Source organism: Mesorhizobium sp. M1078 (assembly GCF_040318615.1).
Classification (GTDB): domain Bacteria; phylum Pseudomonadota; class Alphaproteobacteria; order Rhizobiales; family Rhizobiaceae; genus Mesorhizobium.
Genome location: NZ_JAMYMP010000001.1, coordinates 561478 through 673460 on the forward strand (window position 1 = coordinate 561478; position 111983 = coordinate 673460).

The window sequence follows — 111983 nt, forward strand, 5'->3', positions numbered from 1 at the left end:
AGAACCCTATGAGATCGGCACCGGCTTCGGCCATCTGGCGCTCGGCGTCAATGACATCTACGCCGTCTGCGCCGAACTGGAAAAGCGCGGCGCCAAGATCCCGCGCAAGCCCGGCCCGATGCAGCACGGCACCACCCACATCGCTTTCGTCGAAGACCCCGACGGCTACAAGATCGAGCTGATCGGCCTCGACACGATGTGATCCGATCGGGCCGGACCGCATCGGCCTCGCGCCGATGCGGTCCCGTCCTGTCCGCGCTTGCCCGGGAGGCGGGATCACTTGATGACCGCGATCTTGCTGCGGTCGATGGTGATGGCGACGGCGGCAATGAGCACCGCGCCGAACACCATGTTTTCCAAGAAAATATTGACGCCGACGAAGGTCATGCCGATGCGCACGATCGAGATGATCAGCGCGCCGACCGCCGTGCGGGCAACGCCGCCGAGCCCGCCGGTGATCGCCGTGCCGCCGACGATGACGGCGGCGATGGCCGGCAGCAGCAGCTGGTTGGCCAGCACCGGCGAACCGCTCGACAGCCTGGCTGCCAGCACGATGCCGGCGATGGCCGCGAGCATACCCGACGCGGCAAAGGCGATGATCTTGGTGCGGTCGACATTGATGCCCGCCGCCCACGCCGCCGGCTCGCCGGCGCCGACCGCAATCGCTTGGCGGCCGAAGCGCGTGTAGCGCAGCGCCAGAAAGGCGGCGATGCCGATCACCGCCGAAATCAGCACCACCACGGGAATGCCGGCGACAGTGGCGTTGATCCAGGCGGTGTTTTCGCGACCAGCCTCCTCGATGGTGATGGCGCGGCCGTTGGAGACCCATAGCGCAAGGCCGGTGACCACGCCGCCGGTGGCGAGTGTCGCGACGAAGGACGGCACGCGTAGCTTGACGTGAACGACGCCGCTCAACACGCCGAAGGCGAGCCCCGACAGGATCGCCACCGGAAAGGCGACAAGGCCGAGCGAAGGCAGCAATTGCGCCAGGATGACGCTGGCCAGCGATGCCACCGCCTGGATCGACAAATCGATGCCGCCAAGCAGGATGGCGAAGGTGACGCCGGTCGCCAGGATGAACAGCACGGCGGTGTTGGCAAACAAAAGCGCCACGGTCTCGCCGGTCAGGAAGCCGGGCGCGGCGATCTCGATGATCAAAAGCAGGCCGACAAGCAGCACCAGCGGAATGGCGCCTTGCGTCCACTTGCCTTCGAAAACCCGCCTGATGGAGAACGCTTCATTCATCGGCTCACACCATTGCCCTGAGAAGATCGACCTGGTTCGGCTTGTTGCCCGGACTGGCATCGAAGCGCGCGGTGATCTCGCCGTCGCGCATCACCAGCACCTGGTGCGACAGGCCGATCGTTTCCTCCAGCGTGTCGGAAATCAAAAGGATCGCCACGCCTTGCGCGGAGAGGTCGCGCACCAATTCGTAGACCTCTTCCTTGGCGCCGACATCGAGCCCGCGTGTGGGATGGTCGAGCACCAGGATGCGCGAGCCCGCCGTCATCCAGCGCGCCAGCACCACCTTCTGCTGGTTGCCGCCGCTGAGCTTGCGGCAGGCGGCATCGGGGCCGGGCGCCTTGATGCGCAGCCGCTTGATCCAGTCGGCGGCAAGCCGGCGCTCCTTGCCATAATCGATGGCGCCATGGCGCATGACGCTGGAGAGATCGGCCAGCGAAATGTTCTCCGCGATCGACAGGAACATCACCAGCCCTTCGAGCCGGCGCTCGCGCGGGACATAGCCGATGCCCTTGCGCACCGCCGGTTCCGGCGAGGAGAAGCGCACGACATCGCCGGCGATTTTCATCTCGCCCGCATCATGCTGGACGAAGCCGCCAACGGTGCGCGTCACCTCCTCCCGGCCGGAGCCGACGACGCCGGCAATGCCGACGATCTCGCCCGCTCTGATCGAGAGATCGACGCCGTGATAGAAACCGTTGGCGCCAAGCCCCTTGGCCTCGACCATCACGGTATCGCGCGGCGCCAGCTGGCGGGCCTCACGGTAATATTCGGCCTGCAGGCCGCGCCCGACCATGATCTCGTGCAGCTCCGGCGCGGTGACTTCAGCTGCGCGGTGCTCGGCGACGACCGCGCCGTCCTTCATCGTGTAGACACGGTCGGAGATGTTGAGCACCTCGTCGAGGCGGTGCGAGACGAACACAAAACTGGCGCGGGATTTAAGCGAGCGCACCCGCGCGAACAGCACCTCGATATCAGCGGCGTTGAGCACCGAGGTCGGCTCGTCGAGCAGGATGAGCAACTGCCGCTCGACCACTTCCTCCAAGGTCAGCGCCTTGGCGAGCTCGACCATCTGGCGTGCGGCGAAGGTGAGTTCGGAGGTGCGCGCGGTGACGTCGATGTCGATGCCGATCTTGGCCAGTTGCCGCCGCGCCGCCGCGTTCATGGCGCGCCAATTGACGAGGCCGAAGCGGGTGAAGCGGTCCTCTTCGCCGAGATAGATGTTTTCGGCAACCGTCAGGTTCAGCACCAGCGACTGCTCCTGGAACACCATGCCGATGCCATGCCTGGCCGCATCACGGGCGTTGCGCATGCGCAGCTGTTCGCCATCCAGCGTGAGCGAGCCGCCATCCGGCCGGTAGCCGCCGGCCAGCACCCGCATCAGCGTCGACTTGCCGGCGCCGTTCTCGCCGATCAGCCCGACAACTTCATTGGGCCGCACCTCGATGGAGACGTCGCGCAGCGCCTGGACGCCGGGGAAATTCTTGATGATGTTGGACGCCTGCAGCATGGCGTTCACTTGACGATTTTCAGGCGGACACGGTCGAGCGACAGCGCCACCGCGGCGATGATCATCAGACCCTGCACCGTCTGCTGGATGTAGGGCGAGATGCCGAGCAGGATCATGCCATTGGCAAGCACGGTGACGATCAGCACACCGATCAGCGTGTTGACGACGCCGCCCTCGCCGCCGGTCAAAGCGGTGCCGCCGACGACCACTGCGGTGACCGCTGCAAACAGCCTGCCGTCACCGATGACGGCGTGCGACTGGCCGAGCTGTGCCGCGGCCAGCACGCCGGCAATGCCGAAGAAGAACCCTGCCAGCGCAAAAGCGGTGATGCGCACGCGCACGACATTGACGCCGGAGAGCTTGGCGACATCCTCATCGCCGCCGATCGCCAATATGTGGCGGCCGAGCTTGGTGTGATACTGGATGACAGTGGCGAGCAGGAAGGCGCCGAACGCGACCCAGACCGCCACCGGCAGGCCGAGGAAACGGTGCAAGGCCAGGTCGCGGATCGAGGCGTCGTTCAGCTTGATGGCCGTGCCGCCCAGCATATAGACCGACAGGCCGAGGCCGATGAACCACATGCCGAGCGTGCCCATGAAGGACGGGATGCGCAGCATGGTCTGGACGAGACCGCTGACGAAGCCCATGGCGGTGCCGGCGGCGATGGCAGCGAGCACCGCCCACCAGCCATAGTCGTTACCGTTGCCGTCATTGGCGGCGAGCAGCACAAGCACCATTGCCGCCACCGAAAGCGTGCCTTCGACTGCGAGGTCGATGCTGCCCATCAGGATGATGAAGGTCAGCCCCATCGCCAGCGTCAGCGGCACGGCGGCGGAATTCGCAAGACGCACCAGATTGCGCAGCTCGATGAAATTGGGGTTGGCAATGGCGATGAGTACGCAGAGTACAATCAGCACCGCCAGCGGCGCCAGGCTGCGCCAGCGCCTGCCGCCCAGGAATGTCGCGATACGGCCGGGGAACGATGTCATAGGCGTCGTCCGCTCGATGTCCGAAACGGACTTCAGGGGTTCTGTATGGATTGTCAAGAAACCGCTTCCCGTCTGCTGGTGACAGCCGTCGCGACAAGGGGATCGCGACGGCTGCGGGAGGAAGCGGGCCGCCAGGGAGTTGCAGCCCACTCCGATGGATCAGGTGCGGATTGCTCCGGTGACCCGGCCCCACAGATCGTTCCAGTCGATCTCGGGCTTCGCATCGACATTGGTCTTGTAATATTCCTCGACATTGTCGTGCGAGATCAGCACCGCCTTGCCGGAGAACTCACGGTGCTCCGCGGGCTCCTTGGTTGGGTCGAACTTGCCGATCTTGGCGTTGTAGCCGATGGCCAGACCCATGCCGCCCTGCCAGAACGGATCCGAAGTGACGGTGCAGGCGAACTCGCCGGTGCGCACCGCATCGACCGCCGTCTTGATGCCGTCGACGCCGACGATCGGCACCTTGCCGGCGAGATTTTCGGCACGCAGCGCTTCCAGAGCGCCCGAGCCCATATCGTCATTGGCCGCCCAGATGCCCTTGATGTCGTCGCCGAAGCGGGTGAGCAGATTGCCCATCAGGTCGAAGGCTTCGGTCGACTTCCAGTTGGCGACCTGGAAGTCGAGCAGCTTGATGTCCGGGTTGGCAGCAAGGGCTGCGTCGAGGCCCTTCTTGCGCTCGATCGCCGCCGTGGTCGAGATCAGGCCGCCGAGCGCTACGATGCCGCCCTTGCCGCCAATGGTCTTGAACAGGATCTCGGCGATGGTCTTGCCGCTGTCGATGCCGTCGAACTCGATATGCGAGACATAGTTCGGGTTGAAATCCTTCGGGTGCAGATCCCCAGGCTTGTTCCACTGCGTCACCACATAGGCGCCGGCCTTGGCGCAGGCCTCGACGATCGGGCGCGCATCGGGCGTGTCGTTGGGATCGGAATTCAGCACCATGTTGCCGCCGGTCTTGGCCAGCATCGCCTTGATGTCGGCAATGCCCTTCTCGCTGTTGCCTTCCGAAACCAGCGTGACGTGTTCCAGCCCGGCCCATTCGGCATACGCTTCGGCGCCGGTCTTCCACACCGCGTGATAGGGGTTGGACAGCGAGCGGATCGACGTCACCAGAGTCGGCTTGTCCTGCGCGCGCAGCACGCTCGGCATGGCGAGTGCCGCCACGCCGGCGGTGGCGCCCATCATCAGCGTGCGCCGGTTGACCGCAAAATTCTTCGTGTCGTTCATACCTCGAAACCTCCCGATTGAATTCTGTTCCGCCCGGCATCTTGCGCGTGGAGCGCGGCCGGGACCTCCTGGTGAGGATCGTCAAGCTCCTCCACTTGTACGACAACCCTTCAACACGATAACCATACCCTTTCTCTTGACGCGGCACAAGCGACTTGAGATCGTCGCGCGCAAGAGGAAGGGGCGGTGATTTCATCGCCCGCCGGAGCATGATCCCTAGAAGTGGGAACCGGTTTTCTCGGACGATCGGGAAACCGTTTTGTCCGGAGATCATGCTCCAACAAAGAGAACCCGGGAGTGGAAATGACGGATTACATCATTGTCGGCGGCGGTTCGGCTGGCTGCATTCTGGCCGCCCGGCTGAGCGAGGACCCAGACGTGTCCGTAGTGCTGCTCGAGGCCGGTCCGCCCGACACCGACCGCTACATCCATTTGCCGGTCGGCTTCTTCAAGATGACGTCGGGGCCGCTGATCTGGGGTTATGACACCGCCCCCGGCAAGGAGATCGACGGCCGCACCATGGTCTATCCGCAGGCCCGCGTGCTGGGCGGCGGCTCCTCGATCAACGCCCAGGTGTTCACCCGCGGTTGCCCTGAGGATTATGACGGCTGGGCGACTGAGAATGGCTGTGCCGGCTGGAGCTATGCCGACGTGCTGCCCTACTTCGTCCGCTCCGAGGGCAACGACACTTTTGCCGATGCGCAGCACGGCACTGACGGCCCGCTCGGCGTCTCCAGCGGCGCGCCGCATCCGCTGACCCGCATCTTCGTCAAGGCGGCGCAGCAGGCGGGCCTTCCTTTCCGCGCCGACTTCAACGCCGGTGAGCAGGCGGGCGCCGGCTTCTACCAGACGACGACGCGTCGGGGGAAACGCTCGAGCACGGCGGTCGCCTATCTGAAGCCGGCGCTCGGCCGCAAGAAACTGACGCTACGCACCGACGCCTCGGTCAGCCACATCGTGGTCGAGAACGGCCGCGCCATCGGTGTAGAGATCATCGTCAATGGCCGCACCGAACTGCTCCGCGCCGAGCGCGAAGTCATCGTCGCCGCCGGCGCCATCGGCTCGCCGAAATTGCTGATGCTGTCCGGCATCGGCCCGGCCGTGCATCTCGGCCATCACGGCATCGAGGTGGTCCACGATTCCAAAAACGTCGGCCAGAATCTGCACGATCACATGGACGTCGATGTCGTCGCCGAGCTCAACGGACCGCATGGCATCGACCGTTACAAGAAGAAGCGCTGGCAAGCGGTCGCCGGTCTTGAATATGCGCTGTTCGGCAAGGGGCCGGTGGCCTCCAACATCGTCGAGGCCGGCGGCTTCTGGTGGGGCGACCGCGCGGAGAAGACGCCGGACATCCAGTTCCATTTCCTGCCCGGCGCCGGCGTCGAGGAAGGCATCGGCTCGGTTCCCGGCGGCAATGGCTGCACGCTGAACTCCTACCATGTGCGCCCGCGTTCGCGCGGCAGCGTCACGCTCAAGTCCGCGGACCTGCGCGATGCGCCCATCATCGACCCCAACCCGTTCGCCGAGCGCTATGATCTCGAACGCGCCATCGACGGCATCGAGATCAGCCGCGAAATCCTGTCGCAGCCAGCCTTCGCCAGATACATCAGCCGCGAGCATCTGCCCGGCAAGGCGATGCAGGGGCGCTCAGCACTCGAAGCCTTCGCCCGAGAACATGGCCGCAGCGCCTATCACCCAGTCGGCACCTGCCGGATGGGCGGCGATGCCGACAGCGTCGTCGATCCCGAGTTGCGCGTGCGCGGTCTGCAAGGCCTGCGTGTCTGCGACAGCTCGGTCATGCCGAGCATCGTGTCGTCGAACACCAACGCCGCCGTGGTCATGATTGCGGAGAAGGCTGCGGATCTGATTGCGGGGCGAACGCTGCCGGTGGCGTAAGCAGGACAATCGCATGTGGTGGCGCCATGCGATTGCCCTGCCTTGAGCACCTGTCGCTGAGCGCATAGCACTCGAACCGCACTAAAAACGACAGCCTCCCGCAGCGCCTTCAACCGACGCTTGCGCAACCCACCAACCGACCGGAAACCCCCGGTTGCGGGCTCGTTGCCGACGCCGGCGCGGGGATGTGAAAGCGCTTTTGCGCCAGTCCGCGATCACACCATATGAACCGATCCAAGCTCTGCTAGCTTGTGGGCGTGGGACGTGTCCCGCTTTGGCCGGTGCTTCAGGCAACCCCATCCCAACCCCCCGCCCCCTGCGGTACCGGCCATCCCCCCCCCTTTTGGCGGGCTTCTCGACCTGCCATCCTCAGCCGTCCCTGCCAACTTCGAGGTCGACGACGAGGCCTGATGCGTGGCATGCAAATCAAGACCATCGGGCAGCGTATCGAGGGATTTCACATCGGCTGTCTGGACGACGTCCTGGAGAGCGACAGATCGGGGTCGAGCCGCCTCAGCTCCCGGTTGATGGCCGCCAGGCGCTCCGGTTCGCCCTTCCGTGTTGCAGACATTGAGAATAACGGGGCGTAAGCGCATAGGATTTTTCCTCAATGTTGAACGACCCTCGACGCACGCGACGCGGATAGGTGCCACGATAGGGTCCGTGTCTGGTGACGTTCAGCGAACCACCGCCTCGATGCGTTCCACGCGGTGCGCGAAACGGCTTGGCCATCGGCGCGGTTCGGCTTGCCAAATGCCGCCATGCCGCCCATACACGGCTTGAACAACCGCCCCGAGGGTCCGCGCCCATTTTGCCAAAGGATACTCTCCGATGTCTGTGACGCCGTCGCCGTGGTCAAAACCGTGACGGCTTCCCTCGCAAGCCTGGGCTGGACGGATTTCTTCGGCGACCAGCTTGAAGCCGATGAGGCAGACCTAGTGCCGACGCGCATCGCCTCGGTGCACCGCGACCGTCTGGCCGGTCTGTCTCTGTCAGGGCCAGTGGATCTGACGCTGCCGGCCAATGCCAACACCGGCGACTATGCCGTCGGCGACTGGGTGCTGGTCGAGCCTCACACGCATCTGCTGCGCCGCCGACTGACCCGCAAGACGGTGCTGGAGCGCCGCACACAGGGCGGCAGGGTGCCGCAGCTGGCCGCGGCCAATGTCGACACGCTGTTCATCGTGACGTCCTGCAATGCCGATTTCAACATCGCCCGGCTCGAGCGCTATCTGGCGCTGGCCAACGAGGCCGGAACGACGCCGGTGATCCTGCTGACCAAGGCCGACACCGCTGACGATGCCGAGGCTTACCAACGCCAGGCCGCCGCCCTGCAGCGTGGACTGGCCGTGGTGATGCTGAACCCGCGCGTCGCCGATGCCGCAGCGGCGCTTGCTCCCTGGTGTGGCGAGGGGCAGACGGTGGCGCTGGTCGGCTCCTCCGGGGTCGGCAAATCGACGCTGGTCAACACGCTGGCCGGATCGGCGCAGCAATCGCCGCAACAGACGGCGGGCATTCGCGAGCACGATGCCAAGGGTCGCCACACTACCACAGCCAGATCGCTGCACGCCATTGCCGGCGGCGGCTGGGTGATCGACACGCCGGGCATGCGCACGCTGCATGTCAGCGACGTCGCCTCCGGCATCGACACGCTGTTTGCCGAAATCACCGAGCTCGCACCGCTGTGCAAATTCCGCGACTGCACCCATGTCCACGAACCGGGCTGCGCGGTGCAGGCTGCGTTGAAGGCGGGTACGCTCGACCCCGAGCGCCTTGCCCGCTGGCGCAAGCTGTCGGAGGAAAACCAGGGCAACACGCCGGTTCAGAGCGGCCCGCGCGGCAACAAATCGCCTGCCGGGCGCCCGAAGCGGCGTTGAACATCCGGAAAATTCCAGCGATAGAAATTGGAGGCCTGGCCATGTGCCGGGCCTCCGTGCCTTCACTCTCCCCGCATCGTCGCCTGGAACGTCGGCAATGCTGATGCGCCAGTTCATCTCCGGCGTGCCCGACGAGCTCATCGACGCCGCGCGCATGGACGGCGCCTCGGAGTTCTTGATCCTCTACAAGATCGTCGCGCCCAGCATCGCACCCGCAATCGCGGCTCTGGCCCTCTTCGCCTTCGTCTATCACTGGAACAGCTATCTGTGGCCGCTGACCGTGCTGCAGGGCAATGCCGACGCCTATCCGATCGTAATCAGCTTGAGCCGCTTGCTCAGCTACAACAGAGGTGCGGTCAACACCGGCTTGGTGATGGCCGGCGCCACGCTCGCCGTGCTGCCGCCGCTCATCCTGTTCGTCTTCCTGCAGCGCTTCTTCGTCGATTCCATCGTCGGCTCGGCGATCAAGGGATAGCTGCACCAAGCCTTCAAGCGCTCGGCCTGGTTCCGCCACAGATCAGATAGTAGCACTCGTCATAGCGCATGTAGTCAGCCGCGCCCTTGTCCGGCCATTCGCCCGTGTCGAAACGGATTTTGAGTAGGCTTCTGCACTGCGCCACCTTCGCTGCATTGCTGTCCGGGAACAGGGTAACGAGCAGGCCTTGCGGAGCGCCGAAGGAAACCGCCGAGAGAACGAGGCAGCCGAGGCTGGCAGCAAGGAAGAGAGACAAGTTGCGCATTGTTACCGAATACGGCTGGGCCGATGCTCTGACAATGAACAACCCATATCATGATTAACACATGCATAGCAGCGTTTTGCCCAGTAAAGCGACCGAAGAGTACTTGGCGCCCCGCCGCTGCCAGGTCTGCTGCGGCGGCGGTAGCGCCTTCGGCAGGTCAATCCCTTAGGGCAGCGCCAGTCCCCCAGGTGATTGCTTCTACCGCTGAACCGCGGCAGCTCCCGTCCTCACCCAAACCTTGCCGCCGTCCAAGCCCCACCCGCTGCATTCGACTCCACCGCCGCCGCGGCAAACTTCACCCCGCGCGCACCATCCACAACATCCGGCACCTGCGCGGCCCTTGCTGCATCGACCGCCCCACCTGACCTATGCGCACCAATAATATCAGCGGCGTCGCGGTAGAAATTGGCGAAGGCCTCGATATAGCCTTCCGGATGTGCCGCCGGCATGCGCGACACGCGCTGGGCCTCCGTCGTCGAGCCATGGCCGCCGCGCACCAGCGTGCGGGTTTCCTCGCCATAGACGGAAAAGCGCAGTTCTTCCGGCCGGCCGCCCGACCATTCGAGCCCGGCTTTGTCGCCATAGATGCGCACGGAGAGATCGTTGTAGTGGCCGGGCGACGTCTGGCTGGCGAGGATCGTGCCGCGCGCCGCGCCGGTCCAGCGCACCAGCACATGCGCATTGTCGTCGAGCCGCCGTCCCGGCACGGCGGTGAACAGATCCGCCGACACGGCTTCAGCCTCGCAGCCGGAGATATAGCTTGCCAGGTTGAAGGCATGCACGCCGATATCGGCCAGCACCGCCGACTGCCCAGCGCGCGCCGGATCGGTGCGCCACTCCGCCTGCTTCTGGCCCTCGGCGTCGATCGGCTTCGTCAGCCAGTCCTGGATGTAGGCGCCATGCACGGACACTATGCGGCCAAGCGCGCCCGCCGCCACCATCTCACGCGCCTGGCGGACCATGGCGTAGCCGGTGTTGTTGAGCGTGACGACGAAGCGACGCTTTTTCTCCCGCGCCAGCGCCACCAGCGCCTCGGCCTCATCCAGCGTCGTCGACAGCGGCTTGTCGCAGATGACGTCGATGCCGGCCTCGAGAAAGGCCGTGGCGATCGGCGCGTGCAGATGGTTGGGCGTGACGATGACCACCGCCTCGATGCCGTCCGGCCGCGCTGCTTCGGTTCGCGCCATCTCGCGATAGTCGGCATAGCTGCGATCCGACGCGATGCCGATCTCGGCGGCCGATGCGGCGGCGTTTTCCGGGTCCGACGACAGCGCGCCGGCGACCAGCACGATCTGGTCGTCGAGGCGCATGGCGAGCCGATGCACCGCGCCGATGAAAGCGTTGCGGCCGCCGCCGACCATGCCGACCCGCAGGCGCTTGCCGGCCGACCCGTCCGATGTTGCGTAGACCATTTTCAAGCTCCTCCCGGCAGACCGCTTTCGAACATAATTTCCAATTTTCATATTGTAAAACGATCGTATCGCGCTAGCCTGAAATCATGAGTGGGGCAAGCAAGGCATCCGGACGGTCCAGCACCGACGAGGCGGCGACGCGCAAGCGCGGGCGCTCGCTGGCCGCGCTTGGCTACATCCAGCCGCAGACCTATGAGGAGCTGCGCGCGGTGCTGTCGTCGGGCACGGTGCATTTCCCCAAGCGGCTGCGCCAGGTGGCAATCTTCCTGTGGCAGCATCCGAGCGACGTCGCGCTCGGCACCATCGCGCAGGTTGCGGCACAGGCCGGCGTGCAGCCCTCGACGCTGGTGCGCTTTGCCCAGATCTTCGGCTATTCCGGCTTTTCCGATTTCCAGGGCCTGTTCAAGGAGCACATCAAGGGCTCATGGCCGGAAGGGCGCGGCGAACCGCGCACCGAGACCGAGCCGAATCTGCATTTCCTGCACGGCATGGTCGGCGCATCGCAGGCCTCGCTGGGCCGCATCGAGACCGGCTTCGACGTCGAGAGTTTCGACAAGATGGTGGCGCTGCTGGCGGCGGCCGAGCTGATCTATGTCATCGGCTCCAAGCGCGCCTTTCCCGTCACCGCCTATCTCTCGCTGACGCTCTCGCAGCAAGGCGTGCGCAATGTGCTGGTCGACAATGTCGGGTCCTCCGCACTCGACCAGATCGGCTGCATCGGCGGCCGGGATGCCGTGCTCGCTGTCTCCTTCAGCCCCTACAATTCGATCACGCCCGATCTCGTCGCGGTGGCGCATGAGCGCAAGGCGCGTATCGTCACCGTCACCGACAGCACCTTCAGCCCGCTGATCCCGCTCTCGGACAGCTGGCTGGAAGTGGTGGAATCCGACTTTGCCGGCTTCCGCTCACTGGCGGCCTCGCTCGCCGTTGGGATGGCGCTGGTCCATGGCGTGGCGGCGCGGCGCGGCGAATGAGGCGTCACTGGTCCAATTGACTATCGGGAATTGCCGTTCCATATTTCTCAAAATAGAAACTTTATTCCCGGGAGGAGGAATGGAGATCCGGCTTGACGGCAAGGTGGCTCTGGTCACCGGGTCGACGCAAGGCATTGGCCGCGCCATTGCCGAGACGCTGGCGCGTTCCGGTGCCGCCGGGCTGCTGGTCACCGGGCGCGAGAGGGCGCGTGGCGAGGCCGTGGCGGCCGAGCTTTCGCAATTGGGCACGCCGACCATCTTCGTCGCCGCCGACCTTGCCGATCCTGACGCCCCCACCCTTCTGGCGCAGGCCTGCATCGAGCGCTTCGGCCGCATCGATGCGCTGGTCAACGCCGCCGGCCTGACCGATCGCGCCTCTTTCCTCGACGCCAGCCTCGACGACTGGGCGTCACTGTTTGCCGTCAATGCGCGCGCGCCGTTCTTCCTGATGCAGGCGGCGATTGCCGACATGAAGCAGCGCGGCCAAGGTGGCGCCATTCTCAACATTCTGTCGATCAACGCCCATTGCGGCTCGCCGGAGCTTGCCGTCTATTCCGCCACCAAGGGCGCGCTGGCGACGCTGACCAAGAACGCCGCCAACGCCCACCGTTTCGACCGCATCCGCGTCAACGGCATCAATGTCGGTTGGACGGACACGCCGGCCGAACGCATCATGCAGGCGGAGACTTTGGGCAACGGCCCTGGCTGGCTCGAGAAGGCCAACGCCGCGCAGCCTTTCGGCCGGTTGCTGACGCCGGACGACATCGCCAGCCTCGCCGTCTTCCTGCTGTCCGACGCCGCCGGCCCGATGACCGGCGCGGTTGTCGACCAGGAGCAGGCGGTGATCGGGGCGAACCGGTGAGCGCTTCCATCGAAACGCTTGGGCCGGCGCTGCTCGATCGCTTGCCGGCATCGGTCCAGACACCGTCCTATGACCGTACGCTCCTGGCGCCCGGCATGGCGCATCTCGGCGTCGGCGCTTTCCATCGCTGCCATCAGGCCGAATACACCGACGATCTCATCTCGCTGCGCTTCGACCGTTGGGGCATCGTCGGCATCAACATCCGTCCGCCCCGCCTTGCCGACACGCTGGGACGGCAGGGCGGGCTCTACACAAGGCTGATCCGCGAGAACAGCCACATCGAGGCGCGCGTCATCGGCAGCATCGTCCGGGTGGTCGACAGCCAGGAGAGTGCGGCACCGGCGCTCGGCGTGCTGATCTCACCCGATATCGAGCTGGTGACGATGACGGTGACCGAAAAAGGCTATTGCCACATCCCGTCCAGCGGCGAACTCGACCTTGGCCATCCCGACATCGTCCACGACCTCGCCAACCCCGAGACGCCACGCAGCGTGCCCGGCCTGCTGGTGCGGGCGCTGGAGCAGCGCAGGGCCACAAATGGGCGGCCGCTGACACTGCTGTCCTGCGACAACATTCCGGCCAATGGCGTTATCCTAGCCAATGTCGTGCAGACCTTCGCCAGGCAGCGCGGCAATGGCTTGGCCGCATGGATCGCAGCCAATTCCGCCTTCCCTTCGTCAATGGTCGACCGCATCGCGCCGGCGGTAACGCAAGATGACCTCGACAGTGTCGAGCAATGGTTCGGCTACCACGATGCCGCCGTCGCTGTCGGTGAGCCGTTCCGGCAGTGGGTGATCGAGGAAAAATTCGCCGGCCGCATGCCGCGCTGGGATCTGGTCGGCGCCACCTTCGTCGACGACGTCACGCCGTTTGAGCATCTCAAGATGCGGGTGCTGAATGGCGCCCAGACGGCACTCGCCACGCTCGGCGTTCTGGCTGGTCTCGAGCACACATCGGATGCCATGGCCGACCCGCTGCTGTCGGACTTCATCAGGCGCATGCTGGTCGAGGAGACTGTGCCGACGCTGATGCCGGTATCCGGCGTCCTGCCGCTTGCCTATGTCGAGCAGAGCCTTGCCCGGCTGAAGAACACCGCGATCCGCCACCGCAACCACCAGGTCGCCACCGACGGTTCGCAGAAGATCGTCCAGCGCCTGCTCAACCCGATCCGCGACCGGCTCGCGATGGGCCAGAGCATCGGCCTGCTATCGGTGCCGGTCGCCGGCTGGATGGCCTATCTGATCCGGGCCTCGGATCGCTTTGAAAGACGCTGGCCGGTGTTGGATCCCTATGCCGGCAAGGTCACCGCGATCGCCGATGCGACCGGTCACGATGCCAGCGCGCTGGTGTCCGCCATCCTTGCCATCGACGGGATATTCGACCCCGGCCTTGCCGCCGACGATACGTTCCGCGCGGCCGTCACATCGGCGCTGGGCGACCTGCTGTCGGACGATCCGATGGCGGCTGTCCGGCACAGTCTCGAACAAGATGAGGTCGCGAGGTTGAAGCGATCCAAACAATCGGCATTATAGTCGTCGGGGTCTAAGGGAGGCAGAATGAAACTAGGAGTTCTTACAGCACCTTTTGCGGAGACGCCGCTTGGCGAGGTTGCCGACTGGGCGCACTCGGCCGGCTTCGAGGCGCTGGAAATCGCCTGCTGGCCGAAGACCTCAGGCGCGACGCGGCGCTATGCCGGCACCAGCCATATCGATGCCGCTTCCACCTCGCCCGCGCAGGCCAAGGAGATCGTCGCTTCGCTGACGGAGAAGAAGCTGACCGTCTCCGGCCTCGGCTACTATCCCAACCCACTGCATCCGGACCCTGCCCATCGCGAGGCCGTCATCGGCCATCTGAAGAAGGTCATCGTGCTGGCCGCCAATATGGGCGTGCCGGTCGTCAACACCTTCTGCGGTGGCGATGCCTCGAAGACCGTCGACGTCAACTGGCAGGACGCGCTGAAAGTCTGGCCCGAGACCGTCGCCTATGCGCGCGGCCACGGGGTAAAACTCGCCTTCGAGAACTGCCCGATGATCTTCAGCTATGACGAATGGCCGGGCGGGCACAACATCGCCTATTCGCCGCTGGTCTGGCGGCGCATCCTCGAAACCTGGGGCGGCGAGGTCGGCATGAATTTCGACCCCTCGCACCTGGTCTGGCAAATGATCGACCAGGGCCGCTTCATCAAGGAGTTCGGCCCCTACATGCTGCATGTCCACGCCAAGGATTTGATGATCGATCATGATGGTTTGTATGAGCGCGGGATTCTTTCCGCCGGGATAGGCTGGCAGGTGCCGCGCATGCCGGGATTGGGCGATGTCGACTGGAGCGGCTTCTTCTCCGGCCTCTACCGCGCCGGCTATGACGGCTCGGTCATCATCGAACATGAGGACAGGCGGTTTGAAGGCAACGACGATGCGGTGAAGCGGGGCTTCCTGCTCGCCCGCGACGTGCTGCGCCCCTTCGTCAAATGACGAGGTGAATGACTTGGTCCGATCCTGCCGAAGGGTCTGGCCCTGAGACGAAAAACAACAATGTGGAGGAGTACTGACATGAAGAAAATACTGACCATGGTCCCGTTGCTTGCGGGCGCTGCCTTGCTGGCATCGATGGGCGTGTCGTCGGCCGAAGCCAAATATACGATCGGCATTTCCAACACCGTGCAGGGCAATGGCTGGCGCGAGGAAATGGTCTGCGCCATGAAGGCGCAGGCGCTGGCTTCGGGCGAAGTGACGAAGCTCAACATCGCCCACCGCAACACCGATGCCGCCGGCCAGCTCGAAGACATCCGCAATCTGATCAGCGCCAAGGTCGACGCCATCGTCGTCAACCCCGCTGATCCCGCCGGCATCAAGGCGGGCCTGGAAGAAGCCACCAAGGCCGGCATCGTCGTCGTTGCCGTCGACCAGGCGGTGACCGAACCGTCGGCCTACATCATCTCCAACAACCAGGAACAGTATGCCTATCTCGGCGCCAAATGGCTGTTCCAGCAGATGGGCGGCAAGGGCGAAGTGTTCTACATGCGCGGCGCCGCCGGCGCCTCGGCCGATAGCGATCGCGACAAAGGCTTCAAGAACGCGCTGGCCGAAAACCCCGGCGTGAAGGTGGCGCAGGAAGTCTTCACCGGCTGGCAGCAGGATCAGGCCAAGCAGCAGATGCTGTCGTTCCTGGCCACCGGCACGCCGTTCAACGGCGTGTGGACGTCGGGCATCGACAACGTCATCGTCGACGCGCTGGTCGAATCGCAGGCGCCGCTGGTGCCGGTGGTCGGCGCCGACAATGCCGGCTTCGTCGGCCAGCTGAGCTCGGTGAAAGGTCTCGTCGGTGCAGCCGTCACCAACCCCGGCTCGATCGGCGGCGCGGGCGTGACGCTGGCACTGCAGATCCTCGACGGCAAGAAGCCGGCGCAGCAGACCGTGCTGGTCGACCCGCAGCTGTGGGACAACGCCACCGACGAAGGCAAGGCCAAGCTGAAGGCAGCCGCCGACCCGTCGCTCAGCCCGGAATGGCCGGTCTCGATCTCGATCCCGGAGTGGACGACCTACACGAAGGAGCAGATCGTGGCCTGCAAGGGGCCGGGGGAGTAGGCCTGGTTTGAATGAACTGGCGAGGACGGCGAACGGCCGTCCTCGTCACACAGACTAGCGCTCTACGGCGCCCCCTCTGTCCTGCCGGACATCTCCCCCACAGGCGGGGAGATTGGCTGTCATCTCGGCTTTCGCTAATTTTCTACGTCGCAAGACGAGGGGCGGCGCCGGAACTGCCAATCTCCCCCCTTGTGGGGGAGATGTCCGGCAGGACAGAGGGGGGCGCCGTAGAGTGCCAGCAAGAGAATTTCTGAGCGGACATCGATTTGACCACCAGCCCCCTCCTCGACGCCACCGGCGTCGCCAAGAACTACGGCGCGGTTGCAGCGCTTCGCAACGCGTCGCTCTCCGTGCTGCCGGGCGAGGTCCACGCGCTGATGGGCGCCAACGGCGCCGGCAAGTCGACGCTGGTGAAGATCCTGACCGGCGCCATTCCGGCGAACTCCGGCCGCATCCTGATCCGTGGCGAGGCGCGCGACATTCGCTCGCCGGCCGCCGCGCGCCGCGCCGGGCTGCTGCCCGTCTACCAGGAGCCGTCGCTGATCCCCGATCTCGACGTGCTGTCCAATCTCAGGCTCACCGGCACGCCGGTCGAGCCGTTCCGCGCCTGGGTGCGCGAGCTCGGCATTGCCGACCTCGATCTGCGCGACACCGCGCGCGACATCCCGCTCGCCGTGCTGCGCGTGCTCGACCTGGCGCGGGCGCTCGCCGTCGAGCCCGACGTGCTGCTGCTTGACGAGATGACGGCGGCCCTGCCCGCCAACCTTGCCGAAAAGGTGCTGGAAGTGGTGCGCCGCCAAGGCGATTCGGGCCGCGCCGTGATCTTCATCTCGCACCGCTTCGTCGAAATCTCGGCGCTGTGCGACCGCGCCACCGTGCTGCGGGACGGCGAGACCGTCGGCGTCGTCGACATCGTGCCGGGCGTGGAAGAAAAGATCGTCGAGCTGATGCTCGGCACCCGCATCGTCAAAACCCATGTCGCGGCCCGCAGCGCTGCCGAGAAGGCCGCGCCCGCGACCACCCGGCCGCGCATTTCGGTGCGAAACCTGCGCGTCGGCGCCAAGCTCAGCGATGTCTCCTTCGATCTCGCCGACGGCGAAGTCGCCGGCGTCGTCGCGCTCGAAGGCCAGGGCCAGGACGAGTTGTTCGCCGCCCTTGCCGGCTCGATCCGGCCCTCCGGCGGCACCATCGAAGTCGATGGCCAGCCGGTGAAATTCTCGCATCCGATCGACGCCATCCGCGCCGGCATTGCCTATGTGCCGGGCGACCGCTCGGAAGCGCTCGTCATGCAGCGCTCGGTGCGCGAAAACATCGCGCTGCCTTTCAGCGCTGCCTTGCGCAACTGGGGTCCGATCAACATGCGCCGCGAACGCGCGACCGTGCTCAGCGCCATCGAGCGGCTGCAGATCGACACCCGCGCGCAAGGCGAGGTGCAGCGCCTGTCCGGCGGCAACCAGCAGAAGGTGACGATTGCCCGCTGGATCGCGGCGGATGCCCGCACCATCCTGTGCTTCGACCCGACGCGCGGCATCGATGTCGGCACCAAGCAGGAGATCTACAAGCTGCTGCGCGAACTCGCCGGCAACGGCAAGTCGGTGCTGTTCTACACCTCGGAGCTGGAGGAGGTGCAGCGCGTCTGCGACCGCGTCATCGTCATCTTTGGCGGCCGCCTCGTCGACATTTTTCCGGTCGAGGAGGCCGACGAGCCGGCGCTGATGCGCGCCGCCTACGGCCTGCCGCGCGGCGCCAAGGCCGATATCGGCATATTGGCTGATCCGACCGCGAACACTTCGGCTTCGCCGGAGGCCGCGCCATGAGCCATTTCCTGCGCCGCCAAGGCTGGGTCGTCGGCCTGTTCGCCCTGCTCATCGTCCTGTTCATCGCCACCAGGATCAGCCAGCCGGCCTATGGCAGCAATGATTTCGGCTCGCTCGCCCGCGCCGTTCTGCCCTATGCCTTCGCAGTCGCCGCGCAGACGGTGGTCGTCATCGCCGGCGGCATCGATCTGTCGGTCGCCGCCATGATGGCGCTGACCAGCGTCACCGCGGCGTCGATGATGAATGGCGCGAGCGAGGAATACGCGCTGTTCGTGGTGCCCTTCGTGCTCGCCATGGGTTTCGTGCTCGGCGCGCTCAACGGCCTGCTCATCGTCGTCACCCGCGTGCCCGACATTGTCGTCACCCTCGCCATGCTGTTCGTGCTGCAGGGCGCCGCCCTGCTGGTGCTCGACGCGCCGGGCGGCGGCATCGCCGAATGGCTGAAGGCGCTGATCTCCGGCACCATGCCGATCCCCGGCCTGCCCGACGCCATAGACGCCTGGCTGCCCAAGGCCCTGCTGGTGCTGATCGTCTGCCTCTGCGTCATCTGGATACCGCTCAGGCGCTCGCGCCTCGGCCTCTCCATCTACGCCATCGGCTCCAGCGAACTGGCGGCGTTCCGCTCCGGCGTGCCGGTCAAGCGCACCCGCCTCATCGCCTATGCGCTGTCGGGCCTGTTCGCCGCCATGGGCGGGCTGGCGCTGACCATGAGCACCGGCATCGGCGCCCCCATCCCCGGCCCCTATCTGCTCGCCAGCGTCGCCGCCGTGGTGCTGGGCGGCGTCGCGCTCGGCGGCGGCAAGGGCGGCCTGCTCGGCCCCATCGTCGCCGTCTTCGTGTTGAGGCTGGTGCGCACCGACCTGACGCTGCTCGCCATCGACCCGAATGTCACCGCGATTATTGAAGGGCTGATCATGGTGGCGGTGGTGATGTTCGGGGCGTTTATCACCATGCGGGGGCGGCAATGATGGGTGTGCTGTCGCAGAGAGACGTCGGCGTTCCTTCGCGCCCCCCTCTGTCCTGCCGGACATCTCCCCCACGAGGGGGGAGATCAGCTGTCATCGCCGCTTTCGCCAGCCTTCAACGTTGCAAAAAGGAGCGAGGCGCTGAAGCTGCCAATCTCCCCACAAGTGGGGGAGATGGCCGGCAGGCCAGAGGGGGGCGCCGTAGAGCGCCATCCTCGCAGCACACAACACCAAGAGCCGCCCCATGAGCACCGCCGCCATCACCCCCGTCCCCTTCGGCCGCCGCATAAAGCGCTTCATGGCCGATCGCCCGCTCATCCCGCTGATCGTCCTGCTCGCCATCCTGGTTATAATCCTGCAGGTCCTGCGCCCCGGCATCGTCAACGAGCGCTGGATCGCCAACACCATCAAATTCGCCATCCCGCTGGCGATCCTCGCGGGATGCCAGACCATGACCATGCTGACCGGCGGCATCGACCTGTCGGTCGGCACGGTGGCAACGATGAGCGCCTTCATCATGGCGACGCAAGTGGTCAACCAGGACCCGGCGGTGGCGTTCCTGCTGGCGATGATGCCGGCGGTGCTGATCGGCCTCGTCAACGGCATCGGCGTCGGTGTCTTCCGCGTCCACCCGCTGATCATGACGCTGGGCACCAGCCTGATCGGCACCGGCTGCCTGCAGGTCTACCAGCGCACGGTGATCGCGTCGGGCGCAAAAATCCCCGACTTCCTGGCTTGGCTCGGCACCGGCGTGACATGGGGCTTCCCCAACGCGCTGCTTTTGTTCGTGCCGCTCGCCGCCCTCATCGTCTTCACGCTCGCCCGCACCGGCTTCGGCCGCCTGCTCTACGCCGTCGGCGACAATGAGCGCGCGACCCGCCTGTCGGGCGTGCAATACTGGCAGGTCATCACCGCGCTCTACGTCACCTCCAGCGTGCTCGCCGGCATCACCGGCCTGCTCTATATCGGCCTGATCAAGGCGCCGTCGCTGTCGCTCGCCGAACCGCTGGTGCTGCCCTCGGTCGCCGCCGCCGTCATCGGCGGCACCTCCATCTTCGGCGGCCGCGGCGGCTACACCGGCACCATCATCGGCGCCCTGATCCTGACCGTGCTGACGACGCTGCTGACCATCCTGCAGATGCCTGAGGGGGCACGGCGGATCTTGTTCGGGCTGATCGTGCTGTTCGTGACGGCGGCGTATTTGCGGATTGTGGAGGAGCGGTAGGGGGCCGAGGCCAGCGCCAGCCCCCCCTCCGTCTCGGCTCGCCGAGCCACCTCTACCCCCACGTCCGTGGGGGAGAGGAAATGCCAAGCTTTTCGAGCGAAGAAAAAACTCAACACTGTCGAGGCCGCAACCTCGAAAATTAGCGTTTCCTCTCCCCCACGAATGTGGGGGTAGAGGTGGCTCGGCGAAGCCGAGACGGAGTGGGGGGCACCCTAAGCGATTGCCATCACCCTGGGCGCCTGTGCCCACCCAGAGCTCGCCCGCCCCCCTACTTCAACGAAATCGCCATCCCGCTCAAATCCGCATTCACCTGCAGGCCCACCTGCCGGCCCGTAAGCTCGAGCTGGGCGCCCTTGTCGTTGGTCATGACGATCACCTGCGCCCCCTTGCCGAGCGCGCCGCCACCGCCGGCCGCGCCATAAACCCCGGTCGCATCCCGCAACCTGCGGATATGGCGCACGGTGCCCCGGAAATAGGTCTTGGAAACCCCGAAGGCGAAGCCGCCCGAAACGCCGCCGATCGTGATGGGATAGGAGCGGCCGTGGAAGGTCAGCGTCCCCTCGCCGCCGGAACCGCCGACGAAGAAGGCCGCCTTGTAGACGGCAAAGCGGATCGTGCCGCTATCGGCATGCGCGGCGCTGGCAGCGCTGACGGACACAGTTGTGATGGCCGCAACCGCGAGCGAACGAAAGCTGGACGAGATGGTCATGGTGGGAGCTCCTCAAGTGCGCCGCTCACCCAACCGGCAGGGCTCGTCGGCGTCGTAACCAACTTGAACAATCTAGCCCGTGATTTGGTTCCAGGCAGGCTGTGACAAGATCCGACGAAACGTGACGTGGTGTACTTTCGGGTTGCGGAGGAGGCGGCGGCTATTTCCTCTTCCTGAGCACTTTTCGCAGCGTTAACTTCAACCGCCTCATCTGGTAATGGCGCCGCAACTTGGCCAGCGCCGACTGGTGGGCGGTGTCGATTGCAGCCAGCGAGTCCGCCTCGGTAGCCTGCGGCAGCGCGAGCAGCGCGTCGGCCTGAAGATCGGCAAAGGGCTTGGGGTCATAGATGGCGAACGGCGTCGGCGGGTCGCTGAGCACGGTGGGGTTGCTGTTGATCTCGAACACTACAAGCCTGCCGTCCACGAAAGTGTAGTCGATGCGGCCATACTGCATGCGGGCTTTTTCGAAGACCTGCATGACCGCATTGGCGTCAGGATTCGTATCGATATAGGTCCTGATTTCTTCGATATGCGCCGGCAGCAATTGCTCGGGCGAATTCTTGACGAACCACGATTTCGACATGGCGCAATGCTGGCCGTAGATCGTATCGCCGACCCGAAACGCCGCGTACTTCCTGAAATAACCGTCCATTCCGGAGGTGCCGATCATCTCCACCACCATCGGCCGCACCAGATCGCTACCGTCCAGCCGGGCGATCGCGGCGTCCAGCGCCGGCCGGTCGTGCAGCAGCGGCGGCTCCCTGTAGAGTGCGCCCGTCTCGTCGCGGATGAAAACGGGATAGCGTATCGCCTCTTCCAGCTCGTCCGGCCTGAACACACGAAAAGCGTTGCTGCCGTCGGCATGAAGCAGGCGCAGCAGGTCGAAGCGCTGCAGGCTGGCGGTCGGGTGATTGAGCTGCGTCAGGCCGGTGTTGTCAGCCAGTTCGGCGCTGATGCCGGCCGCGCGGCTCAATTCGTCCGATGTCAGCCGGTCCATGTCGGACCAGATGACCACCCCGGCGCGAACGCCGCGCAGCAGCCCGGCATCCTCGTAGCGCACCAGCCGGAACCACGCCTCCAGGTCAGTCCGGTGATACAGAAGCACCACCGCCTGCGTGTAGGCGTGCTCCCGGTGCGCGACGTAAAATATCATGCGTTTCCGTTGTCCGTATGTAATTGCAAAGGGGAACCATGATAATTAGACAGGCTTGTGAAAGCCGTGAAATGGTTCTCGATCCGGCATGCGTCAAACAGGAGATAGAACAGGTTGACGTTTCCGTGAAGCTGCAAACCGCATTGGCAAGAAACTGCCATGCGCCATCAACGCGTTAGAAGTCGAGGCAGCCGACACATGAATTTAGACGATGTTGCGATACCCATCCGCCGGTTAGACCTGGAAGACATCCCTTTGCTGATGGAGCTTGAGGCTGCCGCCTGGGCCGCACCGCTGCAGGCGAGCGAAACGACCATCCGCCACCGGCTGGCACTCGGACACACCATGTTCGGCGCGATCGATGGCGATCTGCTTGCTGGCACCATCTGCTTTACCGAGACCAGCCAGGATCCGCTGGTGCGCGCCGATTTCCCCAGGAATTTCGATGCCTATGCATCGCTGCCGCGCAGCGAGCCGGTTTACGCACTTTACGCCTACAATCTCTGCGTCCGGCCGAGCCATCGCGGCTCCAACACGGCGGTGCGGCTCTTGAAGGAGATGGAGAGCCACGGCCGCCGCCTGGGCGCCAGCTGGCTGATCGGCGATGGCCGCTGCTCGTCCTATGCCGGCTCCTCGGGCGAAGAGTATGATCATGTCAAGGCCGATGCGCGGTTCCGCGCCACCATCGACCGCTGGAACCAGACCGGCACAAGACCGCCGCTGGAAGAGATCATCCGCGATCCGCTGCTGCGCATGCACTACCGCGTCTACGGATGCGAGTTCCTCTACGTCATGCCGGACTTCTTCCCGCAGGACGCCACGTCAGGCGGCTTCAGGGTCATTTCAGCCAAGAATCTCAAGGCATGAGATTCGAGCCGTCATGACAGCTCCGCATTTCGATCCGTTCGCGCTCGGCGACCCGTTTCCGCATTTCGCCCGCATGCGCGCCGCCGGCGGCATTGCGCGCGGCGTCGCGCCCTATCCCGAGCTGGCCGACGCGCATTATGTGTTCAGCCATGAGCTGGTGTCGGGCGCGCTGAAGCATCCCGCTCTTCTTCAGGCGCCGCCGGGTACATATGAAGAGGTCCGCCGCAAGCTCGTCGACCATGCGCCCATGGCTCTGCTCAGCCGCTCGGTGCTGCTCGCCGATCCGCCTCAGCATGGCGCCTTGCGCCGGCCGGTCGCTGGCTTTTTCTCACGGCCGGCCATCGAAGCTCTGACGCAAGGTCTTCGCGCGCTGAGCCACGAGCTGGTCGAGCGTGCGCTGGCGGATGGCCGCGTCGACGCCGTCGCCGGGCTCGCCGTGCCGGTGTCCTTCTGGCTGCTGCAGGAAATCCTCGGCATCGAGATCGAGGACCCTTGGGCGTTGAAATCGGTGACCCGCCGCATGGCCAGCGCATTCGACCTGCGAAGAGCGCAGCCGCCGGCAGCAAGCGCCGAGGCCTATCGCGAATGCCAGGCTTTTGTCGAGGAGCGGCTGGCTCGACAGGCCTACCGGCCGGACGGAATGGTTGCCGGCATGGTGCGGGAGGTTGCGCAAGGCCGCTGGTCGCGCGAGGACATGGTGGCCAACATCGTCTTCATGCTGTTTGCCGGACAGGAGACTGTCGTCGACGCTCTCGGCAACGCAATTGTTGCGCTGGATCGCTTTCCCGAACAGCGCGCGCTGCTCGAGCGCGGCGCTGTCGACTGGAGCAGCGCGGCGGCCGAACTGCTGCGCTATGGCGCCTCGGTGCAATACGCCGTCGCCCGCATCGCGGCGCAGGACATCGACCTCGGCGACGTCAGGATTGCGGCTGGCGAAGCGGTCGTGCCGGTGCTCGGCAGCGGCAATCGCGACGATGCCGTCTTCGCCGATGGCGACCGGCTGGACCTCACGCGCCCGCCAACCATGTCGATGACCTTCGGCACCGGCCTGCATGTCTGCCTCGGGCAGCATGTCGCCCGTATCGAGATCGCGGCGATGATAGAAGCCCTGTTCACCCGTGCGCCCGGATGGCGGCTCGATGCCGCAAATGCCGAGCGCCGCGCCTCGATGTCGTTTCACGGCATGGCTACCGCGCCGCTGATCCTCAACCCCGCTGCGTGAAAAGCGGCCGCGTCTGGGGGATGACCGCCGGGTCGAGCGACCTGACGATTTCCGAAACCTTTGCCCGCAAGGCGCCCACCGTCGCATCGTCGAGCGGATCGAGAATATCGTTCTGATCTCTCGATACCCGGTACTCGTCCAGCGACGGCGCCTCGCTCGACGGCGTGAAGCCGCCGCCGCGGGCATGCTTGTCGGCCAGTTCCTGCCTCGATTTCACGGCATAGTGGCGGATCCAGCCGATCTTCCATTCCATCGGCATGGCCGCCGGGTGCTTGTCGAGCGTCATGCCGTCGACCAGCGTCCTGCGCAGCGAGATGCGGAAACCGTGCGGGTGCGGCATGAACTGCCCGGGATCCCGCAGCGCCTTGCGCAGCACCGAGGACACGCGGGCAAACGACTTCTTCCAGCGCGCGGTCGGGGCGTCATGCGTGCCGCGCCTTTGAAACCGCACCGTCACCAGTTCGTCGTCATAGGCCTCTTTGCCGTCGCTGCCGAAATTCACCCAGCGAAAGGCGACGCTGCGCACGCCCGGGCGGCTCAAAAGCGAGCGGACCAGTTCGGCTCCGCTCCAGGGCGGCGCGTCGAGCGGCTCGAGGAACTCGTCGGCGTCCATGAAGCCCAGATAGCGATAGCCGTGGAGCAATGCCTGCCAGTAAAGATAGGAATAGGCCCGCCGCTGCGGCAGCACCGTGTCGTGTCGCCAGTCGACCAGCCGGATCCAGCCGGCATCGCGCAACGCCTGGAGCACCGCCGTCTGCGGTCCGGCGCTGCAGTTGTCGGCGATCATCAGGTCGAAGCCATGCAGCTTGTGCCAGGCGACCCACTCGATCACATAGGGCTGCTCCAGCTTCATGATCGCGCAGATCACCGGCCTGTTGACGGAAAACGGAATTCTCATCGCAACGCTTTCCCCGCGCCACCCGCTGCTGCTTGAGGCTCGACCTGCCGGAACGGGATCGCATCGCCATAAAATGCCGCAAGCTGCTCCGAAGAGCCCGTCCAGTCGCCCATGTCGAACTGGTGGAACCGATAGCGTGGGTCGTCAAGGGGCAGCAGGTCGATATCCGGCCTGATGCACCGGTCGAATATGCCGGCCACCGGCAGATGGATCGTCCGCGCCGAAGACAACCAACCGGCCAGCCAGGAGAAGCTGCTCACCCCCGTGACGAGATGGCTCGCCCGGCGCAGCGTCTCGAAATCGGTCAATGGCGACGCCTTCGGCGCGAAGACAGCATCGGGAAAACGCTGACGCAGGCGCCGGCAATAATCGTTGTCGTCATGGGTCTGGCCGACGAAGACCGGCTTGCGGCCGCTATCCTTGATGAGCGTCTCGAAGAAGCCGAATGGCATCGGGCAATAGTTGCGGTGGAAGCCGTCGAGGATGTCGCCGGCCCGCACATGGATGACGAGAAAATCGTCGCCATGGGTCGGCGCGGCGACGGCACGCCCGTCGAACAGCCCGGAGACCTCGTCCCGGTCATAATAACCCAGCCGCTGCGCGAAGCCCTTGAAGCGGATGCTCCGCGCCCGCCTGTCGCGGAACGCGGCTATGATCCCGTCGAGGTCGTAGCGGTGATAGCCGTCGACCCGAAGCAGCCGGTATTTCCACAACAAAGGCGGCCGCACCCTGGCAATGGACCATTCCGGCAGGTCGGCGTCGCAGACATAGCCACCGGGGATACGCTTCGCCAGCACATGGCAAAACATGTACTGGAACATCTTGTTCGCCATGCCGCCAAACGGCTGCATCACGATGGGCACTTGCCGCATTGGACCCCTTTCGCCAAAGACGGTCATTGTTACCCGAGCTGCGCGGGCCGGTCGACTGGCCTCTGACGCCAAGGGCGCATCATGATCGCCGCCGGCAAGCCACCCTCAGGGGTAATGCGTCGGCTTTGGCGCGTAGATCTTTGGATCGAAGTCCAGATCCCTCGGCAAGGGCAGGCTTGAGCACTGCAAATGCACCTCGCGTGCGAGCAGCCTTCGCTGCTTCTGCTCGTTCTCCTTGATGGCCGCCACGAGGCCCATGCTGTAGGGCCCCAGCACGACGCCGGCGGCCCATCCCGGATGCTCCTTCTCGCGCGCGTCGTAATTCATGGCATCGGTGCGGGCCTGCTGGCATTCCGGCGTCGCCCATTTCGGGTCTTGGGTCGAGAGCGAGGCTCCATACTGGACCGGAGACGATACGCACCCTGCCACTGTCGCAGTCAACGCGACGACCATTGCAATTCTCATCCGCAAGCCCCTCCTAATGTAGGAGGCGACTACAAGACGATTCCAGCGGGAAAAAGGCAGCTTCAGGATGCGGATTTTGCAGGGCCGCTCACCCCAGCAGGTTGCGCGCCGTGCGCATGAAGATCTTCGAACCGATCGGGATCAGATCGTCGGGAAAATCATAATCGGGATTGTGCAATGACGGGGTGCGCTCGCCCGCGCCGAGGAAGAACATCGCCGACTTCGCCTTGTGGCCGAAGATGCCAAAATCTTCCGAAGCGCGCATCGGCAAGGCTTCCTCGCTGCGCGCGACGCCCTCTTCGTCCAGCGCGCGGTTGAGATGTTCCACCGCGTCTGGAGCGTTGACGCTGGCGACGAAGATCTCGTGATAGTCGCAGCGCACGGAAAGGTGGTGCTCGGCCGCGATCCTGGTGGCCAACGCTTCCGCCGCCGCGACCAGTTCCGCCATGCGCTCGTCGCGCCTTGTACGCAGCGTCGCCCACACCTCGGCGTGAGCAGGCGCGATGCCGAATACGGCCTCGCCCATCGTCGCATGGGTGACGGTGACCATGCTGAAATCATCGTCGGCAAAGGTGCCGCGGCCGAGCGCCGGCAGCAGCGGCATGAGCTCGCTCACCGCCAGCATCGGCGACACGCCGGTTTCGGGCATGGAGGAATGCGCGGTCTTGCCGTCCAGCACGATGCGGATGCCGCGCGAGGCGCAGTTGACGACGCCGGGCTTGAGACGCACCTCGCCGAACGGCACGCCCGGCAGATTGTGCAGCGAGAAGGCGAAGTCCGGCGCGATCTCGCCAAAGCGTGGATCGGCGACGACGCCGGCCGCACCATTGCCGGTCTCCTCCGCCGGCTGGAACATCAAGACGACGCGGCCGCGGGCCGGCCGCTCACGCCCGAGCTGGCGGCCAAGTGCGGCGAGGATCGCGGTGTGGCCGTCATGGCCGCACATATGCGATTTTCCCGGCACCTGCGAGGCATGCTCGACGCCCGAAAGCTCCTCGATCGGCAGCGCATCGATCTCCGAGCGGAACAGCACCGTCGGTCCCGCCTGGCCGCTGTCATAGACCGCCGCCACGCCATGACCGCCGAGGCCGGTCAGCACCTTGTCCGGCCCTGTATCGGCGAGGAAGCCGACGACTTCCTTGGCGGTCTTTTCCTCTTCGTTGGAGATTTCCGGCTGCTGGTGCAGCTTGCGGCGCCATGCCGTCAGCTCGATGATATCGCGATTGGTGAGGGTCATGGTTGGGCTCCGCTTTGGTGCTGCAGGTTACACAAACACGATAGGGTTTTTCTCACGCCGTGCCATACTGATCAATTCCACTAGTCCATCTGCCTGTCTTGTGTGAGCGTAGATGACGACATCCCATGACCACCACACAACCCAGAGAATTTCCAGCTCCGCACTGAGGCCGTCGATCTCATCTCCGACATCCGGTGGCTTCTCCTGAAAAGCGCCGCGTGCTCGCCTGTGCGACATCTTTCGCGATAATTGCTTCCATCCACCCGAAGGAACGGTTTCGGAGCAACAATGGCCAGGCGGTTTGCGTTTCTCTTGGTTCGCGACTTCACGCTGTCGCCGCTGTCGCTGTTCATCGACACGCTGCGGCTCGCCGGCGATGAAGGCGACCGCAGCCGCCGGATCGAGTTCGACTGGGAGATCGTCGGCGAGCGTGGCCTGCCGATCCGGGCGAGTTGCGGTGTCGAGTTGCTGCCGACCAAGGCGATCGGCAATCCGCAGGAGTTCGACAATGTCGTCGTGGTCGGTGGCCTGCTCGACACCAACCGCAGCCTCAGCTCCGAAAAGGAGGCCTTTCTGTTGCGGGCGGCCGAAAAGGGCGTGCCGCTGACGGCACTCTGCACCGGCAGCTTCGTGCTCGCGCGCTACGGTCTGCTCGATGGCTACAGTGCTGCCGTCAGCTGGTTTCACATCAAGGATTTCCGCAGCCAATTCCCTGATGTGAACGCCCATGCCGACAGCCTGTTTTCCGTCGATAGGGGCCGCTCGACCTGCGCCGGAGGCACGGGTGCGGCCGACCTTGCCGGCCATTTCGTGTCGCAGTTCATCGGCCGCAAGGCTGCGGAAAAAGCCGCCAAGATCCTCGTGCTCGACCGCATCCGCTCGAGCCTGGATGTGCAGCCCGTCGGCGATCTCTTTCCGGCCGCGTCGAGCCGAGCGGTGAAACGGGCGCTGCTTCTGATGGAAAGCAATCTCCAGGAGACGCTGTCGGTCGCCGAGATCGCGGGCCGATTGCAGTTATCCCGGCGCCAGCTTGAGCGGCTGTTCGGCGCCGAGCTCGGCATCGGCCCGATGGCCGCCTATCTTGCGCTGCGCGTACATCAGGCCAAGTCGCTGCTGGAGGGGAGCGACTTGGCAATCGGCGACATCGCCTACCGCTGCGGTTTTCCCAATGCCGGCCATTTCAGCCGTGTCTTCCGCCATCAGACCGGTATCACGCCGACCCATCTCAGGCATCCGAACCGAATGTCCGGTGTCTTTGCCGACGGCAAGGGGAGCGGTCCCTAAGCCTATATTGGGGCGTGCGATCTCGCCGTTGGTATGATAATATCATACCAACCTGATAGGAGGGATCGATGTCCGCCACCGAAAAACGCACCTTCAGCCTGCCGGCCGAGCAGGCTGCTTTCATCGACCAGCTCGTTCGGTCCGGCACATACGCGACCAGCAGTGAAGTGATCCGCGCCGGTCTTCGCGCATTGCAGGAACGCGACGCCGCCGTGGAGCGCTGGCTGCGTGAGGAGGTCGCGCCGACCTATGATAGGTGGAAGGCAGACCCCTCCCAGGCCATCCCGGCCGACAAGTCTTTTGACAGCATCCGCGCACATCACGCAGCTCGCCTCAAGGGGAACGTGTGAGCGCCGGCATGTTGTCCTTTTGCCGGAAGCCCAGACGGACCTGTTATGGATATACGATACGGTCGCTCACGCATCCGGCAACCTCACCGCCCTTCGCTACATCGAGCGGATCGAGCGATTTTGCCTGGGTCTCGACTATGCCTCGGAACGCGGAACCCTAAGGGATGATGTGCGGCCGGGGCTTCGCATCGTTGGCTTCGAGCGCCGCCTGACTGTGGCCTTCACCGTAGAAGGCGACCAGGTGGTGATTCTCAGGGTGTTCTACGGCGGCGTCAACTGGGAGGACGAGTTGGCGCCTATCGCTCCGTGAACGCCCGCGCGAACGAGTCCAGCATCGGCCGCGCCAGATATTCGAGGAAGGTTCGGTCGCCGGTGCTGATAAACGCCTCGACCGGCGTTCCCGGGTAAAGCTGCTCGGCTTTCACGCCCTGCGGCAGCGTGTCGGTGATCTTCAGCCTGGCGCGGAAATACGCCTCATGCGTGGTTTCATCGATCAGCCGGTCGGCGGAAATTTGCGTCACCGTAGCCGGGACCTCAGGGGTGAGGCGCGCGTTCAGGGCGGACAGCCTGAGCTTCGCCGGCTGGCCGACGCGAACCAGGTCCACGTCTTTCGGCCGCAGCTTCGCGTCGACGATGAGGCCCGACGCGGTCGGCAGGATCTCCATGATCTTCTGCCCCGGCGCAATCACGCTGCCTTTGGAGTTGTAGATCGAGGATACCACGATGCCGGCTGCCGGCGCCTTGATCGTCGTGCGCCCCAGCACCGCCTCGGCTGCGGTGATCTGTTCGCCGATGTCGGCCAGGCTGGTGCGAACCTCGTCGAGCTTGGTCAGCGCGTCCTCGACGCGCTGCGTGGTCGCGCGCTCGACCTGCGCCTGGGCTTCGACGATCTGCGTCTTGGTCGCTGCGATATCCGCCTCCAGCGCGCCGGCCTGGCCGACCAGATCGGCCTCGCTGCGCAGAAGCTGCGAATATTCGCTGCGGTTGGTGAGACCCTTGTCGAGCAGGCCGGTCTTGATGCCGAGTTCCTTCTTCACGATCTCGGCCTGTTGCTGGATGGCGAGTTTCTGCGCCTCCAGTCCCAGCGCCGACTCACGATGCATGGCGACGCGCTGCGCCAGGATCGACTGCTCGGAGCGGAACCGGGCGAGCCTGGCCTCGAACTCCTTCTGCTGTTCGTGCACCAGATTGTCGAAATCGCGCTGGAACGGCGCGGGTGCTGCTTCGGCGATCGGCGCCAGCCTGTCCGATCCGTCGCGCTCGGCCTCAAGTCGCGCGGCACTTGCCCTGAGCGCGATCGTCTGTCTGGTCAGCCGGTTGAGGTCGGTCTCGGCCGCCCTGCGGTCGAGCAGGACCAGCGGTTCGCCTTGTTGCACGCGGTCGCCTTCATGCACCAGCAACTGCTCGATGATGCCGCCCTCGGGGTGCTGGATGAGGATGTTGCCGCCCGTCGCCGAGATCGTGCCGGAGGTGATCACCGCGCCGGAGAGCGGCGCGTTCGCCGCCCAATGGCCGAAGCAGCCGACGAAGAGCGCTATGGCCACGTAGCCGACGACGGCCATGCGGCGGAAGTCGGTGCGCGGTCGACCTTCGAAGGCGAGGCTCTGCTGCATCATCGTCTATGACCCGAAGCGGACGCTGTGCGGGCGCACGGTCGGCACGAACGAGCCTGTCACCACCGCGCTCCCGGCCTTGCCGGCCGCCGGTTGCCTCAGCACCTCGCTCGCAGGGCCGAAAGCTTCGACCATGCCGTTGCGCAGGACCATGACGCGGTCGCAGGCCGCGGCGATCGAAGGGCGATGCGTGATGACGACTGTCGTGACGCTTACACTTCGCGCGGCCGAAAGCATCCCTTCGAGCGCCGCCTCCCCACTGCCGTCGAGATGGGCGTTGGGCTCGTCCAGCACCAGCATGCGTGGCTTGCCGTAGAAGGCGCGCGCCAGCCCTATCCGCTGGCGCTCGCCGCCCGACAGCACGGTATGCGACGGGCCTATCATGGTCTGATAGCCGTCGCGCAGCGTGAGAATCAGCTCATGCGCCTCGGCGCGCCTGGCCGCTTCGACGATCGCGGCGTCATCGGCGTCGGGTTCGAAGCGGGCGACATTTTGCGCGATCGATCCCGGGAAAAGCTCCACCTCCTGCGCGAGATAGCCGATATGCCTGCCAAGCTGGGTTTCGTCCCAGCTCCTCAGGTCGGCGCCGTCGACCCTGACCGCGCCGCCGGTCGGCTGCAGCGCGCCCACAAGCAATTTCGCCAGCGTCGATTTGCCGGCCCCGCTCGGGCCGACGATCGCCACCGCTTCGCCGGCGCCGATGGCAAAATTCAACCGCTTGAGGATGGGCTCAGTGCCGAAAGCCGCAGTCGGCGCGATGAAGAACAGATCCTGCACCGAAATCGCGCCCAATGGATCGGGCAGTGCGAGCTTGCGCCCCTGCGCTGGTTGCGCCGCAAGGGCGGTGTCCAGCCGCTTCCAGCATCGCGTGGCGTCGACGATCTGCCGCCAGGATCCGATCAGCTGGTCGAGCGGCTGCAGCGCGCGCGACGACACCAGCGACGAAGCGAAGATCATGCCGGCGGTCATCTGCCCCTGCAGCACCAGCCACGCGCCGGCGCCGAGGATCGCCAGTTGCAGCATCATGCGCAGCGCCCGCGACGTCGCGCTGAAGATCGCATTGCCGCTTCCGGAACGGTCATGCAGGGTCAGCGCCTCAGCAACGTGCTGTCCCCAGACCGCGGCGGCATTTTGCACCATGCCCATGGCGCGCAGCGTGTCGGTGTTGCGGGCGAAGGCCTGCTCCGCCTGGCTGGCCACCGCCGAGCGTTCCGCCGACATGGCATCGTTCCTGCCGATGGCAAGCTGGTTGGCCACGACCAAGAGAAACAGCAGCACGGCGCCGGCGAGCGTCAGCCAGAACAGGACGGGATGGATGAAATAGAGCAAGGCCAGGAAGACGGGCGCAAACGGCAGGTCGAACAACACCGCCACGCCGCGCGACCTGATGAAGGCGCAAGTCGTGGCAAGGTCGTTCAGCGGCGACAGCCCGCTGCCGGCATGTCTGGCGCCAAGCGAGGCGGCGAATGTCCGCGCGCCCAGTTTCTGGTCGACGGTGGCCGCAACACGTTGCGCGTAGATGGCGCGGACCGCGTCCAGCAGGCCGAGGAAGGCGAGCGCGAGGACCGCCATGGCCGAGAGATAAAGCAGCGTCTCGACGCTGGAGGACGGCAACACCCGGTCATAGACCTGCAGCAGATAGAGCGGGATCACCAGGAGCAGGATGTTGATCAGCAACGAAAAGATGCCGATGTCGGCGATGCCACGCAGGAAGACCGGGCGCAGGCCGATGGCCGCATCGCTGAGTGGCGCGCGGTCCCGTGACATCTAGACGGCGTGCTCGGCTGTCGTGCTCAGATGGCTCTGCTGCAAATCGTTCAGCGTATAGGCGTGGATATAGTCGATCTTCATTTGCGCGGGCGTCGCCAGATGGTCGGGCGGCGCGCCGGCTTGACCGCCGACCGCAAGGTCGACCAGCATATACATGGGCTTGTTCATATCGGACGGCGTCGCCGCTTCCGCGACCTGGACGCCATCATAGGTCCAGACCAGCTTGTCCGGCGTCCACAACAGGCCATAGGTGTGATAGCCGTCGGTGTTGGAGACATTCACCGTCGACCCGACCGTGGTGTGGGTTCCCGTCTCATTTGTGTGCGCGGTCATGAGAAGCGCATTCGGGTTCTGCCCATACATTTCGATCACGTCGAGTTCCGGGGGCCATGAACCGTCTTCGGGCAGAAGCCAGAAGGCCGGCCACGCGCCGGCATTTTCCGGGAGATCGGCCCGCATTTCGAAATAGCCATAGGTCTGCGAGAAGGTGTCGTGCGTCGTCAGTATGCCGGAAGTGTATTCGTAATTGTTGATCAGCGGCTTGATGTCGTCGGGCGCATGCGCCGCGGTTATGGTGAGCACGCCGCTTGCGACGCTGAACGGATGGACCGAGCTGGTCGGCGCATAATTGGCGTCGATATACCATTGCAGCTCGCCGTTCTGGGGCTGCGAGCTGCCGTTCTGCGCCCCCCACCAGAAATTGGAATCCCAGATGCCGCTCTGGCCGTTCCACAGGCTCAGCGTGTTGAAATCGTCGTTGAAGGACAGCGTCATGCCGGTCTTGTCGATCGGCAGCTCGAACTGGCCGGGCTGAAACTTGTCGATCGTGGTGTTGTGGAACACCAGCACCTCGCTCGAGCCGAGGTTCAGCTGCACGTTCGATCCCACCTGGACCATATTGGCGTGGACGGCCTCGAACGAGGTGAAGGCATAGCCGTTGAGGCGCACCGTGTCGGTCGCGCCGAAATCGGAGATAAGGTCGCTGCCATTGCCCTTGGTGATGATGAAGGTGTCGGCGCCGGCGCCGCCGATCAGCACGTCATTGCCCTTGCCGCCGTCCAGCGTCTGGCTGCCAGCGCCGCCCGTTATGATGTTGTCCTGAGCATTGCCGAAGGCATAGTGGCCGTCGCCGGTGACGACGAGGTTCTCGAAATTGGCGGGCAGCTTGTAGCTCATCCAGGTATCGATCGTGTCGACGCCCGCGCCGTAGTTCTCGACCGCTTTGTTGATCGTCGAATAGAGATGGTAATAGTCGTCGCCCGCGCCGCCATACATGGTGACCTTGACGTTGGTGTCGCCCCAGAAGGAATCGTTGCCCGAGGTGCCGTAGCGGTAAGGCGCGCCTCCAGTCGCCGAGAACCAATGGGTGGAAGCGCCGGTATAGGGAAGTGGAATGCCTTTGGCGTTGAGGACTGTGGTCATTCCGACACTCCTTGCGCGTGCTGCCTTGGTCGTTCGACAACCTTCGAGCGACCATTCGGATCAACTCTTAAATTGATCCGTCGTTCCAGGGAATCATTCTATAGTACACCGAGGAGATCGTCGCCCATCATTTAATAGATAATGCCGAAGGCGTTAAGCTGATCCTAATACAACTTTGTAGGAGAGACTTACAATTTTAATAAATTGTGAGATCCGCGCCGAAAAGTTAGGCAACCTGTCAATGATGCATGCAATTTGACGCGACACGACCGCCTGCCTGAGGCGGCGACTCGAAGTCGCGGGCGGATGGCTGCCGGCAAAGGGCTCAAGAAAATTTGACAGGCTATGTCGGACCGGGTGAGGTTCACCCGTCCTTGGGGCATCGAACAACGAAACCACAAAGGATACCGAAGAGATGCCAAGCACCGTACGTTTGCACCGCGTTCTGACGACCAGCCCGGAGAAGGTCTACCGCGCATTCACAGAAGCCGACGCGCTGGCGAAATGGCTTCCGCCGAACGGCTTCACTTGCACCGTGCACAGCTTCGACGCGAAAGTCGGTGGCGCCTTCAAGATGTCGTTCCGAAACTTCACGACGGGCGGCAGCCATTCCTTCGGCGGCGAATATCTCGAACTCGTTCCCGGCGAGCGCCTGCGCTACACCGACAGGTTCGACGACCCCAATTTGCCCGGCCAGATCGAAGTGACCGTGCTCATGAAGAAAGTGTCGGTCGGCACGGAACTCGACATCACGCAGGCCGGCATTCCGGACGTTATTCCGGCCGAAGCCTGCTATCTCGGCTGGCAGGAGTCGCTGCGCAATCTGGCAAAGCTCGTCGAACCCGAGATCAATCAGTAGAGCCCATCGGATCGGCGGCGCCGCCCAGCCAGTCCGCGCCGCCGACAATGCCGAGCCGAGGACTCATCCCTCACGGCCCGGTGCAGATCGGCAACGGTTGTGGCGGCGGTGGCGGGTTGTCCTTGGCGTATTGCGCGATGATCGGCTCAAGGCTCTTTCGCGGCCAGAATTTCGGCTTGCCGATCTCCTTCAGGCAGGACGCATTCCAATAGGCGCCCGATTTACCAACGGCGGTGATGTCGCGCGATTCCGGGTAGATATAGAGCGTCGTCGGATTGCCCTTCACCATCGAAATGATCTGGTCGGCGTCGGACGGCGACCAGCTGGTGCAGCCATTGCTGCGGCCGCCGGCATAATCCACCAGCTTGCCGTATGGCACGAAGCCGTCATGGTCGGCATAGGAGCTGTTCGGGTTCTTGCGCAGGCACATGCCGCGCAACAGCCGCGCCGCGTGGCCACCGATCACCCGCTGCCTGGCATTCGCCGTCTCCCCCTCACCGTCGAACTGGATGAAGGTGCGCAGCAGCGCCTGGTCCTTTTTTGCGCCGATGCGGTAAAAACCCTTGAATGAGATCTTTGCCTCGCCGGTCATATAGGCGCCACCGGTCGTCAAGGACGAGTCCAGGGCATTGCCGAAGTTTTTCGCGCAGCGTTTGCCGTTGGAGAAATCGACCACGCCTTTCAAATTGCGGCCGCCGCCATGGCCCGACGAGATCGCCCTGAACGACTGCTTGGCCTCGCAAATGACGTAGTAGCGCCGCCCTAGCACGCCATTGCCGAGATCGCCGGGGCGAGTCGCATCCATGGCGAAATAGCAGCCATTGTGGACCGCGCCTTGCGCGACCTTCTTCAGGTAAAGCGCGCGCGCCCGCTCCAGCACCACTTGCGAAATCTCGCCGTCGTCATTGCCGACATGGGCCTGCAGCCAGGCCGGTATATCGGAGGACGCGGCAAAAGACCGGGCAGACATCGTCAAGGCGATGCCGGCGACGGCGAGGAGGCCAAAGACAAAGACAGCCAGAGATTTCAACCGCACCGGACAACCCTCCCGCCCGAACCGTTCTGCGATTCTCGGAAACCCATCATAAATCGTCGCGCGCCGATCGGCGAAACACATCTTGTTCAGAACCGCGCAAGCAAGTCAGGTAGCTGCCTGTTCGCCTTTCACAGCGCCAGGCTGCCCTGTTCCGCCTCCGCGGCATTGGGGTCGCCCGGCGCCGTCGCCCAGGCGAGCTCGACCAGCGTCACCGTGCGGCGGCCGGTGCCGTCGAGCTGGCAGACGATGAGGCCCTGCTCCTCGATATAGGTGAGCAGCCGCCGGGCGCGCCGCAGCGAATGCGAGCCGTAGGCGCGCGCGATCGCCGCGTCGCTCGGGCACGGCCAGCCCTCCTTGGCGGCGCGGGCGATCATCATGAACACGCCCTGCATGTCCTCGGGCAGCAGCGAGGCGCGCACGGAAACGTCCTGCCAGGCGTCATCGCCTGCCATGTCGGCGCCGAGCCCGGCGCGGGCACGCGTCAGCATGCGACGGAATTCTGAGAGGTCCGGCACCACCGAAGCGAGGCCTTCGATGCGGCAGCGGACGACGAACTCCTGATAAAGCACGCCGATGACGCGGAAACCCGCATCGGGCTGCGCCAGGATGGCGCGCAGGACACGGTCCACCCGCTCTCGCCGGTCGGCGATATCCTCGGCGCTTACCGCCGGTTCCGCAGGTTCCGGGCGGATCTCCATCGCCGCAGACTTCGCCGCCATCAGCTGGTCGAGCAAATCGGGCGACGCCATCCGGCGCGGCGCGCGCATCGTCTCGGGCGGCGGCGCTGCCAGGATGATGGCCCGTGCGTCCTCGAGCGCTGTTTCCGGCATTGCCATCAGCCGCGGCGTACCGTTGCGCGGGCTGGTCTCGGTCTGGCCGATGCGCACGCCGAGCGGGCGGCGCGACAGCGCCGGTCCCAGCGCCATGAAGTGCCCGCGCTCCAGATCGCGAAACGCCTCCGCCTGGCGCCGTTCCATGCCCAGAAGGTCGGCGGCGCGCGCCATGTCGATATCGAGGAAGGTACGGCCCATGAGGAAGTTGGACGCCTCCGCCGCGACATTCTTGGCGAGCTTTGCCAGCCGCTGCGTGGCGATGATGCCGGCAAGGCCGCGCTTGCGGCCGCGGCACATCAGATTGGTCATGGCGCCGAGCGAGAGCTTTCGCGCCTCGTCGGACACTTCGCCTGCCACGGCGGGCGCGAACAGCTGCGCTTCGTCGACCACCACCAGCATCGGATACCAATGCTCGCGGGCAACCTCGAACAACCCGCCGAGAAAGGCAGCGGCGCGGCGCATCTGGTTCTCGGCATCGAGCCCTTCGAGATTGAGCACGGTGGAGACGCGATGGATGCGCGCCCGCTCGCCGGCTGCTTGCAGGCCACGCTCCGTATGCTCCTCGGCATCGATGACCAGATGGCCGTAATGGTCGCCCAGCGAGACGAAATCGCCTTCCGGGTCGATGATGGTCTGCTGCACCCAGGGCGCGCTCTGCTCCAGTAGCCGGCGCAAAAGGTGCGATTTGCCGGAGCCGGAATTGCCCTGCACCAGAAGCCGGGTGGCCAGCAGCTCCTCAAGGTCGAGCGCCGCCGACGCACCCGCCGTCGTCTGTCCCATCTCGATGGCTACGGTCATGTCACGACTCTCCTTGCGGACAGGGCTTATCAACCCGGCCGCGAGCCGTCGAGCGCGCCATGGCAACTCGCCCGCTGTTCCACACCTATGCTGCCAAAGCGCCACACATCAGCCCATCTGCCCAAAGGGAAGGCACGTCAAGCGGAGTTGACCGGCGGCAGAAGCGGCGCGTCCAGCCCGTCGAAGGGATCGCGCCAGGCATCGATGGCTTCGAGCCGGCGATACCAACCCAGAACATAGGGATAGTCCGCCAGCGGCAGGCCGGCTGCATCGTTGAACGGCAAAAAAGTCGCCATGCGGAAATCGGCATAGGAAAGCGACTTGCCCACAAGCCATGGCCGCTTGGCGAGCTCCGCCTCGAGAATCGCTGCCGCGATGCGGAACTCCGCCAGCCCCTCCTCGACCTTGCCCTGGTCGACAGGCCCAATCCCGTAGCGCTGCTTGGTTCCGCGCTCGAAATGCACGGTGTCGCAGGCCCGGACGAAATTTTCCTTGCCCCAGCTCAGCCAGCGGATCATGTCGGGTTGGTCGCCGCCGCCGCGCCAGAAATCCGAACCCGCTTCGCGCGACAGAAGGCAGGCTATGGCGTCGGCTTCCCACAGGCTGCCGCCCGGCCATGCCAATATCGGCAGGGTAAGATTGGGATTGAGCTGACGAAACCGCTCAGCCTGCCCGGGCGCCATGGGTGCCGCAAACTCAAACTCGACCTTGGCCTGCAGATGACGTGCCGTTGCAACCGCGAGGCGCGGATTGGGATTGCGGCTGAAGTACAGTTTCATGTCCGATCCTGGATGCTGTGGGCTCGATCCTATCAAACACGCAAACGTGCCATCTCGGCAATCTGGTCGGACCACGATTCCGCTGGCACACGCCGTCGTTCGGCGTATTATTTCCTTCGGGAGAGGGTTCTTGGCAGGAGGAAGCCATGAACGTAGTGCAGAGCGTACCTGTCATCGACGTGACAACCCAGAACCTTGTTTCCTCTGCGCTTTCCAGATTCCGCGCCGGCGATACCGTCTCGACCAGGGCGGCGCTCGACGCTATCCGCCGCATGGATCCAACCTGTGTCGACAGCGACGACGATCTCGTCGAGCTCGTCGTCATGGCGGCAATTGGTAAGACCATGGCGGTCGTGTTCGACCACCGCTCCCGCTAGCCCTGTGGGACGAACCTGTGCCGTTCAACTCGCTTGAGCTCGAGTGGATTCGGTTGGCGAGCTTTTACAACTGCAGCCCGGGAGGCGCACGTCTTCGTGCGCGAAGGCCGGCAATAGCATAAGCGGGCAAGACTCAGATCCCCAAGGGATGCGGCATGTAGCCGACGAAGCCGCCGATCTTCCAGTGGCCCGCCACCTTCCTGCAAAAATACAGCGTCTGCCATTTCAGCTTGTCGACGCTGCCATCGGCCTTGGCCACCGAGCCGTTGAACTTCTTGTGCAGCACGGCGCGGTCGCCATCGACGTCGATGTCGCGCATGTTGGTGACGCGAAACAGCGCCTCGCGCAGCGGCTCGGCGAATCTGGCCGCCGCCGTCTCCTTGGCCTGGCGCAGCCATTCGTCGCGATAGACGGCAAGGCTCGGGAATTGCAGACGCCAGGCGTCGGCATCGCTGAGGAAATGCGCATGCATGCCGAAGAAGCTGTCGGCGAGGAAATCATCCTCGACCATCGACCAGTCCTGACCGATAAAGGCGTCGATGTCGCGCCGCACCAACATTTCCCAGAGCGCGTGGCGATCGGCATCGCCCTCTGGAAACGGGTTCTTGTCGAAGGTCATTGAAATCTCCTGTCGGGAAAATGCGACGCGCAAGATGCTGGCGAGCCTGCGATAAAGCAACACGCGTTTGGAAAAATGCTGCTTTCCAAAAAGCCCCCTATGAGGATCACCGGGACAGGCGTAGAGCGGTCGGCGAAAACGGGACGCGGCCCGCCATTCTGAACAGGAGTTTCCTTTGCCTAAAGAGTGTTTTGGAACATCCCACGTGCCGCTGTCGCCGGCCGTGCGCGCCGGGGATTTCGTCTACATCTCAGGTCAGGTGCCGGTCGACAGCGACCGCATCGTGGTCAAGGGCGGCATCACCGAGCAGACCGAGCAGGTGCTGCAGAATGTGAAGGCGGCACTCGCGCTGGCCGGTTGCACCATGGACGATGTCGTCAAGACCACGGTCTGGCTCGAGGACGCGCGCGACTTCGGCGCCTTCAATGCCGTCTATGCCAAGCACTTCCCGAAGAATCCGCCGGCCCGCACCACGGTCGAATCGCGGCTGATGATCGACATCAAGATCGAGGTCGAAGCCGTCGCCTACCGGCCGGTTTGACCAGTCGGGGCATGATCCCGAAAGTGGAAACCGGTTTTCTCGGACAAACGGAAACCGTTTTGTCCAGAGATCATGCCCCAAAACAAAGAGAGAGGCAGGCGCCGATGCAGTTCGATCTCCTGATCAAGGGCGGCCGCCTGATCGATCCGGCCTCGGGCCTGGACGCGCCGCGCGATGTCGCCGTTGCGGGCGGTCGCGTCGCGGCCATCGAGACTGCCATCGACGCCGAGCATGCTACGCAGGTCGTGGATGCCAGGGATTGCATCGTCACGCCCGGCCTCATCGACCTGCACAGCCATGTCTATTGGGGCGGCACCTCGCTGGGCGTCGACGCCGACCGGCTGGCGGCCAAGAGCGGAACCACCACCTTCATCGATGCCGGCAGCGCCGGCGCCGGCAATTTTCTGGGCTTTCGCCGCCATGTCATCGAGCGCTCGAAGGTGCGTATTCTCGCCTACGTCAACATCTCCTTTGCCGGCATATTCGGCTTCTCGCAAAGCGTCTCGGTCGGCGAATGCAGCGATCTCAGGCTCTGCGAGCCACGCGAGACGGTGGCCGCGGTGCGCGAGCACGCCGATGTCGTCGTTGGGGTAAAAGTGCGCTCCGGCAAGCATGCCGGCGGCGCCAGCGGCATCGCCCCGGTCGATCTTGCGCTGGAAGCCGCCGACCAGGTCGGTCTGCCGCTGATGGCGCATATAGACGAGCCGCCGCCCGGCCGTTCCGAGGTGCTGCCACGGCTGCGCCGCGGCGACATCCTCACCCATTGTTTTCGGCCATTCCCCAACGCGCCGGTCTTCGCTTCCGGCGCGGTGCGGCCGGACATGCGGCTGGCCCGCGAACGCGGTGTCATCTTCGACATCGGCCACGGCATGGGATCGTTCGACTTCGCCGTGGCGAAAGCGATGCTGGCCGAGGGCCTCGCGCCCGACGTCATCTCCAGCGACGTGCATCTCTACTGCGTCGACGGTCCGGCCTTCGACATACTGGTCTGCATGTCGAAGCTGATGGCGCTGGGCATGCCGCTGGTCGAGGTGCTGCGCGCCGCCACGCAAAGGCCAGCCGAGGCGATCGCCAGGCCGGAGCTTGGGACGCTGAAAGTTGGCGGTGTCGGCGATGTCGCGGTGCTGAGACTGCGCCCCGGGCGCTTTACCTTCATCGATGCGGTCGGTGCGGCGCTGATCGCGGATCAGCGGCTGGTCTCAGAAGGCATTGTTATCGGCGGTGTCTGGTGGCCGAACGAGGCGCCCGACCACAACGAGACCGAGCGCTTCGAGCCGCATGCGGCACATACGCATGTCGAGGTCGCGGCACGGCATTTCGGGCGTGGATAATCTCCCTCCTTGAGGGGGAGATGGCCGGCAGGCCAGAGGGGGTCGGTTCGACCGGACGCAAGCTCCTCGCGGCAGCTGGAGGTCAGCGCTCCACGCGCGGCGACCCCCTCTGTCGCCTTCGGCGACATCTCCCCCTCGAGGGGGGAGGAGATCGCTAGCGCCCTGCGTTACTCACCGCCCCAAACACCGGCGTCGCAATCCCTTCCATCCGCGCCTTGATCTGCAGCGCCACATATTTCGAGTAAAACCGCGACAGCGCCAGATTGCCGCCGTGGAACCACAGCGCGTCCTGCGCCGTCGGCTTCCACATGTTGCGCAGCTCGCCTTGCCAAGGACCGGGATCGCCCTTGACGCCGGAGCCGAGGCCCCAGCATGGCCCGACCTTGTCGGCGACCTCGCGCGAGACGATGGCCGCCACGGTCTCGTTCATCGACTGGTAGCCGGTACAGGCGACGATCGCATCGACGGCCAGCTCGCTGCGGTCGTCGAACAGGATGCCGGTCGGCGTCAATGAACTGATGCCGACGCCGCTCTTCACTTTGATCTCGCCATTGATGATCAGTTCGCAGGCGCCGACATCGATGTAGTAGCCGGAGCCGGTGCGGTAGGCCTTCATCAACAGCCCGGTCTCGTCCTCCCCGAAATCGATGGCGAAGCCGGCGGCGCGTAGCTGGTCGTAGAAGTCTGCGTCGCGTGCCTTGATCACCTCGTAAAGATCCCGCTGGCCCTTGGGTACAAGCGCGAACGGCGTGGACGCGACGATCAGGTCGGCCTTGTCGGTGCTGATGCCGCGCGCCAAGGCCTTTTCCGAGAAGATCTCGAAGCCGACTTCCATCAGAGTGTCGGATTTCACCACTGTCGTCGGCGACCGCTGGATCATGGTGACGTCTGCGCCGCTCTCCCAGAGGTCGACGCTGACATCGTGCCCCGAGCTTGCCGCGCCGATGACAGCGACACGTCTGCCGCGGAATTTCTCGCCGCTTGCATACTGGCTGGAATGCAGGAGTTCGCCCTTGAAGGTCTCGGCGCCGGGCAGCGCGATCTGGCGTGGCGGGCCATAGGCGCCGGTGGCAAAGACAATGTGCTTCGGCTTCAGCGTGATCTGCCGGCCGACGCGGTCGACCACCACAGTCCACACCTTCTCGGCCTCGTCATAGCTGGCGCTGAGGCATTTGGTGGCGACCCAGTAGTTGAGCTCCATCACCCTGGTGTACATCTCCAGCCAGTCGCCCATCTTGTCCTTGGGCGTGAACACCGGCCAGTTCTCCGGGAACGGAATGTAGGGCAGATGGTCGTACCAGACCGGATCGTGGAGCACGAGCGAGCGATAACGGTTGCGCCAGGAATCGCCGGGGCGCGCATTTTTCTCGATGATGATGGTGGGCACACCGAGCTGCCTCAGCCGCGCGCCGAGCATGATGCCGCCCTGCCCGCCGCCGATCACCAGGCAATAGGGCTGCTCAGTGGCGCCGAGATCGCGCGTCTCGCGCGCCCGCGCCTCCGCCCATGTCTCGCGTGCAGGGTCGGCCTTGTGGCGGATGCCGAGCGGCCGCGCCGGTCCCTTTTTCTCCTCGAACCCTTTGAGCTCCCGCACCGCCGTGAACAAGGTCCGGCAGCGGCCGTCCGTGAGGCGCACAATCCCTTCGCCCCGCGCGACCGACGTTTCGAACGTGAACCAGGCCTCGACGGTGCCCTCATCCGAGGTCGCCTCGCCGGACAGCGTCCAGTGTGAGGGCTTCGCTTCCGCCAGCGTCGCTTGCAGCATGTCGCGGATCGCACCGCGGCCTTCCATCGTGGTGATGTTCCAGGTGAAAGCCAGCAGATCGCGCCAGTAGCAATCCTCGACGAACAGGTTGGCGGCCGCCTCGGCGTCATCAGCTTCCAGCGCCCGTGCAAGCGCGCAAAGCCATGTCGCCGCCTGTTTCGATGGTGCCATGTCGAGCATCTGTTTTTCCCTCGTTTTGCGTTCCCATTGTTTCGAAAGACGGCGGCGCCGCAAGAGGGGTCGCGATATCATGGCGTCGGTTTCTAGCGGCCCGGAACGGAGCCATCTCCCGGAAATCTTTATAGGAATTTTATATCTTTCCTCCCGGCCCCGTCTCGAACCTTTATGGCGATCGGGTCCATATTCCACCACGAGCAAAACGCTCCGGACGCCGTAGCCTTCGAAGCTACGGCGGGTCGTTCTCATGGAATTTACGGCCTGCCAGCAACTGGCGCCAAGTACAAGCAAGGACCAACACAATGGACATTGTCGTCATCGGGATCGAGGTTTTGTTTTTCGCCCTTTCCCTCGCCTACATCAAAGCCTGCGACGCTCTTTAAGCGGAAGGATCGCAACATGTTTGTCGATTACATCCTTGGTGGCGGCGTGACCTTGTTCCTGCTCGTCTACCTCACATACGCCCTCGTTCGCCCAGAACGCTTCTGAAGCAAGGCACGGAAAGCCATGACACTCAACGGATGGATACAGATCCTGGTTTATTGCGGGATCGTCGTTTTGCTGGTGAAGCCGCTCGGCGGCTACATGTACCGCGTCTTCAATGGCGATCGCACCTTTCTCTCGCCCATACTCGGGCCCGTTGAGCGCGGCCTCTACCGCATTTCGGGAACCGGCGAGCTCGAGGAGCAGCACTGGACGACCTACGCGGCAGGAATCATCTTCTTCAGCCTTGCCAGTTTCCTGGTGCTGTACTTTCTGCAACGCCTGCAGGGCGTCCTGCCTTACAATCCGGCCGGGATGGCATCGGTCGAACCCAATCTCGCCTTCAACACTGCCGTCAGCTTCGTCACCAACACCAACTGGCAGAATTACGGCGGCGAAAGCACGTTGTCCTACCTCGTGCAGATGGCCGGCCTGACTGTTCAGAACTTCATGTCCGCCGCCGTCGGCATTTCCATTGCGGTGGCGCTGATCCGCGGCTTCGCCCGCGCCTCGGCCAAATCGATCGGCAATTTCTGGGTCGATATGACCCGCTGCACGCTCTACATCCTGCTGCCGCTCAGCATCGTGCTCACCCTTGTCTATGTCTGGCTCGGCATGCCGCAGACGCTCGGGCCTTATGTCGACGCCACCACGCTCGAAGGCGCCAAGCAGACGCTCGCCCTTGGGCCGGTCGCCTCGCAGGTCGCCATCAAGATGCTCGGCACCAATGGCGGCGGCTTCTTCAACGCCAACGCCGCGCATCCTTTCGAAAACCCCGACGCCATCTCCAACATGATCCAGATGGTGACGATCTTCGCGCTGGGTGCCGCACTCACCAACGTCTTCGGCCGCATGGTCGGCAACCAGCGCCAGGGCTGGGCGATCCTGGCCACGATGAGTGTGCTGTTCATCGCTGGCGTCGTTATCTGCTACTGGGCGGAAGCCGCGGGCAATCCGCTGGTCCATGCGCTGGGCGTCGACGGCGCCAACATGGAAGGCAAGGAGAGCCGCTTCGGCATTGCCGCTTCGGCACTATTCGCCGTCATCACCACGGCTGCGAGCTGCGGTGCGGTGAACGCCATGCATGACTCGTTCACAGCACTTGGCGGCCTGGTCCCGATGCTCAACATGCAGCTCGGCGAAGTCATCGTCGGCGGCGTCGGCGCCGGCTTCTACGGCATCGTCATGTTCATCGTCATCACCGTGTTCGTCGCCGGCCTGATGGTTGGCCGCACGCCCGAATATCTCGGCAAGAAGATCGAGGCCAAGGAGGTCAAGATGGCAATGCTCGCCATCCTAGCTCTGCCGCTGGTCATGCTGGTCTTCACGGCAATAGCGGTCGTGCTGCCAAGCGCCGTCGCCTCGATGGCCAATGGGGGTCCGCATGGCTTCTCCGAGGTTCTTTATGCCTACACTTCGGCGGCGGCCAACAACGGCTCGGCCTTTGGCGGCCTTTCCGGCAACACGCCCTGGTACAACATCACGCTCGGCATCTCCATGTGGGTGGGTCGCTTCTTCGTCATCATTCCAGCGCTTGCCATTGCCGGCTCGCTAGCGACGAAGAAGACGGTTCCGGCTTCCGCCGGCACCTTCCCGACCGACGGCCCGCTGTTCGTCGGCCTGCTCGTCGGCGTCATCCTGATCGTCGTCGGCCTGACCTTCTTCCCGGCACTGGCGATCGGACCGATCGTCGAGCACCTGGCTGCCATCAACGGCCAGACATTCTGAGGCTTGTCATGTCCTGGTTCTACCCAAAACGCATGAAGGCCCGGCCGCGAGCCGGCCCACGAGCCGGCAATGAGGGGGAGGAAACGCCCCCTCCCTTCCCCAGCGTATCTACCTTCCTCGGCCTCGCGGCAGTCATGATCGTGATCTGGCTGCTGGCCTATGGTCCGCCGCCCCTCTTTTCGGCATCCGATCGGTCGGTGCCGGCCAACAGTTCAGATTCTGGAGCCATCAAATGAGCCAGTCCAAATCCGCGGTCATCATGGATGCCCGCATCCTGTGGCCGGCCATCGGCGGCGCCTTCAGGAAACTCGACCCCCGCACGCTGGTCAGGAACCCGGTGATGTTCGTCGTCGGCATCGTCTCGCTTCTTACCACGGTCCTGTTCGTCAAGGATCTCGTCACCGGCGGCGGCGATTTCGGCTTTACGCTGCAGATCATCATCTGGCTGTGGTTCACCGTGCTGTTCGCCAACTTCGCCGAGGCCGTCGCCGAAGGCCGCGGCAAGGCGCAGGCCGATTCGCTGCGCAAGGCGCGCACCGAAACCCAGGCCAAGCTGCTTGCCGGCGAAGACCGCTCCAGGTTCAAGCTGGTGCCCGGCACCAGCCTGAAGGTTGGCGACATCGTGCTGGTCGAAGCCGGCGACATCATCCCGTCCGACGGTGAAGTGATCGAAGGCGTGGCCTCGGTCAACGAGGCGGCAATCACCGGCGAGTCCGCACCCGTCATTCGCGAATCCGGCGGCGACCGTTCGGCGGTCACCGGCGGCACGCAGGTTCTGTCCGACTGGATTCGCGTGCGCATATCAGCCGCCTCCGGCCACACCTTCCTCGACCGCATGATCTCGCTGGTCGAGGGTGCCTCGCGCCAGAAGACGCCCAACGAGATCGCGCTCAACATCCTGCTCGTCGGCATGACGCTGATCTTCGTGCTGGCCACCGCCACGATCCCGAGCTTTGCCTCCTATTCCGGCGGCTATATCCCGGTGACGGTGCTGGTCGCGCTGTTCGTCACCTTGATCCCGACCACCATCGGCGCCCTGCTGTCGGCCATCGGCATTGCCGGCATGGACCGCCTGGTGCGCTTCAACGTGCTGGCCATGTCCGGCCGTGCCGTCGAAGCGGCGGGCGACGTCGATACGCTTTTGCTCGACAAGACCGGCACCATCACGCTCGGCAACCGCCAGGCCACCGAATTCCGCCCGGTCAAGGGCGTCACCGAACAGGAACTGGCCGATGCCGCGCAGCTCGCCTCGCTCGCCGACGAGACGCCTGAGGGACGCTCGATCGTCGTGCTGGCCAAGGAGAAATACGCCATCCGCGCCCGTGACATGGCAACCTTGCATGCCAGCTTCGTGCCCTTCACCGCGCAGACCCGGATGAGCGGCGTCGACATCGATGGCTCGTCGGTGCGCAAGGGCGCCGTCGATTCGGTTCTCGCCTATGTCAGCCAGTCGACATCGGCCACTCACGGCACGCGCCCCGGCAGCGACACCGTCAAGGATCTCCAGGCGATCGCCGACGAGATCGCCAAGTCGGGCGGCACGCCGCTGGCCGTCGAGCGTGACGGCCGCCTGCTCGGCGTCGTCCACCTCAAGGACATCGTCAAGGGTGGTATCCGCGAGCGCTTTGCCGAACTGCGCAAAATGGGCATCCGCACCGTGATGATCACCGGCGACAATCCGATGACTGCGGCGGCGATCGCAGCCGAAGCCGGCGTCGACGATTTCCTCGCCCAGGCCACGCCCGAGGACAAGCTGAAGCTGATCCGCGACGAACAGGCCAAGGGCAAGCTGGTCGCCATGTGCGGTGACGGCACCAACGACGCGCCGGCCTTGGCGCAGGCCGATGTCGGCGTCGCCATGAACACCGGCACGGTTGCCGCCCGCGAGGCCGGCAACATGATCGACCTCGATAGTGACCCGACCAAGCTGATCGAGATCGTCGAGATCGGCAAGGCGCTGCTGATGACGCGCGGCTCGCTGACGACCTTCTCGATCGCCAACGACGTCGCCAAATACTTCGCCATCATCCCGGCCATGTTTGCCGTCTTCTACGTTGCGCCGGGACATACAATCGGCCCCCTGCAAGCGCTCAACATCATGCATCTGGCGACGCCGCAGAGCGCCATCCTGTCGGCCATCATCTTCAACGCGCTGATCATCATCGCTCTGATCCCGCTGTCGCTTAAAGGCGTCAAATACCGCGCCATCGGCGCCGGCGCGCTGCTCAGCCGCAACCTGCTGGTCTACGGCCTCGGCGGCATCATCGTTCCCTTCGTCGGCATCAAGGCGATCGACATGATCGTCACCGGCCTCGGCCTCGCTTAAGGAAATACGTCCATGCTCACTCAGATAAGACCCGCTATTATCATGATCGTCTTTTTCACCGTTTTGACCGGCCTGATCTATCCCCTGGGCATGACCGGCATCGCCCAGGCGCTGTTTCCGCACCAGGCCAATGGCAGCTTGATCGAGAAAAACGGCACGGTCATCGGCTCCGAACTGATCGGCCAGGGCTTTGCCGACGACAAGTATTTCCATGGCCGCCCCTCGGCTGCCGGCGACGGATACAACGCCGCAGCGTCCAGCGGCTCCAATCTCGGTCCAACCAACCCCAAGCTGATCGACCGCATCAAGGGCGATGTTGCAAAGCTGAAGGCGGAGAACCCGAACCAGCCGGTGCCGATGGATCTGGTGACGACGTCCGGCAGCGGCCTCGACCCCGCTATCAGCCCGGACGCCGCCTATTTCCAGGTCGCTCGGGTGGCCAAGGCCAGGGGCTTCGACGAAGCCAAGGTCAAGGCGCTTGTCGACAGCCATGTCGAAGGCCGCGAACTCGGCTTCCTCGGCGAGCCGGTCGTCAATGTGCTGGCGCTCAACCTGGCACTGGACGATACCAAGCAGTGAGAGACAATCTCTGAAGCCAGGGGCCGGGGATCGACACGATCCTCGGCGCCGTTCATGATCGAGCCTGATGCCGGACGCCAGAAGCAACTATACCAGACCCTCTCCGGACGCGCTGCTCGAGCATGCGGAACGGGAAGAGCGCGGCCGCCTGCGGATATTTCTGGGTGCTGCACCCGGTGTCGGCAAGACCTACGAAATGCTGATGGCCGGCCGCGCCATGCTTGCCGACGGCATCGACGTGGTCATCGGCATCGTCGAAACCCACGGCCGCAAGGAAACCCTGGCGCTGGTCGAAGGCTACGAGGTCATCCCGCGCCAGAAGGTCGAATACAAGGACCGCGTGCTGAATGAGATGGACATCGACGCCATCCTCGCCCGCCGGCCGGCGCTGGTGCTCGTCGACGAACTCGCCCACACCAACGCACCCGGCAGCCGCCACCCCAAGCGCTATCTCGACGTCCAGGAAATCCTTGCGCGCGGCATCGACGTCTACACCACGCTCAATATCCAGCATGTCGAGAGCCTGAATGACGTCGTGGCACAGATCACCCGCGTCAGGGTGCGCGAAACGGTCCCGGACTCCATCATCGACCAGGCCGACGACATCGAGATCATCGACCTCACGCCCGACGACCTGATCAAGCGGCTGAAAGAGGGAAAGGTCTATTTCCCCAACACTGCCCAGCGCGCAGTCGAAAACTATTTCTCGCCGGGCAATCTGACCGCGCTTCGGGAATTGGCGCTGCGCCGCACCGCCCAGCGCGTCGACGAGCAGTTGCTCAACCACATGCAGTCGCACGCGATTCCCGGCCCTTGGGCGGCGGGCGAAAGGGTGCTCGTCTGCGTCGATGCGCGTCCGGGCGGAGCGTCTCGTGTCCGCTATGCGCGCCGGCTGGCCGACCGGCTGCGCGCACCGTGGACGGCGCTGCATGTCGACACGCCGCGTTCGGCCGCCATGTCGGAGGAAGACAAGGACCAGCTGGCCACGCTCTTGCGCCTGGCCGAGCAGCTCGGCGCCGAGGTGACGACCATTCCGGGCCAGAACGTCGCCCAGGACATCGTCCGCCACGCCACGGCCAACAACTTCACCCATATCGTCGTCGGCAGGCCGACCCGCTCGCGCTGGCGCGAACTGATCGAGGGTTCGCTCACCTACGATCTGATCCGCAATGCCGGCGATATCAGCGTCCATGTCATTTCAGGAACGGAGCGCGACAACGAGGCCACGTCGAGGGTCAAGGCGGCGGCCGAGCAGACGCCATTTCAAATCTGGCCTTATCTTTTCTCGACCGTCTATGTCGCCGGCGCGCTTGCCGTCAGCGCCGTCCTCGATCAGTTCCTCGACGTTCGCAACCTTGCCAGCGTGCTTCTGCTGGCGGTGCTGACATCGGCAGTGACCTTTGGCCTGTGGCCGGCGCTGTACGCCTGTTTCCTCAGCGCCATTGCGTTCAACTTCTTCTTTCTCGAGCCGCGCTACACGATGACGATCCGCGATCCGGAGAGCATCGTTGCCTTCGCCGTCTTCCTCGTCGTTGCCGTCATCGCCAGCAATCTGACGGCGCGTGTGCAGCGTCAGGCAGCCGCCGCCCGTTCACGCGCCCGGGCCACCGAGGACATCTACCTCTTTTCAAAGAAGCTCGCCGGCGCCGGCACGCTCGACGACGTTTTGTGGGCCACAGCCTTCCAGATCGCCTCGATGCTGAAGCTGCGCGTGGTGCTGCTCCTGCCGGAGGACGGCACGATCACCGTCAAGGCCGGTTATCCCCCCGACGACACGCTGGCCGAGGCCGACATCGCGGCTGCACGCTGGGCCTGGGAACACAACCGGGCTGCCGGCCGTGGCGCCGATACCCTGCCCGGGGCAAAACGCCTCTACCTCCCCTTGCGCACCGCACGCACGGCCGTCGGCGTCGTCGGCCTCGACAATGACAAGCAAGGCCCGCTGCTGACGCCCGAGCAACAGCGCCTGCTCGACGCGCTGGCCGACCAGGCGGCGGTTGCCATCGAGCGCATCCAGCTGGTCGCCGATGTCGACCGCGCCAGGCTGGCGGCCGAGGCCGACCGCTTGCGCTCGGCACTGCTGACGTCGATCTCGCATGATCTGAAGACGCCGCTGGCGGCCATCATGGGCGCGGCCGGCACGCTCAGGGAATTTGCGCCGGCACTGCCCGAGAACGATCGGGCCGAGCTGCTGACCACCGTGCTCGACGAGTCCGAACGGCTGAACCGCTTCATCGCCAATCTGCTCGACATGACCAAGATTGAATCGGGCGCCATGGAACCGAATTTCGCCCTGCACTATGTCGGCGATGTCGTTGGCTCGGCCTTGCAGCGGGCACGCAAGATCACTGCCGGGCACAAGACCGAGGTTGATATTCCGGCCGACCTGCCGATGCTGAAGCTTGATCCCGTGCTGTTCGAACAAATGCTGTTCAATCTGCTCGACAATGCCGCGAAATACGCGCCACAGGGATCGACAATCCGGCTGCAGGGCTGGGCCGACAATGGCTCCGTCGCGCTGCAGATCATGGATGAGGGACCGGGCATTCCGCCCGCCGACCTGGAGCGCGTCTTCGACAGCTTTTACCGGGTGCGCAAGCGCGATCAGATCCAGGCCGGCACCGGGCTCGGCCTGTCGATCTGCCGGGGCTTCATCGAGGCGATGGGCGGCACGATCATGGCGGCGAACCGCAGCGATCGCCCGGGCGCAGTCTTCACAATCCGCATGCCGAGGTTGGTACAATCGTCCGATACGGACGTATCAGGTGTGGACGGGCAAAACTCTGGTGATCCGGCATGACAAATTCCAACGTCAGCATACTGGTCGTCGACGACGAGCCGCCGATCCGCAAACTGCTGCGCGTCGGCCTCGGCAGCCAGGGCTATGCGGTCAGCGAAGCGCCCAACGCCAAGGCTGCGATCGAACTCGTCGATGCACAAAAGCCGGATCTGATCCTGCTCGACCTCGGCCTGCCCGGCATGGGTGGCCTCGATCTCCTGCGGAAATGGCGCGACGACGGCCTCGACGTGCCCGTGGTCATCCTGTCCAGCCGCACCGACGAAGCCGGCATCGTCGCGGCGCTCGAACTCGGCGCTGACGACTACATCACCAAGCCGTTCGGCATGAACGAACTGGTCGCCAGAATCCGCGTCGCGCTGCGCCACAAATTCCAGCAGCAGGGCGAGAAGCCGGTGTTTCAGACCGGCGATCTCTCGGTCGACCTGGTCAAGCGCATCGTCAAGGTCGAAGGCAAGGAGATAAAGCTCTCCCCCAAGGAATACGACATATTGCGTATTATGGTGCAGCATGCCGGCAAGGTGCTGACCCACCATTTCATTCTGAGGCAGGTGTGGGGCGATTCGACCGACGTGCAGTATCTCAGGGTCTATGTCCGCCAGCTCCGGCAGAAGATCGAAAAGTCGCCCGACCAGCCGCGCTACATCACCACCGAAACCGGGGTGGGATACCGGCTGCGCGAGGTTGAGTAGCCGCGCGCTCGCTGCTCAGTCCGCCGAGAGTTCCGCGGTCCGTGCCAGTGCGCCGCCGAAGCCGTTGAGCGGGATGGTGAAACTCACCGCTTGACCGGTGTCGGCCGCGAAGGCGTCGATCTTCAGCGTGGTGGCTGCCTTGAGCAGCGGCGTGACGCTGGCATCGAACGCCACCGGCACCAGGCAGCCGACGGCCTGGCAGGTGTTGAACGGCAGGCTGCCTTCCAGCTTCTGGTCGTCGATGGTCAGGCTGACGCCTTTGGCGAGCGCCAGGCCGAACGGCAGCGCCAGCGTTCCGGCGGCATCCTCGCCGCTCTTGCTCGACAGCTCGATCGCCAGCAGGCGCTGGTTGGACTGCTTGTTGAACTGCTGATGCGACAGGCTGCAAACCTTGGCCGTGCCGGTTACCTGGCAATTGACCGTCCAGTCGCCATGTGTCTCGGACAGCGCCGAGGCGCCGCCAGGCAATGTCGGGCCGGCAGCAGGGGCGGGCGCTGCGGCGGCAGGCGCCGCCTTGTCGGTCTTGGTTTGCGCCGCGACTGCCACCGGGCCAAGAATACAGATGCTGCCCAGTAGCGCCGCGAAATATACTTGCCTGCTTTTCATCAATATGCTCCCGATTGTGCCTCGAGTCAGCCGCGATTGAGGCCGAGATCCGGGCCCGATAGAGCGGTCAATCGATCTTTTCTGTCAAGTGCGGCCGGGCCGCTTCCTCAGGGATTTCGCCAACCCGTGGCAGATCGGCCCATGGCAGACCGGCCCATGGCAGATCGAGACGAACGCCCTATATAGAGAGGAGGTTATATCTGTACGGGAATGAACTGATGTCGACGCTTCGCCTATCGACAGTTCTCATGTCGGCAATGCTGGCGGCGGCAACGCTCGCCGGCATCATGCAATCTGCTGCGGCTCAGTCCGGCAATCCCAGCGCCAACCGGCTGATCCAGCAGAACCAGCTGCAGCAATTGCGCAACAGCCTGCAGCGGCAGCAGTTCCAGCAACAGCAGCAGCAATATCGCGAGCAGGACCGTCGGATCGTGCCGCAGCCGCGCCCCGAAGTGCCCGTCGTCCGGCAAGCTTGTCCGATTCAGATCGTCAACAACCAGATTGTGCGTGTTTGCCGTTGATATCGGTCGCTTGCGATTTACTTAGTCGACTTATTTACTAAAAATGCCTCATTGCCTCGCGGGCATATCAGGGGTTTGCAGGCGGCGTGCGGCGGTGCGCCCGCCGACCGGATTTTCAGCACATGGCGACGACCAAGAAAAAGGCGGTACGCAAGGCAAGGCGAGGCGAACGCATTCGCCAGGTCGCCGCCATTCCCTTTCGTCTGGACGTTTCAGGCAATTTCGAAGTGATGCTGGTGACGTCGCGAGCGACGAAGCGCTTTATCGTGCCCAAGGGCTGGCCGATGAAAGGAAAGAGCGGGCGCAAGGCCGCCACCATCGAGGCGCGCGAAGAAGCCGGCGTGCTCGGCAAGACCCGCAAGGCGCCTGCCGGCAGCTATTCCTACTGGAAACGGCTGGAGCACAATTTTGTGCGCGTCGACGTCGTCGTCTATCTGTTGGAGGTGTCCGAGGAACTGGCCAACTGGCAGGAGGCCAAGAGCCGCCAGCGGGCATGGCTCAAGCCGCAGGACGCGGCGTTGCTCATCGATGAGCCGGATCTCTCGACGCTGATGGCCAACCTGGCGCCGCCTCAGCCGGCAGTGCCGGACCCGGCCTGACCAACCTCACTTGCCCTCGTCCCCTTCAGCGGGACCCTCATCCCCCTCAGCGGGAAATGGCCGCAGCGGCGTGCCCGTATAGGCCCACAGCCATTCGCTCGGCAGCGGCCCTTTGTTGCGCTCGCTTTGCTGCGACTGTTCCCATGCATGCGCCAGGATGCCGACCGAGCGCGAGAGCACGAACAGGCCGCGCGTCAACGGCGGCGGAAAGCCGAGCTCGCCATAGATGACGGCGGTGGCGCCGTCGATGTTGAGCGGTATTTTCTTCCCCTTGCGCCGTGCCACCTCTGATTCGACGGCCTCGGCGATGTCGGCAAAGCGTCCGCTGACGACGCCGCGCGCGGCAAACTCGCGCGTCACTGCGATCAGGCGCGGCGCGCGCGGATCGACCGGGTGGAAGCGATGGCCAAATCCCGGCACATAGCCTTTCTCCTCGGCGAAGAAACGGTCGAGCCGTGCGGCTACGGCTTGGTCCAGCGCAACACCCTGGTCAAGTGCCACGGCAATGTCGCCATAGAAGGACAGCGCCTGTTCGCCGGCGCCGCCATGCACGTCACCCAGCACGTTGACGGCGGACGCCATGGCGCTGTTGATGCCGACGCCGCAGGTGATGGCCATGCGGGCAATGGCGATCGACGGCGCCTGCGGCCCGTGGTCGACGGCCGCCCCCAGCGCAATGCCGAGCAGCGCCGCCTGCTCCTCGCTCGGCAATTCGCCGCGCAGCATCAGCCAGATCGTGGCCGGAAAGCTGACGCGGCCGATCAGCTCCTGGATTTCATAGCCGCGCAGCCGGATGATGCCGGGGCTCATCTCGATGATGCCGGTCTGCCACCATTCCTCGCCGCGTTCGCGGCCGGTTTTTCTCTCGCTCACGCGCTTCTCCTGGCGCGCGGCGGCAGGGTGGAAAAAACCTCGTCCATATGCTCGCCCAGCACAGGCGGCGGCAGGACCGGCAAGGGTGCCGCGCCATCGACCATGAAGCCGCCGCGCACCACGGTCAGCGGCTGCGCCATGCCGGGCAGACCCTGGAAACGCGCGGTCATGTCGCGCTCGACCACCTGGCGCTCGCCAAGCACCTGCGGGATCGTCAGCACCCGGCCCGCCGGAACGCCGGCGCGGTTGAACTTTTCTTCCCAGGCAGCCGCCGAGGCGCTCGCAAGCGCTGTCTCGATCAGCCCTTTCAAGGAGGCGCGGTTCTGCTTGCGCGTCTCGCGCTCGGCAAAGCGCGGATCGTCGGCCAGTTCCGGCTGGCCGATCAGCCGGCAAAGCGTGACGAACTGCTCCTGCTTGTTGGCGGCGATGTTGAGCAGGCCGTCGCCGGTGCGAAACGCGCCGGAGGGCGCAGCCGTCATGTTCTCATTGCCCATCGGCTGCGGCTCGACACCGGCGGTCAGATAGTTGGACACCGGCCAGCCCAGCGCCGACAGCGTGCATTCCAGCATCGAGACATCGAGAAACGCGCCCTCGCCCGAGGTCTTCTGCTTGACCAGCGCCGCGGCGATGGCGAAGGCCCCGACCAGCCCGCCCAGCGTGTCGGCGACGGGATAGCCGACCCGCAAGGGTGCTGTCTCCGGCGTGCCGGTGATGCTCATGATACCGGACAGCCCCTGGATGATCTGGTCGTAGGCCGGATTGTCGCGCATCGGCCCGCTCTGGCCGAAACCGGATATGGCGCAATAGACGAGACCGGGGCGGACCGCTTTCAGCACCTCATAGCCGAGACCCAGCCGCCCCATCACGCCCGGTCGAAAATTCTCGACCAGCGCGTCGGCCGAGGCGACGAGATCGAGGAAGCGTTCGCGGTCGGCTTCGCTTTTGAGATCCAGCACCACCGATCGCTTGCCGGCATTCTGCGCCAGGAACGACGCGCCCATGCCGGCTTTGTTGAGCGCCGGCGAGGCGCCGAGCTGGCGCGCCAGATCGCCGCCTTGCGGCGTCTCGACCTTGATGACATCGGCGCCGAGCAGCGCCAGCTGATAGGCACAATAAGGGCCCGCCAGCACATTGGTCAGGTCGAGGATGCGGATGCCGGCAAGCAGATCGGTCATGATGCTCCAGGTTGCTCAGGCATCGCCCGGCACATGCTCCGGTCCGCGACGGCGCCGGTGCTCGATGAAGGCCCAGATATGCGGCCCGGCTAGGCCGATGAAGGCGAGGATCAGCAGCACCAGCGACAGCTTGTGGGTGTAGAACACCGACCAGTCGCCGTTCGAGATCGTCATCGCCCGGCGGAACTGCGTTTCGGCGAGCGGCCCCAGGATCATGCCGATGATGACCGGCGCTGTCGGGAAATCGAAGCGCCGCATCAGGAAGCCGGCGGCCCCCAGGAGATAGAGGATGACGAGGTCGATCGGCGATTGCGAGATGCCGTAGGTGCCGACGGTGGCGAACACCAGGATGCCGGCATAGAGCTGCGGTGCCGGGATTTTCAACAGCCGTACCCACAGCCCGATCAGCGGCAGGTTGAGGACGACCAGGATGACGTTGGCGATGAACAGGCTGGCGATCAGGCCCCAGACCAGATCGGCCTGCGTCGTCAACAGCAGCGGTCCCGGATTGATGCCGTAGCTTTGGAAGGCCGACAGCATGATTGCGGCGGTCGCCGAGGTCGGCAGGCCAAGGGTGAGCATCGGCACCAGCACGCCGGCGGCAGACGCATTGTTGGCGGCTTCCGGTCCGGCAACGCCCTCGATGGCGCCGACCGTGCCGAACTCCTCCTTGTGCTTCGACAGCTTCTTTTCGATGGCATAGGACAGGAAGGTCGGGATCTCGGCGCCGCCGGCAGGCATGGCGCCGATCGGGAAGCCGATAAAAGCGCCGCGCAGCCATGGCTTCCACGATCGTCCCCATTCGGCCGCTGTCATGTAGAGCGATCCCTTGAGCGGCACGATCTCGTCCTTGCCGGCATAGCGGCGCGAGGCCATGTAGAGCGTCTCGCCGACGGCAAACAGGCCGACCGCGGCAATGATGACATCGACGCCATCGAGCAGTTCGTTCATGCCGAAGGTGAAGCGCGGCTGTCCCGTCTGCAGGTCGACGCCGATCATGCCGATGACGAAGCCGATGAACAGGCTGGTGAGGCCGCGCACGGAGGACGAGCCGAGCACCGCCGAAACCGTGATGAAGGCGAGCACCATCAGCGAGAAATATTCGGCCGGACCAAAGGCCAGCGCGAACTTCACCACCACCGGCGCCAGGAAGGCGACGCCCATCGTGCCGATGGTGCCGGCGACGAAGGAGCCGATCGCCGAGGTCGCCAGTGCCGCGCCGCCGCGACCCGAGCGGGCCATCCTGTTGCCTTCCAGCGCGGTGACGATGGTGGCGCTTTCGCCCGGCGTGTTGAGCAGGATCGAGGTCGTCGAGCCGCCATACATGGCGCCGTAATAGATGCCGGCAAACAGGATGAAGGACGCCTCTGGCGCCACCTGGTAGGTGATCGGCAACAAAAGCGCGATGGTCAGCGCCGGTCCGAGACCGGGCAGCACGCCGATGGCCGTGCCGAGCGTGGTGCCGACCAGGCACCACAGCAGGTTCATCGGCGAGAAAGCGACGGAAAATCCGTGGGCGAGATGGCCGAGCGTCTCCATGGCGTCAGCCCCTCACAGTGGCGATGATCGCGTCGATCACCGTGTTCAGCTGGTTTTCGATGAAGCCGGCGCCAATGTTGACGCCGAGCGCCCTGGCAAAGCCGAAATAGGCGGCAAGCGCCAGGATCAGGCCGGTCAGCGCATCGCGCAGCGTGTGCTTGCTGCCGAAGCCATAACAGACGAGCACGAACATGATGACCGAGGCGGCGGTGAAGCCGAGCGGCTGGATCAGCACCAGATTGGCGACCAGGCCGGCAACGACGATGCCCATCGCCTTCCAGTCGGTCGGCGTCTCCTTTTCTTCCTGCGGCTGCCAGCCGCCGCGCAGCGCGGCGACGATGAGCAGCAGCGAAAGCACGATCATGCCGGTCATGGTGATGTAGGGAAAGACGGTCGGCCCGACCTTGGAATAGAGCGGCGAAACCGGGATCGCCAGGGTCTGCCACGCCACGGCCGCGGCACAGGCGAGAAGCCCGATGCCGATCAACAATTCGGGCATGGCAAGGCGCGGGGGCGCCGGCTGCTGGTCGCTGGTGCTCATCGATGTCCTCCCGAGATGGCCGGCATCCTCCCGCCGGCCGCATCCGCAGTTTCACTCCCAGCGCATGATATGTCCATGCCGCAGGCGAATGTCGGAAGGGGCGGCCGTGGCCGCCCCTGAAGACATCAGGCGAGGCCGAGATCCTTGAGGATCGCGGTGATGCGGGCGGTGTCGTCGACGAGGAATTTCGCATAGTCGTCGCCGGTGAGCAGGATGGGCGTCCAGTTGCGGTTCTTGCATTCGGCTGCCCAGGCATCGCTCTTGGCCATGGTCTCGATCATCGTGACCATCGCCGCCTTGTCGGCGTCGGAGACGCCTGGCGGTGCGAAGACGCCGCGCCAGTTGAACAGTTCGACGTCGATGCCGGCTTCCTTCATCGTCGGTGCGTCGATACCGTCCTGGCGCTTGTCGGCGGAGATCGCCAACAGCCGAAGCGCGCCCGCCTTGACCTGCTCGGAGAACTCGCCGAAGCCGGAAATGCCGGCCGCCACCTGGTTGCCGAGCAGCGCCGACAGCGCCTCGCCGCCGCCGGCGAAAGGCACATAGGAGAGGTTGGTTGCCGGAACGCCGACCGTCTTGGCGATCAGCCCGAACAGGATGTGGTCGGAGCCGCCGGCCGAGCCGCCGGCCACCGGAACCTTGGTCGGATCCGCTTTGAGCGCCGCAACGAAATCGCCGGCCGTCTTGAACGGCGAATCCGCCGGCACCACAAGCGCCTCGAACTCGCCGGTGAGGCGAGCGATGGGCGTGACTTCGGAGAGGTTGTTGGCCGATTTGTTGGCGATGATGGCGCCGACCATGACCATGCCGGCCACCATCAGCGAATTGCCCTTGCCCTTCCATTGGCTGATGAACTGCGGCAGGCCGACCGTGCCGCCGGCGCCGCCGACATTGGTGATCTGCGAGCCGGAGATCAGTTTTTCACTGCGCAGCACCTGGTCGATGGTGCGCCCCGTCTGGTCCCAGCCACCGCCGGGCGCGGCCGGCACGAAGATCTGGATCTGCGGTGCATCCTGAGCGAAAGCGGGCGTCAAATGCGTTGCGACGAATCCGGCAGCGCCTGCGGCCGCGGTGCTCATCAAAAATCTGCGTCTGTTCAGCATGGGATTCCTCCAAATCACGACACCTCCTCCGGTGCCTGCCAGAAACGTAGCCTGAAAACAGACCCGCTCGGCAAAAATTCATGCCGATTTCGGTACGTTCTGTCAACAGGAACGCTGTTCTACTAGACAGAACCATGGATGTGCGGCACAATCGCTTCGGCCGGCCTTTGTCCGAGCAGGTAAACTGGAATGAAACTGTTCGTGAGATGACCGAAGCGCGATCCCAGCCGTTGCCGGCCGATGGCGTTGCCGCGCTCGACCGCGCGATCGCCATTCTCGACGCGTTCGCGACCGCCGACCGCTCGCTCAGCCTGGCCGAGATCGCGGCGCGCACCGGGCTCTACAAAAGCACCATTTTGAGGCTGGCGAACTCATTGCTGCGCGGGCAGTTGCTGGAGCGGCTCGACGATGGCCGCTACCGCATCGGACCCGCCACCTTCCGGCTCGGCGCGCTCTACCAGTGCTCCGTGGTGGCGGTCGACATCCTGCTGCCGATCATGCGCGATCTCGCCGAGCGCAGCTGGGAAAGCGTGGCGTTCTATGTCCGCTCGGGCGACGCCCGCACCTGTCTCTACCGCGTCGAATCCAAGCATCCTATCCGCTACACGATCCGGGAAGGCGACCTGCTGCCGTTGCTCACCGGCTCGGGCGGCCGCGTGCTGGCAGCGTTTTCAGGCCAGCCGGGCGAACCATACGAGACCATCCGCAAGGCCTGCCACTATCTGTCGATCGGCGATCGCGACCCTGAGACGGCGGGCGTCTCGGTGCCGGTGTTCGGACCGGGCCGCGTTCTGCTCGGCGCCTTGACGCTGGCCGGCCCGTCGACACGCGTCGATACGGCGTTCCTGCGCCGCATGACGCCGGACCTGCTGGAGGCCGCCGCTCGCGCCACCCGCGCCTTTGGCGAGGATGCCTCGATGCTGGAGCAGGCAGCGCGCCTAGCCGGCGCTGAAACCGTGATCGGCCTCAGTTCGCCTTGACCAGCACCACGCGGCGGTTCTTGGCGCGGCCGGCTTCGTCGTCATTGCTGGCGACGGGCGCCATCATGCCGGCGCCGGCGGCGGTCAGCCGGCCGCCATCGATGCCGTATTTCGAGACCAGCGCCGCCTTCACCGACTGCGCCCGCCGCGACGACAGATCGATATTGTAGTCGAACGCGCCCTGGTTGTCGGTATGACCGACGACGATCACCGCCATGCCGGGCTCGTTGGTCAGAAGCGTCGAGATCTCCTTCAGCGTCGGTTCCGATTCCGGCTTGATGTCGGCCTTGTCGGTGTCGAAGAAGATGCCGTAGAGCGAGATGGAGCCGGTGGCCGACAGCGAATCCGCCATCTTGGCCGCTTCGACCACCACCATCTTCTTGTCGCGCGCCTTGGGCTCCAGCACCTGAACGACGGCAATGGTGCGGCCGTTGAGTTCCTTGCAGTAGAGGTCGTCGATCAGCGAATAGGCCTGAACCGTGACATAGGCGTCGCCGCCATCCTGCGGCACCTTGGCAGCGAAGAAGCGCTGGTCGTTGATACCGGTGGTTACCGCACAGGCGCCATTGGAAAAGGCCGCGTCCTTGACGTCGCTTTCATGGAAGAAATACATCATCAGGCTCATGTCGCCGCCGCCACCGCTCGACGACCGGTCGGCGGCGCCGCCGCACTCTTCCTTCTTGCATTCGAACAGGACTTCGCCGCCGGCGGCCGCGATCACATCCTGGTAGTTGCGCAGCACTTCGAGCGGGGAGCGCTCGGCCGGCAGCACATAGGCGATGCGGGTCAGCGCGCCTTCGACCTCAGCCTTCTTGTCCGGCGCGAACACACGGTTGTTCATCGTGTCACGGGCATCCGGATCGGCGCTCGGCTTCAGCGGCGACAGCGGCACTGTAAAATCGGTATAGGCGAATTTTTCGTAGGAGACGATGAACGACCCCTCGTAGCGCTTGGCCAGATGATTGTCGGCACCGCCCTCGATGTCGGCGGTCGGCACCGTCGCATCGGCGCCCGCCAGTTGCACGGCCGCCAGGAGCAGCAGCCCCGCCCAGAAAAGCTTCAGAAATATCGCATTGATCGCACTCATGGTCGGCTCCCCCAAAGGGCAATTCCAGGAAAAGTGTGAGCGGTTTTCCCACAGGAATTGCGTAGCTAGATTAGAATAGCCAACCCTGGCAGAACGTGGAAATTGCGTCGATGAAGCGCCTCACACCCGCCGTTCGAGCAGGATCGTCAGCCCGTCGTGATAGGTCGTTTCCAGGACCTTGGTGTAGCCGCACTTTGCCGCAACGTTCAACGAGCCGGTGTTTTCCGGATCGATGATGCAGACGGTTCTCGCGCCGGCAAAGGTTTCGTCGCCCCAGGCCAGGGCCCTTCTGACGACTTCGCTGGCAAGACCCTTGCCATGCGCTTGGGGCGCCAGCGCCCAGCCGGCTTCCGGAATGCCCTCGAGCGACGGCTCGATGTCGCGCTTCAGATCGTGGAATCCGGCCTCGCCGATGAAGCGACCGCTGGCCTTGTCCTCGACCGCCCAGAAGCCGTAGCCGAGCAGCGACCACAGGCCGGCATGCCGCAGGAACCGCATCCAGCTTTCCTCCCGCGTCCGCGGCTTGCCGCCGATGAAACGGGTGGTGACGGGGTCGGCCCACATGACGGCATAGTCGTCGAAATCTTCGATCCGGTGCGCCCGCATGATGGTCCGTTCCGTTTCGAGAACCGGGACGCCGGCTGTTTTTGGACTGCCCATGAAACTCTGCCTCCGTTGACGGTCAGCGCTTAGCAAACCAGCGCGCCCGGACAAGGGCCAAGCCGGATCATCATTCAGCCAGGGAAGCTTCCGAACGGCCTGGCGCGACCAGGCGGTCGAAGCGAACAGCGTCGGCTTACTTTCAGCCGTGCCAGACCATCTTCATGTAGAGCCCACCGCGCCGCAATTCGTCCAGCATCTGGTCGAGCCGCTTCTGCCTGGTGTCGCTGCGTTTGGCGCGGGCGACCCAGCCGAGATAATCGTTCTTCTGGTAGTCCGGCCGCGCCTCGTAGGCCGCTGTCAGTCCTTTTTCGGTCAGGGCGATGCGGATGTCGTCCGGCATCGGGTTCAGGGCGCGCTTCAGTCCGGTCATTTCAGAAAACCCCAGCTGTCAGGATGGCGACGCCGATGGTCCAACCCAGGTCCGCCTCTGGGAATTCTGCCGAACGATGCTACCTTTCGCAACCGGTCCGGCAAGGGCCGGTCTCGATACCGCCAATGGGAGGAGAACGCCATGGACACCACCGATCTCGTGCTTGCCATTTTCCATCATCTGCTGGTGTTCTCGCTGGCCGGCATCATTGGCGCCGAATTTGTCCTGATCCGCGGCGACCTCTCCGCCGCCACGCTGAAGCGGCTTGCCGGCATCGACCGCCACTACGGCATCCTCGCGATGTCGATCATCATCGTCGGCATCGGCCGCGTCGTCTACGGCCTGAAGGGCTGGGAGTTCTATGTCTACAACTGGGTGTTCTGGGCCAAGATGGCGGCGTTCGGCATCGTTGGCCTGCTGTCGATCATCCCGACCATCCGCTTCATCTCCTGGAACCGGCAAGCCAGCGCCAGTCCCGGCTTCCAGGTGCCGGCGGCGGAACTCGCCTCGGTGAAGACCTATGTGCGCGCCGAGGCCTTCATCTTCCTGCTGATCCCGGTCTTCGCGGCGGCGATGGCGCGCGGCTACGGTTATTGAAGCAACGCCAACACGAAACCCCATCTTCGCCGGGCATACTCCCCCTGATTGCCATGGTTGCGCACGACTGTATTTTGCAGTTTGCGTCAGGCGACAATCTGTTAGCTTGCCTTTGTTGCACCCTGCTGCCTGACCTGCACAGCGATCGGAGATTGATATCCTGGGAGGAGAATTACGATGAGGAAAATTGTAGCCGCCCTGGCCGCCGCCGCGGCCGTCACGCTTTATTCGTTCACCGCCAGCGCACAGACGTATCCCGAGCGCACCATCACCGTCGTCGTGCCGTTTGCGGCCGGCGGTCCGACCGACACGGTTACGCGGCTCGTCGCCGAAGCCATGTCGAAGGATCTCGGCCAGCAGATCATCGTCGAAAATGTCGGCGGCGCCGGCGGCACGCTGGGCGCCGGCCGCGTCGCCAACGCCGACCCGGATGGCTACACGCTGCTCCTCCATCACATCGGCATGGCGACCAGCGCGACCCTCTACAGAAAACTCGCCTACGACACGCTGAACGGCTTCGAGTATATCGGCCTCGTCACCGAGGTGCCGATGGCGATCGTCGCCCGCAAGGATCTGGAGCCGGCCGACCTGAAAGGGCTGGTCGAATACGCCAAGACCAACAAGGACACCATCACCGTCGCCAATGCCGGCATCGGCGCTGCCTCGCATCTGTGCGGCATGCTGTTCATGAGCGCCATCGGCACGCCGCTGGTCACCGTGCCCTACAAGGGCACCGGCCCGGCCATGACCGACCTTCTCGGAGGCCAGGTCGACATTATGTGCGACCAGACCACCAACACCACCAAGCAGATCCAGGGCGGCACGATCAAGGCCTATGCCGTCACCACGCCGGAGCGCCTCGACGTGCTGAAGGACGTGCCGACGACCATCGAAGCCGGCCTGCCCGCGGTGCAGGTCGGCATCTGGCACGGCCTCTATGCGCCGAAGGGCACGCCGGCCGAGATCACCGGCCGACTGTCGAAATCGCTCCAGGTCGCGCTGAAGGACCCCAACGTCATCGCCCGCTTTGCCGAACTCGGCACCAAGCCGTCGTCCGAGTCCGACGCGACGCCGGCAGCGCTGAAGGCCAAGCTGGAAGGCGAGATCACGCGCTGGAAGCCGATCATCGAAGCCGCCGGCCAATACGCCGACTGAGGCTTGAACGGGGCGCTGCCGGCGCCCGTTTTCGCTTTGACATCCGTTTCACATTTGCAACGGCAGCCCGTCGCAAGGTCAGGGGAGGACCGCCATGAAACCTTTCGCCATCGACAGGACAAACGGCCTGTGCGCCGCGCTGTTCATCTTTTTCGGCGCCTTTTTCGCGATACAATCGCTCGGCCTCGAAATCGGCACCGCCTTCCGCATGGGACCGGGCTATTTCCCGCTGGTGCTTGCGATCGTGCTGATCGTGCTCGGCGCCATCATCCTCGTCCAGGCGGTGCGCGTCGAGGGCGAGCCGATCGGCCCCATTGCCTGGCGCGGCATGCTCTTCATCCTGCCGGCGCCGATCTTTTTCGGCATGACCGTGCGCGGCCTCGGCTTCGTCCCGTCGATCTTCCTGACGGCGCTGATCGCCTCTTTTGCCAGCGCCCGCATGAAGCCGCTGACGGCACTTCTGCTGTCGGCCGGCCTGACGCTGTTTTCGGTGCTGGTCTTCAGCTACGCGCTCGGGCTGCCATTCCAGCGCTTCGGCCCCTGGTTGCCCCAATTGCTGGCATTGTGAGGCGCTGAGATGGACCTCCTCAGGAACCTCGAACTCGGCTTTTCGACGGCCACCACGCCGGCCAATCTGGGTTTTTGCCTCATCGGCGTTCTGCTCGGCACGCTGATCGGCGTCCTGCCCGGCATCGGCGCCACCGCAACCATCGCCATGCTGCTGCCGATCACCTTTCAGATCGGCGACCCGGTTTCGTCCCTCATCATGCTGGCCGGCATCTACTACGGCGCCCAGTATGGCGGTTCGACCACCGCCATTCTCATCAACATGCCCGGCGAATCCTCCTCGGCCGTGACCGCCATCGACGGCTACCAGATGGCCAGGAACGGTCGCGCCGGGGCGGCTCTGGCGATCGCCGCGATCGGCTCGTTCTTCGCCGGCACGGTGTCGACCTTTCTCGTCGCCGTCTTTGCCCCGCCGCTGACGGCAATAGCCCTGCAATTCGGCGCGGCCGAATATTTTTCGCTGATGATCGTCGGCCTCGTCTCGTCCATCGCGCTCGCCCACGGCTCGATCGTCAAGGCGCTGGCGATGGTCGTGCTCGGCCTGCTGCTCGGCATTGTCGGCACCGACATCTACACCGGCACGCCGCGCTTCACGCTCGGCATCCGCGAATATGCCGACGGGCTGAACTTCGTCGCGGTGGCGGTCGGCGTCTTCGGCGTTGCCGAGATCCTGCGCAATCTCGAAAACGAGCACGAGCGCTCGGTGATGATCAAAAAGGTCTCCGGCCTGATGCCGACCCGCGACGACTTCAAGGCGATGGCCGCGCCCATCGTGCGCGGCACGATCATCGGTTCGGCGCTCGGCATCCTGCCCGGCGGCGGCGCGGTGCTTGCGGCCTTTGCCTCCTACACGGTCGAAAAGCGCGTGTCGAAACACCCGGAGGAGTTCGGCAAGGGCGCCATCGCCGGCGTCGCCGGCCCGGAATCGGCCAACAATGCCGGCGCCCAGACCTCCTTCATTCCGATGCTGACGCTGGGCATTCCGGCCAATCCGGTCATGGCGCTGATGATCGGCGCCATGATCATCCAGGGCATCGTGCCCGGCCCCAATGTCGCGATCGAGCAGCCGGCGCTGTTCTGGGGCATCATCGCCTCGATGTGGATCGGCAATCTGATGCTGATCGTGCTGAACCTGCCGCTGATCGGGCTGTGGGTGAAGCTGCTGACGATCCCCTATTATGTGCTCTTCCCGATCATCATGGCGTTCTGCTCGATCGGTGTTTACAGCGTCAACACCAACGCCTTCGATCTCTACGCGGTCGCATTCTTCGGCCTGCTCGGCTACATCCTGACCAAGCTGCGCTGCGAACCCGCACCCCTGCTGCTCGGCTTCGTGCTTGGCCCGCTGCTCGAGGAAAACCTGCGCCGCGCCATGATCCTGTCGCGCGGCGACCCCTCGACCTTCGTGACGCGGCCGATCAGCGCCGGCCTGCTGCTCGTCGCACTGGCCGTGCTCGTCGTCGTCTTCCTGCCGTCAGTCAAGAAGAAGCGCGAAGAGGTGTTCGTGGAGGAAAGCTAGTTGTCGGGACGCCGGGCGCCGCGATTTCCACCAGCGGCGCCGGCACATCGGTCGTCTTCACTTCGGCCTTGCAGAGATCGGCGATGACGCAGGCCGGGCAATCGGGTTTGCGCGCCTTGCAGACATAGCGGCCATGCAGGATCAGCCAGTGATGCGCGTGGCGCATATACTCATCCGGAATGATCCGCAGCAGCCCTTGCTCGACCTGCTCCGGCGTCTTGCCTGGCGCCAGGCCGAGGCGGTTGCCGATGCGGAAAATATGGGTGTCGACCGCCATCGTGTGCTGGCCGAACGCCATGTTGAGCACGACATTGGCGGTCTTGCGCCCGACCCCCGGCAGCTTGACCAACTCATCGCGCTCGCTGGGCACCTCGCCGCCGTAATCGCGTATCAGCGCCTCCGAGAGCGCCACGACATTCTTGGCCTTGTTGCGCCAGAGTCCGATGGTGCGGATGTACTCGCCGACCCTGGCTCCGCCCAGCGCCAGCATCTTTTCAGGTGTGTCGGCGACCTTGAACAACGCCCGCGTCGCCTTGTTGACGCCGGCATCGGTCGCCTGCGCCGACAGCACCACGGCCACCAGCAGCGTGAAGGCGTTGACGTGCTCGAGCTCGCCCTTCGGCTCGGGCCGCTGCACCGAAAACCGCCGGAAGATCTCATGCACCTCGGCGGCGCTGTAGAGCGAACGGAGCCGCGCCGGCCGCGGTCGCGGCTTGGCATTCGAGCCGTCGCGCCGCCCGGGCGGCAGTTCACTTTTGGATAGGGAAAGATTTTTGGACTTGGGGCTGGCCATTTCCCTCCTATAATATCCTGGGATGAGCGACACAAACGCCTCGTTTCAGGCCGACGAGCCATTCTTCCAGGCGCTGCTGACACCGCACCGCTCGCTGGGCCGCACCGGCTTTGCCGTGCTGATGGGCGCGCTGCTGTTCGGCTGGGTGGTGACCGGGGCGTTTTTCCTGTCGCGCGGCGCTTGGCCGGTGTTCGGCTTCTTCGGCCTCGACGTCATCGCCGTCTACATCGCCTTCCGCGCCAACTATCGTGCCGCCCGTGCCCGCGAGGAAGTGTCGGTGTCGCGCACCAGCCTCGACATCCGCAAGACGGCGCCCTCGGGAAAGTCGGAAGCGCATCGCTTCAACCCGTTCTGGGCGCGCTTTTCCGTCGCTCGCCATGCCGAGATCGGCATCACCAGGATGACGGTGGAAGCACAAGGACAGAATGTGCCGATCGGGTCATTCCTGGACCCTGACTCCCGCGAGAGTTTTGCCACTGCATTTTCACGTGCTCTGACAAAAGCCAGGACGCGTTAGAGCCGGCGCGTCAGAACCGGTAGCGTAAAATCCTGCCGACCTTGCGCAATGCGGGAATGTGTCTCCAGAGCCCGATGAACAGTTTTGCGGACCAGCTCATATGCGCTGTGCGTTCCGCGCTGTAGGCCGAGATATCGTCGACAAAGCGCAGCTTCGGAACGGCACGCTCCAGTACCTGCGGGTCGTCGATCGCCCAGTGAACCTCGGCGCCCGTCGCCCTGATGGTCGGATTGAGGCGCAGCATCTTCAGGCCGAAGTGGCTGTAGGCGTCGAACATCAGCTCGCCGCCGGCAAGATGCGCGACAAGGCGTGACAGCAGCCGTGGCCCCTCCTCTACCGGGAGATAAGGCGTCAACCCCTCCATCACCACGACGGCCGGACGATTGCGCGGCACTTCTGCCAGCCAGTCTGGGTCGGTTACCGAAGAGCCGACGAGGTGGTAATGGTCCCGGGACGGGTAAAGCTTGCGCCGGAGCGCGATGACATCCGGAAAATCGACATCGAACCACTCCACGCCTTCGGGTGGATCGACACGGAAAATGCGCGTATCGAGCCCGCAGCCGAGATGCAGCACGATGGCGCCGGGATTTCTGGCGATGAAGTCCTGAACGCGGACATCATACGTCTTGGCCCGGATCGCCAGGCCGATGCCGAGATTGGTGTCGACCTTGAGGCGCGAGAAATCATAGTCGATCTTGCGCACGGCCTCGTCGGCGAAGCGATCCCCGAGCAGCGAATGCGGCGGCCGGCTTTCCAGTGCCTTGCCATAAAGCGTCATCAGCAAGGTCTCCCTTGCTCCGCTCAGATTCACCCTTTCGCCGGCCATTGGCATCTCCCGGGGCGCAATCCAGTATTTATCTGGGAACAGGCGGCAACAAGGCAAGTTTCGGGTGGTTGCAAGGGGCGGAAAGACCGATATTCGCGGTCAAGGAGATATTGCCATGAACGCCCAGATGACCATGAATACGCAGATGAAACCGACAGCGATCCTGCAGCACGACATCACCCCCGAGGGCAGCGACTACGAGGTCGTGCGCCGCGCCATCGAGAAGATCAGCCTCGACTATCGTGACCAGCCCTCGCTGGAAGCCCTGGCAGCCGATGTCGGCGAGACACCCACGGGCCTGCAAAAACTGTTCACCCGCTGGGCCGGCCTGTCGCCAAAAGCCTTCCTGCAGGCGGTCACCCTCGACCATGCCCGCAAACTGCTCGATTCCGGCATGCCGCTCCTCGAAACATCGTTCGAACTCGGCATGTCCGGCCCCGGCCGGCTGCACGATTTGTTCGTCACCCATGAAGCGATGTCGCCGGGCGACTACAAGACGCGCGGCGCTGGCCTGACCATCCGCTACGGCTACCACATCTCGCCCTTCGGCATCGCCCTGATCATGGTCACCGACCGTGGCCTTGCGGGGCTCGCCTTCAACGATCCGGGCGGCGAGCGGGCGGCTTTCGCCGACATGTCGGGCCGCTGGCCGAACGCCACCTATGTCGAGGACATGAGCGCCACCCAGCCCTATGCGGCGCGCATCTTCGATCCGACATTGTGGCGCGCCGACCAGCCGCTGCGCGTGGTGATGATCGGCTCCGACTTCCAGCTGCGCGTCTGGGACGCGCTGCTCAGGATCCCGATGGGCAAGGCCTGCACTTATTCCTCGATCGCCTCCAGGATCGGCGCGCCAAACGCCAGCCGGGCGGTGGGGGCGGCGGTCGGTGCCAACCCATTGTCATTCGTCGTCCCTTGCCATCGGGCGCTGGGCAAGTCCGGCGCACTCACCGGCTACCACTGGGGCCTGACCCGCAAACGCGCCATCCTCGGTTGGGAAGCGGGCCAGACCGCGTCCTGAAGCTGCCCGCATCAAACAACACCGGCGAAATCCCTTCGCCGGTGTTTTTCTTTTTGCGAGCTCCCGGCGCAAAACATCCGCACGCTCTGGCAAGCCGCCGGCTTACAGGTTAGCTTCCCGCGCATTCCGCAGGAGGCTTTCTTGATCATCGTTGTCGGCTCGATCAACCTCGACCTTATCGCCAATGTCGACCGCCTGCCTTCGCCGGGCGAGACGGTCCGCGGCTCCGGCTTCACCACCGCGCCCGGCGGCAAGGGCGCCAACCAGGCGCTGGCTGCGGCGCGCGCCGGCGCCAAGGTGCGCATGGTCGGCGCCGTCGGCAAGGACAATTTCGCAACCGAAGCCCTCGCTTTGCTCGTGGCCGGCAAGGTCGATCTCTCCGGCGTCGGCCAGAGCTTCGCCTCCACCGGCACGGCGCTGATCCTCGTCGGCGCCGATGGCGAGAATGTCATCGCCGTGGTGCCGGGCGCCAATGATTCGGTGCTGCCCGGCGATCTCGCCAAGGCTTTCCTTGCGAAGGGCGACGTCGTCCTGCTGCAGCACGAGATCCCGTTGCAGACTGTCGATGCAGCGCTCGACGCCGCACGCGCCGCCGCCGCGGTCACCGTGCTCAACACCGCGCCGTTCCGTAGCGAGGCGGCAGCGTTGCTCGGCAAGGCCGACTACGCCGTCGCCAACGAAACCGAATTCGACCTTTACGGCGAGGCGCTGTCGCTGAAAGGCCGCGACCGCCCGGCGCGCATGCGCGACTTCGCCGGCAAAACCGGCCGCACCATCGTCGTCACGCTCGGCGGCGACGGCGTGCTGGCGGCGACCCCGGAGGATTTCCTGACCGTGCCGGCGCTGAAAATCACGCCGGTCGACACGGTCGGGGCCGGCGATACTTTTTGCGGTTATCTCGCTGCCGGGCTGGCGTCCAACCTGCCGCTGGAGCAGGCTCTCACTCGCGCCGCAGCCGCCGGCTCGCTCGCCTGCCTGAAGCCCGGCGCCCAGCCGGCCATCCCGCTAGCGGCGGATGTCGACACCGCCCTGCGCAACAACGCCGGATGACAGCCCTGCGCCCCGCAACGAAGCACGCCGTGCCCCCCGCCGGCGACATCTGCCAGATGTCCGCTGTCGACCTGGCCGAGGCGATCCGGCTGCGCCGCCTGTCCGTGCGCGAGTTGGTCGCCGCATTCCTCGACCGCATCGACGCGGTAAACCCGCTGGTCAACGCCATCGTCTCGTTGCGCGAGCGCTCCGACATCCTGCGCGAGGCCGACGCGGCGAACGCCGATCTGGCGCAAGGCGGGCCGGCCGGCTCGCTGTTTGGCCTGCCGGTGGCGATAAAGGACCTCGCCATGACGCGAGGCTTGAGGACCAGTTTCGGCTCGCCGATCTTCGCCGATTTCGTGCCGCAGGAGGATGATTTCTTCGTCGAGCGCATCCGCAAGGCCGGCGCCATCATCATCGGCAAGACCAATGTTCCCGAATTCGGGCTGGGATCCAACACCTACAATAATGTTTTCGGACCGACGCTGAACGCGTTCGATCCGGCGCTGACCGCCGGCGGCTCGAGCGGCGGCGCAGCGGTCGCCCTTGCGCTCGACATGGTCCCGGTCGCCGACGGCAGCGATTTCGGCGGCTCGCTCCGCAATCCGGCGGCGTGGAACAATGTCTTTGGCTTCCGCCCGTCGCAGGGCCTTGTCCCCGGTGGGCCGGACCTCGAAGTCTTTCATGCCCAGATGGGCATCGACGGGCCGATGGGCCGCAGCATCAGCGACATGGCGCTGCTGCTCGACGTGCAGGCGGGCTACCATCCGCATGCGCCCTTGTCCTGGGAAAAGCCTGGTTCATTCCTCGAAGGGCTGGCAACGCCGGCAAGCGGCGGCCGCGTCGGCTGGCTCGGTGATCTCGGCGGTCACCTGCCGGTGGAGCCTGGCATCCTCGATCTGTGCGAGGCCGCACTCGGCCGCTTCGCGGAGGCATCCTTCCTGACCGAGCCCTTGCTGCCGGATTTCGATTTCGAGGCACTGTGGCAAGCCTTCGTGACGCTGCGGCAGGCGAGCAGCGGCTCGGCGCTGAAAGTCCATTATGACGACCCGCACAAGCGCGCCCTGCTGAAGCCGGAAGCCGTCTGGGAGGTGGAGAACGCCATGCGGCTGACGGCGCCGCAGATCCGCGCGGCCTCGGTCATCCGCACCGCCTGGCACCGGACGCTGCTGTCGCTGTTCGAGCACTTCGATCTCATCGCGCTGCCGACTGCGCAGGTGTTTCCTTTCGACGTCGACACGCATTGGCCAAGTGAGGTCGCCGGGCGGGCGATGGACAGCTACCATCGCTGGATGCAGGTTTCGGCCTTCGCCACGCTCGGCGGCTGTCCTGCGCTCAATGTGCCGGTCGGCTTCGACGACAAAGGCCGTCCCATGGGCATGCAGCTGATCGGACGCCCGCGCGGCGACCTCGCCGTGCTCAGGGCCGGCGCGGCCTATGAGGCGACCTTGCCTTGGCAGGCGGGGGCGTCCTGACGCGAGGGGCGGCACGGTCTGCGACGGCTTGCACCAGCCCCGCCGCCATGCATTGATTGCAGCCAGCCGCCTAAGCGCATCCTCGAGGAAATCCCCATGTCGCTGGAACTCTACGCCGCCTATGTCCTTGCCTGCATCGTCATCATCCTGGTGCCCGGTCCGACGGTGACGCTGATCATCGCCAACAGCATCCGCCACGGCGCGCGCGCCGGGCTTGCCAATGTCGCCGGCACGCAGGCCGGGCTTGCCATCATGATCGCCATCGTCGGCATCGGCCTCAACACGCTGATCGCGGGCATGGGCCACTGGTTCGAATGGGTGCGTCTGATCGGCGCCGCCTATCTGATCTGGATGGGCGTGCAGATGTTCCGCGCCAAGGGCACGCTGAACGCCGACGGCACGGCGAGAAAGCCGCGTGGCGGCTTCTTCCTGCAGGGTCTGCTGGTGGCGCTCAGCAACCCCAAGACCCTGGTGTTCTTCGGCGCCTTCTTCCCGCAATTCATCGCCCCGCAGGGCAATTACACCCTGCAGATCGTCGTCATGGGCCTCACCGCCATGATCTTCGCCGCCGTCTCGGATTCCACCTATGCTCTCGCCGCCAGCCGCGCCGGCCGCCTGCTCTCGGCCAGCCGCATCAAGCTGATGTCCAGGATCAGCGGCAGCTTTCTGGTCGGCGGCGGCCTGTGGCTGGCTTTTTCGAAGGCGAAGTAACAACCGCGAACGGGTATCCCCGATGCAGTATGAGCCGGAATAGAAAGGCTGATTGAAAGTCTGCCTTTTACGCCACCACATGAATCGGCGTGGGGGATTCACGTCGATGTCATGGACTTACGCTGGCATAAAAAGGGACGCGCCCGGCGTGGTCCTGATCGTCGTCCTGTTTGCGGTGATGGTTCCTTCGGCTCTCTACAAATGGACGAATGATGCGAGCCCCATCCGGTCGGTAGAGCCAATCGAGGCGACGGTCAAAAGTACCCATTCAGACAACGGCCGCACGCTTTATCTGGTTGCACTCGAAACCGGTTCGTCCATTCTTGTCGAAGACGACCTCCCGCATCTGATCGGCGCGCCGGCAAGATTGGAGCGCGTCACGCGCGAGAATGGAATGGTCTTCTATCGATTTGCAAAGTGAACGGCGGCGGCGCCTTCCTTCTCCCCTGTGGGAGAAGGTGGATCGGCGCGATAGCGCCGAGACGGATGAGGGGTGTTCCAGCGGAGTGAGACGTGGGCGTTCCCTGGAACACCCCACATCCGTCGCCTTCGGCGACACCGCCCGGGGGCGAGCCACTTGTCTCGCCCCGTCCCTTCGGAACCCACAATGGGGAGAAAGGAAAGACAGAGCTAAAGCCGAGCCAACCGCTCCACCAGCAGCGCGAAAAAGGCGTCATGGTCGATGTCGCGCATCACCATGGCGTTCTTCGGCCGCTTGGTCACGCCCCACCAGTCGATCACGGTCATGCCCATAGTGAGTTCGGAGGCGGTTTCGACGGTGACGTTGCAGTTGCGGCCCTTGAACAGCTCCGGCTTCAACAGATAGGCGATGACGCAGGGGTCGTGCAGCGGGCCGCCATCGGTGCCGTATTTCTCCTCGTCGAAGCGCTCGAAGAACTCCAGCATCTCGGCCGTCGCGGTGCCGACCCTGGTGCCGAGCTGGCGGATGGCCTGCGTGCGCTTGGCCGTGGTCAGCGCCTTGTGGGTGACGTCGAGCGGCATCATGACGATCGGAATGCCGGATTTGAACACCAGGTCGGCGGCTTGCGGATCGACATAGATGTTGAATTCTGCGGTCGGCGTGACATTGCCGCCTTCGAAGAAACCGCCGCCCATCAGTACGATTTCCTTGATGCGCGGCGCGATCTTCGGCTCACGGATCAGCGCCAGCGCGACATTGGTGAGCGGGCCGAGCGCGCACAGCGTGATCGTGCCGGCCTCTTCCTTCATCAGCGTCTCGACGATGAAGTCGACCGCATACTGGCCCTGCAGCTTCATCTTCGGATCGGGCAGTTGCGGGCCGTTGAGGCCGGTCTTGCCATGCACTTCCTCGGCGGTGACCAGCTCGCGCGCCAACGGGCGGATGGCGCCTGCATAGACCTTGATGTCGGGCCGGCCGGCCAGTTCGCAGATTTTCCTGGCGTTCTTTTCGGTCAATTTCAGCGGCACGTTGCCGGCAACAGCAGAGATGCCGACGATCTCCAGCTCGGCGCTGCCGAGCGCCAGCAATATGGCGACGGCATCGTCCTGGCCGGGATCCGTGTCGATGATGATCTTGCGGGTCTGGGGCATTTCATTTCCTTATGCGGGGGAGTCTTTTTGGCGGGGGTGTTCGGCGGCTTGAACTTGGCCGCGGCGCGGACCATATCAAGACCATCGGGAAAAATGCCATCCGGGTTTTTCCAGTTTATGTCGCTCCAAAGAGGACAGTGTAACATGACCCGAATGACGCCCTTCTCCAGCCCGCTTCTCCTTGGTTTCGATGCCATGGAAAAGACCCTGGAACGACTGGCGAAATCCGGTGACAGTTATCCTCCCTACAACATCGAGCGCCTCAGCGGTGCTGACGGCAAGGCCGAAAGGCTGCGCATTACGCTGGCTGTCGCGGGTTTCGCCGAAAGCGATCTCGATGTCACCACGGAGGAAAACCAGTTGGTCGTGCGCGGCCGTCAAACCGACGACACCGAGCGCGAATTCCTCCACCGCGGCATCGCCGCGCGCCAGTTCCAGCGCTGTTTCGTGCTGGCAGACGGCATGCGGGTGATCGCAGCGGAACTGAAGAACGGCCTTTTGTCGATCGATCTCGATCGGCCGGATACCGAACGGCTGGTACGGAAAATAAATATATCGGTGAAAGACTGATCTTTACCGATGGCTCTCATGCGGGATGGCCTTGAGCGGCGTCCTCGCGCCAAGGAGGCTTGAAATGACCAGAACTGACGAAACCATCACCATGACCAGCGGCGAATTCGCCCATCTCGGCGAAGGCTCGGTCGCTTATCTCCGCAAGGTCTCGAGCGACGAGCTGCTCGGGCGCTTCCCCAACCTCGGCGAAATAGCGCCTGGTATGGTCCTGTGGGCCCTGTTTGCCGCCAACGGCCAGCCGATCCTGCTTTCGGATGCGAAAGACCGGGCTTTGGCCGGCGCCATGGAAAACGACCTGACCACTGTCGCCATTCACTAAGGCGACTGCTGGCGGTTGAAATGGAGAGGGCCGCCTTCGGCGGCCCCTGGAAGACTTAAATCCGAAGAACTTCAGGCGGCGTGCGAGGCCTGCGTGTCCGAAAGCAGTGCGTGGATGGCGACCGCGTCGCGCGTGCCTCTGATCTTGGCCACCGTGTCGGCGTCGCGCAAAACCCTGGCGATGCGCGACAGTGCCTTGAGGTGATCGGCGCCGGCGCCTTCCGGGGCCAGCAGCAAAAACACCAGATCGACCGGCTGGTCATCCAAGGCCTCGAAATCGACCGGCGTCTCCAGACGGGCAAAGACGCCGGCGATGCGCTTCACCCCGGCGAGCTTGCCGTGCGGAATGGCGATGCCGTTGCCGACGCCGGTGGAGCCCAGCCGTTCGCGCTGCAGGATGGTGTCGAACACTTCGCGCTCCGGAATGCCGGAAATCGCCGCCGCTCTCTCGGACAGCAACTGCAGAAGCTGCTTTTTGGAGTTCGCCTTCAACGCCGGCAAGATCGCCGGAACGTTGAGAAGATCGCTCAGATCCATATTTGAAATCCCTTATTCGCCTGCCGTCGCCAGTCCTCGCCCCTCGCGCGGCTGGCTATTATCCCTGTGCGACCATTGTCGTCACCTGTGCGACCATTGTCGTTGTCGTCACGCCTGTGCGACTTTGGTCGTCGACGGGTCGATCCAGCCGATATTTCCGTCCGGCCGCCGATAGACGATGTTGAGGTGGTCGTTTCCGGCGTTGCGGAAGACGAAAACCGGGCTGTCCTTGGTGTCGAGTTCGATAACCGCCGACGCCACCGACATGGTCTGCAGCGTCATGGTTGATTCGGCGACGATGGCCGGGGCGTAGTCCTCCGGAATGTCCTCATCGTCATCGGTCAGCGGCGCCATCACCGTATAGGCGATGTCGGTGATTTCACCATTTCCAGTGCCTGAATTGTGCGATTTCAGACGGCGTTTGTAGCGCCGCAGCCTGGTTTCGAGGCGGTCCGCGGCCGCCTCGAAGGCAAGTGTCGGATCCTGGGAATCGCCGGTTGCCTGCAGCGAAGCGCCGGAATCCAGCCTGATCATGCAATCGGCCGAGTAACGCGACCCCGATTTGATGACCGTGACGTGCCCTGAAAAACCGCGATCGAAATATTTTCCAATCGCCTCGCCGACACGATCGGTAATGCGCGTACGCAGCGCATCGCCGATATCCATGTGTTTACCCGATATGCGCAATTTCATCTGAAAACTGACCTTCCTTGCTCAGGCTTCAAACTGGCCAGAGTTTATACTCGTGATCCGTGCGCACAAGCTTTGCGGCGTCAACTCGCGCCGATTTTAGATCCGAACTTTCCGGTTGATCACAATCCGCCTTCTTGGCCGTCCCGTGGCCTTCATCGTGACGGACCATCCGCATGCGGGCCGCGAGCCCGTCTCATGCGGGCGGGCTTCTAGACACTTCATTGCAGCTTGTCAATTAATGCATGTCGCCCAGAAGTGCGCTGCGGTTCTGGGACAACGACATGCATCAAAACAAGACTTAAAGCGCGTCGTATGAATCCGTTTCAGCGCGATGCGCTTTAAGGTCGGAAAGTTGTGGAATCCAGCCATAGCAAAAGCCTTGCCGGGCAAGCAGACCTAGCGCCCCGCGCTCGCCAGAGCGCGCTTTTCACGCCGCCGCTGCACCGACGAGGGAATATTCATACCCTCCCGGTACTTGGCCACCGTGCGCCGGGCAATATCGACGCCGCTTTCCTTCAACATGTCGACGATTGCGTCATCGGACAGCACATCGGCGGGCTTTTCCTCGTCGATCAGCTGCTTGATGCGGTCGCGCACCGCTTCCGAGGAATGCGCATCACCGCCGCCCGACGCCGCGATCGAGGCCGTGAAGAAATAACGCAGCTCGAACACGCCGCGCGGCGTCAGCATGTATTTGTTGGCCGTCACCCGGCTGACGGTCGATTCATGCATGCCGATGGCATCGGCCACCGTGCGCAGGTTGAGCGGCCTGAGCTGGCGCACGCCATGGACGAGAAAAGCGTCCTGCTGGCGCACGATCTCCGACGCCACTTTCAGGATCGTCTTTGCCCGCTGGTCGAGACTGCGCGTCAGCCAGTTGGCATTCTGCAGGCATTCGGCCAGGAAATCCTTCTCCGCCTGATTCTTCGCATGCGGCGAGACCTGGGCGAAATAGATGTGATCGACCAGCACGCGCGGCAGCGTCTCGGCATTGAGCTCGACCGTCCAGCTGCCGTCATTGGCGGCGCGGACTTCGACATCGGCGACGATGGCGTCGCTGGCGCCTCCTGAAAATGCCGTGCCCGGACGCGGATCGAGCGCGCGGATTTCGGCCAACATGTCGAGGAGATCCTCCTCGTCGACCCCGCAAAGCCGCTTCAGCGTCTGGAAATCGCGCCGCGCCAGGAGTTCTAGGTTGCCGATCAGCGTCTTCATCGCCGGATCGAGACGATCGCGCATGGCAAGCTGCAGCGACAGGCATTCGGCAAGGTCGCGCGCAAACAGGCCGACCGGCTCGAATGTGTGGCAGGCTGCCAGCACATTGGCCACCATCGCCTGATCGGCGCCGAGCCGTTTGGCGATCTCGGCGGGATCGGCGCGCAGATAGCCGGCCTCGTCCAGGCCGTCGGCCAGTTCGGCTGCGATCAGCCTTGCGGCCGGATCGGCAAAGGCAAGCGCGATCTGCTCGCCGACATGCTGGCGCAGCGTGATCGCCGCGGCTGCCATGTCGCCGACGTCGAAGCCTTCGGAAGAACCGGACGAACTATTGCCGGTGGCCGACTTCCACTGCGCCGTCAGGTCCGGACCGAGCCGCTCGCTGGTGCCGGGATCGTCGGGGAACAGATTTTCCAGCGAGCTGTCGAGCTTGTCGGAGATCGCTTCGGCGCTCCACGCCGTGTCGTTTTCGAACCAGTCGCCATCGGCGGCAGGCTCAGGAGCGGCATCGCCCTTCTGCACCTGGTCGCTTGCGGCGTCATCCTGGGGCTCGGCGCGCTCCAGCAGCGGGTTGCGCTCGATCTCGTCGTCGATGAAGTGGTCGAGCTCGACATGGGTGAGCTGCAACAGCCTGATCGACTGCATCAGCTGCGGCGTCATCACCAGCGACTGGGATTGTCGTAGCTGTAGTTTCGCCGCCAACGCCATGGTTCGGTTTCAAACGCCCTTCTGCACCCGGAAGCCTACACATCAGAAGCTGCCGGAAAATGAATTTTTCCGACCTTCCATAGAAACTGGCCCGGCTTTTGCTTGTCAAGGCGAACGATGGCAAAAGGCCCCTACCGAAGCATTATCTCACGCAAAATCGGAGAAAAAAGCCCGGCGGGGCGGCAAAAATCACGTCAGGAAACAAATTTCACGCTCAGAGCGTGAAACCTTCGCCGAGGTAGAGCCGGCGCACATCGGGGTTCGCCACCACCTCGTCGGCACGGCCATGAGTCAGCACCTGGCCGGCATGGATGATGTAGGCGCGGTCGATGAGGCCGAGCGTTTCGCGCACATTGTGGTCGGTAATCAGCACGCCGATGCCGCGCGCCGTTAGATGACGAACCAGTTGCTGGATGTCGGCGACGGCAATCGGGTCGATGCCGGCGAACGGCTCGTCGAGCAGCATGTAGGCCGGGCGCGTCGCCAAAGCTCGGGCGATCTCAAGACGCCGCCGCTCGCCACCCGACAGCGACATGGACGGCGACTTCCGCAGATGGCTGATGTGAAATTCCTCGAGCAGTTCGTCGAGATTGCGCTCGCGCACCTTGCGGTCCTTCTCAACCACTTCGAGCACGGCGCGGATGTTCTGCTCGACATTCAGGCCGCGGAAGATCGAGGCTTCCTGCGGCAAATAGCCGATGCCGAGGCGGGCGCGGCGGTACATCGGCATCGAGGTGACGTCGAAACCGTCGATCTCGATCGTGCCCTCATCGACCGGCACCAAGCCGGTGACCATGTAGAAACAGGTGGTCTTGCCGGCGCCGTTCGGCCCGAGCAGCCCGACAGCCTCGCCGGCGCGCACGCCGATGGTGACACCGCTGACCACCCTGCGGCCCTTGTAGCTCTTGGTCAGACCCTTGGCGATCAGGGTGCCCTTGAACTTCGAGGAATCAACGGTGACTGTGGCCGGTGCTGCAAGTTTACTGGCCGCCCGTCCCGGAAGGCGGGTCAGCAGCGAAGACACGCCAGTCATTCGGGCTTCGGGGCCTCGGATTTCGGTGGCGGCGTCATCGACATGATGACGCGCCCGCCGCAGCCATCGACCTGAGCAAGGCCGCTTTTCATCTGCACGGTGAGCTTGCAGCCCTTGAGGACGTTGGGTCCTTGGGACAAGACGACCTCCTTGCCCGACAGAACTAGCACCTGCGTCTTCATGTCGAACGTGGCGTTGTCGCCGGTGGCGATCTGGTCATTCGACTTGATGTAGACTTTGTTCTTGACCACCAGATGGTCGATATTGGCCGAACCGGTCATCGCCGAAGCGCCGGCGGCAGCACCTTTGGCGGCGTTGGGGTCCTTGACGTAGTAGACCTCCATGCTGCCGGCCTTGAGCAGCGTTGGCCCTTGCGTGACGGTGACGTTGCCGCTGAACAGCGCCATGCTGTCGGCCTGGCGAACCTCAAGTTTGTCGCTCTCGATCTGGATCGGCTGGTCGCCCGACAGTTTGAGCCCGGACTGGCTGCTGGCGCTGGACTGAGCCCAGGACGGCGCCATACCCAGCAACAGCAAGGCCGAAGCTGCGGCGACAAGCCGTGCCGAATTACTGGGACGCATTCGTTTCTCCGCTCTTTGCCTCTGCCGCCTTCATAGTGGCCGGATCGATGTGAACGCTTACCTTGTTCTCGAAAACGATGACCTTGCCATTGTCTTCGACCGACATTGAACCCGCGGTGATCCGCGAGCCGTTACGGCTGACATCGACCGCATCACCTGTCTTCATAGAGCCTTTGCCCATATCGAGGAAGACCGATTTGAAGATGGCAGCGACGCCGTCGGTGGTGGTGACGGTAACGTCGCTGGTCATGTCCATCGTGTTGGCGTTTCTGTTGTAGATGCCGCGCTTGGCGTCGACGGTCGCCACATTGTCGGCCGTCAGCGGCAATTTGGCATGAATGCCTTCGAGTTCGATGATGTCCTGCTTGCCGACATCCTGGATGGCGCGCAAGGCCGTCAGCGAATAGGGCAGCTTGTCCTGGGTGAAGCCGTTGAGCTTCGGATTGGCCATCACCAGCTTGCCATCCGCGAAAGCGGTGCCGTCTGCCTGTATCGAAATGTTGATCGGCGCCGCCAGATAGGAATAGACCGGAAACGCAACCGCGATCCCGGCGGCAAGCACCGGCACGGCAAACTTAAGCACGCGCACGCGGCGCGAGTGGCGCTGGGCGCGGTCGAAGGCGTCGCCACGCGTGCCCGCTGGCGCCGTGGGCGCCAAGGCCGCATCGGCGTTGGTCGGTTCGTTCGATCGCGCAAGCATGACTGACTTCTAATAAACCCTTGTCCGCCAAAACACCTGCTATAGGTGGGTTGCCGGCCCCCGCAAGCAAGCACAAGCGGAGGAAAACCGCAAAAATGTGACGGCCGCTGTTTTACAGACGGAACTCAGGCGACACAATTTCGTCACTTCATAGCAGAAACGAACGCGCCGCGTCATTTTTTCCTGAAATGCCTCCGTCGTGAAGGTCGCTTCGTCGCAGGCTCTTGAGGAAGAGGTAGCCGGGCGCGGACGCTTGCTTTAAAAGCATCGCTTCCCACCGACTGTGAGGCAGACCATGGCACTGAGAGCCGACGACCTGATCGACCGCCGCCGCTTGCGGCGCAAGCTGACCTTCTGGCGCGGCGCCGCCATTGCCATCGTGGCCCTTGGGGTGATTGCGCTTGCAAGCTGGTTCTATGGCGGCGACCTCGGCGGTTCTTCCGTCGACCACATCGCCAAGGTCAGGATCGAAGGCACCATCACCGAGGACGAGGAACTGATCAAGCGGCTGGAAACCATCCGCACATCCTCGCAGGTCAAGGGCGTCATCCTGGCGATCGATTCGCCCGGCGGCACCACGGTCGGCGGCGAATCGATCTACGAGGAGGTGCGCAAGCTTGCCGCCGACAAGCCGGTGGTGGCCGAGGTCGGCACGCTGGCCGCATCGGCCGGCTACATGATCGCCAGTGCCAGCGACCATATCGTTGCCCGCAAGACGTCGATCGTCGGCTCGATCGGTGTGCTCATCCAGTATCCCGATGTCAGCGGTCTGATGGACAAGGTCGGCATCAAGCTCGAGGAAGTGAAATCCTCGCCGCTGAAGGCATCGCCCTCGCCCTTCAAGCCGACCAATGAAGACGAGCGAGCCATGGTCCGCAAGCTCATCCTCGACAGCTATGACTGGTTCGTCGGCATCGTCGCCGAGCGCCGCAAAATGACCCGCGATCAGGCACTGGCCCTTGCCGACGGCTCGATCTTCACCGGCCGCCAGAGCCTTGCCAACGGTCTGATCGACGCTGTCGGCGGCGAGAGCGTGGCGATCGACTGGCTGGCGACCAAGGGTGTCGACGCCAAGCTCAAGGTGGTGGAATGGAAGGACACCGAGCGGCGTGGCGGCTTCCTGTTCTCGAAAGCAATAGCGCGCAGCGTCGGCAGCGCGCTCGGCCTGTCGGAGGCCGGCAGCGACGTGCTTCACGAAATTGGCGCGGATCGCTTGTTTCTTGACGGTCTCGTTTCCGTCTGGCACCCTTGATCTGCCGGTTGGGGCGAGTAAAAAAGCAAATAAAATCATCCTGATAATTTGACCGCAGCGCTTTCACGGGGACCTTTCTGATGATCAAATCCGAGCTTGTGCAGATCATTGCCACGCGCAACCCGCATCTTTTCCTGCGCGACGTCGAAAACATCGTGGGAGCGATCTTCGACGAGATCACCGATGCCCTGGCGGAAGGCAATCGGGTCGAGTTGCGTGGCTTCGGCGCTTTTTCGGTGAAGAATCGCCCTGCCCGCACCGGCCGCAACCCGCGCACCGGCGAATCCGTCGAGGTCGAGGAGAAGTGGGTGCCGTTCTTCAAGACCGGCAAGGAATTGCGTGAAAGGCTGAATGGCGGCAAGTAGGCGCGGACCACGCGCCGACCTTATCAAGGCCTGCCTTCTCCAGGGAATCTCTATGTTGAACCGCTTCATACTTATCGTGGTCTTCGTGCCGCTCGCCGTCATCCTGATTGCGCTGGCCGTCGCCAACCGCGAGCTGGTCGCCTTCACGCTCGACCCGTTCAACCCCGGCAATCCGAAACTGACGCTGACCTTGCCGCTGTTCATCTTCCTGTTCGTGGCGCTCGCCATCGGCATGGTCGTCGGCAGCCTGGCGACCTGGGTCAAGCAGGGCCGCTACCGCAAGCTGGCGCGCCAGCGCGGCGTCGAGGCCGAGAATTTGCGCCAGGCGGTCAGCCGTATACCCGCCGTGCAGCAGGGCGCGGCCACCGGGCCGGCGCTGCCGAAGCCAACGGCCTGAAGCCGGCGCTTTTATCTTCGCGGAGTTTTGCATGCTGACCATTTCGGCCGACGCTGTCGACCAGGCGCTGACCTTTCCCGGGCTGGTCGAGACATTGCGCGCGGCCTTCCGCGAGGGTGCTGTGCAACCCGTCCGCCATCATCACGGGGTCGAGCGGCCCGACGGTGCCACATCCACGCTGCTTTTGATGCCGGCGTGGACCGACTTCCATGCGGCCGGCACGTCGGTCGGGGGTCATATCGGCGTCAAGATCGTCACCGTATCGCCCGACAACAACGCCATCGGCAAACCGGCGGTGATGGGGCTCTACCTCCTGCTCGACGGCGCCACCGGCGAGCCCGAAGCGCTGATCGACGGCCAACGGCTGACACAGTGGCGCACCGCTTGCGCCTCGGCGGTGGCGGCCTCCTATCTCGCCTGCGAGGACGCATCGCGGCTTCTGGTGGTCGGCGCCGGCGCGCTGTCGCCGTTCCTCGCCAAGGCGCACTCCGCGGTGCGGCCGATCAAGACCATCCGCATCTGGAACCGCACGCCCGCCAATGCCGAAAAGGTCGCGGCTGATTTGCGCGCGGACGGTTTCAACGCCGAGGCCGCAAGCGATCTCGACGCCGAACTCGCCGAGGCCGACATCGTCTCATCGGCGACGATCACGACGACGCCGCTGGTCAAGGGTGCGCTGCTCAAGCCGGGCGCGCATGTCGATCTGGTCGGCGGCTTCACGCCGACCATGCGCGAGAGCGACGACGACGCGATCGCGCGCGCCCGCGTCTATGTCGACACCCGCGCCGGCGCCACCAAGGAAGCCGGCGACATCGTCCAGCCGCTCGCCTCCGGCGTGCTGAAGCCGGAAGCCATCGTCGCCGATTTGCATGAGCTGGCGCGCGGGGAAAAACAGGGCCGGCAGAGCCCCACTGAGGTCACGCTGTTCAAGTCGGTCGGCGCCGCGCTTGAGGACCTTGCCGCCGGCATTGCCGTCTACAACGCGCTCAAGCAGTAGCGTCTGCGCCGGTTCTGCGATCGAACTTCCTGATCGCTTCCGCGCTGACCGGGGTGAAGAAGTTCACCAGATTGCCATCGGGATCGCGCAGCAGCAGCGACCGGTTACCCCATGGCATCGTCGTCGGCGTCTGTACGAAATCGCCGATAATTTTCGCCAGCCTGCTGTACTCAGCATCAACATCGGCGACGCGAAACTCGATGATCGCTGAGCGATTGGCGGCCGGCTGCGCCACATCAGTTCCGAACAGGGCCAGCGTGCGGGTGCTGCCGATCGCCAGTGTGCAGGACGGCGTTGCCAGTTCGGCGAAATCGTCTGTGAACCAGGTTGCGGTAAGCCCGGTGATCGTGTCGTAGAATGCCACCAAGGGCTTGATCTGATCGGTAATGATGCGGATCGAGACGAAGTCCATCTTATTCTCCTGGGGCAAGCGCGACGCTATCTGAAGACAATCGCTTGTCGCACAAGGCTGCTGACAACTTGGTGTCAGCAGCCTTGTCACGGTGCCTTGCCGATCCGGCGGCTGGATGCTTCAGCCTGCCTTCATGGCAGCGCCCATCGCCTCGGCGATCAGCGCGAAATCATGCGCCGTAATTTCGAACAGGCCAAAGCGCAGTTGATAACCCCAGTTCGATTTGCCCGCGGTGAAGTCGAGCTGCTCGAGCAGCGGCTTGATCGGCGCCTCCTCGGCCTTGGCCCATTCGACATCCCTGCGGAACGGCGTGAAGCCACCGCCCATGTCGCCCTGATAAGGCTCGCCTTCGCGCACGGTGCCGATTGCCGTGAAGGCCTGCAGGCCGTCCTTCTCGCGCAGAATTGTGGTCGGCGAGTAGTAGATGATGCCGTCGCCGGGCTTGATGCGGCGCAAAGGTGCCGCCTTGCCGTGGTTGACCTGCATGAAGCCGGCCTCGCGGCCGCGCCGGACATGTTCGGCGGAAGCGACCGCGATCCAGTGCGCACTCATTTCTGTTCTCCATTGGCCTGTTCCCCATTGGCCTGTTCTCCGTCGTTCAGCCAGTAGACGCGCAGCCGGTGCTTGTCGGGATCGAGCGCAACGAAGGTGCGGCCGAAGTCCATGTCGGTCGGCGTCTGCAGAACGGTCAAGCCGCGTCCTGCCCAGTCCGTGTAGGCGGCGTCCACCGCATCAGGCCGGTCCAACGCGAAGACGAGCTCCGCACCGCCGCCCGCGGCCGCGGCCGACGGCTCCACCGTGTGGCGCGACCACAGGCCGAGCTTGAAGCCATTGTCGAGCACGAACAGCACGAAGGTCGGCGACGTCTCCACCGGCTGGCGTCCCAGCAGCGCACCGTAGAAGGCGCCGCTCCGCTCCGGGCTGTCGACATAAAGGATGACGAAATTGGGGGTGTTCATGTCTGCTCTCCAGGGTTTCGATTGGAGGAGCATAGGTGACCCCACTGTCAGATTCTGGCAGCAGCGTCTTGTGGGCGCGTGGAAAGGAGCATTAAGCGCCAGGCTGGCGCTTCGGTGCGTCCAGCGTCGCGCGCCATTCCTTCAGCAGCGCCTGCCGACGACGCGGATAGCGGATATACGTGGTGTTGAGCCCCGACATCCGGTCGGCGCGAAAATGTCTGAAATCCTGCCGCGTCTCGCACCAGGCCACCACCACCCGCACCTTGTCGAAAAAGCCGAGCGCGAATGGCCAGATCAAGCGCTCGGAGGCGGCGCCGCCGGCGTCGCGGTAAAGAAAGCCGAGTTTTCTCTCGTTGCGGATCGCCTGGCGCACCAGGCCAAGGTCGATGCTTTCGACAGCATCGCCGTGCGGCCCGACCAAAAGCGCGGTCGCATCGAGGTCCTCGCGCAGATCATCCGGCAGCACAGCGGCGATCTTGGCCAGCGCGTCGGTGGCGGCGGCCGACAGCCGCTTGTCCGGTTGTCTGGCAACCCAACGCGATCCCAGAACGATGGCCTCGATCTCCTCGTCGGTGAACATCAGCGGCGGCAGCATGAAGCCGGGTTTCAGCACATAGCCCAGCCCAGCCTCGCCCTCGATCGGCGCGCCTTGCCCCTGCAGCGTGGCAATGTCGCGGTAGAGCGTTCGGATCGAAACGTCCATCTCGCCGGCAAGCGTGCGACCGCTCACCGGCCGGCGATGCCGGCGCAGGATCTGGATCAAGTCGAGCAGGCGTTCGGAACGGGACATGATTCCAGATTTGCCTGTTTCCTCAGCGAGGTCCACCACCTCAGACATTCGCACGCTGGACCATTTTGTTTGCGCAGCCGGTGACCCTATGTCAAAAGCGGCCTGCCGCCTCCGGAGACGCTCTGCTTGAAGTCTTTTCGCGACAAACGCCGCGACAACCGTCCGCCCGCAAAAGGCAGGACCGAACATGCGCGGCCACAGCCGGAGACCGTACCAATCCGACCCGAAGCCAGACAGCAACGCCACGAAACAAAACCGGACGACCGGTCTGATCCGAAGCCCGCCCCCCGTATCCTGGCGCGTCGCGAAGGCATCCTGCCCACTGAGCGCCTGCCGGTGATCCTCGAAGTGGCGCCCAATCAGGATTATGCACTGCTCGACAGCGGTGCCGGCGAGAAGCTCGAACAATACGGCCCCTACCGCATCGTGCGGCCCGAGGGACAGGCGATCTGGCAAAAGGCCTTGCCCGCCAGGGACTGGGACCGAGCCGACGCCATCTTCACCGGCGACACCGACGAGGAAGGCATCGGCCGCTGGCGGTTCCCGAAGGTACCGCTGGGCGAGACCTGGCCGATGAAGCATGACGGCATCGACTATCTCGGCCGCTTCACCTCGTTTCGCCATGTCGGCGTCTTCCCCGAGCAGGCTTCGCACTGGGACCATATGGCCAGCCTGATCGCGGCGGCCAACCGCCCGGTCAAGGTGCTGAACCTGTTCGGCTATACCGGGCTCGCGTCTCTCGTAGCCGCCCGCGCCGGTGCCGAGGTCACCCATGTCGATGCCTCCAAGAAGGCGGTCGGCTGGGCGCGCGAAAACCAGGAAATGGCCGGTCTCGGCAGCAAGCCGATCCGCTGGATCGTCGACGATGCTGTGAAATTCGCCGAGCGCGAAGAGCGCCGCGGCAGCCGCTACGACATCATCCTGTTCGACCCGCCCGCCTATGGCCGCGGCCCCAAGGGCGAGGTCTGGCAGTTGTTCGAGGACCTGCCCGGCCTGACCGATCTTTGCCGCGCGATCCTGACGCCGAAACCGCTCACCGTGGTGCTGACCGCCTATTCCATCCGCGCCTCCTTCTTCGCCATCCATGCCTTGATGCGCGACACCTTTGCCGGCATGGGCGGCACCGTTGAATCAGGCGAACTGATCATCCGCGAGCAATCCGCCGGCCGGGCGCTGTCGACATCGCTGTTTTCGCGCTGGGTGGCCTGAATGCCCGGGAGACCTGAATGCCCGGGAGTCCCGAATGAATGAGCGGCACGCAGGTGCGCCCGGGCAGGTCAAGGAAGTCACCAGCCTTGCCAATCCGCTGATCAAGGACATCAAGGCGCTCGCCCAGAAGAAATTCCGCGACCAGCAGAACGCCTTCATGGCCGAAGGGCTGAAGCTGGTCATCGACGCCCTCGACCTCGGCTGGTCGATCAGGACGCTGGTTTTCGCCAAGGCCGGACGCGGCAATGCGGCGGTCGAAAAGGTGGCGGCGCGCACGGTTGCCGCCGGCGGCACCGTGCTCGAAGTGTCCGAAAAAGTGCTGGTCGCCATCACCCGCCGCGACAATCCGCAAATGGTGGTCGGCGTCTTCCGGCAAAAACTGCTGCCGCTAAGAGACATCCGCGCTCACGACGGCGACGTCTGGGTGGCGCTCGACCGGGTGCGCGATCCCGGCAATCTCGGCACCGTCATCCGCACCGTCGATGCCGTCGGCGCCAAGGGCGTCATCCTGGTCGGCGAAACCACCGATCCGTTTTCGGTCGAAACCGTGCGCGCCACCATGGGCTCGATCTTCGCCGTGCCGGTGACCAAGGCGACGCCGGAAGCATTTCTGGCTTGGCGAAACAGCTTCTCGGGCCTGGTGGTCGGCACCCACCTGAAGGGTGCGGTCGACTACCGCTCGGTCGATTTCTCCCGAGGACCGGTGCTCTTGATGATGGGCAATGAGCAGCAGGGCCTGCCCGACAATCTGGCGGAAAGCTGCGACCGGCTGCTGCGGATTCCGCAGGCCGGCCGCGCCGATTCACTCAATTTGGCGGTCGCCACCGGAATCATGCTGTTCGAGATTCGGCGCGGAGCGCTGAAACTTGCCCCCGAGGACGCCACATCGTGAAATCATGGTCTCCCTATGCGCTGCTGGTGGTGGTGGCAATCGCGCTCGACCAGTGGATAAAGCATCTGATCGAGACCGGCCTCGGCTTCCAGGAAAAGCTCGACCTGGTGCCATTCCTGGCGCTGTTTCGCACCTACAATACCGGCATCGCCTTCTCGATGTTCTCGTCCTTCGGCGACACCGGCCTGGTCGTCATCGCGGTCGTGGTCGTTGCCTTTGTGCTTTACCTCGCAACGCGCACCCCCGCCGGCCATGTGCTGGCCCGCATCGGCTTTGCATTGATCATCGGCGGTGCGATCGGCAATCTGATCGACCGCGCCGTCTACGGCCACGTCATCGACTATATATTGTTCCACACGCCGGTATGGTCCTTCGCCGTCTTCAACCTCGCCGATGCCTTCATTTCGGTCGGCGCGGCGCTGGTCGTCTTCGACGAGTTCATAGGCTGGCGGCGCGAGGCCAAGCCGCAAGGCCCAGAAGCCTGACGGCCCGACTCTTTTGACCAATTGACCTCGCCGGACGGTCGCCGCACAGTTCGGCCAGAGCCAGCCAATGCCGACCGCCAGCCTTTGCGAAGCCGAGGAGAAGAGATGCCTGAAACCTTCAAAGCCATCCTCGTTTCGCGCGACGCCGAAAAGAAACAGTCGGTGGAGGTCGTCGATTTCGGCGAAGCCGATCTGATGGAAGGCGACGTAACCGTCGCGGTCGAGGCGACGACGGTCAACTACAAGGACGGGCTGGCCATCACTGGGAAAGCGCCAGTGATCCGCCGCTGGCCGCTGGTGCCGGGCATCGATTTCGCCGGAACCGTCCTCTCCTCATCGCATGCCGACTGGCGCAAGGGCGACAAGGTCATCCTCAATGGCTGGGGCGTCGGCGAGACGCATTTCGGCGCCTATGCCGGGCGCGCCCGCGTCAACGGCGACTGGCTGGTGCCGTTGCCCGACGGCATCAGCGCGCACGATGCGATGGCGGTCGGCACCGCCGGCTCTACGGCCATGCTCAGCGTCATGGCGCTGGAGCGGCACGGCATCCTGCCGGATCGCGGCCCGGTGGTGGTGACGGGTGCAGCCGGCGGCGTTGGGTCGGTCGCGGTCTCGATCCTGTCCAGCCTTGGCTATCACGTCATCGCCTCGACCGGCCGCAACGCCGAAAGCTCCTATCTGATCGACCTCGGTGCCGCCGAAGTGATTTCGCGCGAGGAACTCTCCCAGCCGGCCAAGCCGCTGGCCAAGGAGCGCTGGGCCGGCGGCATCGATGCCGTCGGCAGCCACACGCTGGCCAATGTGCTGTCGATGACCGCCTATGGCGGCGCGGTCGCCGCCTGCGGCTTGGCGGGTGGCATGGATCTGCCGTCGAGCGTCGCCCCGTTCATCCTGCGCGGCGTCTCGCTGCTCGGCATCGATTCAGTGATGGCGCCAAAGGCTGTGCGGCTGGAAGCCTGGCGCCGCATCGGCAGCGATCTTGATCTCAAGAAGCTCGCCGGCCTGTCGACGACCATCGGCTTCGACGGCATCATCACCGCCGCCCATGACATCGTCGAGGGCAAGATCAGGGGCCGCGTGGTTGTCGATATGTGAGGCTCCCGAAGCATGATCCCGAAAGGGAATCAGGTTTCGGAAAAGATCAGGCGATGCGGAAAACCGCCAAAAATGCATGACCGCTAAAATTCGAACGATCCGCCGCGCTTTTCCATAATCTCTATCTGGCAAGGAGTTCCGCATGATCGCGGAGTCCGCCAGGAAAGAGAAGAGCCCCGCCGAAAGCATCGACGGGCCGAACCCGGCGACGCCCAAGCGGCAGCATGTTGCCGCGCCGCCGCTGGCGCCGGATTTGCCGCGCCCCACGTCCGAGGGCCTGCCGTTCCTGACGGTGGTCGCCAGTGTCGTGCTGGCGGGCCTATCCCACCTCACCGGCGCGCCAATCTTCATCACCCTTGGCTTGTTGGCGACAGGCGTTGCCGGCGTCGCCATGCACCTGCGCAGCCGGCGCACCGTACGTCGCGCGGCGGCCTTGCTCGACGAAACCGCGGCCCGCAGCCGCGCCGAGATCGAGACGCTGGCCGACCGCATGTGGGAGATGCAGGAGAGCGAGGAGCGTTTTCGCGGGCTGATCGATGCGCTCGGCGATCTCGTCGTCCACCGCGACCGCGACGGCCACATCGTCTATGCCAACATGGTTTTCGCCGGCCTCGTCGGAACCGATCAGCGCGACCTTGCCGGCAGGACTCTGGCCGACCTCGGCATCGATGTCGGTATCGTTCCCGACGCCGCCTTTTCGGATCACGAATGCCTGAGTTCCACCGACGTCTCCATCCGCACGCCGAACGGTCCGCGCTGGTTCTCGTGGATCGAACTGTCGGTGCGCGACAAGGATAGCGGCGCCGTCTCGCACCGGGCGATTGCCCGTGACATCACCGCCCGCAAGCGCGCCGAATCCTCGTTGATCACCGCGCGTGAGCGCGCCGAATATGCCAGCCAGGCCAAGTCGCGCTTCCTCGCCACCGTCAGCCATGAGATCCGCACGCCGATGAACGGCATCATGGGCATGGCCAAGCTTCTGGCTGACACCAATCTGTCGCCCGAGCAGCGCACCTATGTCGGCGCTGTCTCGACCTCGGCCAGCGCCCTTTTGGCGCTCATCGAGGATTTGCTCGACTATTCCAAGATAGAGGCCGGCCGTTTCGACCCGGAGCCGCAGCCGACATCGCTGCGCGAAATCGCCGACAACATCATCGAACTGATGGCGGCGAAAGCCTTCGCCAAGAACATCGGCCTCGGCTGTCATGTCGAGCCCGACGTGCCACAGATGATCATGGCCGATCCGGGAAGAGTCAGGCAGGTGCTGCTCAACCTGATCGGCAATGCGATCAAGTTCACCGACACCGGCGGCGTGCTGGTTTCTGTTGCACGGGCCCGCACCGAGACCAGCGACCGCATCTGCTTCACCGTCGCCGACACCGGCCCTGGCCTGCGCGAAGAGGATATGGGGCGCATCTTCGAGGAGTTCGAACAGTCCGACGGCACCTCGACCCGCACCCATGGCGGCGCCGGCCTCGGTCTGGCCATATCGAGGCGCCTGGTCGCCGCCATGGGCGGTGCCATTTCGGTGTCGAGCCGGCTTGGCGAGGGATCGGAATTCGTCTTCGAGATCCCGGCCGCAGGAGCAACCGAGGCACCGCAGAACCGGCAGAACATCCTGGCCGGCCGGCGCGCCGTGATCGTGTCGAAGAACGCCGTCGAGGCCGACGCCATCGCCCGCACCATCCGCGTCCATGGCGGCGCCGTCCACGTCGCCGCAACCGCTTCCCAGGCGACGCCCTTCGCCGAACATTGCGATGTGCTGTTGATCGACGCGGCCCTGGAGGACGGCGACGGCAGACTGCTCAAGCGGCTGCGCCAGAGTGGCTTTGCCGATTGCGAGGCGATCACGCTGATCGCGCCGACCGACCGCGGCATGCTTGGCGAATTCCGCACCAACGGCTACGCCACCTTCCTGGCGAGGCCGGTGCGCGGCGAAACCCTGCTGCGCGTGCTGCTGACCAGTCATGCCCCTGCCTTGCCGCCGCCCAAGCCGGAAAAGACCGGCTCGTCCTCGCTTCGTGCCCATGGCGGGCGCCAGCAAGGTTTGTCGGTGCTGATCGCCGAAGACAACGACATCAACGCCATGCTTGCCCGCGCCACGCTTTTGAAGGCGGGACATCGCGTGAAAGTGGTCGGCAATGGCAAGGCCGCGGTCGAGGCGGTGACCGAAGCCGGGCTGAAAAATCGCTTCGATGTGGTGCTGATGGATTTGCACATGCCGGTTATGGACGGGCTGGACGCGATCGCCGCCATCCGCCGCCACGAGGAGGAAATGGCTGTGCCGCCGGTTCCGATCATGGTGCTTTCGGCCGACAGCCAGGAAAAGACCCGCCACACCGTGCTCGCCCATGGCGCCAGCGGCTTTGTCACCAAGCCGCTCGATCCCGACGCGCTGGTCCATGCCGTCGAGGGCCAGGTGGCCGCCTGAATTCATGTCGCTCAAAAGTGGCCCCGGTTTTGAGAAGACGACATGCACAAAACAAAGACTTGAAGCGCGTCGCGTGAATCGTCCCAGCGCGACGCGCTTCAAGGCGACGCTGGCGCAATCCTCGCGTCACGTAGGTAGCCGAATGAGGGTTTTCGCCAGCCGACGAAGTATTGCCCGTCGCGCCGTATCACGGTACTGTCACAATCCTGTTGCACCTACACCGTATCCCCGTGCCAAGAGGGATGGCTCGAAGGAGAATCACTCGTGCATACAGTTATGCCGGAATGTGACACTCGGCCCAGCGCAGGCGGCGCTTTGCTCGCCGCGCGGAACGCCGATGCCGTCGCAACAGGCGCACCGCTGGGCCGTATCGGCAATCTCGAAGTGCGGCTTGCCCGCAATGAGGCCGAAATCGCCGCCGCCCAGGAAGTGCGCTACCGGGTGTTTTATGACGAGCTTGGCGCCAGGAAGGACCTGTTCCAGGCGCAGGACCGGCGCGACGCCGACCGCTTCGACCCGCTGTGCGACCATCTCCTCGTGCTGGACACTTCGATCTCCGGCCCCGAGCATCGCCGCATCGTCGGCACTTACCGCCTGCTGCGGCAAGAGATTGCCGCGACCGCCGGCGGCTTCTATTCCGAAGGCGAGTTCGAACTGACCAAGCTGATCGCCCGCCATCCTGGCCAGCGCTTCCTTGAGCTCGGCCGCTCCTGCGTGCTGCCGGAATACCGCTCGAAGCGCACCATCGAGGCGCTGTGGCAAGGCATCTGGGCCTACATCAACCACTATGAGATCGGCGTGATGACCGGTTGTGCCTCGTTCCCTGGCACGGTGCCGGCTGCGCATGCCGAGGCGCTCACCTACCTTGCCCATCACTGCCGGACCAACTCCGCCTGGGATGTGCGGGCGGTCTCCGGGCGCTATTGCTCGATGGACCTGATGCCGATCGAGGCGGTCAACGCCAAGGCGGCGATTGCGGCCATGCCGCCGTTGGTCAAGGGCTATCTGCGCGTCGGCGCCCGCATCGGCGACGGCTGCGTCATCGACCGTGAGTTCTCCACCGTCGATGTGTTCGTGGTGATGCCGGTCAAGGAAATCGGCGCCCGCTACGTCAACTATTATGGCGGGGAAGCGCAGCGCTTTGCGGCGTGAGGCAGTAGGCAGTAGGCAGTAGGCAGTAGGCAGTAGGCAGTAGGCAGTAGGCAGTAGTGAAGGCTGCCGCGAATGCTGACTACCGACTATTCTATTCCCTATTCCCTATTCCCTATTCCCTATTCCCTATTCCCTATTCCCTAATCCCTCTCCCTACGGAATATCCTCCGGTCGCCGTCCCGGGCGGCTCTTGTAGGACGGAAAGGTCCAGCCGAATTTCAGCGCGCCGCCGCGCACCAGGAAAGCCGCGACGAAGCCGGCGATATCCGAGGCGAGCGGCGGCAGGCCGGCAAGATCGCCAAGTGTGTAGAGGCCGGCGCCCGCGAGTGCGGCGGTGACGTAGATTTCGGGCCTGAGCAGCACCGATGGCTCGCTGGCCAGCAGATCGCGCAGGATGCCGCCGAACGTAGCGGTCAGCACGCCCATAACAACGGAGACGACCGGCGAGCCGGTGATGGCCAGCCCCTTGGCCGCGCCCATTACCGAAAAGGCCGCCAATCCGATGGCGTCGAGCCAGAGCAGCCATTTCCAGCGGGATTCGACGCGGTGAGCGATGAAGAAGACCAGCACCGCAACCGCCGCGCAAACCAGCACATAGCCGGAGTTGGCGACCCAAAAGACGGGCAGGTTGAGGATGACGTCGCGAAGCGTGCCGCCGCCAATGCCGGTGACGCTGGCCAGAAACAGGAAGCCGATAATGTCGAGCTGCTTGCGCGAAGCCGCCAACGCCCCGGTCGCGGCAAAGACGGCGACGCCGGCATAGTCGAGGAGGTCGATGGGTGTCAGGGACATGAGGTAGTAGGGATTGGGAATTAGGGAAAGTATGAACACGAAGCCGCGCGATTGATACGCCTGCCTATTCCCTATTCCCTATTCCCTATTCCCTATTCCCTACTGCCTATTCCCTACTCACGCATCCTTCTCGGCCTGCTCGTTCACCGGCCCCGGCTCGACCGGCGCTTCGGTGGCCGCGATCTTGGGGCCGCCCTTGGCGACCCCGACCATGGCCGGCCGCAGCACGCGCTCGCCGATCGAATAGCCCGGCTGCACGACCTGGACGACCGTGTTGGCCGGCACATCGGGATTGGGCACTTCGAACATCGCCTGGTGGAAATTCGGGTCGAACTTCTCACCTTCCGGTTCGAGCTTCTTCACCCCATGCCGTTCCAGCGTCGACAGCATGGCGCGCTCGGTGATCTCGACGCCGTCGATCAGCGCCTTGAAGCCGGCATCTCCGGCCGCTTTCGCCTCGGCGGGGATAGCATCGAGCGCGCGGCGCAGATTGTCCGACACCGACAGCATGTCGCGGGCGAAATTGGCCACCGCATAGGCGCGCGCATCATGCACGTCGCGGGCGGTGCGGCGGCGCAGATTCTCCATCTCGGCTGCGACGCGCAGCGCGCGGTCCTTCAGCTCCTCGTTTTCCTTCAGCAGCCGCACCAGCGCTTCATAGTCGCCGTCGATGCCGCCTTGCGTGCGCTCGGCCTCGGCCGTTTCGATATCCTCGGGCGCGCGTTCGTCTTTTGTCTGGTCGCTCATCGCCATTTCCCGTCATTCGAATGGTTTGGATTTGCGCCCGATATCGAGGTTTGGCGGCCAAAAATCAAGGGGCAAGCCAAGAAGGACGCCCAACAGCAGACAATGTTGCGGGCTGCCCGTCGGACTTGGTGCGGGACGCAAAGACGTTCAGAATTAATTCAAACTTTACCGTAACGGCAGCCTTTGCTTGCCAATCCCCCGCTATGGGGAACCATTCAAAGCTTGGAGGAGTTTTGAAACCGACACAGGATTTGAGATCATGGACCGCAATACTGGCAACAGAAGCGAAGAGCTCGCCGCCGACATCAGGCGCCAGTTCGGCACCGAGGCGACGACGCGCTTCTTGCGCACCTTGCCGGCCTTCCGCACCGAGGCCGACATTCCCGCCCGTTTCCGGGACCTGCTCGATCGGCTGGACGGCATAGAAGCCAGCATGGCCGGCGGCCAACGCCGTCAATAGCGATGCAATCGCGCGACAATTACGCGCAGTAATTTCGCGTGAGCTTTTCCTTGCAGCAGCGGGACGCCCCGCCTATGCTTCCTGATGAACATGATTTCCCCCGAGACGGCCGCCAACAGCAAGCGCGCCTGGTTGAAGATCCTGGCGCGCTACAAGAAGCCCGACCGGCGACGCAGCACTCTTGAACTCGCCATCACCCTTATTCCTTTCGTTACGCTGTGGGCGCTGTCTTCGGCAGCCTATTCCTATGGCCACTGGTGGGGCTTGATCCTGATCCTTCCCGCCGCCGGTTTTCTGGTGCGGATCTTCATGATCCAGCACGATTGCGGCCACGGCTCCTTCTTCGCCAACCGCACTGCCGACGACTGGATCGGCCGCGCGCTCGGCGTGCTGACGCTGACCCCTTACGATTGCTGGCGGCGCGCGCACGCCACCCATCACGCCAGCGCCGGCAATCTTGACGAGCGCGGCATGGGCGATATCAGGACGTTGACGGTTGCTGAATACCGGCAGCTGTCTTGGCGGGGACGCCTTGCCTATCGTCTCTACCGCCATCCCCTGGTGATGTTCGGCCTCGGGCCGATCTGGCTGTTCATCTTCGAGCAGAGGCTGCCCGTCGGCATGATGCGCGGCGGCCTGACGCCCTGGGTGTCGTCGATGACCACCAATCTCGGCATCGCGGTTGCGGCAGCGCTGCTTATCTGGCTGGTCGGCCCCGGCGCTTTCCTGATCGTCCATTTGCCGATCGTGATCCTGGCCGGATCGGCCGGCATCTGGCTGTTCTACGTCCAGCACCAGTTCGAGGAGACGGAATGGGCGAAGGACGAAGAGTGGGAATTCCAGCGTGCCGCCCTGCACGGCTCGTCCTATTACGATTTGCCGCCGGTGCTGAACTGGTTCACCGGCAATATCGGCGTCCATCACGTGCACCATCTCTCGGCCAAGGTGCCGGGGTACCGGTTGCAGGAAGTGCTGCGCGACTATCCGGAATTGCGCGGCATCGGCCGCGTCACGCTTCTCGACAGCCTGCGCTGCGTCAAGCTGGCGCTATGGGACGAGAATCGCCGCAAGCTGATCTCGTTTCGCGAAGCGCGGGCCTTGGCCTAAAAGCATTCCAGCAAAGTGAAGCGGTTTTCCCGGGAAAACCGCGCAGCGCTTTCCCTCGGGATCGCATAAAACAAGAAATAAACCGCCGCACCAAAGGGGCGGCTGCATCTCCCAGAAGATCTGCTCAGGTTGCCTTGCGCTCCGCATCAGGACCTTGCAGCCCTGATCACGTCAGCCGCCTTTTCGGCGATCATGATGGTCGCTGCATTGGTGTTGCCGCCGATCAGCGCGGCTTCCTCCCTGGCGGATACTTCCGTCCGGACAGCCAAGAGATCACAGTCTTTGTAAAGACAGGCGAAATTACCGCTGCGTCAGCTGTTGCGAACGCGCCGCCAGGAGTATTTCGGCCCCTTCGGCTCCGACGCTTCGGTCGGCTGATAGTAAAGGCCCAGCCCGCCTGTGCGGCCTTCTTCGAGGCGCTTCAGCAGAACCGGGTTGGAGATTTCGAACTCGTCGAAGCCGAGGCGCAGCATATGCGGCAGCTGGTCGACGAGCACCTGGCCAGTGGCGCGGACCGCGCCCTCGAAATGGTAGCGGCTGCGCAGCAATTCGCCCTTGGAAAACGAGCGGCCGTCGCTGAAGGCCGGGAAGGCCAGCGCCACCAGCGACAGCTGGTCGAGCAGATCCACAATCTTTTCCAGCTGGTCGCCGGGCTGCAGCGCGACGCCAAGCCGCTCCTTGGCCGAGCGCCGCACTTCGGCATCGAGGCCGAGAAATGCCTGCAACGGCAGGATGAAGCGGCCATTGCCCGCCAGTGCATCCGCACTTTCGGCATGTGTCCACTCGTCCTCGCGAAAACCCGTCCGGGTCCAGAGGCGGGTCTCCGCTGTCGTCGGTTCAGTCATCGAAAATTCCTAAAAGCCCCAAAATCGAAGTCCGCGAAAGCCGGTCCACACGAAACCGGCGGCCTCCGGGCGGAAGCCGCCGTTGCAGGCCAACCTCACCTGAATATCACCATAGCTTAAAGGGATGCGTCGGTCAGCGACACTTCCAGTCCCGACAGATGGATGCCGCACTCGGTCTTGGCATGACCGGCCCAGCGTCCGCTGCGCGCATCTTCGCCCGGCTGCACCGGCTGCGTGCATGGGAAGCAGCCGATCGACAGATAGCCGTACGCAACCAGCGGATTTTCGCGCAGCGCATGCGCGCGCATGTAGTCGGCCTGATCGGATGTCGTCCAGTGCGCCAGCGGATTGATGCGTACGCGCGGGCCGACCGCCTCGAACACCGGCAGCGCGGCTCGCGTCGCCGCCTGGAAGCGCTTGCGGCCGGTCAGCCAGGCCCGGAAGGGGGCGACGCCGCGCGCCAGCGGCTCGACCTTGCGCACGTCGCAGCAGGCATCGGTATTGCTCTGGTGCAGATTGCCGGTCGGATCGACCCGCTCGAGCGCCGCGTCTTCGGGCTTGATCACCCTGATGTTGGTCAGCCCGAAATCGGCGACCAGCGCATCGCGATAGCCCAGCGTCTCTTCGAAATGCTTGCCGGTGTCCAGGAAGATGACCGGCAGCGTGCGGTCGACCTTGGCGATCATATGCAGCAGGACGGCGGAATCCGCGCCGAAGGACGACACGGCGGCGATCTCGTCATGAAACAATTCGCTCGCCGCGCGTTCGATGATGTCGAGCGGGCTCAGATGTCCATACAGCGCGTCGAAGCCCGCCGCTTTGGCGGCGATGCTGTCGTCGACGTCGAGGATGCGGTCAAGCGGCCTTGGTTTCGCCAGCATAGAGCGCCTCCTTGAACGGCGCGGGACCGACACGGCGGTAGGCGTCGATAAAACGTTCACTGGGACCGAGCCGAAGGCCGAGATAGGTGTCGACGATCTGCTCGATGGCGTCGGTGATCTCTTCCGAAGAGAAGCCGCGGCCGATGATTTCGCCAACCGAGGTGTTCTCGTCGGCCGATCCGCCAAGCGTCACCTGGTAGAGCTCGGAGCCCTTCTTCTCGACGCCGAGGATACCGATATGGCCGACATGGTGGTGGCCGCAGGCATTGATGCAGCCGGAAATCTTCAGCTTCAATTCGCCGATCTCGCGCTGCCGCTCCAGCGAGGCGAAGCGAAGCGAAATCTCCTGCGCGATCGGGATCGAGCGCGCCGTCGCCAGCGCGCAATAGTCGAGGCCAGGGCACGCGATAATATCGCTGATCAGGTTGGAATTGGCCGTCGCCAGACCAATATCGACCAGCGCATCATAGACAGCCTTGAGATCGGCGCGCGCCACATGCGGCAGGATCAGGTTCTGCTCATGGCTGACGCGCAGTTCGTCGAACGCGTATTTCTCGGCGATGTCGGCGACCGCTTCCATCTGGCTGTCGGTGGCATCGCCCGGCACCTCGCCGATGCCTTTCAGCGAGATCGTCACCGCGGCATAGTCGGGATGGCGATGCGTCACGACATTCTGGTCGAGCCAATCCGAGAAGCTTTTGGAATCGAGCCGCGCCAGCTTGATCGCCGCGTCGCCTTCCGGCCGGGCGGTCAGTGCCGGCGGCGCGAAATAGGCGTCGATGGCACGGATGTCGGCTTCCGGCAGCTTCAGCTCGGCGTCCTTCAGCTCCTGCCATTCGGCCTCGACCTGGCGGGTGATTTCCTCGACGCCTGTCTCGTGGACGAGGATCTTGATGCGCGCCTTGTACTTGTTGTCGCGGCGGCCATAGAGGTTGTACACGCGCAGGATCGCCGTGCAGTAGGACAGCAGGTCGGCTTCCGGCAGGAAGTCGCGGATCTTGCGCGCCACCATCGGCGTGCGGCCCTGGCCGCCACCGACATAGACGGCAAAGCCGAGCTCGCCGGCGGCGTTCTTCTTCAGATGCAGACCGATATCATGCGTCTGGATGGCGGCGCGGTCGCGCTCGGCCCCGGTCACCGCGATCTTGAACTTGCGCGGCAGGAACGAGAATTCCGGATGCACAGACGACCATTGCCGCAGGATCTCGGCATAGGGGCGCGGATCAGCGACCTCGTCGGCGGCGGCGCCGGCAAAATGATCGGCGGTGACGTTGCGGATGCAATTGCCGCTGGTCTGGATGGCATGCATCTCGACGCTGGCGAGATCGGCCAGGATCGCCGGAATGTCGGACAGCGCCGGCCAGTTGAACTGGATGTTCTGGCGCGTGGTGAAATGGCCGTAGCCCTTGTCGTATTTGCGCGCGATGTGGCCGAGCATGCGCAACTGGGCGCTGTTCAGCGTGCCATAGGGCACCGCGATGCGCAGCATGTAGGCGTGCAGCTGCAGGTAGACGCCGTTCATCAGCCGCAGCGGCCGGAACTGATCCTCGGTGATCTCGCCGGACAGCCGGCGTTCGACCTGGTCGCTGAACTCGGCGACGCGGGCTTGGACAAAATCGTGGTCGAACTCATCGTAGCGGTACATGTTTCGTCTTTCAGGGCGCGTCCGCCCGTATTTTGTTACGCTGCCCGCGCAGCCTGCTTGCCCAGATCTTCCCGGATGGTCGGGCCGGCGGCGCGGATCTTTTCGCGCAGCCGCACCGGCACGACGATGCCATTGACGACTTCAGCGTCGATCAGATTGACGTCGACAACCTGATTGTTGGCGTTGGCCTTGGCGCCGATTGCTTCCAGCCTGTCCTCTGCCGCTTGGTCATGGGCAAGGTCGGCATGGTCGACCGTCTCGGCCCAGCCGCCGTCGGCGTACCAGACGGCGATGCCGTCGGAGAGGCGGTTTGCGGTCAGTATCTTCATGGCTCGACCTCTGCGCCGGCCGCGTTGGCGGCGCCCTCATAGTTATGTGCCGCGAGCGGCTCGGAACGTTCAAAGTTGGCGCCGGCAACCGCGTCGCCGATGATGGTCATCACCGGACCGGCCAGATCGGCGCGCGCTTCCAGCGACGGCAAATCGGCCAGCGTGCCGTGGAAACGGCGGCGGTTCTGCAAGCTGGCATTCTCGACCACGGCAACCGCCGTGTCCGGCGACAGGCCGGCCTCGATCAGCCGCCCGGCGACTTCGGCGGCGACCGAGCGGCCCATATAGACGGCGACGGTGGCGCCGGAAATGGCGAGCTTGGCCCAATCCGGCAGCGAATTGCCCTTCAGATCATGGCCGGTGGTGAACACCATCGACGAGGAGACGCCGCGCAGCGTCAGCGGCAGCTCGAAGTCGGCGGCGGCGGCAAAGGCGGCGGTGACGCCGGGGACGACATCATAGGCGATGCCGACATCGCGCAGTGCGGCCATCTCCTCGCCGGCGCGGCCGAACACCAGCGGGTCGCCCGACTTCAGCCGCACGACGCGCTTGCCCTGCCTGCCAAGCTCGACCAGCAGCGCATTGATCTCGGCCTGGCTCTTGGTGTGGCATCCCTTGCGTTTTCCGACCGGCAGCCGCTCGGCGTCGCGGCGGCCCATGGCGACGATCGCCTCCGGCACCAACGCGTCATAGACGATGACGTCGGCTTCCATCAAAAGCCGATGCGCGCGCAGCGTCAGAAGATCCTCAGCACCTGGCCCGGCGCCGACCAGGGCGATATGGCCCGAAGCCGGAGCCTTCGACAGCAACAGATCGGCGGCGGCGTCATGCGCCTGCGAAAGCTCGCCGGCTTCGACGGCGCGCGCCGGTGCACCCTGGAAAAAACTGCTCCAGAACTGGCGGCGGGCGTTGCCTTTCGGCAGCAGCTTTTCGGCGGCACCCCGGAACGAGGCGGCAAGCGCTGCCAGCGGCCCGAGCGACGGCGACAGCATGCGGTCGATGCGGCTGCGCAGCATCTGCGCCAGCACCGGACCCGCGCCTTCCGTGCCGATGGCGATGGCGACCGGGGCGCGGTTGACCAGCGCCGGGGTGAAGAAATCGCACAGCTCCGGCCGGTCGACGGCATTGACCGGAATGCCAAGGCGGCGCGCATCGTCGGCGACGCGGCGGTCGAGCCTCTCGTCGCCGCTGGCGGCAAACACCAAGACCGCGCCTTCGAGATGCGCGGCGTCGTAGGGGGCGTCGACACGGATGGCGCCGGTCGCGGCGATGAAGCTCAGCAATTCGGCGTCGGCAACATCGGCGATGATGCGAAGCACAGCACTTGACTGATCGAGCAGCCGCGCCTTGGCCAATGCTTCGCCTCCGCCGCCGACGATGGCCACGGCTTCGCCTTCGACCCGCATGAAGACCGGGAACGCGGTGAGCTTGGGATTGGCGTGCGGCATGACGAACAGATTCCGGAACAATTCGGCAGTTTTAGGCGCGGACGCGAAAAAGCTGAAGGAACCCACTCGCGCATCCCCTGACGGGAGGCAATCGGTTTTCCGCAAGCCAAGGGGCCAAGAGAAAAATATTCCACATCCGCATATCAGGCGGATTCAAGCTGCTGCCGCAGGCTTTGTTCTGCGGCTCTTTTATCCGGGAGCCCGCCAAGCTGCAAAATTATTTTTTCTAAATTCTACCAATCTAGTAGATTAAAGCGTCACCTCGACATTGCTCCGATAGATGATAGATCGGGCTTGATATGGCTGCGTGCGATCTCGGCGAACGAAGTGGAACGTTCCCGCTTCGCCACGCGTTCTGCCCCTGCCGCAACAGACAATCGTCGGCTGGATTTGAACCTTCAAACAGGAGCCCGCAAATGAGCAAGATCAACCTGAAACATGGCCTTCTGGTCATGGTGGCCGATGGCGAGAAAGCGCTGTTCCTGAAGAACGAGGGCGACAATCTCTATCCGCACCTGCAGCTCTTCCAAGAGATGAACCAGGACAATCCGGCAACGCGCGAACAAGGCAGCGACAGTCCCGGCCGCTACAATGACGGCCCCTCCGTGCATCGCAGCGCGGTTGAGGAAACCGACTGGCACCGGCAGGGCAAGGAACGCTTTGCCGAAGAGATCGCGGACCGGCTCTACAAGCTCGCCCATCACGGCATCTTCGACGACATCGTGCTGGTCGCGCCACCGCTGGTGCTCGGCACCATGCGCAAGAAATTGCACAAGGAAGTCACCGACAAGGTGCAGGCGGAGATCCCAAAGACACTGACCAACCGCCCGCTGATCGACATCGAGGCCATGCTGCAGCAGGCAGCCTGACGCTATCTCATAGATCATTCGCGCGCGCAGCGTTTTCGCTGCGCGCGCCTTTCGTTTTTCGGCGCCTCTGGCCACCAATTTACGTCTCGCGGGTTGCGTCGCCCGCACCCCCTCCACCATATTGCAAAGGCGGCGGCTGCGGGCGGCGCACACCCGACATTTCCCGAAAGGCGCTCCATAGACAATGCCGCATGACACGCCCCTTATCGCCACCATCGTCGCCGGTCTGGGGCTGGCATTCATCTTCGGGGCGCTCGCCAACCGTTTTCGCATCCCGCCGCTGGTCGGCTATCTCGTCGCCGGCGTGCTGGTCGGACCGAACACGCCGGGTTTCGTCGCCGATGCCGGCCTTGCCAATGAGTTGGCCGAAATCGGCGTCATCCTGCTCATGTTCGGCGTCGGCCTGCATTTCTCGCTGAAGGACCTTCTCTCCGTCCGCGCCATCGCCGTACCCGGCGCCATCGTCCAGATCGGCTTTGCCACCGCGCTGGGCGCCGGCCTTGCCTGGATGCTCGGCTGGTCGATGGGCGCCGGCCTGGTCTTCGGCCTGGCGCTTTCCGTCGCGTCCACAGTGGTGCTGTTGCGCGCGTTGCAGGAGCGACGGCTGATCGAGACCGAGCGCGGCCGCATCGCCGTCGGCTGGCTGATCGTCGAGGACCTCGCCATGGTGCTGGCGCTGGTGCTTTTGCCGGCGTTGGCCGGCGTGCTCGGCGGCCAGCCGCAGGTCGATGACCATGCGAGCCTTTTGTCGCTGCCGGCCAGCTACGGCATCTGGGGCGTCGTCGGCCTCACGCTCGCCAAGGTCGCCGCCTTCGTCATCGTCATGCTGGTGGTCGGCCGCCGGGTCATTCCGTGGATCCTGCATTACGTCGCCCATACCGGCTCGCGCGAACTGTTCCGGCTGGCGGTGCTGGCGATCGCGCTCGGCGTCGCATTCGGCGCCGCCAAACTGTTCGGCGTCTCGCTGGCGCTCGGTGCCTTCTTCGCCGGCATGATCATGAGCGAATCCGAGCTCAGCCACCGCGCGGCGGAGGAATCACTGCCGCTGCGCGACGCCTTCTCGGTGCTGTTCTTCGTCTCGGTCGGCATGCTGTTCGATCCGTTCAGCCTGATGAGCAATGGCTGGCCGATCCTGGCGACGCTGGCCATCATCGTCATCGGCAAGTCGCTGGCCGCCTTCGTTATCGTCATCGCCTTCCGCTATCCGCTGGGAACCGCCTTGATGATCTCGGCCAGCCTCGCGCAGATCGGCGAATTCTCCTTCATCCTGGCCGAGCTCGGCGTCGGGCTGAAGCTGTTGCCCGAACAGGGACGCGAACTGATCCTGGCAGGCGCCATCCTGTCGATCCTGGTCAATCCGCTGATGTTCCTCGCCCTCGACTGGATGAAGCCATGGCTGGACGCGCGCGCCGCCAAGCCAGCACCACCGGAAGAGGCCAAGCCGGTCGGCCCGGCGACGCAGCCCGGACAAGTGGCCTCGGTGGCCGCCGCGGCAAAAGAGAATGGCCCACCGCCACGCACAACGCTTTCGGGCCACACCATCCTGATCGGCTACGGCCGCGTCGGCAGCCTGGTCGGCGCGGCGCTGAAACAGGCATCGCTACCGTTCCTGGTCATCGAGGACGCCGACAAGACGCTGGCGAGGCTCAGAGACGACGGCGTCGAAATCGTCTCCGGCAATGCGGCCAGTGCGGGCGTGTTTGCCGCCGCCAATCCGCAGGGGGCCAAACGCTTGATCCTTGCCATCCCCAACGCCTTCGAGGCGGGGCAGGTCGTGCTCAGGGCACGCGCCGCCAACCCCGGCATCAACGTCATCGCACGCGCCCATTCCGATGCCGAGGTAGAGCATCTCAAGGGGCTCGGCGCCGACACGGTCATCATGGGCGAACGCGAAATCGCCCGCCGGCATCGTGCAAGAAGTGCTGGAGCAAAAGCCGATGCCGCGCCCCGAAGCCATTGAGCCCTCCCCGGCCTGAGGCTTGCCACAGGCGCATCGATCATCCAACGAAGGCGGAGCCGCCATTGTGCGCGACGCTGGCGAGATACTTTGCCGGCGGCTTGCCAAGCGCCTTCTTGAACATGGTGATGAAGGCGGTGACGGAGCCATAGCCAAGATCGCCTGAAACCTGCTGCACGCTGGCACCCGAGGCCAGCTCCCTTATGGCGACGATCAGGTGCAATTGCTGGCGCCAGCGGCCGAAGCTCAGTCCGGTCTGCTTCACCACAAGACGGGCGAGACTGCTTTCTGAGAGCGCGACGCGACTGGCCCACTCTGCAAGCGTGCTGCGGTCGGCAGGGTCTTGCGCCAACGCATCGGCGATCCGCCGCAAGCGCGGCTCGGCGGAGATCGGCAGATGCAGCTGCTGGACCGGCATGCGCGGCAGTTCGGAGAGCAGGATCGTGGTCAGGAGCACGTCCCTCGCCTCATCCTCCTCCACGCGATCGGCCAGCTCGATGATCAGTTCGCGCAACAATGGCGAGATCGACAGCGTGCAGCAGCGGTCCGGCAGATCGGCGGCTCCCGGCTCGATATAGACGAAGAAAATCCGCGCATTGGCGGTGGCGATATTGCTGTGTCCCATGCCACCGGGAATCCACACCCCGCAATGCGGCGGCACCATCCACAGACCGCTTTGGACGCGGCAAGTGACGCCACCGCCGAGCGCGAAGACGAGCTGGCCCTTGCGGTGCCAATGGGCGGCGACTTCCGCTTTGGTTTCGGTGACATCGACGCGCACGGCAATCGCAGGTGCCTGCACATCATCGACATCGAAATTGACCCAGGGGTAGCGGAGCGGCTGCCTCATGATTGATGGCTTTCAGCGACTATTCGCCGTGATAGCTAAATTCTTGGATGCGGGAAGTCGTTAGACTCTGGTTCGTGGCTGGCATGTCACAAACCGGCAGGAAGGCTTCCCATGCGCGCGCTTGTCATCTCTCCCGAGAGCATCACCCGGATCAGTCTCGCCGAGGTCGAGGACCCTCGGCCCCTCCCCAACGAAGCGCTTGTCTGCGTCCACGCAACCTCCTTGAACCGCGGTGAATTGCGCCTGCTCACCATACGCCCGGAAGGCTGGATACCTGGCCAGGACGTGGTTGGAGTAATCAAGCGGGCGGCAGCCGATGGCTCCGGGCCTGCCGTCGGCGCCCGGGTTGTGGCTTTGGTCGACGAGGCCGGCTGGGCCGAACAGGTCGCCGTTCCGACCGACCGCCTCGCCGTCATCCCGGACGAGGTCAGCTTCGGGTCCGCCGCCACGCTTCCGGTCGCGGGCACGACGGCTCTCAGGGTCTTGCGCCATGGCGGCGACCTCGCGGGACAGCAGGTGTTGATCACCGGCGCCAGCGGCGCGGTCGGCCGTTTCCAGATCCAGATCGCCCGCGAGCAAGGCGCCGCGGTGATTGCAATCGCCGCCGCCCGGCACGCCGAGGATCTCCGCGGTCTTGGTGCTCACGAGGTCGTCGAGTCGATCGAACTGGCCGAAGGGCCATTCTCTCTGATCTCCGAGTCGGTCGGCGGCCAAAGCCTCGCCCATGCCATCGACCGCGTCGCCCCCGGCGGCACCATCGTCATGTTCGGTTCGAGCAGCGGCGAACTCACGCCGGTTGGCTTCAGACAGTTCGTTCCGGGCCATGAGGGAGCGAGGCTTCAGACTTTCGCCTACTACACATCCGGTCCAGCCATTGGCGCGGACATCGCCTCGCTGCTCGCTCTGGTCGCGGCTGGCCGGCTGGAAACCCGTGTGTCCATGACCGTGCCGTGGACAGACATCGCCCAGGCTCTGGACGCCCTGCGACAGCGCAGCTTCAGCGGCAAGGCTGTTCTCACCATCGCCGAATGAGCAGTCTGTCAGTGCTCAGACGTGCTGGCCGCCATTGATGTGGATTTCCGAGCCCGTCACATAGGACGCCTGCTGCGAGCACAGGAAGAAGATGATGTCGGCGACTTCCGAGGTGGCGCCAAGGCGCCTGAGTGGGATCGTCTCGACGATCTTGTCGGTGCCAGGCGACAGGATCGCGGTGTCGATCTCGCCCGGCGCAATCGCATTGACGCGGATGCCGTGCGGGCCGAAATCATGCGCCATCTCGCGCGTCAGCGAGCCGAGCGCCGCCTTCGAGGTCGCATAGGCGGTGCCGGCGAAAGGATGCACGCGCGTGCCGGCGATCGAGGTGACGTTGACGATCGAACCTTTCGCTGCAGCAAGCTCCTTGAAGAGGCCCCGCGCGAGCATGATCGGCGCGAAGAAATTCACCTGGAACACATCGCGCCAGACATGCATCGGCGTGTCGATCGAATCCATGCGGCTGTTGCCGTCCTTGAGCTTCGGCGAAATGCCGGCATTGTTGACCAGCGCGTGCAATTGCCCGCCATGCGCTTCCAGCCGGTGACGGATCTCCGAGACGGCGATGCCGACATCCTCCTGGTCGGCGAGATCGACCTTGATGTGGTCCTCTGGGCCGGCCGGCCACGGGCAATCCTCGGCAAAAGCCTGGCGCGAACAGGTGATGACCCGCCAGCCCTCACGCGAAAAGCGCTTGACCGTGGCATGGCCGATGCCGCGGCTGGCTCCGGTCAGCACGATGGTTTTTCTGGTGTCGGTCTCAGCCATGTCTGTCACTCCGGCCGGAGATGTAGCCGAATGCGGCGGAGGTGGCGAGAGGCCGAATTGCCACCGCAGCTCTCATATGAGGAACGGATTGCCAGCTCGCCATTGGTTTGAAGCCAGAATGACGAGCCGCTCAGCCGCCGCCGAGAATATCCAGGATTGAGGTTTTCCGCTTCTTGGCCGGGCCGCCGACGCTGCCCGGCGGTACCGGGTGCTTGATGGAGGCCGTGGTGCCGCCGTCGCCCGGCATGTCGAAGCCGTCGGCATCGACCGTTTCGGCCGGACGGCGGACCGGTGCTTGTGCGGGTACAGCAGCAGGTGCCGGCGCGGCAGCAGGCTCCGAACGGCTGACGGCCACGGCAGGCAACGGCGCCGCCTGATTGTTATCGACTGACGGAATATCGTCGGGCACGATGGTGTCGGGCGGCGTCGACTTCCAGGTGCCGGGCAGCGGCCGGACCGGCACACCTTCATGCGCGGCCACCATGAACTCGTGCCAGGCCTGTGCCGGCAGCGCGCCACCGGTGACCTTCTTCATCGGCATGCCGTCATCATTGCCGAACCACACGCCGGTGGTGAGGTTTGCGGTGTAGCCGACGAACCAGGCGTCGCGCGAATTCTGGCTGGTTCCGGTCTTGCCAGCAGACGGCCAGGCGAAGGCCGCCTTCTTCGCCGTGCCGATCTCGACCGTGCCGGTCATCATCGAGTTCATCATGCCGACAATGTTCTGCTTGACGACGCGCGGCGCGCTGCCGCCATTGTCGTCATAGAGCACCTTGCCTTCGGTCGTGGTGATGCGGCGGATGAAATGGATGTCGGGCTTGTAGCCGCCATTGGCGAACGGCACATAGGCCGATGTCAGCTCCAGCGGCGTCACTTCCGAAGTGCCGAGCGCGATCGAGGTGTTGGCGATCAGATCGGACTGGATGCCCATGCGGTGCGCCGCCTCGACCACCGCGTCGGGGCCGACCTCCATGGTCAGCTGTGCCGCGACGGAATTCAGCGATTTCGCCAGCGCGGTCGCCAGCGTTACCTTGCCGAAATATTTGCCGCCATAATTGTCGGGTGTCCACTTGCCGATCCTGATCGGTGCGTCGTTGCGCACGCTGTCGGGCGTGCGACCAGCTTCCAGCGCGGCCATATAGACGAACGGCTTGAACGCCGAGCCCGGTTGACGGCGTGCTTCGGAGGCGCGGTCGAATTGGCTGGTCGAATAGTCGTAGCCGCCGACCATGGCGCGCACAGCGCCGGAATTGTCGATCGACACCAGTGCGCCCTGGCTGACACTGAGCTTCTTGCCGCTCTCGTCGATCAGCCGGCGGATCGACTGTTCAGCGAGCTTCTGCAGGTTGAGGTCGACGGTGGTGTCGACGACGATGTCGCTGCGCACGTCACCAATCAGATCGGGCAATTCTTCCATGATGGTGTCGGCGACATAGTTTTCCGAGCCGGTCCAATAGGACGGCGCGCGCGTTGCCGGCGCGCTCATCGCCGAGGCCAGTTCCTTGGCGCTGATCTTGCCTTCGTCGCGCATGGCGGCCAGCACCAGCTGCGAACGCTCCTCCGCCGCCTTCGGATCCCGCGCCGGCGACAGTCGCGACGGCGCCTTCAAGAGGCCGGCGAGAAGGGCCGCCTCCGACAGAGTGACATCGCGCGCGCTCTTGCCGAAATAGCGACGCGAGGCCGCCTCGACGCCATAGGCGCCGGAGCCGAAATAAACCCGGTTGAGGTACATTTCGAGGATCTGGTCCTTGGTATGCTTGTGCTCCAGCCAGAGCGACAGCAGCACTTCCTGCACCTTGCGCTCCAGCGTGCGGTCGGGCTTCAGGAACAGGTTCTTGGCCAGCTGCTGGGTCAGCGTCGAGCCGCCCTGCGAGAAACGCCGGCCCAGAACATTGGTCACCATGGCGCGCGATAGGCCGATCGGGTCGATGCCGAAATGCGAATAGAAGCGGCGATCCTCGATGGCGATGACGGCTTCCGGAATGTAGGGCGACATTTCGTGCAGGCCGACCGCCTCCCCGCCGCTCATGCCGCGGTTGGCAAGCAGTTGCCCGTCGACCGAGACGATCTTGATGTTGGGCGCGCGGTCGGGGATCGACCAGGTGGTGGCCGCCGGCATCTTGGCGCCGTAATAGACGACAATGCCGGCCACCGCGATGCCGCCCCAGATGCAGAGCACGAAGCACCAGTAGAACATCCGCGCCATCACGCCGAACAGCCCGCGCCGGGGTTTGCCGCGCTTGCCGCGTGACGATGATTTTGCCTTGGAGGTTTTGCGCGCCGAAGATGATTTGCGATTGGCCGGCACGACCCGATCCTCCTCGTTCACCGAAAAACCGGCCGCGGATTTCGCCTTTGGCGATCCCTCGAAGCTGGGTTCGATGCGACTGTCTCTGCGGTTCGCCATGCGTTGCGCTGTCTTCCCGGTGTCAATGGCGCTCGGGTTGGAGGGTAGATGCGGCGGTTTAAGGGCGCGTTAAAGCAGGGCTCGTGCAGGCCGTTGAAATTCCTTACGAACTTCTTAATCCGTTACCGCGCGTTACCGCTGCCGTTACCGCTCTGTTCACGGCGCTTGACGCGCGCGTCAGCAAAGCGGTCGGCGGCCTCCAACACGGCGCGATCATACTGCTTGGTGGTGCTGGTTGCGCTATGGCCGGCGACCTTGCTGGCATCGTCCAGGCTGGCGTCGGATGCCCTGCCCTCGGTAATGCCTGAAGCTCGCAAGTCTCGAGCCCAAAGGGCCACGGGAAGGCCCGCGACCTTGCGATCGACCGACCACCGCTGCGCGAATATCTTGGCGCCAGGGCAACCCGTTTTCCTCGGCCACGATGATCGGCCCCTTGCGCTTCTCGATCGGCCAATGCTGCAGTTCTTCCATGACCATCGGCGCCTTCTTCAGCGAATACGAAATGCTGATGCCAGTGCTGTCGGCGGTCTTGGATGGCGTGTAGCGCAGCACCATGGCGGCGTCGATATCTTCCCAGCGCAGACCGAACCATTTCAGATCCCGGTCGGCGTCGAGCACTTCGGAAATTCCGCCCATGTCCATCGGCCACCACTGGCCGATCACGTCCCACAGGCGAAGCACTGTCTCGAAGCACAGGGCATAGGCGAGTGCCGACGAAGGCCGTCCGGCCTGATGCGCAGCTGCGCGCGCCGCAATGATCTGGTTGGCGGTGGCAGACTGCTTGCGGGGTTTTGGGTGGGGGAGTTTTTTCGCTGTCTCGCGCATGACAACAGCCAGTTCCGAGCAACCGGGCAGACGCATCATGATTCCGAAGCTGACGGCAGCGAAGAGCACGGCACGGGCAGTTGACGCTGCGGCGAGGTATCGCCCGTTCTCAGACCACACGTCGTGCCAGTCTATGAGGTCAACCCCGGTTGTCTCATCGAGGCGGACGCTGCCGACGTGGGCTTTGAGGTTTTTGAGGTAGTGATTGTAAGGCCGGAGCGACCCAGGCTTCAGCTTACGATAGGGACTGCGCTTGTGGGTCTCGTAAATGGTCAGCAGTGACTTGATGGCACCATCGAATTTCAGCGGATCGGCGCGATAGCCGGTGCGCCACAGCAGCATCTCGGCCTGCAGCGCATCGCACTTTGCCTTGAGCATCTCCGGCTGATCGGCGAGGTAGTAGAGGTTCACCGTCTTCGGGATATAGCCGTTCTTGACGTCGTTCTCATCGGCAATCCAGTGCGGTACGCGCCCGCCGGCGCGCTTGATCCATTTCAGGCCTGGGGCCTTTGTCTGGTCTTCGACTTCCATTGGCTTGCGTCCGCTTTGCCGGGTGGCGCCGTTGCCGTGGTTGGGCCGGTTCCGAGATAGTTTTCGTAGAACCTGCGCACCAAGGCGACCGGGCGCCCTCCGTGAAATTCATCAATAGCCGGGAAACCGGGCTTGTTGGCAAGGGTTGGCAGGCGCTCGCGTGTCCATTTTTCAGCCTTTTCCCTGCCGACGATGGCTTCTGCGATCTGCAAATCGGTCGCGAACATCGGCAGATCGTCCAGGGTTATAGCCGGCGGCACGAGCCGTCCGAATCGACATTGAGCGGGCGGGCGAGATCGGCGAAGATTGAATGAGCGGCTGTGTGCATGGGATGGCTCCTCTATCGATGAAGCCATTAATGCATTCTGCATTAACCAAGTCAATGCATTGCGCACTGATTTATGCGATCGCGCGCAGAAAAAAATTATAGGCGCGAGACCTGTCCGACGACGCGACCGATGATTCGGACATGTTCAAGCAATGCGTTCTGCGGAGGGTGAGCAGGATTGTCGGAAAGGATTGTGACCGCCGGCGGCTGGCTGAACAGTACCTTCGACAGCCGCTTTACTCTGGGCTCGCCGTCTCCGTCATCGAACACATAAATGCCGTCGGCGCCGAAGCTGCTTTGCCTGGTGTCAACGATGATCCGGTTGCCGGGATAGAGCGTCGGAACCATGCTATCCCCGACGACCGCCATGAAGATCGAGCCGGCGGGCGACGCCTGCAGCTCATGCCTGAAGAAGCTGTCCGGAATCAGCCATTCATTCACGACCTTGTGCCCGGTCACCGTCCCTGCGCTCGATATGGCCACCACCTCGGCCCCTGCCTGTCCGTGACCGGCACCGGGCCTTACATCAATCTCCGGCGTAGCTCCTGGCGTCTTTGGCGTGTAGCGCTGCGCACCTGACAGGACGCCGCCGTCATCGCCAATATTCTCGCTGTCGATGTGGCTGACGTGGTCAGGCTCGGCTGGGTCCCATTCATCAATCGAAATCCGCTCTGGCTCTCTCAGGCCGGCGTCCGAACGTGGTCCTTCGCCGAGCATTAGCCAGGCAAGCCGGACATTGAAAAATGACGCATAGAGCTTAGCGGTTTCGGTGTCGAAATCACGCGAGCCGTTTTCATGGCCGGCGTAGGTGCCGACCGGCACCTTGAGGTCCTCCGCTGCTTTAGTGGCTGACCTGTAGCCAGCGTATAGGCGCGCACTGCGTAGGCGGCTGGCGCGATTATCCTCGGACGGCATAGAAAATCCCCATGAAAATTGAATTCCGATGCATTATGCATGAAAAGAGTGATGCGCGCTGCATTGTTTTCTGCCGATGACGTGCTATGCTTAACGCATTGATAGCTGCCGAACGCATAGGAACGTTGATGACCGAAACGCCCGACATCGCAGAAGCAGCACCGATAACGCCGTCCGACATCGTGGCGATCCGCAACGCCCGGAACTGGAAGCGTTCGAACCTGGCGGCCTACCTCGGCTGCAACTACACGACCGTCTGGCGCATGGAAAATGGCAAGATCGCAATCGACGGCGCCCATCGCCGCTTGCTGCACCAGCTGAAACCTGCCGCGAGAAAGCGTTCACTGTTGTTCGCACCTGCGACGGCACGGTGATCGCCTGCGACCCGTCGACCGGGATCACGGCATCCGCCCTTACCGTTGACGAAGCCTTGGCGGAACTTCGCCGACTGCTCGCTATGAAAGATGCCGCATGATGATCCGTAAAACCGCGAAGACAGCGCCGGCGACCCGCTCACTTACCGAACGGGAGGCCGCCGCGCTTACAGTCCGCATCCGCAAAGCCGTTGACAATGTGTGGGCGCTTCTCCTGGAGGCGCAGGAGCGCGAGGCATGGAAGGCGCTGCGCCATGCGACCTGGGAAGCCTATGTAAAGGCCGAATTCGCAATGTCTCGGCGTAATTCCTACCGGCTTCTCGACCTCG

General features: G+C 64.3%; 115 protein-coding genes and 1 pseudogene (2 of these 116 only partly in view). 60 read left to right on the forward strand and 56 right to left on the reverse strand.

All coding sequences use genetic code 11. The annotated features are described in order from the left end of the window. Window positions 1–202, forward strand: the final stretch of a protein-coding gene (gene gloA / locus NKH38_RS02820) for a lactoylglutathione lyase (RefSeq protein ID WP_019856614.1). 209 nt of this gene lie to the left of the window's left edge; only the last 202 of its 411 coding nucleotides appear in the window; its start codon lies off the left edge, out of view; it ends in the stop codon at window positions 200–202. Window positions 203–276: 74 nt separating this feature from the next. Here gloA and NKH38_RS02825 read toward each other — a convergent pair whose 3' ends face one another. From NKH38_RS02825 to NKH38_RS02840, 4 genes are all read right to left on the reverse strand, one after another. Continuing rightward, window positions 277–1245 (reverse strand): ABC transporter permease, encoded by a 969-nt coding sequence (locus NKH38_RS02825; protein WP_352758956.1) that lies wholly within the window; start codon window positions 1243–1245, stop codon window positions 277–279. Between the two features lie 4 nt (window positions 1246–1249). After that, the gene (locus NKH38_RS02830; RefSeq protein ID WP_352759294.1) at window positions 1250–2752 is read right to left on the reverse strand and encodes a sugar ABC transporter ATP-binding protein; all 1503 of its coding nucleotides are present in this window, start codon (window positions 2750–2752) and stop codon (window positions 1250–1252) included. Window positions 2753–2757: 5 nt separating this feature from the next. Further along, window positions 2758–3798: an ABC transporter permease gene (locus NKH38_RS02835; RefSeq protein WP_352534123.1), complete on the reverse strand. Its 1041-nt coding sequence runs from the start codon at window positions 3796–3798 to the stop codon at window positions 2758–2760. Between the two features lie 102 nt (window positions 3799–3900). Continuing rightward, window positions 3901–4971 (reverse strand): sugar ABC transporter substrate-binding protein, encoded by a 1071-nt coding sequence (locus NKH38_RS02840; RefSeq protein ID WP_352758959.1) that lies wholly within the window; start codon window positions 4969–4971, stop codon window positions 3901–3903. 303 nt (window positions 4972–5274) lie between these two features. On the opposite strand from NKH38_RS02840, the gene NKH38_RS02845 reads away from it, so the two are divergent. The 3 genes from NKH38_RS02845 (at window position 5275) to NKH38_RS02855 (ending at window position 9222) form a co-directional block, all read left to right on the forward strand. Next, window positions 5275–6870 (forward strand): GMC family oxidoreductase, encoded by a 1596-nt coding sequence (locus NKH38_RS02845; RefSeq protein ID WP_352758961.1) that lies wholly within the window; start codon window positions 5275–5277, stop codon window positions 6868–6870. A gap of 851 nt (window positions 6871–7721) precedes the next feature. Further along, window positions 7722–8747, forward strand: coding sequence for a ribosome small subunit-dependent GTPase A (gene rsgA, locus NKH38_RS02850; protein WP_502896577.1), 1026 nt, complete (start codon window positions 7722–7724; stop codon window positions 8745–8747). Between the two features lie 43 nt (window positions 8748–8790). Then, window positions 8791–9222 carry an ABC transporter permease subunit gene (locus NKH38_RS02855; RefSeq protein ID WP_352758966.1) on the forward strand — a complete coding sequence of 144 codons (432 nt, stop codon included), beginning with the start codon at window positions 8791–8793 and terminating at the stop codon, window positions 9220–9222. Window positions 9223–9235: 13 nt separating this feature from the next. On the opposite strand, the gene NKH38_RS02860 is transcribed toward NKH38_RS02855, so the two are convergent. Both NKH38_RS02860 and NKH38_RS02865 read right to left on the reverse strand, forming a co-directional pair. Further along, window positions 9236–9487, reverse strand: coding sequence for a hypothetical protein (locus NKH38_RS02860; protein ID WP_023683121.1), 252 nt, complete (start codon window positions 9485–9487; stop codon window positions 9236–9238). A 227-nt stretch (window positions 9488–9714) separates the two neighbouring features. Then, the gene (locus NKH38_RS02865) at window positions 9715–10899 is read right to left on the reverse strand and encodes a Gfo/Idh/MocA family protein (protein WP_352758969.1); all 1185 of its coding nucleotides are present in this window, start codon (window positions 10897–10899) and stop codon (window positions 9715–9717) included. Between the two features lie 86 nt (window positions 10900–10985). Here NKH38_RS02865 and NKH38_RS02870 point away from each other — a divergent pair, with 86 nt between their 5' ends. The 8 genes from NKH38_RS02870 (at window position 10986) to NKH38_RS02905 (ending at window position 20326) form a co-directional block, all read left to right on the forward strand. Then, window positions 10986–11873: a MurR/RpiR family transcriptional regulator gene (locus tag NKH38_RS02870; protein ID WP_352498316.1), complete on the forward strand. Its 888-nt coding sequence runs from the start codon at window positions 10986–10988 to the stop codon at window positions 11871–11873. Between the two features lie 79 nt (window positions 11874–11952). Further along, window positions 11953–12735, forward strand: coding sequence for an SDR family oxidoreductase (locus NKH38_RS02875; protein WP_352758971.1), 783 nt, complete (start codon window positions 11953–11955; stop codon window positions 12733–12735). Continuing rightward, window positions 12732–14267, forward strand: coding sequence for a mannitol dehydrogenase family protein (locus NKH38_RS02880; protein ID WP_352758973.1), 1536 nt, complete (start codon window positions 12732–12734; stop codon window positions 14265–14267). The genes NKH38_RS02875 and NKH38_RS02880 overlap by 4 nt, the downstream gene beginning before the upstream one ends. Before the next feature lie 24 nt (window positions 14268–14291). Then, a complete protein-coding gene (locus tag NKH38_RS02885; RefSeq protein WP_352518428.1) occupies window positions 14292–15206 on the forward strand; it encodes a sugar phosphate isomerase/epimerase family protein in 915 nt (304 codons plus the stop codon). Between the two features lie 78 nt (window positions 15207–15284). Continuing rightward, window positions 15285–16319: an ABC transporter substrate-binding protein gene (locus NKH38_RS02890; protein WP_352758977.1), complete on the forward strand. Its 1035-nt coding sequence runs from the start codon at window positions 15285–15287 to the stop codon at window positions 16317–16319. A 266-nt stretch (window positions 16320–16585) separates the two neighbouring features. Then, on the forward strand, window positions 16586–18136 hold the full coding sequence (locus NKH38_RS02895; RefSeq protein ID WP_352758980.1) for a sugar ABC transporter ATP-binding protein: 1551 nt from the start codon (window positions 16586–16588) through the stop codon (window positions 18134–18136). Next, complete coding sequence (locus NKH38_RS02900) at window positions 18133–19104, forward strand: ABC transporter permease (RefSeq protein WP_352758983.1); 972 nt, start codon at window positions 18133–18135, stop codon at window positions 19102–19104. The genes NKH38_RS02895 and NKH38_RS02900 overlap by 4 nt, the downstream gene beginning before the upstream one ends. Before the next feature lie 241 nt (window positions 19105–19345). Further along, the gene (locus NKH38_RS02905) at window positions 19346–20326 is read left to right on the forward strand and encodes an ABC transporter permease (protein ID WP_027049757.1); all 981 of its coding nucleotides are present in this window, start codon (window positions 19346–19348) and stop codon (window positions 20324–20326) included. A gap of 268 nt (window positions 20327–20594) precedes the next feature. Here NKH38_RS02905 and NKH38_RS02910 read toward each other — a convergent pair whose 3' ends face one another. Both NKH38_RS02910 and NKH38_RS02915 read right to left on the reverse strand, forming a co-directional pair. Continuing rightward, a complete protein-coding gene (locus NKH38_RS02910) occupies window positions 20595–21035 on the reverse strand; it encodes a lipid-binding SYLF domain-containing protein (RefSeq protein WP_352758986.1) in 441 nt (146 codons plus the stop codon). A 160-nt stretch (window positions 21036–21195) separates the two neighbouring features. Continuing rightward, window positions 21196–22188: a hypothetical protein gene (locus NKH38_RS02915; RefSeq protein WP_352758988.1), complete on the reverse strand. Its 993-nt coding sequence runs from the start codon at window positions 22186–22188 to the stop codon at window positions 21196–21198. 198 nt (window positions 22189–22386) lie between these two features. Here NKH38_RS02915 and NKH38_RS02920 point away from each other — a divergent pair, with 198 nt between their 5' ends. Beyond that, on the forward strand, window positions 22387–23055 hold the full coding sequence (locus NKH38_RS02920) for a GNAT family N-acetyltransferase (protein WP_031202403.1): 669 nt from the start codon (window positions 22387–22389) through the stop codon (window positions 23053–23055). Window positions 23056–23068: 13 nt separating this feature from the next. Then, window positions 23069–24277, forward strand: coding sequence for a cytochrome P450 (locus tag NKH38_RS02925; RefSeq protein ID WP_352758991.1), 1209 nt, complete (start codon window positions 23069–23071; stop codon window positions 24275–24277). On the opposite strand, the gene NKH38_RS02930 is transcribed toward NKH38_RS02925, so the two are convergent. From NKH38_RS02930 to NKH38_RS02945, 4 genes are all read right to left on the reverse strand, one after another. Further along, the gene (locus NKH38_RS02930) at window positions 24261–25175 is read right to left on the reverse strand and encodes a glycosyltransferase family protein (RefSeq protein WP_023691919.1); all 915 of its coding nucleotides are present in this window, start codon (window positions 25173–25175) and stop codon (window positions 24261–24263) included. The genes NKH38_RS02925 and NKH38_RS02930 overlap by 17 nt on opposite strands. Continuing rightward, entirely contained in the window at window positions 25172–26047 is an 876-nt protein-coding gene (locus NKH38_RS02935; protein WP_023686531.1) for an alpha-1,2-fucosyltransferase, read from the reverse strand. Before NKH38_RS02935 ends, NKH38_RS02930 begins: the two co-directional genes overlap by 4 nt. A gap of 105 nt (window positions 26048–26152) precedes the next feature. After that, on the reverse strand, window positions 26153–26512 hold the full coding sequence (locus NKH38_RS02940) for a hypothetical protein (RefSeq protein WP_023691921.1): 360 nt from the start codon (window positions 26510–26512) through the stop codon (window positions 26153–26155). Between the two features lie 88 nt (window positions 26513–26600). Continuing rightward, complete coding sequence (locus tag NKH38_RS02945; RefSeq protein WP_352758995.1) at window positions 26601–27749, reverse strand: amidohydrolase; 1149 nt, start codon at window positions 27747–27749, stop codon at window positions 26601–26603. 288 nt (window positions 27750–28037) lie between these two features. Here NKH38_RS02945 and NKH38_RS02950 point away from each other — a divergent pair, with 288 nt between their 5' ends. The 3 genes from NKH38_RS02950 (at window position 28038) to NKH38_RS02960 (ending at window position 29693) form a co-directional block, all read left to right on the forward strand. Then, window positions 28038–29033, forward strand: a complete 996-nt coding sequence (locus tag NKH38_RS02950) for a GlxA family transcriptional regulator (protein WP_023714104.1) — start codon at window positions 28038–28040, stop codon at window positions 29031–29033. Between the two features lie 68 nt (window positions 29034–29101). After that, window positions 29102–29383, forward strand: a complete 282-nt coding sequence (locus tag NKH38_RS02955) for a type II toxin-antitoxin system ParD family antitoxin (RefSeq protein WP_023669694.1) — start codon at window positions 29102–29104, stop codon at window positions 29381–29383. Window positions 29384–29402: 19 nt separating this feature from the next. Further along, on the forward strand, window positions 29403–29693 hold the full coding sequence (locus NKH38_RS02960; protein WP_352759000.1) for a type II toxin-antitoxin system RelE/ParE family toxin: 291 nt from the start codon (window positions 29403–29405) through the stop codon (window positions 29691–29693). Here NKH38_RS02960 and NKH38_RS02965 read toward each other — a convergent pair. From NKH38_RS02965 to eglC, 3 genes are read right to left on the reverse strand one after another with little or no spacing between them, the layout of a single operon-like run. Beyond that, a complete protein-coding gene (locus NKH38_RS02965) occupies window positions 29680–30999 on the reverse strand; it encodes an HlyD family type I secretion periplasmic adaptor subunit (RefSeq protein ID WP_023740859.1) in 1320 nt (439 codons plus the stop codon). The genes NKH38_RS02960 and NKH38_RS02965 overlap by 14 nt on opposite strands. Window positions 31000–31002: 3 nt before the next feature. Then, a complete protein-coding gene (locus NKH38_RS02970) occupies window positions 31003–32763 on the reverse strand; it encodes a type I secretion system permease/ATPase (RefSeq protein ID WP_352759003.1) in 1761 nt (586 codons plus the stop codon). Further along, on the reverse strand, window positions 32764–34188 hold the full coding sequence (gene eglC / locus NKH38_RS02975) for an endo-1,3-1,4-beta-glycanase EglC (RefSeq protein ID WP_023669698.1): 1425 nt from the start codon (window positions 34186–34188) through the stop codon (window positions 32764–32766). Between the two features lie 415 nt (window positions 34189–34603). On the opposite strand from eglC, the gene NKH38_RS02980 reads away from it, so the two are divergent. After that, window positions 34604–35047: an SRPBCC family protein gene (locus NKH38_RS02980; RefSeq protein ID WP_023710837.1), complete on the forward strand. Its 444-nt coding sequence runs from the start codon at window positions 34604–34606 to the stop codon at window positions 35045–35047. Between the two features lie 70 nt (window positions 35048–35117). Here NKH38_RS02980 and NKH38_RS02985 read toward each other — a convergent pair whose 3' ends face one another. The 3 genes from NKH38_RS02985 to NKH38_RS02995 all read right to left on the reverse strand — a co-directional run bounded on the left by NKH38_RS02985 (window position 35118) and on the right by NKH38_RS02995 (window position 38493). Then, window positions 35118–36083, reverse strand: a complete 966-nt coding sequence (locus tag NKH38_RS02985) for a hypothetical protein (protein WP_023683101.1) — start codon at window positions 36081–36083, stop codon at window positions 35118–35120. A gap of 128 nt (window positions 36084–36211) precedes the next feature. Further along, window positions 36212–37714: a helicase HerA domain-containing protein gene (locus NKH38_RS02990; protein ID WP_023683100.1), complete on the reverse strand. Its 1503-nt coding sequence runs from the start codon at window positions 37712–37714 to the stop codon at window positions 36212–36214. 137 nt (window positions 37715–37851) lie between these two features. Beyond that, window positions 37852–38493 carry a glutathione S-transferase family protein gene (locus tag NKH38_RS02995; RefSeq protein WP_023750095.1) on the reverse strand — a complete coding sequence of 214 codons (642 nt, stop codon included), beginning with the start codon at window positions 38491–38493 and terminating at the stop codon, window positions 37852–37854. Between the two features lie 146 nt (window positions 38494–38639). Between NKH38_RS02995 and NKH38_RS03000 the strand changes: the two genes are divergently transcribed. Then, entirely contained in the window at window positions 38640–38870 is a 231-nt protein-coding gene (locus NKH38_RS03000) for a hypothetical protein (protein ID WP_023726475.1), read from the forward strand. 133 nt (window positions 38871–39003) lie between these two features. Here the strand turns inward: NKH38_RS03000 and NKH38_RS03005 are convergent, their stop codons facing one another. After that, the gene (locus NKH38_RS03005) at window positions 39004–39489 is read right to left on the reverse strand and encodes a hypothetical protein (protein ID WP_023669704.1); all 486 of its coding nucleotides are present in this window, start codon (window positions 39487–39489) and stop codon (window positions 39004–39006) included. 175 nt (window positions 39490–39664) lie between these two features. Between NKH38_RS03005 and NKH38_RS03010 the strand changes: the two genes are divergently transcribed. Together NKH38_RS03010 and NKH38_RS03015 are read left to right on the forward strand one after the other, a co-directional pair. Continuing rightward, window positions 39665–40030 (forward strand): RidA family protein, encoded by a 366-nt coding sequence (locus NKH38_RS03010; protein WP_023707576.1) that lies wholly within the window; start codon window positions 39665–39667, stop codon window positions 40028–40030. Window positions 40031–40134: 104 nt separating this feature from the next. After that, complete coding sequence (locus NKH38_RS03015; RefSeq protein WP_352759011.1) at window positions 40135–41361, forward strand: amidohydrolase/deacetylase family metallohydrolase; 1227 nt, start codon at window positions 40135–40137, stop codon at window positions 41359–41361. A 154-nt stretch (window positions 41362–41515) separates the two neighbouring features. Here the strand turns inward: NKH38_RS03015 and NKH38_RS03020 are convergent, their stop codons facing one another. Beyond that, window positions 41516–43306 (reverse strand): flavin-containing monooxygenase, encoded by a 1791-nt coding sequence (locus NKH38_RS03020; protein ID WP_352759014.1) that lies wholly within the window; start codon window positions 43304–43306, stop codon window positions 41516–41518. A gap of 396 nt (window positions 43307–43702) precedes the next feature. Between NKH38_RS03020 and NKH38_RS03025 the strand changes: the two genes are divergently transcribed. From NKH38_RS03025 to NKH38_RS03055, 7 genes are all read left to right on the forward strand, one after another. Beyond that, window positions 43703–43792, forward strand: coding sequence for a K(+)-transporting ATPase subunit F (locus NKH38_RS03025; protein WP_023691936.1), 90 nt, complete (start codon window positions 43703–43705; stop codon window positions 43790–43792). A gap of 18 nt (window positions 43793–43810) precedes the next feature. After that, the gene (kdpA, locus tag NKH38_RS03030; RefSeq protein ID WP_352759017.1) at window positions 43811–45514 is read left to right on the forward strand and encodes a potassium-transporting ATPase subunit KdpA; all 1704 of its coding nucleotides are present in this window, start codon (window positions 43811–43813) and stop codon (window positions 45512–45514) included. 8 nt (window positions 45515–45522) lie between these two features. After that, a complete protein-coding gene (locus tag NKH38_RS03035; RefSeq protein ID WP_023733576.1) occupies window positions 45523–45750 on the forward strand; it encodes a hypothetical protein in 228 nt (75 codons plus the stop codon). Next, the gene (gene kdpB / locus NKH38_RS03040; RefSeq protein WP_023828336.1) at window positions 45747–47840 is read left to right on the forward strand and encodes a potassium-transporting ATPase subunit KdpB; all 2094 of its coding nucleotides are present in this window, start codon (window positions 45747–45749) and stop codon (window positions 47838–47840) included. Before NKH38_RS03035 ends, kdpB begins: the two co-directional genes overlap by 4 nt. A gap of 12 nt (window positions 47841–47852) precedes the next feature. Beyond that, window positions 47853–48419 carry a potassium-transporting ATPase subunit KdpC gene (gene kdpC, locus NKH38_RS03045; RefSeq protein ID WP_352759022.1) on the forward strand — a complete coding sequence of 189 codons (567 nt, stop codon included), beginning with the start codon at window positions 47853–47855 and terminating at the stop codon, window positions 48417–48419. A 67-nt stretch (window positions 48420–48486) separates the two neighbouring features. Further along, window positions 48487–51219: a DUF4118 domain-containing protein gene (locus NKH38_RS03050; protein ID WP_352759025.1), complete on the forward strand. Its 2733-nt coding sequence runs from the start codon at window positions 48487–48489 to the stop codon at window positions 51217–51219. After that, entirely contained in the window at window positions 51216–51908 is a 693-nt protein-coding gene (locus tag NKH38_RS03055) for a response regulator transcription factor (RefSeq protein ID WP_023686548.1), read from the forward strand. The genes NKH38_RS03050 and NKH38_RS03055 overlap by 4 nt, the downstream gene beginning before the upstream one ends. A 15-nt stretch (window positions 51909–51923) precedes the next feature. Here NKH38_RS03055 and NKH38_RS03060 read toward each other — a convergent pair whose 3' ends face one another. After that, window positions 51924–52514 carry an invasion associated locus B family protein gene (locus NKH38_RS03060; protein WP_023669715.1) on the reverse strand — a complete coding sequence of 197 codons (591 nt, stop codon included), beginning with the start codon at window positions 52512–52514 and terminating at the stop codon, window positions 51924–51926. A 248-nt stretch (window positions 52515–52762) separates the two neighbouring features. Between NKH38_RS03060 and NKH38_RS03065 the strand changes: the two genes are divergently transcribed. Together NKH38_RS03065 and NKH38_RS03070 are read left to right on the forward strand one after the other, a co-directional pair. Beyond that, the gene (locus NKH38_RS03065; protein WP_352759028.1) at window positions 52763–53035 is read left to right on the forward strand and encodes a hypothetical protein; all 273 of its coding nucleotides are present in this window, start codon (window positions 52763–52765) and stop codon (window positions 53033–53035) included. A gap of 122 nt (window positions 53036–53157) precedes the next feature. Next, on the forward strand, window positions 53158–53634 hold the full coding sequence (locus tag NKH38_RS03070) for an NUDIX hydrolase (protein ID WP_023669717.1): 477 nt from the start codon (window positions 53158–53160) through the stop codon (window positions 53632–53634). A gap of 6 nt (window positions 53635–53640) precedes the next feature. Here the strand turns inward: NKH38_RS03070 and NKH38_RS03075 are convergent, their stop codons facing one another. From NKH38_RS03075 to NKH38_RS03095, 5 genes are all read right to left on the reverse strand, one after another. After that, window positions 53641–54507 carry a citryl-CoA lyase gene (locus tag NKH38_RS03075; protein ID WP_352759030.1) on the reverse strand — a complete coding sequence of 289 codons (867 nt, stop codon included), beginning with the start codon at window positions 54505–54507 and terminating at the stop codon, window positions 53641–53643. Further along, a complete protein-coding gene (locus tag NKH38_RS03080; RefSeq protein WP_352759033.1) occupies window positions 54504–55682 on the reverse strand; it encodes a CaiB/BaiF CoA transferase family protein in 1179 nt (392 codons plus the stop codon). The genes NKH38_RS03075 and NKH38_RS03080 overlap by 4 nt, the downstream gene beginning before the upstream one ends. A gap of 15 nt (window positions 55683–55697) precedes the next feature. Beyond that, complete coding sequence (locus tag NKH38_RS03085) at window positions 55698–57221, reverse strand: tripartite tricarboxylate transporter permease (protein WP_023686551.1); 1524 nt, start codon at window positions 57219–57221, stop codon at window positions 55698–55700. 4 nt (window positions 57222–57225) lie between these two features. Continuing rightward, window positions 57226–57762, reverse strand: a complete 537-nt coding sequence (locus tag NKH38_RS03090; RefSeq protein WP_023700086.1) for a tripartite tricarboxylate transporter TctB family protein — start codon at window positions 57760–57762, stop codon at window positions 57226–57228. 125 nt (window positions 57763–57887) lie between these two features. Further along, window positions 57888–58865, reverse strand: a complete 978-nt coding sequence (locus NKH38_RS03095) for a Bug family tripartite tricarboxylate transporter substrate binding protein (protein ID WP_023691946.1) — start codon at window positions 58863–58865, stop codon at window positions 57888–57890. Between the two features lie 206 nt (window positions 58866–59071). On the opposite strand from NKH38_RS03095, the gene NKH38_RS03100 reads away from it, so the two are divergent. Further along, window positions 59072–59845, forward strand: a complete 774-nt coding sequence (locus NKH38_RS03100) for an IclR family transcriptional regulator (protein ID WP_352759037.1) — start codon at window positions 59072–59074, stop codon at window positions 59843–59845. On the opposite strand, the gene NKH38_RS03105 is transcribed toward NKH38_RS03100, so the two are convergent. The 3 genes from NKH38_RS03105 to NKH38_RS03115 all read right to left on the reverse strand — a co-directional run bounded on the left by NKH38_RS03105 (window position 59832) and on the right by NKH38_RS03115 (window position 61965). Continuing rightward, the gene (locus NKH38_RS03105) at window positions 59832–60932 is read right to left on the reverse strand and encodes an OmpA family protein (RefSeq protein WP_352759040.1); all 1101 of its coding nucleotides are present in this window, start codon (window positions 60930–60932) and stop codon (window positions 59832–59834) included. The two genes, NKH38_RS03100 and NKH38_RS03105, sit on opposite strands and share 14 nt — an antisense overlap. Window positions 60933–61052: 120 nt before the next feature. Then, entirely contained in the window at window positions 61053–61592 is a 540-nt protein-coding gene (locus tag NKH38_RS03110) for a GNAT family N-acetyltransferase (RefSeq protein WP_023686555.1), read from the reverse strand. Between the two features lie 142 nt (window positions 61593–61734). After that, window positions 61735–61965, reverse strand: coding sequence for a YdeI/OmpD-associated family protein (locus NKH38_RS03115; RefSeq protein ID WP_023683083.1), 231 nt, complete (start codon window positions 61963–61965; stop codon window positions 61735–61737). Between the two features lie 141 nt (window positions 61966–62106). Here NKH38_RS03115 and NKH38_RS03120 point away from each other — a divergent pair, with 141 nt between their 5' ends. The 4 genes from NKH38_RS03120 (at window position 62107) to NKH38_RS03135 (ending at window position 65803) form a co-directional block, all read left to right on the forward strand. After that, complete coding sequence (locus tag NKH38_RS03120) at window positions 62107–62562, forward strand: DUF2214 family protein (RefSeq protein WP_023700090.1); 456 nt, start codon at window positions 62107–62109, stop codon at window positions 62560–62562. A 177-nt stretch (window positions 62563–62739) separates the two neighbouring features. Next, a complete protein-coding gene (locus NKH38_RS03125) occupies window positions 62740–63717 on the forward strand; it encodes a tripartite tricarboxylate transporter substrate-binding protein (RefSeq protein ID WP_023699120.1) in 978 nt (325 codons plus the stop codon). Window positions 63718–63811: 94 nt separating this feature from the next. Then, on the forward strand, window positions 63812–64285 hold the full coding sequence (locus NKH38_RS03130; protein ID WP_023833668.1) for a tripartite tricarboxylate transporter TctB family protein: 474 nt from the start codon (window positions 63812–63814) through the stop codon (window positions 64283–64285). Window positions 64286–64294: 9 nt separating this feature from the next. Further along, window positions 64295–65803 (forward strand): tripartite tricarboxylate transporter permease, encoded by a 1509-nt coding sequence (locus NKH38_RS03135; RefSeq protein WP_023683079.1) that lies wholly within the window; start codon window positions 64295–64297, stop codon window positions 65801–65803. Here NKH38_RS03135 and nth read toward each other — a convergent pair. Further along, complete coding sequence (nth, locus tag NKH38_RS03140) at window positions 65763–66596, reverse strand: endonuclease III (RefSeq protein WP_023683078.1); 834 nt, start codon at window positions 66594–66596, stop codon at window positions 65763–65765. The genes NKH38_RS03135 and nth overlap by 41 nt on opposite strands. A 22-nt stretch (window positions 66597–66618) precedes the next feature. On the opposite strand from nth, the gene NKH38_RS03145 reads away from it, so the two are divergent. After that, window positions 66619–67113, forward strand: coding sequence for a DUF2244 domain-containing protein (locus NKH38_RS03145; RefSeq protein ID WP_023669732.1), 495 nt, complete (start codon window positions 66619–66621; stop codon window positions 67111–67113). A gap of 10 nt (window positions 67114–67123) precedes the next feature. Here the strand turns inward: NKH38_RS03145 and NKH38_RS03150 are convergent, their stop codons facing one another. Next, on the reverse strand, window positions 67124–67939 hold the full coding sequence (locus NKH38_RS03150) for a class I SAM-dependent methyltransferase (protein ID WP_352759048.1): 816 nt from the start codon (window positions 67937–67939) through the stop codon (window positions 67124–67126). A gap of 115 nt (window positions 67940–68054) precedes the next feature. Between NKH38_RS03150 and NKH38_RS03155 the strand changes: the two genes are divergently transcribed. The 5 genes from NKH38_RS03155 (at window position 68055) to NKH38_RS03175 (ending at window position 72599) form a co-directional block, all read left to right on the forward strand. Further along, complete coding sequence (locus tag NKH38_RS03155; protein WP_023669734.1) at window positions 68055–68960, forward strand: methylated-DNA--[protein]-cysteine S-methyltransferase; 906 nt, start codon at window positions 68055–68057, stop codon at window positions 68958–68960. A gap of 141 nt (window positions 68961–69101) precedes the next feature. Next, complete coding sequence (locus NKH38_RS03160) at window positions 69102–70010, forward strand: ribokinase (protein ID WP_023714115.1); 909 nt, start codon at window positions 69102–69104, stop codon at window positions 70008–70010. Next, a complete protein-coding gene (locus tag NKH38_RS03165) occupies window positions 70007–71467 on the forward strand; it encodes an amidase (RefSeq protein WP_352759052.1) in 1461 nt (486 codons plus the stop codon). Before NKH38_RS03160 ends, NKH38_RS03165 begins: the two co-directional genes overlap by 4 nt. Before the next feature lie 96 nt (window positions 71468–71563). Continuing rightward, complete coding sequence (locus NKH38_RS03170; protein ID WP_023728526.1) at window positions 71564–72178, forward strand: LysE family translocator; 615 nt, start codon at window positions 71564–71566, stop codon at window positions 72176–72178. A 148-nt stretch (window positions 72179–72326) separates the two neighbouring features. Then, window positions 72327–72599 (forward strand): hypothetical protein, encoded by a 273-nt coding sequence (locus tag NKH38_RS03175; protein ID WP_352759054.1) that lies wholly within the window; start codon window positions 72327–72329, stop codon window positions 72597–72599. Between the two features lie 209 nt (window positions 72600–72808). On the opposite strand, the gene NKH38_RS03180 is transcribed toward NKH38_RS03175, so the two are convergent. After that, window positions 72809–73750, reverse strand: a complete 942-nt coding sequence (locus NKH38_RS03180) for a nucleoside hydrolase (RefSeq protein ID WP_023669740.1) — start codon at window positions 73748–73750, stop codon at window positions 72809–72811. 144 nt (window positions 73751–73894) lie between these two features. On the opposite strand from NKH38_RS03180, the gene NKH38_RS03185 reads away from it, so the two are divergent. Both NKH38_RS03185 and NKH38_RS03190 read left to right on the forward strand, forming a co-directional pair. Continuing rightward, window positions 73895–74320, forward strand: a complete 426-nt coding sequence (locus NKH38_RS03185; protein WP_352759057.1) for an Hsp20 family protein — start codon at window positions 73895–73897, stop codon at window positions 74318–74320. A 64-nt stretch (window positions 74321–74384) separates the two neighbouring features. Then, complete coding sequence (locus NKH38_RS03190; RefSeq protein WP_023683072.1) at window positions 74385–74642, forward strand: BQ00720 family protein; 258 nt, start codon at window positions 74385–74387, stop codon at window positions 74640–74642. Between the two features lie 71 nt (window positions 74643–74713). On the opposite strand, the gene ptsN is transcribed toward NKH38_RS03190, so the two are convergent. From ptsN to lptC, 6 genes are all read right to left on the reverse strand, one after another. Beyond that, a complete protein-coding gene (ptsN, locus tag NKH38_RS03195; protein ID WP_023669743.1) occupies window positions 74714–75178 on the reverse strand; it encodes a PTS IIA-like nitrogen regulatory protein PtsN in 465 nt (154 codons plus the stop codon). Between the two features lie 108 nt (window positions 75179–75286). Further along, the gene (gene hpf, locus NKH38_RS03200; RefSeq protein ID WP_023683071.1) at window positions 75287–75871 is read right to left on the reverse strand and encodes a ribosome hibernation-promoting factor, HPF/YfiA family; all 585 of its coding nucleotides are present in this window, start codon (window positions 75869–75871) and stop codon (window positions 75287–75289) included. Window positions 75872–76267: 396 nt separating this feature from the next. Continuing rightward, on the reverse strand, window positions 76268–77794 hold the full coding sequence (gene rpoN, locus NKH38_RS03205) for an RNA polymerase factor sigma-54 (RefSeq protein WP_352597567.1): 1527 nt from the start codon (window positions 77792–77794) through the stop codon (window positions 76268–76270). 214 nt (window positions 77795–78008) lie between these two features. Further along, window positions 78009–78827: an LPS export ABC transporter ATP-binding protein gene (gene lptB / locus NKH38_RS03210; protein WP_027049737.1), complete on the reverse strand. Its 819-nt coding sequence runs from the start codon at window positions 78825–78827 to the stop codon at window positions 78009–78011. Then, window positions 78824–79408, reverse strand: coding sequence for an LptA/OstA family protein (locus NKH38_RS03215; RefSeq protein ID WP_023683069.1), 585 nt, complete (start codon window positions 79406–79408; stop codon window positions 78824–78826). The genes lptB and NKH38_RS03215 overlap by 4 nt, the downstream gene beginning before the upstream one ends. After that, window positions 79395–80108 (reverse strand): LPS export ABC transporter periplasmic protein LptC, encoded by a 714-nt coding sequence (lptC, locus tag NKH38_RS03220; RefSeq protein ID WP_352759063.1) that lies wholly within the window; start codon window positions 80106–80108, stop codon window positions 79395–79397. The genes NKH38_RS03215 and lptC overlap by 14 nt, the downstream gene beginning before the upstream one ends. 295 nt (window positions 80109–80403) lie before the next feature. On the opposite strand from lptC, the gene sppA reads away from it, so the two are divergent. The 4 genes from sppA to lhpI all read left to right on the forward strand — a co-directional run bounded on the left by sppA (window position 80404) and on the right by lhpI (window position 83119). Then, window positions 80404–81360: a signal peptide peptidase SppA gene (gene sppA, locus NKH38_RS03225; RefSeq protein WP_023728529.1), complete on the forward strand. Its 957-nt coding sequence runs from the start codon at window positions 80404–80406 to the stop codon at window positions 81358–81360. An 80-nt stretch (window positions 81361–81440) separates the two neighbouring features. Continuing rightward, on the forward strand, window positions 81441–81725 hold the full coding sequence (locus tag NKH38_RS03230; protein WP_006200394.1) for an integration host factor subunit beta: 285 nt from the start codon (window positions 81441–81443) through the stop codon (window positions 81723–81725). A 52-nt stretch (window positions 81726–81777) separates the two neighbouring features. Beyond that, window positions 81778–82122 (forward strand): lipopolysaccharide assembly protein LapA domain-containing protein, encoded by a 345-nt coding sequence (locus NKH38_RS03235; protein WP_023691965.1) that lies wholly within the window; start codon window positions 81778–81780, stop codon window positions 82120–82122. Between the two features lie 31 nt (window positions 82123–82153). Then, complete coding sequence (gene lhpI / locus NKH38_RS03240) at window positions 82154–83119, forward strand: bifunctional Delta(1)-pyrroline-2-carboxylate/Delta(1)-piperideine-2-carboxylate reductase (RefSeq protein WP_023728530.1); 966 nt, start codon at window positions 82154–82156, stop codon at window positions 83117–83119. On the opposite strand, the gene NKH38_RS03245 is transcribed toward lhpI, so the two are convergent. The 4 genes from NKH38_RS03245 to NKH38_RS03260 all read right to left on the reverse strand — a co-directional run bounded on the left by NKH38_RS03245 (window position 83109) and on the right by NKH38_RS03260 (window position 85280). After that, window positions 83109–83531, reverse strand: a complete 423-nt coding sequence (locus NKH38_RS03245) for a VOC family protein (protein ID WP_023714120.1) — start codon at window positions 83529–83531, stop codon at window positions 83109–83111. The genes lhpI and NKH38_RS03245 overlap by 11 nt on opposite strands. A gap of 120 nt (window positions 83532–83651) precedes the next feature. Beyond that, entirely contained in the window at window positions 83652–84083 is a 432-nt protein-coding gene (locus NKH38_RS03250; RefSeq protein WP_023714121.1) for an EVE domain-containing protein, read from the reverse strand. Then, a complete protein-coding gene (locus NKH38_RS03255; protein ID WP_023683064.1) occupies window positions 84080–84490 on the reverse strand; it encodes a VOC family protein in 411 nt (136 codons plus the stop codon). The genes NKH38_RS03250 and NKH38_RS03255 overlap by 4 nt, the downstream gene beginning before the upstream one ends. A 91-nt stretch (window positions 84491–84581) precedes the next feature. After that, complete coding sequence (locus NKH38_RS03260; RefSeq protein WP_023683063.1) at window positions 84582–85280, reverse strand: helix-turn-helix transcriptional regulator; 699 nt, start codon at window positions 85278–85280, stop codon at window positions 84582–84584. A gap of 126 nt (window positions 85281–85406) precedes the next feature. On the opposite strand from NKH38_RS03260, the gene NKH38_RS03265 reads away from it, so the two are divergent. The 6 genes from NKH38_RS03265 (at window position 85407) to olsB (ending at window position 92544) form a co-directional block, all read left to right on the forward strand. Further along, entirely contained in the window at window positions 85407–86489 is a 1083-nt protein-coding gene (locus NKH38_RS03265) for an RsmD family RNA methyltransferase (RefSeq protein WP_023704208.1), read from the forward strand. Window positions 86490–86523: 34 nt separating this feature from the next. After that, on the forward strand, window positions 86524–87381 hold the full coding sequence (locus NKH38_RS03270) for a TrmH family RNA methyltransferase (protein ID WP_023683061.1): 858 nt from the start codon (window positions 86524–86526) through the stop codon (window positions 87379–87381). Next, a complete protein-coding gene (lspA, locus tag NKH38_RS03275; protein ID WP_023728534.1) occupies window positions 87378–87866 on the forward strand; it encodes a signal peptidase II in 489 nt (162 codons plus the stop codon). Before NKH38_RS03270 ends, lspA begins: the two co-directional genes overlap by 4 nt. A 105-nt stretch (window positions 87867–87971) precedes the next feature. Then, window positions 87972–88961, forward strand: coding sequence for an acrylyl-CoA reductase (NADPH) (acuI, locus tag NKH38_RS03280; RefSeq protein ID WP_352759070.1), 990 nt, complete (start codon window positions 87972–87974; stop codon window positions 88959–88961). A gap of 142 nt (window positions 88962–89103) precedes the next feature. Next, window positions 89104–91392 carry a response regulator gene (locus NKH38_RS03285; protein ID WP_352759072.1) on the forward strand — a complete coding sequence of 763 codons (2289 nt, stop codon included), beginning with the start codon at window positions 89104–89106 and terminating at the stop codon, window positions 91390–91392. Between the two features lie 276 nt (window positions 91393–91668). Then, window positions 91669–92544, forward strand: coding sequence for a l-ornithine N(alpha)-acyltransferase (gene olsB / locus NKH38_RS03290; protein WP_023683057.1), 876 nt, complete (start codon window positions 91669–91671; stop codon window positions 92542–92544). A 153-nt stretch (window positions 92545–92697) separates the two neighbouring features. Here olsB and NKH38_RS03295 read toward each other — a convergent pair whose 3' ends face one another. Further along, the gene (locus NKH38_RS03295; protein ID WP_352759297.1) at window positions 92698–93330 is read right to left on the reverse strand and encodes a trimeric intracellular cation channel family protein; all 633 of its coding nucleotides are present in this window, start codon (window positions 93328–93330) and stop codon (window positions 92698–92700) included. Window positions 93331–93453: 123 nt separating this feature from the next. Then, window positions 93454–94083: a nucleotide exchange factor GrpE gene (gene grpE, locus NKH38_RS03300; protein ID WP_023691975.1), complete on the reverse strand. Its 630-nt coding sequence runs from the start codon at window positions 94081–94083 to the stop codon at window positions 93454–93456. Window positions 94084–94342: 259 nt separating this feature from the next. Between grpE and NKH38_RS03305 the strand changes: the two genes are divergently transcribed. Beyond that, window positions 94343–94543, forward strand: coding sequence for a hypothetical protein (locus tag NKH38_RS03305; protein ID WP_023669766.1), 201 nt, complete (start codon window positions 94343–94345; stop codon window positions 94541–94543). 84 nt (window positions 94544–94627) lie between these two features. Next, entirely contained in the window at window positions 94628–95650 is a 1023-nt protein-coding gene (locus NKH38_RS03310) for a fatty acid desaturase (RefSeq protein WP_023691976.1), read from the forward strand. Between the two features lie 146 nt (window positions 95651–95796). Here NKH38_RS03310 and NKH38_RS03315 read toward each other — a convergent pair whose 3' ends face one another. The 6 genes from NKH38_RS03315 to cysG all read right to left on the reverse strand — a co-directional run bounded on the left by NKH38_RS03315 (window position 95797) and on the right by cysG (window position 100798). After that, window positions 95797–95919 carry a hypothetical protein gene (locus NKH38_RS03315; protein WP_023728539.1) on the reverse strand — a complete coding sequence of 41 codons (123 nt, stop codon included), beginning with the start codon at window positions 95917–95919 and terminating at the stop codon, window positions 95797–95799. Window positions 95920–95961: 42 nt separating this feature from the next. Further along, window positions 95962–96495 carry a DUF934 domain-containing protein gene (locus NKH38_RS03320; RefSeq protein ID WP_023686582.1) on the reverse strand — a complete coding sequence of 178 codons (534 nt, stop codon included), beginning with the start codon at window positions 96493–96495 and terminating at the stop codon, window positions 95962–95964. 116 nt (window positions 96496–96611) lie between these two features. Then, window positions 96612–97376, reverse strand: coding sequence for a phosphoadenylyl-sulfate reductase (locus NKH38_RS03325; RefSeq protein WP_023691979.1), 765 nt, complete (start codon window positions 97374–97376; stop codon window positions 96612–96614). Further along, window positions 97351–99021: a nitrite/sulfite reductase gene (locus tag NKH38_RS03330; protein ID WP_023683051.1), complete on the reverse strand. Its 1671-nt coding sequence runs from the start codon at window positions 99019–99021 to the stop codon at window positions 97351–97353. Before NKH38_RS03330 ends, NKH38_RS03325 begins: the two co-directional genes overlap by 26 nt. Window positions 99022–99056: 35 nt before the next feature. Next, window positions 99057–99350, reverse strand: coding sequence for a DUF2849 domain-containing protein (locus NKH38_RS03335; RefSeq protein ID WP_023691980.1), 294 nt, complete (start codon window positions 99348–99350; stop codon window positions 99057–99059). Further along, on the reverse strand, window positions 99347–100798 hold the full coding sequence (gene cysG, locus NKH38_RS03340) for a siroheme synthase CysG (protein ID WP_352759077.1): 1452 nt from the start codon (window positions 100796–100798) through the stop codon (window positions 99347–99349). The genes NKH38_RS03335 and cysG overlap by 4 nt, the downstream gene beginning before the upstream one ends. A 416-nt stretch (window positions 100799–101214) precedes the next feature. Here cysG and NKH38_RS03345 point away from each other — a divergent pair, with 416 nt between their 5' ends. After that, a complete protein-coding gene (locus NKH38_RS03345) occupies window positions 101215–101667 on the forward strand; it encodes a baeRF12 domain-containing protein (RefSeq protein ID WP_023686586.1) in 453 nt (150 codons plus the stop codon). 184 nt (window positions 101668–101851) lie between these two features. Next, a pseudogene (locus tag NKH38_RS03350) lies at window positions 101852–103643 on the forward strand (cation:proton antiporter domain-containing protein). A gap of 21 nt (window positions 103644–103664) precedes the next feature. On the opposite strand, the gene NKH38_RS03355 reads toward NKH38_RS03350, so the two are convergent. Continuing rightward, entirely contained in the window at window positions 103665–104474 is an 810-nt protein-coding gene (locus tag NKH38_RS03355) for an AraC family transcriptional regulator (protein WP_023728543.1), read from the reverse strand. Between the two features lie 111 nt (window positions 104475–104585). Here NKH38_RS03355 and NKH38_RS03360 point away from each other — a divergent pair, with 111 nt between their 5' ends. After that, entirely contained in the window at window positions 104586–105506 is a 921-nt protein-coding gene (locus NKH38_RS03360) for a zinc-binding dehydrogenase (protein WP_352759080.1), read from the forward strand. Between the two features lie 15 nt (window positions 105507–105521). Here the strand turns inward: NKH38_RS03360 and NKH38_RS03365 are convergent, their stop codons facing one another. From NKH38_RS03365 to NKH38_RS03385, 5 genes are all read right to left on the reverse strand, one after another. Beyond that, window positions 105522–106274, reverse strand: a complete 753-nt coding sequence (locus NKH38_RS03365; RefSeq protein WP_023669777.1) for an SDR family NAD(P)-dependent oxidoreductase — start codon at window positions 106272–106274, stop codon at window positions 105522–105524. A gap of 130 nt (window positions 106275–106404) precedes the next feature. Next, window positions 106405–108681 (reverse strand): transglycosylase domain-containing protein, encoded by a 2277-nt coding sequence (locus NKH38_RS03370; RefSeq protein ID WP_023728544.1) that lies wholly within the window; start codon window positions 108679–108681, stop codon window positions 106405–106407. Window positions 108682–108921: 240 nt separating this feature from the next. Continuing rightward, window positions 108922–110037 (reverse strand): site-specific integrase, encoded by a 1116-nt coding sequence (locus NKH38_RS03375; RefSeq protein ID WP_352759083.1) that lies wholly within the window; start codon window positions 110035–110037, stop codon window positions 108922–108924. Further along, window positions 110001–110264, reverse strand: a complete 264-nt coding sequence (locus NKH38_RS03380) for a hypothetical protein (protein WP_023807215.1) — start codon at window positions 110262–110264, stop codon at window positions 110001–110003. Before NKH38_RS03380 ends, NKH38_RS03375 begins: the two co-directional genes overlap by 37 nt. A gap of 197 nt (window positions 110265–110461) precedes the next feature. Continuing rightward, window positions 110462–111280: a LexA family transcriptional regulator gene (locus NKH38_RS03385; RefSeq protein WP_023831675.1), complete on the reverse strand. Its 819-nt coding sequence runs from the start codon at window positions 111278–111280 to the stop codon at window positions 110462–110464. A gap of 128 nt (window positions 111281–111408) precedes the next feature. Here NKH38_RS03385 and NKH38_RS03390 point away from each other — a divergent pair, with 128 nt between their 5' ends. Together NKH38_RS03390 and NKH38_RS03395 are read left to right on the forward strand one after the other, a co-directional pair. Continuing rightward, complete coding sequence (locus NKH38_RS03390; protein WP_023833685.1) at window positions 111409–111654, forward strand: helix-turn-helix domain-containing protein; 246 nt, start codon at window positions 111409–111411, stop codon at window positions 111652–111654. Between the two features lie 97 nt (window positions 111655–111751). Continuing rightward, on the forward strand, window positions 111752–111983 hold the start of the coding sequence (locus NKH38_RS03395) for a hypothetical protein (protein WP_023833686.1). The gene runs 629 nt beyond the window's last position; only the first 232 of its 861 coding nucleotides appear in the window; its start codon is at window positions 111752–111754; its stop codon lies off the right edge, out of view.

Bases quoted from the DNA above. Each gene is read 5' to 3' on its own strand.
- NKH38_RS03115 (WP_023683083.1), bottom strand. From the start codon at position 61,965: ATGACCGGACTGAAGCGCGCCCTGAACCCGATGCCGGACGACATCCGC.
- NKH38_RS03335 (WP_023691980.1), bottom strand. From the start codon at position 99,350: ATGAAGATACTGACCGCAAACCGCCTCTCCGACGGCATCGCCGTCTGG.
- NKH38_RS03360 (WP_352759080.1), top strand. From the start codon at position 104,586: ATGCGCGCGCTTGTCATCTCTCCCGAGAGCATCACCCGGATCAGTCTC.
- NKH38_RS03135 (WP_023683079.1), top strand. From the start codon at position 64,295: ATGGACCTCCTCAGGAACCTCGAACTCGGCTTTTCGACGGCCACCACG.
- NKH38_RS02910 (WP_352758986.1), bottom strand. From the start codon at position 21,035: ATGACCATCTCGTCCAGCTTTCGTTCGCTCGCGGTTGCGGCCATCACA.
- NKH38_RS02920 (WP_031202403.1), top strand. From the start codon at position 22,387: ATGAATTTAGACGATGTTGCGATACCCATCCGCCGGTTAGACCTGGAA.
- NKH38_RS02980 (WP_023710837.1), top strand. From the start codon at position 34,604: ATGCCAAGCACCGTACGTTTGCACCGCGTTCTGACGACCAGCCCGGAG.
- NKH38_RS03230 (WP_006200394.1), top strand. From the start codon at position 81,441: ATGATCAAATCCGAGCTTGTGCAGATCATTGCCACGCGCAACCCGCAT.
- NKH38_RS02900 (WP_352758983.1), top strand. From the start codon at position 18,133: ATGAGCCATTTCCTGCGCCGCCAAGGCTGGGTCGTCGGCCTGTTCGCC.
- NKH38_RS03320 (WP_023686582.1), bottom strand. From the start codon at position 96,495: ATGACTGAACCGACGACAGCGGAGACCCGCCTCTGGACCCGGACGGGT.
- NKH38_RS02940 (WP_023691921.1), bottom strand. From the start codon at position 26,512: ATGAGAATTGCAATGGTCGTCGCGTTGACTGCGACAGTGGCAGGGTGC.
- NKH38_RS03170 (WP_023728526.1), top strand. From the start codon at position 71,564: ATGTCGCTGGAACTCTACGCCGCCTATGTCCTTGCCTGCATCGTCATC.
- NKH38_RS03345 (WP_023686586.1), top strand. From the start codon at position 101,215: ATGAGCAAGATCAACCTGAAACATGGCCTTCTGGTCATGGTGGCCGAT.
- sppA (WP_023728529.1), top strand. From the start codon at position 80,404: ATGGCACTGAGAGCCGACGACCTGATCGACCGCCGCCGCTTGCGGCGC.
- NKH38_RS03330 (WP_023683051.1), bottom strand. From the start codon at position 99,021: ATGTACCGCTACGATGAGTTCGACCACGATTTTGTCCAAGCCCGCGTC.
- kdpC (WP_352759022.1), top strand. From the start codon at position 47,853: ATGCTCACTCAGATAAGACCCGCTATTATCATGATCGTCTTTTTCACC.
- NKH38_RS03285 (WP_352759072.1), top strand. From the start codon at position 89,104: ATGATCGCGGAGTCCGCCAGGAAAGAGAAGAGCCCCGCCGAAAGCATC.
- NKH38_RS02935 (WP_023686531.1), bottom strand. From the start codon at position 26,047: ATGCGGCAAGTGCCCATCGTGATGCAGCCGTTTGGCGGCATGGCGAAC.
- kdpB (WP_023828336.1), top strand. From the start codon at position 45,747: ATGAGCCAGTCCAAATCCGCGGTCATCATGGATGCCCGCATCCTGTGG.
- NKH38_RS03050 (WP_352759025.1), top strand. From the start codon at position 48,487: ATGCCGGACGCCAGAAGCAACTATACCAGACCCTCTCCGGACGCGCTG.
- NKH38_RS02925 (WP_352758991.1), top strand. From the start codon at position 23,069: ATGACAGCTCCGCATTTCGATCCGTTCGCGCTCGGCGACCCGTTTCCG.
- NKH38_RS03070 (WP_023669717.1), top strand. From the start codon at position 53,158: ATGGCGACGACCAAGAAAAAGGCGGTACGCAAGGCAAGGCGAGGCGAA.
- NKH38_RS03080 (WP_352759033.1), bottom strand. From the start codon at position 55,682: ATGACCGATCTGCTTGCCGGCATCCGCATCCTCGACCTGACCAATGTG.
- NKH38_RS03370 (WP_023728544.1), bottom strand. From the start codon at position 108,681: ATGGCGAACCGCAGAGACAGTCGCATCGAACCCAGCTTCGAGGGATCG.
- NKH38_RS03270 (WP_023683061.1), top strand. From the start codon at position 86,524: ATGAATGAGCGGCACGCAGGTGCGCCCGGGCAGGTCAAGGAAGTCACC.
- NKH38_RS03015 (WP_352759011.1), top strand. From the start codon at position 40,135: ATGCAGTTCGATCTCCTGATCAAGGGCGGCCGCCTGATCGATCCGGCC.
- NKH38_RS02950 (WP_023714104.1), top strand. From the start codon at position 28,038: ATGGCCAGGCGGTTTGCGTTTCTCTTGGTTCGCGACTTCACGCTGTCG.
- NKH38_RS03150 (WP_352759048.1), bottom strand. From the start codon at position 67,939: ATGGCCGGCGAAAGGGTGAATCTGAGCGGAGCAAGGGAGACCTTGCTG.
- NKH38_RS02865 (WP_352758969.1), bottom strand. From the start codon at position 10,899: ATGGTCTACGCAACATCGGACGGGTCGGCCGGCAAGCGCCTGCGGGTC.
- NKH38_RS02995 (WP_023750095.1), bottom strand. From the start codon at position 38,493: ATGAAACTGTACTTCAGCCGCAATCCCAATCCGCGCCTCGCGGTTGCA.
- NKH38_RS02825 (WP_352758956.1), bottom strand. From the start codon at position 1,245: ATGAATGAAGCGTTCTCCATCAGGCGGGTTTTCGAAGGCAAGTGGACG.
- NKH38_RS03100 (WP_352759037.1), top strand. From the start codon at position 59,072: ATGACCGAAGCGCGATCCCAGCCGTTGCCGGCCGATGGCGTTGCCGCG.
- NKH38_RS02915 (WP_352758988.1), bottom strand. From the start codon at position 22,188: ATGATATTTTACGTCGCGCACCGGGAGCACGCCTACACGCAGGCGGTG.
- NKH38_RS03125 (WP_023699120.1), top strand. From the start codon at position 62,740: ATGAGGAAAATTGTAGCCGCCCTGGCCGCCGCCGCGGCCGTCACGCTT.
- NKH38_RS02870 (WP_352498316.1), top strand. From the start codon at position 10,986: ATGAGTGGGGCAAGCAAGGCATCCGGACGGTCCAGCACCGACGAGGCG.
- NKH38_RS03165 (WP_352759052.1), top strand. From the start codon at position 70,007: ATGACAGCCCTGCGCCCCGCAACGAAGCACGCCGTGCCCCCCGCCGGC.
- NKH38_RS02890 (WP_352758977.1), top strand. From the start codon at position 15,285: ATGAAGAAAATACTGACCATGGTCCCGTTGCTTGCGGGCGCTGCCTTG.
- NKH38_RS02860 (WP_023683121.1), bottom strand. From the start codon at position 9,487: ATGCGCAACTTGTCTCTCTTCCTTGCTGCCAGCCTCGGCTGCCTCGTT.
- NKH38_RS03185 (WP_352759057.1), top strand. From the start codon at position 73,895: ATGACCCGAATGACGCCCTTCTCCAGCCCGCTTCTCCTTGGTTTCGAT.
- NKH38_RS03000 (WP_023726475.1), top strand. From the start codon at position 38,640: ATGAACGTAGTGCAGAGCGTACCTGTCATCGACGTGACAACCCAGAAC.
- NKH38_RS02845 (WP_352758961.1), top strand. From the start codon at position 5,275: ATGACGGATTACATCATTGTCGGCGGCGGTTCGGCTGGCTGCATTCTG.
- grpE (WP_023691975.1), bottom strand. From the start codon at position 94,083: ATGAGCGACCAGACAAAAGACGAACGCGCGCCCGAGGATATCGAAACG.
- NKH38_RS03215 (WP_023683069.1), bottom strand. From the start codon at position 79,408: ATGCGTCCCAGTAATTCGGCACGGCTTGTCGCCGCAGCTTCGGCCTTG.
- NKH38_RS02965 (WP_023740859.1), bottom strand. From the start codon at position 30,999: ATGATGCAGCAGAGCCTCGCCTTCGAAGGTCGACCGCGCACCGACTTC.
- NKH38_RS03375 (WP_352759083.1), bottom strand. From the start codon at position 110,037: ATGGAAGTCGAAGACCAGACAAAGGCCCCAGGCCTGAAATGGATCAAG.
- rpoN (WP_352597567.1), bottom strand. From the start codon at position 77,794: ATGGCGTTGGCGGCGAAACTACAGCTACGACAATCCCAGTCGCTGGTG.
- NKH38_RS03235 (WP_023691965.1), top strand. From the start codon at position 81,778: ATGTTGAACCGCTTCATACTTATCGTGGTCTTCGTGCCGCTCGCCGTC.
- NKH38_RS03025 (WP_023691936.1), top strand. From the start codon at position 43,703: ATGTTTGTCGATTACATCCTTGGTGGCGGCGTGACCTTGTTCCTGCTC.
- NKH38_RS02990 (WP_023683100.1), bottom strand. From the start codon at position 37,714: ATGACCGTAGCCATCGAGATGGGACAGACGACGGCGGGTGCGTCGGCG.
- ptsN (WP_023669743.1), bottom strand. From the start codon at position 75,178: ATGGATCTGAGCGATCTTCTCAACGTTCCGGCGATCTTGCCGGCGTTG.
- NKH38_RS03310 (WP_023691976.1), top strand. From the start codon at position 94,628: ATGAACATGATTTCCCCCGAGACGGCCGCCAACAGCAAGCGCGCCTGG.
- NKH38_RS03095 (WP_023691946.1), bottom strand. From the start codon at position 58,865: ATGCTGAACAGACGCAGATTTTTGATGAGCACCGCGGCCGCAGGCGCT.
- NKH38_RS02885 (WP_352518428.1), top strand. From the start codon at position 14,292: ATGAAACTAGGAGTTCTTACAGCACCTTTTGCGGAGACGCCGCTTGGC.
- NKH38_RS03305 (WP_023669766.1), top strand. From the start codon at position 94,343: ATGGACCGCAATACTGGCAACAGAAGCGAAGAGCTCGCCGCCGACATC.
- NKH38_RS03255 (WP_023683064.1), bottom strand. From the start codon at position 84,490: ATGAACACCCCCAATTTCGTCATCCTTTATGTCGACAGCCCGGAGCGG.
- NKH38_RS03035 (WP_023733576.1), top strand. From the start codon at position 45,523: ATGTCCTGGTTCTACCCAAAACGCATGAAGGCCCGGCCGCGAGCCGGC.
- NKH38_RS03390 (WP_023833685.1), top strand. From the start codon at position 111,409: ATGACCGAAACGCCCGACATCGCAGAAGCAGCACCGATAACGCCGTCC.
- NKH38_RS03090 (WP_023700086.1), bottom strand. From the start codon at position 57,762: ATGAGCACCAGCGACCAGCAGCCGGCGCCCCCGCGCCTTGCCATGCCC.
- eglC (WP_023669698.1), bottom strand. From the start codon at position 34,188: ATGACCACAGTCCTCAACGCCAAAGGCATTCCACTTCCCTATACCGGC.
- NKH38_RS03145 (WP_023669732.1), top strand. From the start codon at position 66,619: ATGAGCGACACAAACGCCTCGTTTCAGGCCGACGAGCCATTCTTCCAG.
- NKH38_RS02905 (WP_027049757.1), top strand. From the start codon at position 19,346: ATGAGCACCGCCGCCATCACCCCCGTCCCCTTCGGCCGCCGCATAAAG.
- NKH38_RS02875 (WP_352758971.1), top strand. From the start codon at position 11,953: ATGGAGATCCGGCTTGACGGCAAGGTGGCTCTGGTCACCGGGTCGACG.
- NKH38_RS03055 (WP_023686548.1), top strand. From the start codon at position 51,216: ATGACAAATTCCAACGTCAGCATACTGGTCGTCGACGACGAGCCGCCG.
- NKH38_RS03110 (WP_023686555.1), bottom strand. From the start codon at position 61,592: ATGGGCAGTCCAAAAACAGCCGGCGTCCCGGTTCTCGAAACGGAACGG.
- NKH38_RS03060 (WP_023669715.1), bottom strand. From the start codon at position 52,514: ATGAAAAGCAGGCAAGTATATTTCGCGGCGCTACTGGGCAGCATCTGT.
- NKH38_RS03180 (WP_023669740.1), bottom strand. From the start codon at position 73,750: ATGCCCCAGACCCGCAAGATCATCATCGACACGGATCCCGGCCAGGAC.
- nth (WP_023683078.1), bottom strand. From the start codon at position 66,596: ATGGCCAGCCCCAAGTCCAAAAATCTTTCCCTATCCAAAAGTGAACTG.
- hpf (WP_023683071.1), bottom strand. From the start codon at position 75,871: ATGAAATTGCGCATATCGGGTAAACACATGGATATCGGCGATGCGCTG.
- NKH38_RS03085 (WP_023686551.1), bottom strand. From the start codon at position 57,221: ATGGAGACGCTCGGCCATCTCGCCCACGGATTTTCCGTCGCTTTCTCG.
- NKH38_RS03190 (WP_023683072.1), top strand. From the start codon at position 74,385: ATGACCAGAACTGACGAAACCATCACCATGACCAGCGGCGAATTCGCC.
- NKH38_RS03020 (WP_352759014.1), bottom strand. From the start codon at position 43,306: ATGCTCGACATGGCACCATCGAAACAGGCGGCGACATGGCTTTGCGCG.
- NKH38_RS03065 (WP_352759028.1), top strand. From the start codon at position 52,763: ATGTCGGCAATGCTGGCGGCGGCAACGCTCGCCGGCATCATGCAATCT.
- cysG (WP_352759077.1), bottom strand. From the start codon at position 100,798: ATGCCGCACGCCAATCCCAAGCTCACCGCGTTCCCGGTCTTCATGCGG.
- NKH38_RS03365 (WP_023669777.1), bottom strand. From the start codon at position 106,274: ATGGCTGAGACCGACACCAGAAAAACCATCGTGCTGACCGGAGCCAGC.
- NKH38_RS02955 (WP_023669694.1), top strand. From the start codon at position 29,102: ATGTCCGCCACCGAAAAACGCACCTTCAGCCTGCCGGCCGAGCAGGCT.
- NKH38_RS02840 (WP_352758959.1), bottom strand. From the start codon at position 4,971: ATGAACGACACGAAGAATTTTGCGGTCAACCGGCGCACGCTGATGATG.
- NKH38_RS02830 (WP_352759294.1), bottom strand. From the start codon at position 2,752: ATGCTGCAGGCGTCCAACATCATCAAGAATTTCCCCGGCGTCCAGGCG.
- NKH38_RS03005 (WP_023669704.1), bottom strand. From the start codon at position 39,489: ATGACCTTCGACAAGAACCCGTTTCCAGAGGGCGATGCCGATCGCCAC.
- NKH38_RS03105 (WP_352759040.1), bottom strand. From the start codon at position 60,932: ATGAGTGCGATCAATGCGATATTTCTGAAGCTTTTCTGGGCGGGGCTG.
- NKH38_RS03245 (WP_023714120.1), bottom strand. From the start codon at position 83,531: ATGGACTTCGTCTCGATCCGCATCATTACCGATCAGATCAAGCCCTTG.
- NKH38_RS02930 (WP_023691919.1), bottom strand. From the start codon at position 25,175: ATGAGAATTCCGTTTTCCGTCAACAGGCCGGTGATCTGCGCGATCATG.
- NKH38_RS03260 (WP_023683063.1), bottom strand. From the start codon at position 85,280: ATGTCCCGTTCCGAACGCCTGCTCGACTTGATCCAGATCCTGCGCCGG.
- NKH38_RS03120 (WP_023700090.1), top strand. From the start codon at position 62,107: ATGGACACCACCGATCTCGTGCTTGCCATTTTCCATCATCTGCTGGTG.
- lhpI (WP_023728530.1), top strand. From the start codon at position 82,154: ATGCTGACCATTTCGGCCGACGCTGTCGACCAGGCGCTGACCTTTCCC.
- lptC (WP_352759063.1), bottom strand. From the start codon at position 80,108: ATGCTTGCGCGATCGAACGAACCGACCAACGCCGATGCGGCCTTGGCG.
- NKH38_RS03325 (WP_023691979.1), bottom strand. From the start codon at position 97,376: ATGCTGGCGAAACCAAGGCCGCTTGACCGCATCCTCGACGTCGACGAC.
- NKH38_RS03155 (WP_023669734.1), top strand. From the start codon at position 68,055: ATGAACGCCCAGATGACCATGAATACGCAGATGAAACCGACAGCGATC.
- kdpA (WP_352759017.1), top strand. From the start codon at position 43,811: ATGACACTCAACGGATGGATACAGATCCTGGTTTATTGCGGGATCGTC.
- lptB (WP_027049737.1), bottom strand. From the start codon at position 78,827: ATGACTGGCGTGTCTTCGCTGCTGACCCGCCTTCCGGGACGGGCGGCC.
- NKH38_RS03380 (WP_023807215.1), bottom strand. From the start codon at position 110,264: ATGTTCGCGACCGATTTGCAGATCGCAGAAGCCATCGTCGGCAGGGAA.
- NKH38_RS03355 (WP_023728543.1), bottom strand. From the start codon at position 104,474: ATGAGGCAGCCGCTCCGCTACCCCTGGGTCAATTTCGATGTCGATGAT.
- NKH38_RS03130 (WP_023833668.1), top strand. From the start codon at position 63,812: ATGAAACCTTTCGCCATCGACAGGACAAACGGCCTGTGCGCCGCGCTG.
- NKH38_RS03385 (WP_023831675.1), bottom strand. From the start codon at position 111,280: ATGCCGTCCGAGGATAATCGCGCCAGCCGCCTACGCAGTGCGCGCCTA.
- NKH38_RS02945 (WP_352758995.1), bottom strand. From the start codon at position 27,749: ATGACCCTCACCAATCGCGATATCATCGAGCTGACGGCATGGCGCCGC.
- olsB (WP_023683057.1), top strand. From the start codon at position 91,669: ATGCCGGAATGTGACACTCGGCCCAGCGCAGGCGGCGCTTTGCTCGCC.
- acuI (WP_352759070.1), top strand. From the start codon at position 87,972: ATGCCTGAAACCTTCAAAGCCATCCTCGTTTCGCGCGACGCCGAAAAG.
- NKH38_RS02970 (WP_352759003.1), bottom strand. From the start codon at position 32,763: ATGTCACGGGACCGCGCGCCACTCAGCGATGCGGCCATCGGCCTGCGC.
- NKH38_RS03250 (WP_023714121.1), bottom strand. From the start codon at position 84,083: ATGAGTGCGCACTGGATCGCGGTCGCTTCCGCCGAACATGTCCGGCGC.